The sequence below is a fragment of the Tropicibacter sp. Alg240-R139 genome (assembly GCF_900537075.1).
Classification (GTDB): domain Bacteria; phylum Pseudomonadota; class Alphaproteobacteria; order Rhodobacterales; family Rhodobacteraceae; genus Falsiruegeria.
Map to the genome: position 1 here is coordinate 1 of NZ_UNRA01000005.1, position 115,343 is coordinate 115,343.

106 protein-coding genes, 1 tRNA gene and 8 pseudogenes (1 of these 115 running past the window's edge) are annotated in these 115,343 nt (G+C 56.7%); 44 read left to right on the top strand and 71 right to left on the bottom strand.

The window, feature by feature from the left end; all coding sequences use genetic code 11:
• A pseudogene (locus G6R15_RS17615) lies at positions 1-493 on the bottom strand (transposase); the annotation flags it as partial.
• Between the two features lie 309 nt (positions 494-802).
• Positions 803-2,353 (bottom strand): hypothetical protein, encoded by a 1,551-nt coding sequence (locus G6R15_RS17620; RefSeq protein ID WP_164661301.1) that lies wholly within the window; start codon positions 2,351-2,353, stop codon positions 803-805.
• A gap of 459 nt (positions 2,354-2,812) precedes the next feature.
• Here G6R15_RS17620 and G6R15_RS17625 point away from each other — a divergent pair, with 459 nt between their 5' ends.
• The gene (locus tag G6R15_RS17625) at positions 2,813-4,867 is read left to right on the top strand and encodes an alkyl/aryl-sulfatase (RefSeq protein WP_240336801.1); all 2,055 of its coding nucleotides are present in this window, start codon (positions 2,813-2,815) and stop codon (positions 4,865-4,867) included.
• 322 nt (positions 4,868-5,189) lie between these two features.
• On the opposite strand, the gene dmdD is transcribed toward G6R15_RS17625, so the two are convergent.
• Positions 5,190-5,999 carry a methylthioacryloyl-CoA hydratase gene (dmdD, locus tag G6R15_RS17630; RefSeq protein WP_164661302.1) on the bottom strand — a complete coding sequence of 270 codons (810 nt, stop codon included), beginning with the start codon at positions 5,997-5,999 and terminating at the stop codon, positions 5,190-5,192.
• A gap of 23 nt (positions 6,000-6,022) precedes the next feature.
• Positions 6,023-7,786, bottom strand: a complete 1,764-nt coding sequence (locus G6R15_RS17635) for an acyl-CoA dehydrogenase (protein WP_164661303.1) — start codon at positions 7,784-7,786, stop codon at positions 6,023-6,025.
• Between G6R15_RS17635 and G6R15_RS17640 the strand changes: the two genes are divergently transcribed.
• A complete protein-coding gene (locus tag G6R15_RS17640; RefSeq protein WP_240336802.1) occupies positions 7,746-8,912 on the top strand; it encodes an AraC family transcriptional regulator in 1,167 nt (388 codons plus the stop codon). The genes G6R15_RS17635 and G6R15_RS17640 overlap by 41 nt on opposite strands.
• A 54-nt stretch (positions 8,913-8,966) precedes the next feature.
• Here G6R15_RS17640 and ubiB read toward each other — a convergent pair whose 3' ends face one another.
• On the bottom strand, positions 8,967-10,496 hold the full coding sequence (gene ubiB, locus G6R15_RS17645; RefSeq protein WP_164661304.1) for a 2-polyprenylphenol 6-hydroxylase: 1,530 nt from the start codon (positions 10,494-10,496) through the stop codon (positions 8,967-8,969).
• Positions 10,497-10,499: 3 nt separating this feature from the next.
• Complete coding sequence (gene ubiE / locus G6R15_RS17650; protein ID WP_164661305.1) at positions 10,500-11,252, bottom strand: bifunctional demethylmenaquinone methyltransferase/2-methoxy-6-polyprenyl-1,4-benzoquinol methylase UbiE; 753 nt, start codon at positions 11,250-11,252, stop codon at positions 10,500-10,502.
• An 86-nt stretch (positions 11,253-11,338) separates the two neighbouring features.
• Between ubiE and mutM the strand changes: the two genes are divergently transcribed.
• From mutM to G6R15_RS17695, 9 genes are all read left to right on the top strand, one after another.
• Positions 11,339-12,190 (top strand): bifunctional DNA-formamidopyrimidine glycosylase/DNA-(apurinic or apyrimidinic site) lyase, encoded by an 852-nt coding sequence (gene mutM / locus G6R15_RS17655; protein WP_164661306.1) that lies wholly within the window; start codon positions 11,339-11,341, stop codon positions 12,188-12,190.
• A gap of 64 nt (positions 12,191-12,254) precedes the next feature.
• Positions 12,255-13,031, top strand: coding sequence for an enoyl-CoA hydratase (locus tag G6R15_RS17660; protein ID WP_164661307.1), 777 nt, complete (start codon positions 12,255-12,257; stop codon positions 13,029-13,031).
• A gap of 234 nt (positions 13,032-13,265) precedes the next feature.
• Positions 13,266-13,529, top strand: a complete 264-nt coding sequence (rpsT, locus tag G6R15_RS17665) for a 30S ribosomal protein S20 (protein ID WP_164661308.1) — start codon at positions 13,266-13,268, stop codon at positions 13,527-13,529.
• 540 nt (positions 13,530-14,069) lie between these two features.
• Positions 14,070-15,494: a chromosomal replication initiator protein DnaA gene (dnaA, locus tag G6R15_RS17670; RefSeq protein WP_164661309.1), complete on the top strand. Its 1,425-nt coding sequence runs from the start codon at positions 14,070-14,072 to the stop codon at positions 15,492-15,494.
• Positions 15,495-15,729: 235 nt separating this feature from the next.
• Positions 15,730-16,848 (top strand): DNA polymerase III subunit beta, encoded by a 1,119-nt coding sequence (dnaN, locus tag G6R15_RS17675; RefSeq protein ID WP_164661310.1) that lies wholly within the window; start codon positions 15,730-15,732, stop codon positions 16,846-16,848.
• Positions 16,849-16,912: 64 nt separating this feature from the next.
• Positions 16,913-18,010, top strand: coding sequence for a DNA replication/repair protein RecF (gene recF / locus G6R15_RS17680; RefSeq protein ID WP_164661311.1), 1,098 nt, complete (start codon positions 16,913-16,915; stop codon positions 18,008-18,010).
• On the top strand, positions 18,007-18,627 hold the full coding sequence (locus tag G6R15_RS17685) for a LysE family translocator (protein WP_164661312.1): 621 nt from the start codon (positions 18,007-18,009) through the stop codon (positions 18,625-18,627). Before recF ends, G6R15_RS17685 begins: the two co-directional genes overlap by 4 nt.
• A 78-nt stretch (positions 18,628-18,705) precedes the next feature.
• Positions 18,706-21,123, top strand: a complete 2,418-nt coding sequence (gene gyrB, locus G6R15_RS17690) for a DNA topoisomerase (ATP-hydrolyzing) subunit B (protein WP_164661313.1) — start codon at positions 18,706-18,708, stop codon at positions 21,121-21,123.
• A gap of 714 nt (positions 21,124-21,837) precedes the next feature.
• Positions 21,838-22,296: a MaoC/PaaZ C-terminal domain-containing protein gene (locus G6R15_RS17695; RefSeq protein ID WP_164661314.1), complete on the top strand. Its 459-nt coding sequence runs from the start codon at positions 21,838-21,840 to the stop codon at positions 22,294-22,296.
• 312 nt (positions 22,297-22,608) lie between these two features.
• On the opposite strand, the gene G6R15_RS17700 is transcribed toward G6R15_RS17695, so the two are convergent.
• The 12 genes from G6R15_RS17700 to G6R15_RS17755 all read right to left on the bottom strand — a co-directional run bounded on the left by G6R15_RS17700 (position 22,609) and on the right by G6R15_RS17755 (position 33,989).
• Complete coding sequence (locus G6R15_RS17700; RefSeq protein ID WP_164661315.1) at positions 22,609-24,138, bottom strand: AMP-binding protein; 1,530 nt, start codon at positions 24,136-24,138, stop codon at positions 22,609-22,611.
• Positions 24,135-25,730, bottom strand: a complete 1,596-nt coding sequence (locus tag G6R15_RS17705; RefSeq protein WP_164661316.1) for a class I adenylate-forming enzyme family protein — start codon at positions 25,728-25,730, stop codon at positions 24,135-24,137. Before G6R15_RS17705 ends, G6R15_RS17700 begins: the two co-directional genes overlap by 4 nt.
• 35 nt (positions 25,731-25,765) lie before the next feature.
• Positions 25,766-26,011, bottom strand: a complete 246-nt coding sequence (locus tag G6R15_RS17710) for a hypothetical protein (RefSeq protein ID WP_164661317.1) — start codon at positions 26,009-26,011, stop codon at positions 25,766-25,768.
• A gap of 26 nt (positions 26,012-26,037) precedes the next feature.
• Complete coding sequence (locus G6R15_RS17715) at positions 26,038-26,217, bottom strand: CoA transferase (protein WP_306432356.1); 180 nt, start codon at positions 26,215-26,217, stop codon at positions 26,038-26,040.
• A gap of 15 nt (positions 26,218-26,232) precedes the next feature.
• On the bottom strand, positions 26,233-26,628 hold the full coding sequence (locus G6R15_RS17720; protein WP_164661319.1) for a Zn-ribbon domain-containing OB-fold protein: 396 nt from the start codon (positions 26,626-26,628) through the stop codon (positions 26,233-26,235).
• Positions 26,625-27,797: a thiolase domain-containing protein gene (locus G6R15_RS17725; protein ID WP_164661320.1), complete on the bottom strand. Its 1,173-nt coding sequence runs from the start codon at positions 27,795-27,797 to the stop codon at positions 26,625-26,627. The genes G6R15_RS17720 and G6R15_RS17725 overlap by 4 nt, the downstream gene beginning before the upstream one ends.
• 9 nt (positions 27,798-27,806) lie before the next feature.
• Complete coding sequence (locus tag G6R15_RS17730; protein WP_164661321.1) at positions 27,807-27,944, bottom strand: hypothetical protein; 138 nt, start codon at positions 27,942-27,944, stop codon at positions 27,807-27,809.
• Positions 27,945-28,123: 179 nt separating this feature from the next.
• A complete protein-coding gene (locus G6R15_RS17735; protein WP_164661322.1) occupies positions 28,124-29,269 on the bottom strand; it encodes a Gfo/Idh/MocA family protein in 1,146 nt (381 codons plus the stop codon).
• The gene (locus G6R15_RS17740; RefSeq protein WP_164661323.1) at positions 29,269-30,324 is read right to left on the bottom strand and encodes a sugar phosphate isomerase/epimerase; all 1,056 of its coding nucleotides are present in this window, start codon (positions 30,322-30,324) and stop codon (positions 29,269-29,271) included. Before G6R15_RS17740 ends, G6R15_RS17735 begins: the two co-directional genes overlap by 1 nt.
• A gap of 70 nt (positions 30,325-30,394) precedes the next feature.
• The gene (locus tag G6R15_RS17745) at positions 30,395-31,348 is read right to left on the bottom strand and encodes a substrate-binding domain-containing protein (RefSeq protein ID WP_164661324.1); all 954 of its coding nucleotides are present in this window, start codon (positions 31,346-31,348) and stop codon (positions 30,395-30,397) included.
• Positions 31,349-31,470: 122 nt separating this feature from the next.
• On the bottom strand, positions 31,471-32,487 hold the full coding sequence (locus G6R15_RS17750; RefSeq protein ID WP_164661325.1) for an ABC transporter permease: 1,017 nt from the start codon (positions 32,485-32,487) through the stop codon (positions 31,471-31,473).
• Positions 32,484-33,989: a sugar ABC transporter ATP-binding protein gene (locus tag G6R15_RS17755; protein ID WP_205520572.1), complete on the bottom strand. Its 1,506-nt coding sequence runs from the start codon at positions 33,987-33,989 to the stop codon at positions 32,484-32,486. Before G6R15_RS17755 ends, G6R15_RS17750 begins: the two co-directional genes overlap by 4 nt.
• A gap of 207 nt (positions 33,990-34,196) precedes the next feature.
• Here G6R15_RS17755 and G6R15_RS17760 point away from each other — a divergent pair, with 207 nt between their 5' ends.
• The 5 genes from G6R15_RS17760 (at position 34,197) to G6R15_RS22945 (ending at position 36,532) form a co-directional block, all read left to right on the top strand.
• Positions 34,197-35,225, top strand: coding sequence for a LacI family DNA-binding transcriptional regulator (locus tag G6R15_RS17760; RefSeq protein WP_164661327.1), 1,029 nt, complete (start codon positions 34,197-34,199; stop codon positions 35,223-35,225).
• Positions 35,226-35,403: 178 nt separating this feature from the next.
• Entirely contained in the window at positions 35,404-35,820 is a 417-nt protein-coding gene (locus G6R15_RS17765) for a DUF3168 domain-containing protein (RefSeq protein ID WP_164661328.1), read from the top strand.
• Positions 35,817-36,143 carry a phage head closure protein gene (locus tag G6R15_RS17770; protein ID WP_164661329.1) on the top strand — a complete coding sequence of 109 codons (327 nt, stop codon included), beginning with the start codon at positions 35,817-35,819 and terminating at the stop codon, positions 36,141-36,143. The genes G6R15_RS17765 and G6R15_RS17770 overlap by 4 nt, the downstream gene beginning before the upstream one ends.
• Positions 36,143-36,295: a hypothetical protein gene (locus tag G6R15_RS22940; protein ID WP_240336803.1), complete on the top strand. Its 153-nt coding sequence runs from the start codon at positions 36,143-36,145 to the stop codon at positions 36,293-36,295. Before G6R15_RS17770 ends, G6R15_RS22940 begins: the two co-directional genes overlap by 1 nt.
• A 33-nt stretch (positions 36,296-36,328) precedes the next feature.
• Entirely contained in the window at positions 36,329-36,532 is a 204-nt protein-coding gene (locus G6R15_RS22945) for a P27 family phage terminase small subunit (protein ID WP_240336804.1), read from the top strand.
• Between the two features lie 47 nt (positions 36,533-36,579).
• Here G6R15_RS22945 and G6R15_RS17780 read toward each other — a convergent pair whose 3' ends face one another.
• The 7 genes from G6R15_RS17780 to G6R15_RS17810 form a co-directional block, all read right to left on the bottom strand.
• A complete protein-coding gene (locus G6R15_RS17780; protein WP_164661330.1) occupies positions 36,580-36,879 on the bottom strand; it encodes a hypothetical protein in 300 nt (99 codons plus the stop codon).
• A complete protein-coding gene (locus G6R15_RS17785; RefSeq protein ID WP_164661331.1) occupies positions 36,876-37,730 on the bottom strand; it encodes a hypothetical protein in 855 nt (284 codons plus the stop codon). The genes G6R15_RS17780 and G6R15_RS17785 overlap by 4 nt, the downstream gene beginning before the upstream one ends.
• A gap of 256 nt (positions 37,731-37,986) precedes the next feature.
• Positions 37,987-38,718 (bottom strand): M48 family metallopeptidase, encoded by a 732-nt coding sequence (locus tag G6R15_RS17790; RefSeq protein WP_164661332.1) that lies wholly within the window; start codon positions 38,716-38,718, stop codon positions 37,987-37,989.
• The gene (locus tag G6R15_RS17795) at positions 38,715-41,981 is read right to left on the bottom strand and encodes a type I restriction endonuclease subunit R (protein WP_164661333.1); all 3,267 of its coding nucleotides are present in this window, start codon (positions 41,979-41,981) and stop codon (positions 38,715-38,717) included. The genes G6R15_RS17790 and G6R15_RS17795 overlap by 4 nt, the downstream gene beginning before the upstream one ends.
• Before the next feature lie 128 nt (positions 41,982-42,109).
• Positions 42,110-43,327: a restriction endonuclease subunit S gene (locus G6R15_RS17800; protein ID WP_164661334.1), complete on the bottom strand. Its 1,218-nt coding sequence runs from the start codon at positions 43,325-43,327 to the stop codon at positions 42,110-42,112.
• Positions 43,317-44,825 carry a type I restriction-modification system subunit M gene (locus tag G6R15_RS17805; protein ID WP_164661335.1) on the bottom strand — a complete coding sequence of 503 codons (1,509 nt, stop codon included), beginning with the start codon at positions 44,823-44,825 and terminating at the stop codon, positions 43,317-43,319. The genes G6R15_RS17800 and G6R15_RS17805 overlap by 11 nt, the downstream gene beginning before the upstream one ends.
• A gap of 3 nt (positions 44,826-44,828) precedes the next feature.
• Positions 44,829-45,248 (bottom strand): helix-turn-helix domain-containing protein, encoded by a 420-nt coding sequence (locus tag G6R15_RS17810; protein WP_164661336.1) that lies wholly within the window; start codon positions 45,246-45,248, stop codon positions 44,829-44,831.
• Positions 45,249-45,654: 406 nt separating this feature from the next.
• On the opposite strand from G6R15_RS17810, the gene G6R15_RS17815 reads away from it, so the two are divergent.
• A complete protein-coding gene (locus G6R15_RS17815; protein WP_164661337.1) occupies positions 45,655-45,960 on the top strand; it encodes a hypothetical protein in 306 nt (101 codons plus the stop codon).
• A gap of 51 nt (positions 45,961-46,011) precedes the next feature.
• On the opposite strand, the gene G6R15_RS17820 is transcribed toward G6R15_RS17815, so the two are convergent.
• Positions 46,012-46,191, bottom strand: a complete 180-nt coding sequence (locus G6R15_RS17820) for a hypothetical protein (RefSeq protein WP_164661338.1) — start codon at positions 46,189-46,191, stop codon at positions 46,012-46,014.
• 365 nt (positions 46,192-46,556) lie between these two features.
• Between G6R15_RS17820 and G6R15_RS17825 the strand changes: the two genes are divergently transcribed.
• The 3 genes from G6R15_RS17825 to G6R15_RS17835 all read left to right on the top strand — a co-directional run bounded on the left by G6R15_RS17825 (position 46,557) and on the right by G6R15_RS17835 (position 49,617).
• Complete coding sequence (locus tag G6R15_RS17825) at positions 46,557-47,615, top strand: hypothetical protein (protein WP_164661339.1); 1,059 nt, start codon at positions 46,557-46,559, stop codon at positions 47,613-47,615.
• Between the two features lie 212 nt (positions 47,616-47,827).
• Complete coding sequence (locus G6R15_RS17830; protein WP_164661340.1) at positions 47,828-48,556, top strand: recombinase family protein; 729 nt, start codon at positions 47,828-47,830, stop codon at positions 48,554-48,556.
• A 41-nt stretch (positions 48,557-48,597) separates the two neighbouring features.
• On the top strand, positions 48,598-49,617 hold the full coding sequence (locus tag G6R15_RS17835; protein ID WP_164661341.1) for a HEPN domain-containing protein: 1,020 nt from the start codon (positions 48,598-48,600) through the stop codon (positions 49,615-49,617).
• Positions 49,618-49,640: 23 nt separating this feature from the next.
• Here G6R15_RS17835 and G6R15_RS17840 read toward each other — a convergent pair whose 3' ends face one another.
• Positions 49,641-51,920: a DUF262 domain-containing protein gene (locus G6R15_RS17840; RefSeq protein WP_164661342.1), complete on the bottom strand. Its 2,280-nt coding sequence runs from the start codon at positions 51,918-51,920 to the stop codon at positions 49,641-49,643.
• Positions 51,921-52,242: 322 nt separating this feature from the next.
• Between G6R15_RS17840 and G6R15_RS17845 the strand changes: the two genes are divergently transcribed.
• Both G6R15_RS17845 and G6R15_RS17850 read left to right on the top strand, forming a co-directional pair.
• Complete coding sequence (locus tag G6R15_RS17845) at positions 52,243-52,572, top strand: AlpA family transcriptional regulator (protein WP_164661343.1); 330 nt, start codon at positions 52,243-52,245, stop codon at positions 52,570-52,572.
• A gap of 1 nt (position 52,573) precedes the next feature.
• Complete coding sequence (locus tag G6R15_RS17850; protein WP_164661344.1) at positions 52,574-53,689, top strand: site-specific integrase; 1,116 nt, start codon at positions 52,574-52,576, stop codon at positions 53,687-53,689.
• Between the two features lie 57 nt (positions 53,690-53,746).
• Here the strand turns inward: G6R15_RS17850 and G6R15_RS17855 are convergent.
• Positions 53,747-53,823: transfer RNA gene (locus G6R15_RS17855), tRNA-Arg, on the bottom strand.
• Between the two features lie 217 nt (positions 53,824-54,040).
• On the opposite strand from G6R15_RS17855, the gene G6R15_RS17860 reads away from it, so the two are divergent.
• Together G6R15_RS17860 and G6R15_RS17865 are read left to right on the top strand one after the other, a co-directional pair.
• Positions 54,041-55,066, top strand: coding sequence for a LacI family DNA-binding transcriptional regulator (locus G6R15_RS17860; RefSeq protein ID WP_164661345.1), 1,026 nt, complete (start codon positions 54,041-54,043; stop codon positions 55,064-55,066).
• Positions 55,067-55,070: 4 nt separating this feature from the next.
• A complete protein-coding gene (locus G6R15_RS17865; protein WP_164661346.1) occupies positions 55,071-56,285 on the top strand; it encodes a winged helix-turn-helix domain-containing protein in 1,215 nt (404 codons plus the stop codon).
• A 97-nt stretch (positions 56,286-56,382) separates the two neighbouring features.
• On the opposite strand, the gene G6R15_RS17870 is transcribed toward G6R15_RS17865, so the two are convergent.
• The 13 genes from G6R15_RS17870 to urtA form a co-directional block, all read right to left on the bottom strand.
• Positions 56,383-57,294 (bottom strand): helix-turn-helix transcriptional regulator, encoded by a 912-nt coding sequence (locus tag G6R15_RS17870; RefSeq protein ID WP_164661347.1) that lies wholly within the window; start codon positions 57,292-57,294, stop codon positions 56,383-56,385.
• Between the two features lie 100 nt (positions 57,295-57,394).
• Positions 57,395-58,579, bottom strand: a complete 1,185-nt coding sequence (boxA, locus tag G6R15_RS17875) for a benzoyl-CoA 2,3-epoxidase subunit BoxA (protein WP_164661348.1) — start codon at positions 58,577-58,579, stop codon at positions 57,395-57,397.
• Positions 58,576-58,779, bottom strand: a complete 204-nt coding sequence (locus tag G6R15_RS17880) for a hypothetical protein (RefSeq protein WP_164661300.1) — start codon at positions 58,777-58,779, stop codon at positions 58,576-58,578. Before G6R15_RS17880 ends, boxA begins: the two co-directional genes overlap by 4 nt.
• A gap of 17 nt (positions 58,780-58,796) precedes the next feature.
• Positions 58,797-60,248: a benzoyl-CoA 2,3-epoxidase subunit BoxB gene (boxB, locus tag G6R15_RS17885; protein WP_164661349.1), complete on the bottom strand. Its 1,452-nt coding sequence runs from the start codon at positions 60,246-60,248 to the stop codon at positions 58,797-58,799.
• Between the two features lie 36 nt (positions 60,249-60,284).
• Entirely contained in the window at positions 60,285-61,946 is a 1,662-nt protein-coding gene (boxC, locus tag G6R15_RS17890) for a 2,3-epoxybenzoyl-CoA dihydrolase (protein WP_164661350.1), read from the bottom strand.
• Positions 61,947-62,112: 166 nt separating this feature from the next.
• The gene (locus G6R15_RS17895; protein WP_164661351.1) at positions 62,113-62,442 is read right to left on the bottom strand and encodes a DUF309 domain-containing protein; all 330 of its coding nucleotides are present in this window, start codon (positions 62,440-62,442) and stop codon (positions 62,113-62,115) included.
• 96 nt (positions 62,443-62,538) lie between these two features.
• The gene (locus G6R15_RS17900; RefSeq protein ID WP_164661547.1) at positions 62,539-63,357 is read right to left on the bottom strand and encodes an alpha/beta fold hydrolase; all 819 of its coding nucleotides are present in this window, start codon (positions 63,355-63,357) and stop codon (positions 62,539-62,541) included.
• A 3-nt stretch (positions 63,358-63,360) separates the two neighbouring features.
• A complete protein-coding gene (locus G6R15_RS17905) occupies positions 63,361-64,887 on the bottom strand; it encodes a benzoate-CoA ligase family protein (protein WP_164661352.1) in 1,527 nt (508 codons plus the stop codon).
• Positions 64,888-65,191: 304 nt separating this feature from the next.
• Positions 65,192-65,887 (bottom strand): urea ABC transporter ATP-binding subunit UrtE, encoded by a 696-nt coding sequence (urtE, locus tag G6R15_RS17910; RefSeq protein ID WP_164661353.1) that lies wholly within the window; start codon positions 65,885-65,887, stop codon positions 65,192-65,194.
• A gap of 3 nt (positions 65,888-65,890) precedes the next feature.
• Complete coding sequence (gene urtD / locus G6R15_RS17915) at positions 65,891-66,631, bottom strand: urea ABC transporter ATP-binding protein UrtD (protein ID WP_164661354.1); 741 nt, start codon at positions 66,629-66,631, stop codon at positions 65,891-65,893.
• Positions 66,628-67,857, bottom strand: a complete 1,230-nt coding sequence (gene urtC / locus G6R15_RS17920; RefSeq protein ID WP_164661355.1) for an urea ABC transporter permease subunit UrtC — start codon at positions 67,855-67,857, stop codon at positions 66,628-66,630. Before urtC ends, urtD begins: the two co-directional genes overlap by 4 nt.
• A gap of 3 nt (positions 67,858-67,860) precedes the next feature.
• Positions 67,861-69,825: an urea ABC transporter permease subunit UrtB gene (gene urtB / locus G6R15_RS17925; protein WP_164661356.1), complete on the bottom strand. Its 1,965-nt coding sequence runs from the start codon at positions 69,823-69,825 to the stop codon at positions 67,861-67,863.
• A gap of 66 nt (positions 69,826-69,891) precedes the next feature.
• A complete protein-coding gene (gene urtA, locus G6R15_RS17930; RefSeq protein ID WP_164661357.1) occupies positions 69,892-71,172 on the bottom strand; it encodes an urea ABC transporter substrate-binding protein in 1,281 nt (426 codons plus the stop codon).
• Between the two features lie 394 nt (positions 71,173-71,566).
• Here urtA and G6R15_RS17935 point away from each other — a divergent pair, with 394 nt between their 5' ends.
• The 5 genes from G6R15_RS17935 to ureC are packed head-to-tail and all read left to right on the top strand — an operon-like array spanning position 71,567 to position 74,889.
• Positions 71,567-72,397, top strand: coding sequence for an urease accessory protein UreD (locus G6R15_RS17935; protein ID WP_306432354.1), 831 nt, complete (start codon positions 71,567-71,569; stop codon positions 72,395-72,397).
• Between the two features lies 1 nt (position 72,398).
• Positions 72,399-72,701: an urease subunit gamma gene (locus tag G6R15_RS17940; RefSeq protein ID WP_164661358.1), complete on the top strand. Its 303-nt coding sequence runs from the start codon at positions 72,399-72,401 to the stop codon at positions 72,699-72,701.
• Between the two features lie 12 nt (positions 72,702-72,713).
• Positions 72,714-72,875, top strand: coding sequence for a peptidase M23 (locus tag G6R15_RS17945; protein ID WP_164661359.1), 162 nt, complete (start codon positions 72,714-72,716; stop codon positions 72,873-72,875).
• On the top strand, positions 72,872-73,177 hold the full coding sequence (locus G6R15_RS17950; RefSeq protein ID WP_164661360.1) for an urease subunit beta: 306 nt from the start codon (positions 72,872-72,874) through the stop codon (positions 73,175-73,177). The genes G6R15_RS17945 and G6R15_RS17950 overlap by 4 nt, the downstream gene beginning before the upstream one ends.
• Entirely contained in the window at positions 73,177-74,889 is a 1,713-nt protein-coding gene (ureC, locus tag G6R15_RS17955; RefSeq protein WP_164661361.1) for an urease subunit alpha, read from the top strand. Before G6R15_RS17950 ends, ureC begins: the two co-directional genes overlap by 1 nt.
• 20 nt (positions 74,890-74,909) lie before the next feature.
• On the opposite strand, the gene G6R15_RS17960 is transcribed toward ureC, so the two are convergent.
• Positions 74,910-75,239, bottom strand: a complete 330-nt coding sequence (locus G6R15_RS17960; protein ID WP_164661362.1) for a hypothetical protein — start codon at positions 75,237-75,239, stop codon at positions 74,910-74,912.
• Between the two features lie 30 nt (positions 75,240-75,269).
• Here G6R15_RS17960 and ureE point away from each other — a divergent pair, with 30 nt between their 5' ends.
• Genes ureE through ureG form a run of 3 tightly spaced genes read left to right on the top strand, consistent with a single transcriptional unit; the run spans position 75,270 to position 76,958 of the window.
• Complete coding sequence (gene ureE, locus G6R15_RS17965; RefSeq protein WP_164661363.1) at positions 75,270-75,719, top strand: urease accessory protein UreE; 450 nt, start codon at positions 75,270-75,272, stop codon at positions 75,717-75,719.
• Positions 75,703-76,350, top strand: coding sequence for an urease accessory protein UreF (locus G6R15_RS17970; RefSeq protein ID WP_164661364.1), 648 nt, complete (start codon positions 75,703-75,705; stop codon positions 76,348-76,350). The genes ureE and G6R15_RS17970 overlap by 17 nt, the downstream gene beginning before the upstream one ends.
• Positions 76,347-76,958 (top strand): urease accessory protein UreG, encoded by a 612-nt coding sequence (ureG, locus tag G6R15_RS17975; protein WP_164661365.1) that lies wholly within the window; start codon positions 76,347-76,349, stop codon positions 76,956-76,958. Before G6R15_RS17970 ends, ureG begins: the two co-directional genes overlap by 4 nt.
• Here the strand turns inward: ureG and G6R15_RS17980 are convergent.
• The 7 genes from G6R15_RS17980 to G6R15_RS18010 form a co-directional block, all read right to left on the bottom strand.
• Positions 76,955-78,454: a TRAP transporter large permease gene (locus G6R15_RS17980; protein WP_164661366.1), complete on the bottom strand. Its 1,500-nt coding sequence runs from the start codon at positions 78,452-78,454 to the stop codon at positions 76,955-76,957. The two genes, ureG and G6R15_RS17980, sit on opposite strands and share 4 nt — an antisense overlap.
• Complete coding sequence (locus tag G6R15_RS17985; protein ID WP_164661367.1) at positions 78,451-79,035, bottom strand: TRAP transporter small permease; 585 nt, start codon at positions 79,033-79,035, stop codon at positions 78,451-78,453. Before G6R15_RS17985 ends, G6R15_RS17980 begins: the two co-directional genes overlap by 4 nt.
• 61 nt (positions 79,036-79,096) lie before the next feature.
• Positions 79,097-80,143 carry a TRAP transporter substrate-binding protein gene (locus G6R15_RS17990; protein WP_164661368.1) on the bottom strand — a complete coding sequence of 349 codons (1,047 nt, stop codon included), beginning with the start codon at positions 80,141-80,143 and terminating at the stop codon, positions 79,097-79,099.
• 81 nt (positions 80,144-80,224) lie between these two features.
• A complete protein-coding gene (locus G6R15_RS17995) occupies positions 80,225-81,415 on the bottom strand; it encodes a 3-hydroxybenzoate 6-monooxygenase (protein ID WP_164661369.1) in 1,191 nt (396 codons plus the stop codon).
• 3 nt (positions 81,416-81,418) lie between these two features.
• Positions 81,419-82,117, bottom strand: a complete 699-nt coding sequence (locus G6R15_RS18000) for a fumarylacetoacetate hydrolase family protein (protein WP_164661370.1) — start codon at positions 82,115-82,117, stop codon at positions 81,419-81,421.
• A complete protein-coding gene (locus tag G6R15_RS18005) occupies positions 82,114-83,151 on the bottom strand; it encodes a cupin domain-containing protein (protein ID WP_164661371.1) in 1,038 nt (345 codons plus the stop codon). The genes G6R15_RS18000 and G6R15_RS18005 overlap by 4 nt, the downstream gene beginning before the upstream one ends.
• Positions 83,152-83,726: 575 nt before the next feature.
• Positions 83,727-84,293 carry a helix-turn-helix domain-containing protein gene (locus G6R15_RS18010; RefSeq protein ID WP_164661372.1) on the bottom strand — a complete coding sequence of 189 codons (567 nt, stop codon included), beginning with the start codon at positions 84,291-84,293 and terminating at the stop codon, positions 83,727-83,729.
• Positions 84,294-84,381: 88 nt separating this feature from the next.
• On the opposite strand from G6R15_RS18010, the gene G6R15_RS18015 reads away from it, so the two are divergent.
• The gene (locus G6R15_RS18015; protein WP_255456187.1) at positions 84,382-84,678 is read left to right on the top strand and encodes a DUF6525 family protein; all 297 of its coding nucleotides are present in this window, start codon (positions 84,382-84,384) and stop codon (positions 84,676-84,678) included.
• 135 nt (positions 84,679-84,813) lie between these two features.
• Positions 84,814-85,989 (top strand): acetyl-CoA C-acyltransferase family protein, encoded by a 1,176-nt coding sequence (locus G6R15_RS18020; RefSeq protein WP_164661374.1) that lies wholly within the window; start codon positions 84,814-84,816, stop codon positions 85,987-85,989.
• A gap of 30 nt (positions 85,990-86,019) precedes the next feature.
• Here G6R15_RS18020 and G6R15_RS18025 read toward each other — a convergent pair whose 3' ends face one another.
• Entirely contained in the window at positions 86,020-86,664 is a 645-nt protein-coding gene (locus G6R15_RS18025) for a 4Fe-4S dicluster domain-containing protein (RefSeq protein ID WP_240336805.1), read from the bottom strand.
• Between the two features lie 678 nt (positions 86,665-87,342).
• On the opposite strand from G6R15_RS18025, the gene G6R15_RS18030 reads away from it, so the two are divergent.
• Both G6R15_RS18030 and G6R15_RS18035 read left to right on the top strand, forming a co-directional pair.
• A complete protein-coding gene (locus G6R15_RS18030) occupies positions 87,343-88,005 on the top strand; it encodes a GntR family transcriptional regulator (RefSeq protein ID WP_164661376.1) in 663 nt (220 codons plus the stop codon).
• A gap of 25 nt (positions 88,006-88,030) precedes the next feature.
• Complete coding sequence (locus tag G6R15_RS18035) at positions 88,031-88,786, top strand: aspartate/glutamate racemase family protein (RefSeq protein ID WP_164661377.1); 756 nt, start codon at positions 88,031-88,033, stop codon at positions 88,784-88,786.
• A 132-nt stretch (positions 88,787-88,918) separates the two neighbouring features.
• Here the strand turns inward: G6R15_RS18035 and G6R15_RS18040 are convergent, their stop codons facing one another.
• The 5 genes from G6R15_RS18040 to G6R15_RS18060 all read right to left on the bottom strand — a co-directional run bounded on the left by G6R15_RS18040 (position 88,919) and on the right by G6R15_RS18060 (position 94,943).
• The gene (locus G6R15_RS18040) at positions 88,919-90,652 is read right to left on the bottom strand and encodes a thiamine pyrophosphate-binding protein (protein WP_164661378.1); all 1,734 of its coding nucleotides are present in this window, start codon (positions 90,650-90,652) and stop codon (positions 88,919-88,921) included.
• A gap of 205 nt (positions 90,653-90,857) precedes the next feature.
• Positions 90,858-91,940: a lyase family protein gene (locus G6R15_RS18045; protein WP_164661379.1), complete on the bottom strand. Its 1,083-nt coding sequence runs from the start codon at positions 91,938-91,940 to the stop codon at positions 90,858-90,860.
• Positions 91,933-93,447: a tripartite tricarboxylate transporter permease gene (locus tag G6R15_RS18050; protein WP_164661380.1), complete on the bottom strand. Its 1,515-nt coding sequence runs from the start codon at positions 93,445-93,447 to the stop codon at positions 91,933-91,935. Before G6R15_RS18050 ends, G6R15_RS18045 begins: the two co-directional genes overlap by 8 nt.
• Before the next feature lie 6 nt (positions 93,448-93,453).
• Positions 93,454-93,918 (bottom strand): tripartite tricarboxylate transporter TctB family protein, encoded by a 465-nt coding sequence (locus tag G6R15_RS18055; protein WP_164661381.1) that lies wholly within the window; start codon positions 93,916-93,918, stop codon positions 93,454-93,456.
• A 65-nt stretch (positions 93,919-93,983) separates the two neighbouring features.
• Positions 93,984-94,943, bottom strand: coding sequence for a tripartite tricarboxylate transporter substrate binding protein (locus tag G6R15_RS18060; protein WP_164661382.1), 960 nt, complete (start codon positions 94,941-94,943; stop codon positions 93,984-93,986).
• A 101-nt stretch (positions 94,944-95,044) separates the two neighbouring features.
• Between G6R15_RS18060 and G6R15_RS18065 the strand changes: the two genes are divergently transcribed.
• From G6R15_RS18065 to G6R15_RS18075, 3 genes are all read left to right on the top strand, one after another.
• The gene (locus tag G6R15_RS18065) at positions 95,045-95,959 is read left to right on the top strand and encodes a LysR family transcriptional regulator (RefSeq protein WP_164661383.1); all 915 of its coding nucleotides are present in this window, start codon (positions 95,045-95,047) and stop codon (positions 95,957-95,959) included.
• Between the two features lie 19 nt (positions 95,960-95,978).
• Positions 95,979-96,464, top strand: coding sequence for a flavodoxin family protein (locus G6R15_RS18070; RefSeq protein ID WP_164661384.1), 486 nt, complete (start codon positions 95,979-95,981; stop codon positions 96,462-96,464).
• A 271-nt stretch (positions 96,465-96,735) separates the two neighbouring features.
• Positions 96,736-97,392: a TRAP transporter large permease subunit gene (locus G6R15_RS18075; RefSeq protein WP_164661385.1), complete on the top strand. Its 657-nt coding sequence runs from the start codon at positions 96,736-96,738 to the stop codon at positions 97,390-97,392.
• 93 nt (positions 97,393-97,485) lie between these two features.
• Here the strand turns inward: G6R15_RS18075 and G6R15_RS23135 are convergent.
• The 4 genes and pseudogenes from G6R15_RS23135 to G6R15_RS18095 all read right to left on the bottom strand — a co-directional run.
• Positions 97,486-97,593, bottom strand: a pseudogene (locus G6R15_RS23135) (carboxymuconolactone decarboxylase family protein); the annotation flags it as partial.
• Positions 97,594-97,699: 106 nt separating this feature from the next.
• Positions 97,700-98,731 (bottom strand): fumarylacetoacetate hydrolase family protein, encoded by a 1,032-nt coding sequence (locus G6R15_RS18085; protein ID WP_205520555.1) that lies wholly within the window; start codon positions 98,729-98,731, stop codon positions 97,700-97,702.
• Positions 98,732-98,758: 27 nt separating this feature from the next.
• Positions 98,759-99,739 carry an MBL fold metallo-hydrolase gene (locus tag G6R15_RS18090; RefSeq protein WP_164661387.1) on the bottom strand — a complete coding sequence of 327 codons (981 nt, stop codon included), beginning with the start codon at positions 99,737-99,739 and terminating at the stop codon, positions 98,759-98,761.
• A 16-nt stretch (positions 99,740-99,755) separates the two neighbouring features.
• Positions 99,756-100,064: a hypothetical protein gene (locus tag G6R15_RS18095; protein ID WP_164661388.1), complete on the bottom strand. Its 309-nt coding sequence runs from the start codon at positions 100,062-100,064 to the stop codon at positions 99,756-99,758.
• A 104-nt stretch (positions 100,065-100,168) separates the two neighbouring features.
• Here G6R15_RS18095 and G6R15_RS18100 point away from each other — a divergent pair, with 104 nt between their 5' ends.
• Positions 100,169-101,161: a helix-turn-helix domain-containing protein gene (locus G6R15_RS18100; RefSeq protein WP_164661389.1), complete on the top strand. Its 993-nt coding sequence runs from the start codon at positions 100,169-100,171 to the stop codon at positions 101,159-101,161.
• Between the two features lie 25 nt (positions 101,162-101,186).
• Here the strand turns inward: G6R15_RS18100 and G6R15_RS18105 are convergent.
• The 6 genes and pseudogenes from G6R15_RS18105 to G6R15_RS18130 form a co-directional block, all read right to left on the bottom strand.
• Positions 101,187-101,336: pseudogene (locus G6R15_RS18105) on the bottom strand (IS5/IS1182 family transposase); the annotation flags it as partial.
• Positions 101,335-101,619: pseudogene (locus tag G6R15_RS18110) on the bottom strand (integrase); the annotation flags it as partial. The pseudogenes G6R15_RS18110 and G6R15_RS18105, both read right to left, overlap by 2 nt.
• A gap of 8 nt (positions 101,620-101,627) precedes the next feature.
• Positions 101,628-102,041, bottom strand: a complete 414-nt coding sequence (locus G6R15_RS18115) for a hypothetical protein (protein WP_164661390.1) — start codon at positions 102,039-102,041, stop codon at positions 101,628-101,630.
• A gap of 57 nt (positions 102,042-102,098) precedes the next feature.
• A pseudogene (locus G6R15_RS18120) lies at positions 102,099-104,317 on the bottom strand (DUF1989 domain-containing protein).
• Positions 104,314-104,685 (bottom strand): cupin domain-containing protein, encoded by a 372-nt coding sequence (locus G6R15_RS18125; protein ID WP_164661391.1) that lies wholly within the window; start codon positions 104,683-104,685, stop codon positions 104,314-104,316. Before G6R15_RS18125 ends, G6R15_RS18120 begins: the two are co-directional and overlap by 4 nt.
• A 2-nt stretch (positions 104,686-104,687) precedes the next feature.
• Positions 104,688-106,180, bottom strand: a pseudogene (locus G6R15_RS18130) (ABC transporter permease subunit); the annotation flags it as partial.
• 53 nt (positions 106,181-106,233) lie between these two features.
• Here G6R15_RS18130 and G6R15_RS18135 point away from each other — a divergent pair.
• Positions 106,234-106,868: pseudogene (locus tag G6R15_RS18135) on the top strand (DUF3445 domain-containing protein).
• 73 nt (positions 106,869-106,941) lie between these two features.
• On the opposite strand, the gene G6R15_RS18140 reads toward G6R15_RS18135, so the two are convergent.
• The gene (locus G6R15_RS18140) at positions 106,942-107,571 is read right to left on the bottom strand and encodes a helix-turn-helix domain-containing protein (RefSeq protein ID WP_240336806.1); all 630 of its coding nucleotides are present in this window, start codon (positions 107,569-107,571) and stop codon (positions 106,942-106,944) included.
• 321 nt (positions 107,572-107,892) lie between these two features.
• Here G6R15_RS18140 and G6R15_RS23140 point away from each other — a divergent pair.
• Positions 107,893-108,092: pseudogene (locus G6R15_RS23140) on the top strand (ABC transporter permease); the annotation flags it as partial.
• A gap of 523 nt (positions 108,093-108,615) precedes the next feature.
• Complete coding sequence (locus G6R15_RS18150) at positions 108,616-108,936, top strand: ATP-binding cassette domain-containing protein (RefSeq protein WP_164661393.1); 321 nt, start codon at positions 108,616-108,618, stop codon at positions 108,934-108,936.
• 344 nt (positions 108,937-109,280) lie between these two features.
• Here G6R15_RS18150 and G6R15_RS18155 read toward each other — a convergent pair whose 3' ends face one another.
• From G6R15_RS18155 to G6R15_RS18175, 5 genes are read right to left on the bottom strand one after another with little or no spacing between them, the layout of a single operon-like run.
• Entirely contained in the window at positions 109,281-110,312 is a 1,032-nt protein-coding gene (locus tag G6R15_RS18155; protein ID WP_164661394.1) for a sterol desaturase family protein, read from the bottom strand.
• 27 nt (positions 110,313-110,339) lie between these two features.
• Positions 110,340-111,656, bottom strand: coding sequence for a Xaa-Pro peptidase family protein (locus G6R15_RS18160; protein ID WP_164661395.1), 1,317 nt, complete (start codon positions 111,654-111,656; stop codon positions 110,340-110,342).
• Positions 111,635-112,474, bottom strand: coding sequence for a 3-methyl-2-oxobutanoate hydroxymethyltransferase (locus G6R15_RS18165; RefSeq protein ID WP_164661396.1), 840 nt, complete (start codon positions 112,472-112,474; stop codon positions 111,635-111,637). The genes G6R15_RS18160 and G6R15_RS18165 overlap by 22 nt, the downstream gene beginning before the upstream one ends.
• Positions 112,471-113,589: an aromatic ring-hydroxylating dioxygenase subunit alpha gene (locus tag G6R15_RS18170; RefSeq protein ID WP_164661397.1), complete on the bottom strand. Its 1,119-nt coding sequence runs from the start codon at positions 113,587-113,589 to the stop codon at positions 112,471-112,473. Before G6R15_RS18170 ends, G6R15_RS18165 begins: the two co-directional genes overlap by 4 nt.
• Positions 113,590-113,623: 34 nt before the next feature.
• Complete coding sequence (locus G6R15_RS18175; protein ID WP_164661398.1) at positions 113,624-114,379, bottom strand: class II aldolase and adducin N-terminal domain-containing protein; 756 nt, start codon at positions 114,377-114,379, stop codon at positions 113,624-113,626.
• A gap of 126 nt (positions 114,380-114,505) precedes the next feature.
• On the opposite strand from G6R15_RS18175, the gene G6R15_RS18180 reads away from it, so the two are divergent.
• A protein-coding gene (locus G6R15_RS18180) for a LysR family transcriptional regulator (protein ID WP_164661399.1) crosses the window boundary here: on the top strand, positions 114,506-115,343 show its 5' portion. 38 nt of this gene lie beyond the right edge of the window; only the first 838 of its 876 coding nucleotides appear in the window; its start codon is at positions 114,506-114,508; its stop codon lies off the right edge, out of view.

A 115,343-nucleotide genomic window follows, 5' to 3' on the forward strand; every position in this document is an offset into this window, starting at 1 on the left:
TCTCTCAGCAGTGCAGCGATCCTGCGATAGCCATATCGGCCGTATTGACGGGTCAGCTCGATCATGTCGGCGACCAGTCGGTCTTCGTCTGCGCGACCCTGTGGGACGCGCCGTTGCGTGGACCGGTGTTGTCCAAGCACGCGGCAGGCGCGTCGCTCAGATACTTTGAGCTGGCTGCGGACATGATCGATGCAGGCACGACGACGAGCGGGGCTCAGTAGTTTCCCTTTGTGGCTTCCGTCAGGATCAGTTTGTCCAGCGTCAGATCTGAAACTGCGCGTCTCAGCCGCTCGTTCTCTTTCTGAAGCCGTTTCAGTTCTTTCAATTGATCAACACCCATTCCACCATACTTCTTCCGCCAGCGGTAATAGGTTTGCTCAACAACTCCGATCTGTCTGATCGCATCAAGACGGGACATCCCTTGCCCCATCAGAACTTCAACCTGCCGTAACTTCGAGACAATCTCTTCAGGCTTCGGTCGCTTGTTTGCCATTCGTGGTCCTCCATTTCCTAAACATAACGGGGGACCAGTTCAGTTGGGGAGGCTCATCATGACTTCATCTCCTCAAGGAGAGTGTTCGGTATTCTAACCACATCTTTACGCTTCGTGGTTTCGGCCTCTGCCTTCCCGAAAAATGAAACACGCCGCTTTCCAGATCAGCCCAACCGCTATCGAGTGACGGCATCCACGCCATCAACAAAGCCCGTCACAATAGTGGATGAACTCTACAAATCTCGCCGGAAATAGTTCATTCGACCTTCCAGAGAAATCTAGTCGCAAAAACTGCAGGCATTCGCTCGACTATTTGTCGACCTCAAGACCGGCCTTGCGAAGGCTATCTAGCAGCTTCTGTTCGAAAAGATCGCCCAATTGCCAAATTGACAGAATGCTGTTTGCCTCGGCTTCAAAATCCGGTTGTAGCAACAACAACGCTTTCAACGATGACTGGGCAACCTTTCTCTGCCCCAAATTCGCATTCAAAGCTACGCTCCAGAGATGCGTCCAAAAGAAGTTCGGCATGTCGATTTGGTTCAAAACCGTTAATGCCTGCTGGTAATCTCCTTGGTCGAACTCATAAAAGACGCGTGGAAAATGATACCAATGTGGATGCACGGGATTTAGAGCAATGGCGCGGTCCACTATGGCCAGCCCTTCATCCCATTCCCCACTGAAAGCCAATCTCATACCGTAATGCGCCAGAACGGCATTGTCATTTGGGCTCAGACCAACTGCGATCTGACCCGACTTGCGAAAACCCTCAATGTCTCCGCGAACAAAGCGTATGTTGGCCTGCATCAAATACCCTGCTGCCAAGCTTGGATCAATTTCCACAGCCCGGCGCGCAGCGGTATCTGCAGCGGCAATCACCTGTTGGCGGTCTCCGCCGAGCCCAAAGCGGATTTGCTGAAGATAGAGGTTCGACAACACCGCCCAAGCTTCAGCATAATCCGGGCTTTGTACCAAAGCTCGTTGAATGCAGTCCATGATTGCCGGATGCCGACCAAGGTCGATTGTGATCTGGTAGCTATAGTAGCTCAGCACACAGTCATATGCGTCGCGGTTGCTCGGCGGCGTCCTGGTGGCGGCTTTCATCGCGTCCTGAGTTAGAACGCCATATTTTCCAGCGAGTTTTCCGATCACGTCCCGGATGATCTTATCCTGTGCGACGTAGATTTCGCTGGGCGATCTGCCGATAGAGTAGTCATTAACCCAGACGTATCGCTGGCTTTTTAAGTCGATGAGGCGGGCTGACAACAATATGGTATCGCCCTTGTCCAGGACACTTCCTTCCAGTGCGAATTCCGCATTGAACTCTACCCTCAGATCTTGCAGATCAATGCCCCCATGGGACGGTCTCTGACCGCTTCCCAAAGGCAGCACCCAAATGTCACGAAATCGCACTATCTCGCTGGTTAGTTGCTGTGTCAGGCCGTCGGCAAAATAGCTAGGTCCCTGACCCAATGTGTCAAACGGTAGTACGGCCACAACCGGGCCCTTTGGTAGTGTGTCCTCAGAGGTTGAAGGTTTACCTGCCAACAGGCCACCAGAAACAAACCAAATAACGGCGCACAGCGCCGATATCCCGGCCATACCAAGACCGATAAAGGAAAAACGCTGCAAGTTGCGGGTATTCGGATGCGAATCTTCGGGTGACGACGGCGTTTGTTCAAGCCGTGCAATACGCTCAAACCTCGGGGCGTAACCGCCCTTGGGAATGGTCAGACGAAGCGGATCTTCCCTGCCTGGCCCGGCATAATAGCCGTCGATATCTTGACGCAGGCGCCGGGCCTCTAGTCGGACGATTGGGTCAACTTGTTGATCAAAGGTTTCATCCCGGCCAAAAACCGACATGGCGATGGAAACACCTTTGATCTGATCTGCGCGACCATCCAGATGTTCTTCGACGATGTAGGACAGAAAGGCACGACGCTGGGGGGTGGCTGCAAAATCGGGATGAGTCAAAAGGCGTTGCAATTGCGCCCGAATATCAGTTTCCAACAAGTCCACCCGAACAACCTCAATCCCGTAAAAGTCTAGGAAAAACAAACACCCAACACACTTCGCCGTTTGTCATACATGGGATCAAGAGCAAGTGGCAACATGTTCGCACTTCCCAGGTTTTTTTATGGGGCTAACACGGGCAGGCAGATTGCCATGCAGGCATGTGCCGAAGCGCCAAGAGACCAGCTTATGTGTTCAGATTGATCCCGTTCCACGCGAGTAATCGGATCATTTATCGTGAAGCACCAGCACGCCCGTATCTTTGCCGCTTTCGTCTATTGAATTCATTTCGCCAGGAGCTGTCTGACCATGGCACGCCGACAAAAACTACTTCTCACCACCGCACTGTTGATGCTGACCTGCGGTGCAGGGGCCGCACAGGAACACTTTGACCCAAAAGGCAAGATGCCATCGGAATTCACTGTCGAGTTTCAGGAGCAGATGCGTGACTCTTTGCCGTTCGAAGATCAGCGCGATTTTGAAGAAAGCCGCAAGGGGTTGATTGCAGTTCCCGACTATCGCCAGATCAAGACCGAAGACGGAACGGTTGCATGGGACATCGGAAGCTATGATTTCCTATTGGAAGGGGATCAGGATTTTGACTCGATCCATCCTTCGCTTCAGCGTCAGGCTATCCTGAACATGAACTACGGCCTGTACGAGATTCTGGAAGGTAAAATCTATCAGGTGCGTGGCTTTGATCTGTCGAATATCTCGTTCATCCGGGGCGAGACCGGCTGGATCATCTTCGATCCTCTCGCCTCGAAGGAAACTGCAGCAGCAGCATTGAAATTGCTGAGCGACACGGTAGGAGAGCTGCCGATCAAGGCTGTCGTTTATTCCCACTCTCATGCCGATCACTATGGCGGCGTCCGTGGTGTCATTAGCGATGAAGACGTGGCCAATGGTGTCGAAGTCATCGCACCCGAAGGCTTTATGGAACATGCCGTTTCAGAAAACGTCTATGCCGGCAACGTTATGAACCGACGCCTGTTCTTTCAATACGGCGTTCTGCTGCCACGCGACCCGCACGGTCACGTAGATCAGTCAATAGGCAAAAACATATCGGCCGGCACCACCGGCCTGATCGAGCCAACCCGATATGTCTCGGACGACTACGAAGAGATTACGATCGACGGTGTGCGCATGGTCTTCCAGAACACACCGGGCACCGAAGCTCCGGCCGAAATGAACACCTATTTCCCCGACCTCAAAGCGTTCTGGGCCGCGGAAAACATCACGGGCACGATCCACAACATCTATACCCTGCGTGGCGCGCTGGTGCGCGATGCACTGAGCTGGTCAAAACACATCAACGACGCGCTCTACGAGTTCGGGCAAGATGCTGATTTGATGTTCGCCTCTCACTCGTGGCCCCGGTTCGGCAATGACCGAATTCAAGAGGTCATGCGTGCACAGCGCGACACCTATGCCAACCTCAACAATGGTGTGTTGAATCTGGCCAACAAAGGCGTGACCATCAACGAGGTCCACAATGTCTATGAGGTGCCCGAAAGCCTGCAGCAGCAATGGGCGGCGCGCAGCTATCATGGCTCGGTCGAGCACAACAGCCGTGCGGTGATCAACCGGTACCTTGGGTATTGGGATGCCAACCCGACGACACTGACGCCCCTGTCGCCAAAGGACAGCGCCCCCTTGTTTGTCGAGATGATGGGTGGCGCCGGGCCGATCCTGACCAAAGGGCAGGCATTGTATGATGAGGGCCAATACCTCCATGCGACCGAGATTTTGAATAAACTGGTCTATGCTGAACCCGACAACCAGAGTGCCAAGGATCTGCTGGCCGATGCGTTCGAACAGATCGGGTATCAAAAAGAAAGCCCATCTGTCCGCAACTCGTTCCTTGGTGCCGCCTATGAGCTGCGCAATGGCATCCCGCAAGGTGCCACCATCGAAACCACTGGTCCCGACACCATCCGTGCTATGGAAACGTCGATGTGGCTAGATTTCATCGCCATTCGCGTCAATAGCGCAAAAGCGGCGGATATGAATTTCGTCATCAACCTGATCATTCCAGACCGGGACGAGAACATTGTGGTTGAGATGAGCAATGCCACATTGACCCACATTGTCGACCAAACGGCCCTGAACGCTGATCTGTCGATCAGTCTGAACCGTGCCGATCTGGAGAAAGTCATGACAGGCGAACGCAAGTTGACCGACATGCTGGCTGACGGCACCGCTAATTCCGAAGGCAACGCGGATGTTGTGGCCGAGTTGGCGTCCACGTTGGACCAATTCGACATTGGGTTTGAGTTAATGCCTGGAACAGGCGCCAAGGACCTTACGCCTCAGGCCAATGATTTCGCCCAGCCGCCCCTGGCGAATTCGAACGGAGGCTAGTCTTCACAACTATCCAAGCGGACTATCCCAGATCGACCCTCGTTTGTGACAACATGTAAAGTTTGACACGAATTCGAAGTTGGTCTGGGATGCCAGTCCCTTGAAACGGTCGCATTGACCTAGAAATGCGACCGTTTGCCGTCGGTGTAGCAACGGTAAAATCGGCTGAGGCGTGACATCCGCGCGTCGTTCACCCAGCAGGGATCAGTCGTGTCACTGATTATCTTTGCGTGGCAAAACATGACGATCAGCCAAAGCTAATGGGCCTGCTCCTAAGGCCCACCAACGTGTGCTTGCGTAACGTATCGCGGGTCCAAACGTTTCAGCTGTTGGGCCGGACGCGAGCGGCCGTCTTGTTCGCAAAAGCCTCCAAGCGCTCGCGGGCCGCGGGTTGCGTGTTAACGACACCTGCCACTACGGCTTCGGCATAGGCGGCGTCCATACCAGACATGTTGTTCATGTGGCTCACGGCCGAGCAGATGGCGAAATTCGTCAAAGGCAGATTTTGCGCAACTTTAGTCGCCAGCTCCATAGCTTTGTCAAAGCTTGAACCGCCCTCGACGATGTACTGCGCCAACCCCAGATCCACGGCCTCTTGCCCCTGATACACACGGCCAGTCAGGATCATGTCGATCATCCTGTACTTGCCGATCATATCCGACACGCGGATCGTTGCGCCGCCGCCCGTAAAGATACCACGCTGCCCCTCGGGCAATGCAAAGTATGTGCCCGAATCGATTACCCGTACGTGGGCCGCGCTCGCCAGCTCCAGACCACCGCCAACGACAGCCCCCTTCAACGCAGCGATGATCGGCACACCGCCATATTCCATCTTGTTGAACGCCTCGTGCCAGCGCAGGCAGACATGCATGAAGTCATCCGGGCTGCGGTCGGCCTTCCAATGTTCGACAAGATCCAGCCCGGCGCAAAAGTGATCGCCTGAACCGGCCAACACCACGGCTTTGACACCCGCCGTGCGCGCGCCGCTGAAAAAGCGGATCAGCTCTTCGATCGTGGCCACATCCAACGCATTACGCTTGGACGGACGATTGAGCGTAACCACATAGAGACCGTGCTCGTGCGCGGAAATGGCAAGATTTTCGTAAGTTTCGGGATTCACGACGTCGTTCATCTATCAGGTCCTTTCGCGGATCATCATTCGGGGAAAGCTGCGTCCAGCAGGCTGCCCGCACCATGTAGGATACGGGTCTTTTCTGCCTGGCAGTCTGGCAGAATATGCTGAGCAAAGAAAAGCGCGGTGGCTATTTTCTGGGTCATGAACTCTGGGTCTTGCCCAGCCTCAAGGCTGGATTGTGCAACCAGTGCGCCCTTGGCCAGCTTCCACCCAGCCGCCAGCGTTCCGGTCAGCATTAGGAACGGTACAGACCCCGCAAAGGCCGCGTCGATGTCGTTGCGGCTCTTGTCCAGCAGCCAATCCAGTGCGACGTCAAATGCGCCACGCGCCTCGGCCAGTGCTGCGGCGATCGTTTGGGCTGTGTCATTGCCTGCGGCCAACGCCTTTTCGGTTGCCGTTATCCGTGCAGCGAACCGGCGGGCGGTCTCACCCCTATCGCGCATCACCTTGCGTCCCAGCAGGTCATTGGCCTGGATGGCGGTCGTACCTTCGTAGATCGGCAGAATGCGGGCGTCACGGTAATGCTGCGCAGCGCCGGTTTCTTCGATAAAGCCCATGCCGCCGTGAATCTGCACCCCAAGCGAAGCGACCTCAACCGCGCGCTCGGAGCAGAAGCCCTTGACCAGAGGCACCATGAATTCAGCCAAAGCGGCAATCTCTGCATCGTCTTGGTGATGCGCAATGTCCAGCAACCCCGCCGTTGCAGCCGCCATGGCCCGCCCGCCCTCGGTCAGGCTGCGCATCCGCAAAAGCATACGGCGCACGTCCGGGTGTTCGATGATCGCTACGGCACCCTTGGACGATCCGTCGACCGGACGGCTTTGCACTCGGTCCCGCGCATAAGCCAGCGCCCGCTGATATGCCCTATCAGAGGTAGCAATTCCCTGAACACCCACCGAGAACCTCGCCGCGTTCATCATAATGAACATGTACTCGAGCCCACGATTTTCCTCGCCGATCAGGAACCCGGTGGCATCCTTGTATTGCAGCATTGCTGTTGGACTCGCGCGCACACCAAGTTTGTGTTCGATGCTGACACAGTCCACTGCGTTTTCGGTTCCGGGCGTGCCGTCCGCAGCGACCAATTTTTGTGGCACGATAAAGAGACTCAACCCTTTCGGCCCCTGTGGTGCATCCGGCGTCCGGGCCAGCACCAAGTGAATTATATTCTCAGTCAGATCATGGGCGCCGTAAGTGATGAAAATCTTGGTTCCAGAGACTCCATAAGTGCCGTCGGCACGCGGTGAAGCTTTTGTTGTCACCCGCCCCAGATCGCTGCCGGCCTGAGGCTCGGTCAAGTTCATTGTCCCTGACCAACGCCCGGCAATCAGCGGCTCGAGGTAAGTGGCCTTCTGCTCGTCAGACCCCGTCAACAAAAGTGCCTCGATCGCTCCGTCTGTCAGCAACGGGCACAACCCAAAACTCATGTCGGCAGCATTCAACATCTCGACCCCAGCGGCGCCGACGACACGAGGTAACCCCATACCCCCGTGTTCAACTGGATGAGTAAGAGCCTGCCACCCCATCTCGACAAATTGTGCATACGCCCTCGCGTCCCCCTCGGGCATTGTCACGCGACCCTTGTCAAACTGCGCGCCTAGCTCGTCTCCAATATGAGATAAGGGTGCGATTTGCTGATTGCAAAATCGAGCATACCCTTCCAGTACGGCACTGATTTCGGACAATCCGAAGTCTGAATAGGTCGCCAAGCCCGACACCTTTTCCCAGTGAGACAGGTGTTCGATGCAAAACATCAAGTCCCGTACGGGTGGATGGTATGGCATTGGCGACTCCTTGATGTGTCCTATTGCTTCACGTCATCTAGAGCCGCCGTTACTTGAATATAAGCTCATCTCTTGCCAAAACAGTATCGAATTACGCCAACCGAGATCGCACGTGACCAGCAATGACCCAATATCTCTGACAACGGTATCTGCAGCATTTGTTCAGGATTGGCTGGACGCGCTCAGATCCCGGTGCTCACCCGAAATCATGGCGTCGTTGATGACGCGATCCGGTATGCAAGTCAGTCCGATGAATCCAGCTCAACGGGTTACGCTCAATGAGATCGCTCGCCTGTACCAATTAGCGGCGCCAGAAACTGGCGATGAAATGATGGGCCTCTGGAGCCGACCAATTCGCCCACGCGCGTTGCAACATCTGGTTACCGTTCAGCGCGAGGCACACAGCCTGACCTCAGCCCTTTATCGCTTTTCGACCTTTTGGAACTTACTATTGGATGATTTTCGCCTGGACTTGCGCAGCGACCCCGACGAGGTGGCGTTGATGTTAACCCCATATGCACCAGAAGCGAGACCACAACGCTTTGGCCATATGTTGTTGCTCAAGCTGGCCCATGGGCTGCTGTCCTGGCTGAGTGCGTTTGAAACGCCAGTGAAGGAAGTACACTTTGCTTTTGCACGCCCGGATTTTGCCGCTGACTATGCTGTGGTTTTCCCCTGCCCAGTGCAGTTCTCAGCGCCGCAGACCAGCATCCTCTTCGATCCGCGCCAGTTCAACCGCCCGACTGTTCGCACCCCGGCTGAGGCATCGATATTCCTCGAACGCGCGCCGCTTGATTGGATATTTACGGGATCACGCGCGCATACTTGCAGCCTGCGCGTCCGCGCGTTTCTTTATGGCGCAAGTTGGCAGGATTGTCAGCTTCCGGATGCGGCAACCGCGTTGCTAATGACCCCTAGGACGCTGAACCGAAGGCTAAAAGAGGAAGGGGCTTCGTTCCAGAGCATCAAAGACGCTCTGCGCCGAGATATGGCCATACGGGCCCTTCAGGAAGGGACCGACAGCATTGAACAGGTCGCCTTTGATACCGGTTTCTCAGCTCCAGCGAACTTTCACAGGGCTTTTCGCAAATGGACAAGCCGGACGCCGGGTTCATATCGAACCTGAGCCGGAGCTACTCAATTTGTGAGCATTCGCGTAGACAGCCAGTCAGGCCCGAACCTAGAACAGGACATCGGCGACGCTCACCAGCAGACCGCCGACCAAAACCCCACCCAAAACCAGCCACAAACGGCCTTGGAAGACCGACGACTTTGGTTGATCCTCGACCGACTGGGCAATTAGGACCTTTTCTACCAAAGCAGGCAATCGCGGACCAAATCGAGCCATGATCATGGCCGTCTTGGACAGGTCGGACACCAGTGCGCGTGGGCCAATGGATTTCTTGATATAATCCTCGACCACAGGGTGAGCGACGTCCCAGATGTTGATATGTGGGCTAAGCGAACGCGCTACGCCTTCCACGACCACCATGGTGCGCTGAAGCAAGATCAACTCGGTTCGGGTTTCCATGCCAAAGCGTTCAGTCACTTCGAACAGATAGTTCAACAGACGCCCCATCGAGATTTGCGTAGCGTCCATGCCAAAAATCGGTTCGCCGACGGCCCGCAAGGCACGGGCGAATTCATCAACGTCTTGATTGGCGGGAACATAACCGGCCTCAAAATGCACCTCGGCCACACGTTTGTAGTCGCGGCGAATGAAGCCAAAAAGGATCTCGGCATAGACCCGACGGGTGTATTCGTCGATGTGACCCATGATGCCAAAGTCATAGGCGATCAAGTCCCCGTTTGGCGCAACTTTCAGGTTCCCTTGGTGCATGTCAGCGTGGAAATAGCCGTCGCGCAGCGCGTGCATGAGAAACAGGCGCAACACCCGCTCGCCCAGATCGACACGATCATGACCAGCTACATCTATGGCGTCATTGTCACCAAGCGAAACCCCATCAGCCCATCCAAGGGTCATCACCCGGCGCGATGACAGGGACCAGCGCACAGGCGGCAATTGGAACCCGGCATCGTCCTTGGTATTGTCAGTGAATTCTGAAGCGGCAGAACTTTCCAGCCGTAGATCCAACTCTCCCCGCACCACACCGTCAAAGTGTTCAATTACATCCATCGGGCGTAAACGACGTGCACCGGGGGCAAACAGGTCGACAATCCGAGCGGCCAGATAAAAGGCATCGACATCCTTGCGAAATGCCTTTTCGATCCCCGGCCGCAGAACCTTGACCGCAACTTCGTCCCCCGAAGATGCAAGCGTCGCCTTATGCACCTGCGCGATCGAGGCAGCGGCGATCGGCTCACTGAATTCGCTGAACATCTCGGGGATACGCTGCCCCAGCTCACGCTCGACCTCGGCCATCGCCTCGGCCCTTGGAAAGGGCGGCAGTTTGTCTTGCAGAACGCGCAGCTGCTCGGCCAACTCTTCACCCACCACGTCAGGGCGGGTCGACAGAACCTGACCAAATTTGATGTAGGCCGGGCCGAGCGCCGTTAGCGCACGGGTCGCCGGGGGCATGTCAGGGTCACCCTTGTACCCCAGCCATTGAAACGGCTTGCCAAGCGCATGCGCCACAAAACGAAGTAACGGCGGGGCCTCGAACGCGTCGAGCACCACGTTCATGGCACCTGTCCGTTCAAGTGTCGCGCCTGTCCGGATCAGGCGAATGATATTGTGAGGTCCGCGCATCTGTCAGAGCTTCCAGCCTGAATGCAGCGCAGCAATGCCCATCGACAGATTGCGGTACTTGGCATTGCCGAACCCCGCTTTGCGCACCATGCCCAAGAATGTTTCCTGATCCGGAAAATTGCGGATCGATTCCACCAGATACTGATAACTGTCGTAGTCCCCGGCAATCGCCTTGCCCATCCGCGGGATGACGTTAAAGCTGTAGAGGTCATAGAGCTTTTGCAGCCCGTCGTTAGGCAGTTGGCTGAACTCCAGAACCATCAGCCGACCACCTGGACGCAACACGCGATACGCTTCGTTTAGTGCCTCCTGGGGTCGGGTCACATTCCGAATACCGAACGAAATCGTATAGACGTCAAAGGTGTTGTCATCGAACGGCAGGGACATCGCGTCGCCTACGACCCAATTCAAACTGTCGGCCAGATGTGATGCCTCGGCCCGCTTGCGGCCTTCGACCAACATCGGTTCGGTCAGGTCCAGAACGGTGGCGTGACCATGGCCCGCACGACCCAGAAACCGGAACGAGATGTCACCAGTGCCGCCCGCCACATCCAGCAATTTTTGCCCCGGACGCGGCGCCAGCCAATCCATCATAGCGTCTTTCCACACCCGGTGGATGCCCATGCTCATGACATCGTTCATGATGTCATACTTGCTGGCCACCGAATTGAACACGCCCTGGACGCGCCCGGCCTTTTCACCTTCGGGAACTTCGGAGAAGCCGAAGTGAGTGGTCTTTTCGCTATTCTCGGACATGGGCCTTGCCGTTTTCTGAATTCGCCCCTGTTATAGGGCGTTGGAACACGGGCACAATGCGGCCCTTTGGAATAAGGAGTCCCTTAATGCCTGAACTCCCCGAGGTCGAGACCGTCCGACGTGGACTGGCCCCCGCGATGGAAGGCGAAGTGATCGAACGCGCCGACGTCAACCGCCCGGATCTGCGGTGGCCCTTCCCCGAGCGTATGGCCGAGCGGTTAACCGGGGCACGGGTGCAGCGATTGGGGCGGCGGTCAAAGTACATTCTTGCTGATCTGGACACGGGCGAAACACTGTTGATCCATCTGGGGATGTCGGGGCGCATGACAGTTTCGGGCGATCCGCTGGGACGGTTTGTCCATGACCATCCAGCGCCAGAGAAACACGACCACGTTGTCTTTCACATGACCAATGGCGCCCGCATCACCTTTAACGACCCGCGTCGGTTCGGGGCGATGGACCTGCTGCCGACAGTGACCGCGACAGAGCACAAGCTGCTGTCGGTGCTGGGGCCTGAGCCTTTGGGCAACGATTTCCATGAACAGCACCTAGTTGAATCATTTCACGGCAAGAACACACCAATAAAATCCGCGCTTCTGGATCAGGGAATCGTCGCCGGTTTAGGCAATATTTACGTTTGCGAAGCATTGTTTCGCGCCGGAATTTCGCCACGTCGCAAGGCCGGCAAAATTTCTGCAAGCCGCGTAGCGTCCTTGGTTCCGGTCATCCGACAGGTGCTGTCGGACGCCATTGAAGCCGGTGGCTCATCGCTCAAGGATTTCCGCCAAGCCGATGGAGAACTTGGATATTTCCAGCACAGCTTTGACGTCTATGGCCGCGAGGATGAACCCTGTCGCACCCCTGACTGCAACGGGACGGTGGCCAGAATCACCCAATCGGGACGCTCATCTTTCTACTGTCCGCAATGCCAAAGATAACTTGAACGATCTTCCCCTCGTGGTAAGGAATCGATCCAGAACGGAACAACGAAAGCACATCTCCATGGCCTTTGAGACGATCATCGTCGACGTTGAAGACCACGTAGCCCTTATCAAGCTGAACCGCCCGGACGCATTGAACGCGCTCAACACCCAATTGCTGGACGAGCTTTGCACTGCGCTGGCCGACGCCGACAACAACGACAAGGTGCGCTGCATCGTCATCACAGGTTCGGAAAAAGCCTTTGCTGCAGGCGCAGACATCAAAGAGATGTCGGGAAAATCCTATGTCGAAGTGTTCACCGAAAATCTGTTTGGCGACATCGGCGACCGAGTGGCCGCTGTCCGCAAACCCATCATCGCTGCTGTCAGTGGATATGCTCTGGGTGGCGGGTGCGAACTGGCGATGATGTGCGATTTCATCATCGCATCGGACACCGCGAAATTCGGTCAACCCGAGATCAATCTGGGCGTCATTGCTGGTATCGGCGGTACACAGCGACTGACCCGATTTGTCGGCAAGTCCAAATCAATGGACATGAACCTGACCGGTCGCTTCATGAACGCCGAAGAGGCAGAGCGCGCAGGTCTTGTCAGTCGCGTCGTTCCTGCCAAGAAGCTGATCGAAGAGGCGACAAGTGCGGCCCAAAAAATTGCCGAAAAATCCCAACTGACCGCCATGGCCGCCAAAGAGGTTGTGAACCGCAGCTATGAACTTACGCTGAACGAAGGTCTGCTTTTTGAACGTCGCGTGTTCCATTCGATGTTTGCGACCGAAGATCAGAAAGAGGGCATGGCTGCTTTCCTGGAAAAACGCGAGGCCCAATTCCGCGACAAATGACGTGGCGTAAGGGAATCACTTTGTGGAACGGGCGGGTCATCGACCTGCCCGTTTCGTTTCAAGGACCCGGCACAGAAACGGCTTGGCATTCCCAGAAAACTTGGCTAGATAGCGCCGCAATACATGCGCGTGCGGCCCGCTCTGGCTAGAATCACACCGGTGACCTGATACCCGGATTGGACTTGGCAATGCGCAAACTTGAACAAACCGAACCGAGATAAAGGTCAGATAACCATGGCAAATTCGCCCCAGGCAAAAAAGCGCGCCCGTCAGAACGAGTCCCGCTTTGCCGTCAACAAAGCCCGTCGTTCGCGCATCCGTACCTTCCTGCGTAAAGTCGAAGAAGCAATTGAATCCGGCGACAAAGAAGCCGCAACTGTTGCTCTGCGCGCCGCTCAGCCCGAGCTGATGCGTGGTGTGACCAAAGGCGTATTTCACAAAAACACCGCATCGCGGAAAGTATCGCGCCTGGCAGCCCGCGTTAAAGCTCTGGGTTAATTCGCGACTCGCACAAAAGCGTTTTGTGAAAAGGCGTTGCCGTCGGCAGCGCCTTTTTTTGTGCCTGTTGCACTGATGCCCCGTTGCTGCGAGCGCGAGAGATTCTTTGTCCCCAAAGGCAGAGTCAACATCAGAGTTTCGTTGCCGCTCCGCACCCGGACTTGCTACCACTGTTCCAGCGATTCACTCGCTTGGGGGGACAGGCTGCAAGGTACCCGACCTGACAGGCATCAGGGAAGGTGCATGCGATTGCCGAAGGCCGGGGTAACTCGGCGTGGTCGGTCTGCTATGGGTATATCAAGCACCCTAGCCCTGTCGAAAATGAGTGTGACGAGTAACGAGGATGCACAATCCGTCGGTATAAGACGGGTGTTTGTCTTTGTTGTTTGTTCTCGTGCGGACCTATGTCTGTACGACGCCGATGCTCACACATCGGTGCACGGTATCCCTGTGCGTGATTGCCACCGGGACTGGTCCGGTGAATTGGATGGGTAATAACAGGCTGAATAGCCGATGATGATGGGACGCGTGAGGCGCTGGATGACACAAGAAAAATGGGGACAACTCCGTCAGAAACTGCTCAAGACGGTTGGACAAAACAACTACTCAACCTGGATCGAACCGCTCGAGTTCCAGGAGCTGCATGACGGGGTTGCAGTCTTTACGGTTCCGACAAATTTCATGGGAAATTACGTCAGCCAGAACTTTGCTGATCTGATCCTGTACGAATTGAACAACTCGGGTGAATCCGTGCAGCGCATTGCGTTTCGCGTCGCGGCCAACTCTCCTGTGCGGCCTGTGGTTCCGACGACTGCTGCAACCGCAGACAAGCGTCCGACCGAGCGCAAACAAGCGACTCAGCAGACCGGTACACGCTCAACAGACACACGTACATCGAGCAGCGCGTTCGAACCGATGGATTCGCTGCAAGCTGCACCGCTGGACGCGCGCTTTACCTTTGACAGCTTTGTTGTTGGCAAACCCAACGAACTGGCACACGCTGCCGCGCGGCGCGTGTCCGAGGGTGGCCCGGTTACGTTCAATCCGCTGGTCCTCTATGGCGGTGTTGGCCTGGGCAAAACGCACCTTATGCACGCCATCGCATGGGAGCTAAAGTCAAAGCGTCCCGATTTGAACGTGCTGTATCTGTCGGCTGAACAGTTCATGTATCGCTTTGTGCAGGCTCTCCGAGAACGCCGCATGATGGACTTTAAACACCTGTTCCGCTCGGTCGACGTGCTGATGGTTGACGACGTGCAGTTCATCGCGGGCAAGGATTCCACGCAGGAAGAGTTCTTTCACACCTTCAACGCGCTGGTGGACCAGAACAAACAGATCATCATTTCGGCGGACCGCGCTCCAGGTGAAATCAAGGATCTAGAGGATCGCGTGAAATCGCGCCTGCAATGTGGTCTTGTCGTCGATCTGCACCCGACTGATTACGAATTGCGCTTGGGCATCCTGCAAAACAAGGTTCAGCAGCACCAAGCCACCTATCCTGATCTCAAGATTACCGATGGCGTGCTGGAATTTCTGGCACATCGGATTTCGACCAATGTGCGTGTGCTTGAGGGTGCCCTGACCCGCCTGTTCGCATTCGCTTCGCTGGTGGGGCGTGAGATCGACATGGACCTGACACAGGATTGTTTGGCTGACGTGCTGCGCGCATCCGAGCGCAAGATCACGGTCGAGGAAATCCAGCGCAAGGTGTCCGACTACTACAACATCCGCCTCAGCGACATCATCGGCCCCAAGCGTTTGCGCTCTTATGCGCGGCCGCGTCAGGTTGCGATGTATTTGTGCAAACAGCTCACCAGTCGGTCGCTGCCCGAGATTGGCCGCCGCTTTGGCGGGCGCGACCACACGACTGTCATGCACGGTGTCAAGCGTATCGAAGAACTAAAGCTTACCGACGGTCAAATCGCCGAAGACGTCGAGATGCTACGCCGCGCGCTCGAAGCCTAAGTTTTACGGCCACCGCTCACGAAGGGCCCCGGATATGCTTCGGGGCTTTTTTTATTCCCTTGTTGTGTGCTGGGGTCAACGTTTTGGCCTGATCTGTGTCCCAAGGGCCACGCGGGCCTTGACGCCCCCCGCTTTCCAGCGGACAAATCCATGAAAAAACTTGTACCGCAGGCCTGACCCGCTAGGGTGCCTGTCCCGGCCACCGCATTGGCCCAAGACAAAGGATGTAAGGGATATGAAGATCAGCATCGAACGCGGCACGCTGCTCAAAGCCGTGTCTCAGGCCCAATCCGTTGTGGAACGCCGCAACACCATCCCCATCCTGGCAAATGTTCTGATCGAAGCCGAAGGCGACAGCGTGCAGTTCCGCGCCACCGACCTGGACATCGAAGTTGTGGACAAGGCCCCGGCTCAGGTCGAGCGCGCGGGTGCTACCACCGTTGCAGCGACAACCCTGCACGAGATCGTGCGTAAACTGCCCGACGGGGCGCTGGTCACGCTCACTGCCGACGGTGCGACGGGTCGCCTGACTGTCGAAGCTGGACGGTCGAACTTCTCTCTGGCAACTCTCCCGCGCGAAGATTTCCCGGTCATGGCCTCGTCCGAGTATCAGTCGAACTTTACCGCGCCCGCGGGGATGCTGCGCCGCCTGTTCGACAAATCGAAATTTGCGATCTCGACCGAAGAGACCCGCTATTACCTGAATGGTGTGTACCTGCATGTCACCGACGCCGATGGCGGCAAGGTGCTGCGCGCTGTGGCCACCGACGGCCACCGCCTGGCGCGCATCGACGCTGAATTGCCCGCAGGATCGGCCGAGATGCCGGGCGTGATTGTCCCGCGCAAGACCGTGGGCGAGCTGCGCAAGCTGCTGGACGACGACGAGATGGACATTGCGGTGTCGGTCAGCGAGACCAAAGTGCGCTTTGCCACGCCAGACATCACCCTGACGTCCAAGGTGATCGACGGCACGTTCCCCGACTACACACGCGTGATCCCGCAAGGCAACACCCGCCGTCTGGAGGTGGATGCGTCTGAGTTTGCCCAGGCCGTGGACCGGGTCGCGACAGTTTCGTCGGAACGCTCACGCGCAGTGAAACTGCAGCTGGAAGAAGATCGCCTGATCCTGTCCGTCAACGCGCCCGACAGTGGTGCTGCGGAAGAAGAGCTGGCCGTGGCCTATGGCGACGAGCGGCTCGAGATCGGGTTCAATGCAAAATACCTGCTGGAAATTGCGTCCCAAGTGGACCGCGAGAACGCGGTGTTCATGTTCAACTCGGCCGGCGACCCGACCCTGATGCGTGAGGGCAATGACCAAAGCGCGGTCTATGTCGTCATGCCGATGCGTGTTTGACCGCGCATTCTGCGCGATGCCTCCGGCGGCCATATTTTTCAACAAAAAGAAGGGGTAGGGTCTCGTGCTGGCTCTGACCTCGTTGACCGTATCCCACTTTCGCTCGCACAAGGTGGCGCGGTTGTCGTTGGATGGCCGCCCTGTTGCTATTCATGGCGCAAACGGCGTCGGCAAGACCAACATCCTAGAAGCAGTTTCGTTGTTTTCCCCCGGACGGGGCATGCGACGTGCCAGTGCAGCCGAGATGACCCGGCGCCCCGAGACTTTGGGCTGGAAGCTGCAAGGTGTACTGGACGTGCACGGCCAACCCCATGAGATCGAGACATGGTCTGACGGAGGTGCGGCGCGGCAAGTGCGGATCAACGGAAAGGCGGCCAATCAGGTGGCGTTGGGGCAGCTGTCGCGGGTTGTCTGGCTAGTGCCCTCGATGGACCGGCTTTGGATCGAAGGTGCAGACGGGCGGCGGCGGTTCCTGGACCGCATGGCGTTGAGTTTTGATCCAGGCCATGCCGAGGCTTCGCTACTTTATGAAAAGGCCATGCGCGAACGTAACAAGCTGCTCAAAGAGCAAATCCGCGACGATCATTGGTATGTGGCGCTGGAACGGCAAATGGCCGAAGCAGGCACCCGCATCCATCAGGGGCGGCTGTCAGCGCTGGAACTGGTCCGGCAAGCTCAAGAGCAGGCGCAGACGGCCTTCCCCTCGGCCGACCTGGAATTGGTGCAAACCGAAGGCGCCATGCCCGAAACCGAAGCCGACTTGAGAGAGGCGTTTATCGAAAGCCGGTTCCGCGATCTTGCCGCAGGCCGAACCCTGGTTGGGCCGCATCGCAGTGATCTTTACGGTGTGTTTGCGGCTAAGGGTGTTCCCGCCAAGGATTGCTCGACCGGGGAACAAAAGGCCCTGTTGGTGTCGCTGATCCTGTCCAACGCGCGCGCATTGGCAGCCCAAACCGGCGCACCACCCATCGTGCTGCTGGACGAGGTTGCCGCCCATCTGGACGCAAACCGCCGCGAAGCGCTGTATGACGAGATCTGCGCCTTGGGCACCCAAGCCTGGATGACCGGCACCGAGCCCGAGTTGTTCGCCGGACTGGAGGGCCGCGCGCAATTCCTGGATGTCACCGAACAAGGTGGCTTATCCGAGGTTCACGCCCTATGACCGTTACCCCTTGGGAGTTGACCCTATACGCTGGCGCCTTGCTGGTGCTGTTCCTGACCCCCGGCCCGGTTTGGCTTGCAATAATCGCTCGTTCGCTCAGTGGCGGGTTTCAGGCGGCCTGGCCACTGGCGCTTGGCGTAGCCATCGGCGATATCATCTGGCCCTTGCTGGCGATCATCGGAGTCTCGTGGTTGGTTAACGAGGTCGAGGGGTTCATGACTGTTCTGCGCTATGTGGCCAGCGGCGTGTTCTTGTTGATGGGGGTCAGCGTGCTGCGCCAAGCAGGTAACACGATCCGTGAAAACAGGGCACTTACCAAGCCGGGAAAACGGGCGGGGTTCATGGCTGGACTTATTGTCATCCTAGCCAACCCCAAGGCGATCTTGTTCTACATGGGCATGTTGCCAGGTTTTTTTGACCTGAGCCAAATCACCCCCGCCGACATCGCTCCGATCATTGCGCTGTCGTTCACTGTGCCCCTTCTGGGCAACCTTGCGTTTGCCCTGTTCATCGATCGTGTGCGCGGTGTATTGACTTCGCCGCTGGCGATACGCAGGACCAATATCGTGGCCGGTTGCCTGCTGATCTGCGTCGGCCTGATCATTCCCTTTACATGACACAAAATCTGGTAGGATGGCGTGACAATCCCCCCCAGAAAACGTATAAGGTGACAAAATAATGAAGGTACTCACCGCATGTCCGAAGACAATCAGGCACTCGAAGAATACGGCGCTGATTCCATCAAAGTTCTCAAGGGCTTGGAAGCCGTTCGGAAACGCCCCGGCATGTACATCGGCGACACTGACGATGGCTCGGGTCTGCACCACATGGTGTACGAAGTCGTGGACAACGGCATTGACGAGGCATTGGCCGGTCACGCTGACCATGTGACCGTGAAAATCCACGCCGACAACAGCGTTTCCGTCAGCGACAACGGGCGCGGAATTCCGGTTGGTATCCACGAAGAAGAAGGCGTTTCCGCAGCTGAGGTCATCATGACCCAACTGCACGCGGGTGGTAAATTCGACAGCAACTCGTACAAGGTGTCGGGCGGTCTGCACGGTGTAGGTGTTTCCGTCGTGAACGCTCTGTCAGATTGGCTGGAACTGCGCGTCTGGCGTGACGGCAAAGAACACATTGCGCGCTTTGAACGCGGCGATACGGTCAAGCATCTAGAGGTCGTCGGCGATTGCGGCGACCGAACCGGAACCGAGGTGCGGTTTCTGGGATCGACCGACACGTTTTCAAACCTAGAGTACTCATTCGAGACGCTGGAAAAACGCCTGCGCGAGCTGGCCTTCCTGAACTCGGGCGTGCGGATCATTTTGGTCGATGAACGCCCGGCAGAGCGGCTGGAATCTGAATTGATATACGAGGGCGGCGTCAACGAGTTCGTCAAATACCTCGACCGCTCCAAGACTCCCGTCATGGACACCCCGATCTATATCAAGGGCGAGCGGGACGACATCGGCGTCGAAATCGCCATGTGGTGGAATGACAGCTACCACGAGACGGTACTGCCTTTTACCAACAATATTCCCCAGCGGGATGGTGGCACCCACATGGCGGGCTTCCGGGGCGCGCTAACGCGGACGATCAACAACTACGCGCAATCCTCTGGCATCGCCAAAAAGGAAAAGGTGAACTTTACCGGCGACGATGCGCGCGAAGGTTTGACCTGTGTGTTGTCGGTCAAAGTACCCGATCCCAAGTTCAGCTCGCAAACCAAAGACAAATTGGTCAGCTCCGAAGTGCGACCGGCGGTCGAAGGCCTGATGAATGAAAGGCTGGCGGAATGGTTCGAAGAAAACCCCAATATCGCCAAGCAGGTCGTCGGAAAGATTGTCGAGGCCGCGCTGGCGCGCGAGGCTGCGCGCAAGGCCCGCGAACTGACCCGTCGCAAGACGGCAATGGATGTGAATTACCTGGCGGGTAAGCTCAAGGATTGTTCGGAGAAAGACCCCTCCAAAACCGAAGTCTTCTTGGTCGAGGGCGACTCGGCCGGTGGCTCGGCCCAGACCGGACGCGATCGCCGGACCCAAGCTGTTCTGCCCCTGCGTGGTAAGATCCTGAACGTGGAACGCGCCCGCTTTGATCGGATGCTATCCAGTCAGGAAATTGGCAACCTGGTGATGGCGCTTGGCACCGGCATTGGCCGGGACGAGTTCAACATCGAAAAGCTGCGCTACCACAAGATCGTGATCATGACAGATGCGGACGTCGACGGCGCCCACATCCGGACACTGCTGTTGACCTTCTTCTATCGGCAAATGCCCGAATTGATCGAAGGTGGCTACCTCTACATTGCGCAGCCGCCGCTGTACAAAGTGGCGCGCGGCAAATCCGAGGTGTACCTGAAAGATCAGGCAGCCTTGGACGATTACCTGATCAATCAAGGTGTTGAGGGTGCTGTGCTGAAACTGGGCAGTGGCGAAGAAATCGTCGGCCAGGATCTGACACGCGTGGTGGACGAAGCCCGCCAACTCAAGCGCGTGCTCGACGCCTTCCCGACACATTATCCCCGTCACATCCTGGAACAGGCCGCTGTAGCCGGGGCCTTTGTGCCTGGTGCCGTGGACGCTGACCTGCAGGGCGTCGCGGACATGGTCGCCGCTCGCCTGGACCAGATTGCGCTTGAATATGAACAAGGGTGGCAAGGCCGGATTACACAGGATCATGGCATCCGCTTGGCGCGCATCCTGCGCGGCGTCGAAGAAGTTCGCACGCTGGACGGCCCCATGCTGCGCTCCGGAGAGGCCCGCAAGACCGGCAGCTTTACCAAAAGCCTACAAGAGATTTACTCGACCTCAGGACAGCTGATCCGCCGTGATCGTGCACAGGCCATCCATGGCCCGCTGGATCTGCTGCGTGCAATCCTGGAAGAGGGCGAAAAAGGACTCTCGTTGCAACGCTACAAGGGTCTGGGCGAGATGAACCCCGATCAGCTATGGGAAACCACCCTCGATCCGGATGCTAGAACACTACTCCAAGTGCGCGTAGACGATATGGTCGAAGCAGACGACTTGTTCACCAAACTCATGGGCGACGTCGTGGAACCACGACGCGAGTTCATTCAACAAAATGCACTGAGTGTCGAAAATCTGGATTTCTAAACTTGTGAAGGTGAGACGTACAAACCGCGGCCCAAACTCAACTAAATCTTGCACTTTGCGACATCAAATGCACTTAATGCTAGAGAGCCATAACCTCAAAGTTGATCCCGCTGATGTCGTTCGCCCGCGGAGGTAGAGACTTAAGAAAAAAGTGCAATCTTATGGGCAAATCGTGCAATCTTATGCGCAAACGCTGTGAAGTATTATGGGCGAAACTCCGCGAATTTCTTTAATGAATTCAATGAAGGTGATGCAGAGTTATGCGCACACCTCATAATCTTGCTCAGTTCGCCCGTCGTTTTGCGTGATCGGAGTTTGCGACGTTGCGAAGTGGTGCTGAACGCTGCATTAGAAATGCAACTTAGTCGCTCTCAACGCAGTTTGTTGATCGGCTACAAAGAACAGTTCACCTGATATTATGAATGAAACTTAACGCGTGGATGTGAGATTTGGTTCTCTATCCACTCTCAACCTCTCGTTAGAAGTCCAAAACGGCAACTTTGGGCGTATTCCGGGCCATGGCATCCTTCTACTTTCTCGTGATCCACGCGCGGACCGTTGGCGCACGACACAGATATTCCTGTTGACCGCCGGCAACGTCTGGATGGGCCAGCACTGCCTGGAAGAGTTGTCACAGGATACCATTTGGCGCCATATTCCGGCAGGTCAGATCACTATCACGGCGCAGTCGCCGAAACGGATAAGGAGTAGGCAATGAAACTGATAGGTACTGGATTTCATTGGGATGAGTTAAACGCAGGTGATCAATTCAAAACCTATGGCCGCACGATCACAGAGACCGATGTAGTGAACTTTGTGTCCTGCGTGGGGATGCTGGAATCGCTCTTTGTGGACGCTGAGTATCGCAAAGCGCATTCGGCCATGACAGGCCATGCGGCGCCGGCCTTGCTGACTCTATCGCTGGCCGAAGGGTTAGTGCTGAACGCCACCGGACAAGGTACGGGGCTTGCGTTCCTCAACATGGAAATGAGCGTCAAGAAGCCAGTGTTTGTCGGTGACACGATCCATGTCGAGATCTTTGTGGAAGAGGCGCGCAAAACATCAAAGTCCGAACGCGGGTTGGTGCGCACACGCAACCACATCATCAACCAAGACGGCGAAACCGTTATCGAATACGTCCCCCAACGCCTGATGGCGGCGAGTGGCAATTAGGTTTCGCGGGTCAACCTGCCCCAGTCGAATTCCAGCGGTTGCTTGTCCAAATTCCGCTTGATCGCATCGCGGTGATAGGGCGGCTCCATGCACATGGCTTGAGTCCAGGACTCCGTTTCAGTCGGTGTTCTCTGGTCCGGGTGCAATGTCTGGTTTAGCACCACCTTGGCCTGTCGTATTACCCGACGTGACACCTTGCGAAAACGGCCGACGCGGTTAGCGACAGGGCGTCACGAGTTTCCGACTGCGAACAGGTCATGACGCCGGCCTAATCGATACCCTCCCAGGTCAGAGTGGCAAATCCCTGCCTCATCACAAATCCATTTCCGCCACCTGTTCGCGCAGCTCTGTCTTGACCACCTTGCCATAGTTGTTCTTGGGCAGAATTGGCAGGTCAACGTAGTGTTTCGGGCGTTTAAAACGGGCGATGTTTTCGATGCACAACCCATCCAGTGCGGCCCTATCCAGCACCCTGCCAGGCTCGCAAACGACGCAGGCAACAACCACCTCGCCCCACTCATCATGCGGTCGCCCCACGACCGAGGCTTCGGCCACGTCTGGGTGCGTCAGCAACACTTCCTCGACCTCGCGAGGATAGATGTTCGATCCGCCCGAAATGATCATGTCCTTGGATCGATCATGCATTGTCAGAAACCCGTCGCCATCAAGCGACCCCATATCTCCGGTCCAGAGCCAACCGTCGCGGATCGCCTTGGCTGTGGCCTCTGGGTTGTTCCAGTAACCTTTCATCACGGCCGTGCCAGAAACGACAATTTCACCAATCTCTCCTGTCGCAACATCCGTGCCATCCGCATCGACCACGCGCACACGGCTGACTGCTTGCTGATGGCCCACGCCGGTCAACCGCTCCCGCCAACGCGGGTGCATGCGATCCAAAACATATGACTTTGGCAGCGTCGTGATCGCCATGGGACATTCACCTTGCCCATAAATCTGAGCAAAGCGCGGACCCAGCACATCCACCGCCTCAACAATGTCCGCAAAATACATCGGCCCCCCAGCGTAAATGATGGTGTCGATGCCTTCGCCCGTCGCGCCCGACAGTTTGGCATGATCAATCATCCTGCGCACCATTGTTGGCGCTGCGAACATGCTGACGTGCCCTACCCGTGGTGCCATGTCCAATATTTCGGCCCCGTCAAAACCACCGGATTTTGGGCAGATGTGGCGTGCACCGGCCATGACGAACATGAAGTTGTAGATACCAGCCCCATGACTCATTGGGGCCGCGTAAAGCGTGGCATCCCGCTCGCTATGAGTTCCCACGCCATCATGATAGCCCATAACCATGGCCATCATGTTTTGCGCAGAGATCATCACACCCTTTGGCCGTCCGGTGGTGCCCGAGGTGTAGAACAACCAGATCATGTCATCGCGATTTATGGCAGCAGGCCTAGGTCGAGGGTCAGCCGAGCGCATTGCCTCGAACTCATCAGTTCCAGCCACCACCACGCGTTCAACACACTGTGGTAAGATTGGCGTTAAACCGTTGGCATTGGTATCAGAGGCAAAGATCAGCCGAGCGCCTGCATTCTCGATGATCCAAGACGCTTCCTTTTCGTGAAGCTTTGCATTGATCGGGACTGCCGCTGCGCCTGCCCACCAAATGCCGTACATGGCTTCCAGGTACTCGGTCCGGTTCTTCATCACAATAGCCACGCGGTCGCCCTGACCGATACCCGCGGCGTTCAGTGCACCTGCAATGGCACTGGCGCGGGCTGCAAAGCCTGCATAGTCACATACAAGATCTTCACCATGATACAGTGCCGGATTATTCGGCTTCAACGCAGCCGTACGGTATAGCCATTCAGCCGGGTTCATCTTTGATGGTCTCCATCTGTTCCGTCCGGGGGCATGACCGCCTCATTGACCTCCTCCCAAAAGGGTTTTCTCAACTCGGTTTTCAGAACTTTGTTTGCAGCAGTAAGCGGCATAGGTTCTGTTCGCCAACTGATGCTTTGGGGGCACTTGTAGCCCGCAATCTTTTCCCGACAGAAAGCGATCAATCCCTCAACCGATGGGTTCGCCCCTTCGGCCCGGATCACAATAGCATGAACCGCCTCGCCCCACTTGTCATGAGGTATACCAATCACTGCAACGTCTGCCACGCCCGGATGGCGGGACAATAGGTTTTCAACCTCTGCTGGATAGACGTTCTCGCCACCCGAAATGATCATGTCTTTCACCCGCCCCGAAATCCACAAACAACCGTCTTCATCTTGATAACCCGCATCCCCGGAATGCAGCCAGCCACCGCGCAGAGTTTCAGCCGTTAACTCTGGCTGACCGACATAGCCCTTCATCACGTTGGGTCCGCGCAATACGATCTCGCCCACGGTACCGCGCGGCACTTCGTTGCCCTCTTCGTCAACTACGCGAATTTCGACATGCGGCACGGGCCAGCCAACGGCGCCCAGCTTGCCGTACTTTGCAAAATCCTTTCGGTGATACTCAGGCCCAAGCGTGCTGATCAGCGGCGCGGCTTCAGTCATGCCGTACCCGTTGGACAGATCGACATGTGGGAACGCCTCGATAATGCGGTGCAGTAGCTCGTCCAGAGTAGCCGAAGCTCCATAGCTCATCTGTCGCAGACTGGAGAGGTCGAAGTCGTCGAAATCCGGTTCATCCAGGACCATCTGCAACATCGCTGGCACAAAAGAAGTCGCATTGATCCGGTGCTTTTCGACACCTTCCAGAAATCCGCGCGGTGTGAACTTTGGGTGGATGACCAGCGTGTAGCCCACCAGCACAGCGCAAAAGATCCGTGCCCCGGCCGCCAAATGAAACATCGGCCCGATAAGCAGATGCATTTCCTCTGCCCGCACGTCATAGGCCTGCGTGTGACCCGTGGAATTGGCAAACATGTTCCAATGGCTGAGCATGATGCCCTTTGGTCGCCCGGTTGTGCCCCCGGAATAAAAGATGATCAGCGTGTCATCCCCTTGCCCCGGCGGGTGACACAGCGGTTGGGGATCGGCTAACAGACTATCAAATGTCCTTTCGCCGCCTTTAACCTTTGCTCCGATCAGAACCAGATCGAAATCCGTCGCAGCCAAGGCGCGGGCCTGCCGCGCGGCTTCGGCGTTTTCGGAATCCGCGATCAGCAGACTTGCCCCACTGTCATCCATGCAATCCGCCAACTCTGACGGGCTGAGGCGCCAGTTCAACGCGACGGTTTCAGCGCCGATAAAGGACGGCGCAAAGTAACTCATGTAAAACCAGTCAGAGTTCAGACCAACAAAAGCCACCCGGTCACTCGGCTTAATTCCCAGCCGCTGCAAGCCTGACGCCAGTGCACAACACCCCTGACAAAGCCCCTGCCAGCTGGTTTCCCGCCCTTCACAGATGATGGCCGTTTTGTCGCGCAACATCCGCGCGTTACGCTCGATCATGTGGGGAAAGGAAACATTCATACCCTGGGTCCTTCGCCAACGCTGTGTGCTGTTTGTCAATCGGAACGTGACACGTCTTGCGCCAGCAGCAAACCCATAGAAATCACGATAAGGATCGCGATCTTTCGCAAAGTGATTTCCTCTCCCGAAAAGGGCAGTGTCAGCAGCATGATCCCGACAGGATCAAGGAACATGCCCATGATCAGATACAGCACCACGATCACCAACGGAACCGACCAGTCACTCGTCTGGTAGAACTCGGTCAGCGCAATCACCTCGGGCGTCAGATCGGTCCGGGACACACACATATAGGATGACCTCGGATTCTTTAGACTATGACCTGCGGACGGCGGTTGTAGATCAACACATCCGCTTGCCGGATCAGCTTCGTGACGGCTGCGCGCCCATCCTCGGGCTTGATCACATCGGCACCCATATCCCCAACGATCTGCGTCGTAGAGCGGGCCATGAGAAAATTGGTCAGATCGACCACCGTGATACCGTCCAGCGGGCGCTCTACTGCTCAAATCCCTCGCGCCGGGCGGAACAGAGGCAACGCCTGCCCACCCTCTGTCTGACCAAACATGACCTCTACCGCCATATCAACGGACAAGTTGTCAAAGTCAGCTTCGACGATATTGGACATCATCGTCACACCTTCATCCAAAGTGACATAAGCAATCGCATAGGGCGGATCGGCGCGACGCATCACCGAATAGGTATAGATCCGCCCCCGTCCTGTCGCCTCGGTCCACGTTGTGTCAGGTGACCCGCATTCGGGGCAGATCGCGCGCGGATAGAAATGCGCTTTGCCGCATGCATTGCAGCTTTTGACCAACAGCTTGCCGTCATTGGCAGCCTGCCAGTAGCATTCAGTTTCCAGGTTGATGGTGGGATCGGGATAGATGCGGTCGCTCATGCGTCGTTGCTCCCCAAGATGACAGTTCCGGCTCCGGTACGTTGCGAGATCTGCCCGCCCGTTCCGTGGGCAAGGGCAAGGCGGCAATCGGGCACTTGCACGGCGGGGTGCGCCTCGCCGCGCAACTGGCGAACCGCCTCGATCACCTTGGTCATGCCGCCACGGTTGGCCGGGTGGTTGTTGCACAAACCGCCGCCATCGGTGTTGAACGGCAACTTTCCGACGCCCGAAATCAGATTGCCGTCAGACACAAGGGCCCCGCCTTTACCCTTTTCGCAGAACCCCAGATCCTCAAGCGTTTCCAGCACCGTGATGGTAAAGCTGTCATAGATAGAGGCATAATCAATGTCCGCCGGGGTGACCCCCGCCTCGGCAAAGGCGATGGGGCCGGATTTGGCGGCCCCAGTATAGGTCAGATCAAAACGCCCACCGTTCAGGTGCTTGATCCCGGCCCCCTGCCCCAAAACCTTGATACAGCGATCTCCCAGCGACTTGGCGATCTCGGGGCTGACAACCACAAGCGCCCCGCCCCCGTCCGAGATTACACAGCAATCCAGACGGTGCAGCGGGTCGGCGATCATCGGTGAATTTATCACATCCTCAACCGTCACTACATCGCGCAAAACCGCATGTTCATTGTGTTGCGCATGGTGACTCGCCGCCACCTTGATCCAGGCAAGCTGTTCTGAGGTCGTGCCATATTCATACATATGACGCATCGTCGACATGGCGTATAAATTCGTCACCATCGGCCCATAAGGCAGCTCAAACCCGCGCTCTGGCGAGTCCTCGCCCCGTGCCCGCGCGCCCAGTTTTTGCAGACCCTCCGCTCGGGGGCGTCCGGCAAGGGTGATCAGGGCAACCTTGCATTTTCCGGCGGCGATCGCTTCCATCGCGTGGCCCACATGGATCACATAAGACGACCCGCCTGTTTCCGTGGTATCGGTATAGGTCAGGTCCAGCCCCATGTATTCCGCAAGTGCCATGCCACCCAATCCCGGCAAGGACCCGTCGCAGAAATAGCCGTCTACATCGTGCTTGCTCAGCCCCGCATCCGCCAGCGCGCCCAAAGCAACCTCGGCGTGCAGCATAGGCACGGTCTTGTCCACAGCCTTGCGCGTGGGATGTTCAAAAATGCCTGCAATATAGGCTTTGGCCAATCGCGCCATGATGTCCCCTTAGTATGATTTCGGAAGGCAAAGCGCTGTCTCGGCCAGATAACACAGGATGAGTTGCGGGCCAACCGGCGCGATCTGATAGAACGGGCCGCCGCCTGTTCGGTACAGGCCAGCCTGGCCTTGGGTGGGAATTCTCATCCGCTTTTGGGCAATTTTGAACAGGCTATCGTGCACTTTCACACCCTGTTGGAACGGAATATTTCCAAACTGAACACCTAATTTATGTAAGAAACCGCTGTCACCCCTGTGTATGGCGCACCCGTTCCGTTATCGTTTTTTGGCCCTGTCGGCCCAGTGGTTTTGCTGAAAAGACAGCGCTATGTTAGCGAAATCCAAGCCGCGTCCCGCGCGGAACTGCGCACACAGGCATCAATGAACCTCATGCCCATTAGGCCCTCTTTCAGGCCTGGCAGCACGGAATCATCTTCTGTGTAACGCCCTGCCTGCTTGTCGCGGATGCATGTTGCTGCTTCCAGATAGATATTGGCAAATCCTTCGAGATACCCTTCTGGGTGGCCTCCTGGCGTTCGCACAAGGTGTTCTAGTTGCCCTACGCCACCCGCACCGGCACGGGTGAGCAGACGCGTGGGCTCTCCGAATTCCGTGTGACGCATCACATTGGGATTCTCCTGCTCCCATTCAATCCCACCTTTGGTGCCGTACACCCGCAGCTTGAGCCCGTTTTCATTGCCCGGTGCGACCTGCGAGCACCACAGCATGCCTCGTGCGCCTTCTTGAAAGCGCAACATGACATGAGCGTTGTCATCGACCTGTCGCCCCTCCACAAAGCTCTGGATGTCTGCACACAGGCTCTCTGGCGTCAAACCGGTAACAAAGCACGCCAAGTTAAAGGCGTGTGTGCCAATATCCCCAGTGGACCCGCCAGCGCCCGAACGAGCGGGATCAGTGCGCCAATCAGCCTGTTTGTTGTCCTCTGGTTCTGTCAACCAATCCTGTGGGTATTCAACTTGGACGACGCGGATATTGCCCAAATCGCCCGCCGCCACCATCTCACGCGCCTGCCGGATCAGTGGATAGCCCGTATAGTTGTGGGTCAGAACAAACAGAGCGTCGGATTTTTCCACCGCTTGCGCCATCTTGCGCGCGTCCGTCATCGTTGACGTCAGTGGCTTGTCGCAGATCACGTGAATGCCGCGTTTCAGGAATTCGCGCGCAGCTGCCATATGCACATAGTTCGGCGTGACGATCGCCACTGCTTCGATGCCATCTTTCAGGCGCGCCTCGCGGATCGCCATGGATTTGAAGTCATCATAGGTTCGATCCGGCGCCAGACCAAGAGCGTCGCCCGACGCCTGAGCTTTCGTTGGGGTCGAGGACAAAGCGCCCGCGACAAGGTCGAATTGTCCGTCGATCCGTGCTGCGATGCGGTGTACTGCACCGATAAAGGCATCATTGCCGCCGCCCACCATGCCAAGGCGAATAGGTCGTTGAAATTCACTCATCACGAAATCCCCAGCATACGTTTGTTGGCGTCCTCATCGGTGCCGCCATCTGCGAAATCATCAAAGGCGGTTTCGGTCACGCGAATGATGTGGTCACGCACAAAGGCTGCACCTTCGCGGGCGCCGTCCTCTGGGTGTTTCAGGCAACATTCCCACTCCACCACAGCCCAACCGTCAAAGCCATTGGCCGCCATTTTGCTAAAGATCTGACCAAAATCGACCTGACCGTCCCCCAGACTGCGAAAGCGGCCGGCGCGATCCACCCAACTTTGATAGCCACCATAAACACCCTGCTTGGATGTCGGGTTGAACTCTGCATCCTTGACGTGGAACATCTTGATCCGGTCTGCGTAGTCATCGATGTGAGCGACGTAATCCAGACACTGCAACACAAAATGACTGGGGTCATACAACATGTTGCAGCGCGCATGATTATCGACCCGCTCAAGGAACATCTCAAACGTCACCCCATCGTGCAGATCTTCGCCTGGATGGATCTCATAACAAATGTCCACACCCATCTGATCCGCATGGTCCAGAATGGGCCGCCAGCGTTTCGCCAATTCGTCAAATGCCGTTTCAACCAAACCGGGCGGCCGCTGGGGCCATGGATAGATGTAGGGCCAAGCCAAGGCGCCGGAAAATGTCGCGTGTGACGAGATTCCCAGGTTGTAGCTTGCCGTTATAGCCAGCTTCACCTGTTCGACGGCCCAGGCTTGTCGTGCCTTTGGATTGCCGCGCACCTCTGGTGCGGCAAAGCCATCAAAAGACTCGTCATAGGCAGGATGCACTGCCACCAACTGGCCCTGCAAATGTGTAGATAGTTCGGTGATTTCAACACCATTCTCGCGCGCGACGCCCACCAATTCTTCGCAATAGGACTGCGAACTGGCGGCTCGGGCGAGGTCAAATAGGCGTCCGTCCCAGCTGGGGATTTGCACACCCTTATAGCCACAATCGGCGGCCCATTTGGTGATGCTGTCCCAGGAATTGAAAGGGGCGTCGTCACCGGCAAACTGGGCCAGGAACAGCGCGGGACCTTTGATTGTCTGCATGTTTTCTCTCCTGTCTGAAGAAGAGGCCCCTTGGGAGAAAGGGCCTCTTCCCGGGTACCCGAATGGCGCTTTAGAACGGCGAATCGGGGAAGTAGAAGCTTGCAGCGTTCTCTGGCGTGATCAGTGTCGCGCCCAGAATGTAACGCCCAGCAACCGGGCCGTTGGATTTGAACGCGGCCACGGTCACATCCATCGCGGTTGCGATCATCGCAGGCGGGTAAAGCACATCCACCGGCACCAGCTCGTTGCCGTCCATGATGCCTTTGATCGTCTCTTTCATGCCCGCACCGCCAACGACGAACATGCCGTTGCCGTCGCGACCCGCCTGTTTCAGCGCGGCCACGACGCCAATAGCGATGTCGTCATCCTGCGCCCACACCGCATCAATGTCCGGGAAGCGGGACAAGAAATCCTGCATCACTTCAAAGCCGTCATCGCGGTTCCAGTTTGCGTGTTTATGATCAAGAACGTTGATCCCTGACCCTTCGATTTCGGCCATAAAGGCGTCAAAGCGCTCGTTGTCGATCAGCGTCGGGATACCGCGCAAAATCACAATGTTGTCGCCGTCTTTCAGACGCCCCTTCATGTATTGCGCGGACACACGCCCCAACTCGGGATTATTGCCCGCAACATAGATATCCTCGATACCCGGCTGGCTCAAACCCCGGTCGACAACTGTGATCAGCGCCCCGGACTTTTTGACGTTCAGCACCGGATCGGTGAGCGGCTCGGATTCAAACGGCAGCACCACCAAAGCGTCAATCTGGTGAACTGAAACAAGGTCCTCTAGCGCGCTGGCCTGAGCACTTGGGTCCGGCGAGTTTACCAGGATCAGATCCACATCCGGGTAAAGCGCCTCCAGGCGTTCTTCGGCTTTTTCGGCGTGCCAATTCATACCAGCTGCCCATGCGTGGGTTGGGGTTGGATAGCTCACGCCGATCTTGATGCTTTCTGCGCTTGCCCAGCTGGTAAGGGCGATGGTGGCCACAGTGGCCAGAGCCCCGATTTTGGTAAGTGTATTCATGTTTTCCTCCCTACAAGTCCTATGATTTCCCTATGATTTGGACGCACCTCTCCTCTCCGGTGACGCTCGGTTCTTTCGCGCGATTCATTGCGAAAAATTCTTCGTGTGTTGTGCGGCGGCCTTTAATCCGCCGACTTGTTGCGGCCCCAGTCCCCGCGTTGCAGCCAGACTGCAATGATGATGATGAGGCCCTGCATAGTCCCGTTCAGATAGTTCGAGATCATGTCAGTGAAGTTCAAAATGTTACCGATGGTGGTCAGGATAAGCGCGCCAAGGATGGTGCCCCCGATCCGACCGTACCCGCCTTTCAAGACGGTGCCGCCGATGATCACGGCTGCAATCGCCTCCAGTTCCCAGAGCACGCCGGTCGACGAAGACGCCGACCCAAGTCGCGGCACATAGATGATTGTTGCCAACGAAACGCAAAGCCCCTGGATCACATACGTCAGCGCCTTTACACGATCGACCTTGATTGCAGAGTATTTGGCGACACTTTCATTGGACCCGATGGCTGTGCAATAGCGACCAAAAGCCGTGCGGTTCATCAAGAACCAGCCTGCTATGGCTACGACAATGAACACCCACACAGGGATCGGCAGCCCAAAGAAGCTGTCGTAATACACCGGACGGTACACGCCGCGAATGTCATAGTTCAGCGACAGCGTCCCCCCATCCGCAAAATAGGTCACCAGCGAGCGGTATATGCCCATGGTACCGAGGGTCACGATGAAAGCTTCGATCTTGCCTTTGGTTGTCAAAAGCCCGTTCACCAAACCGGCCCCCAAACCCAGAATGATTGAGCATCCGCACCCTATGAGCACCGTGGTCACACCTGTGCCAAACGTGCCCACGGCACTGTTCATGACGATAATCATGACGCCAGCGATGACAGCAGCCATAGAGCCGACGGACAAATCGATACCGCCCGCGGTGATCACAAAAGTCGCGCCAACCGCGATAATGCCGATAAAGGCCGAGCGGGTCAGCAGATTGGTGATGTTGCCTTCGCTGAGGAACGCCGGATTGAGTAAGAATCCGATCACACACAGGATAAGAAGCGCAATGGCTGGACCCGCCGTTTTCAGGTCGAAACCGATCAGTTTTCTGGTTTTAGCTGTGCTCATTGTGATCTCGGTCATTGTTGACGCTCCCGCTTAAGTCCTGCGGCATAGCGCACGATTTCGGATTCATTGATGTCCTCACCGGTCAGAATGCCCGTGATTTCACCTTCCCGCATCACCACGACGCGATGACAAAGCCCAATGATTTCAGGCATTTCCGAAGAAATAACCACCACCGAGACTCCTTCCGCGGCAATTGCTGCGATGAAATGATAGATTTGCTGCTTGGTCCCCACGTCGATCCCGCGTGTCGGTTCGTCGATGATCAGAATGCGTGGATCGCACTCCATCACCTTGGCCAACAACAGCTTTTGCTGATTGCCACCGGACAGGTCACCGACGTTTACATTTGGATCCCTGGCGCGGATGTCAAAGCGCCGTATGGCGCGTTCAAGCGCGGCCTCCTCGGCCTTGCGATCCAGGCTCAGACCTTTGACAAATTTGGGCAAGGCAAAGAGCGAAAGGTTCGGCCGCATCTTTTGCCCCAACAACAGCCCTTTCTCTTTGCGGTCTTTGGTCAGGTAAACAAGGCCCGCATCCCGCGCCGCCGCGACCGAGTGAAAATTGGCAGGTGCCCCGTCAAACAAGATGGACCCGTTGGTTCTTGCCGAAAGCCCACAAACGGCCTCAAAAACAGCGGTCCGCCCGGCGCCGATCAGCCCAGAGAACCCGAGGATTTCCCCTTTTCTAAGATCAAAGCTGACATTGTGCACACCTGGCGCCATTAAATCCGTCACGTTCAGCGCCTTGTCTGCGTCTACGTCAACTTCGTTTGTTGGCGGATAAAGGTCGCTCAATTCTCGTCCAACCATCATCTGCGCCATACTATCCGGCGTCAGGTCTTTGGCTGCATGTGTGCCGATCCATTGTCCGTCACGCAAAACCGTCACTTGATCCGAGATTGCGCTGACTTCGGCCAACTTGTGCGAGACAAAGACGATTGCGGTCCCGCGCGCCTTAAGGCGGCGCACTTGAGCAAAAAACAACTCCGTCTCTGCCTCGGTCAAGACGGCCGTTGGCTCGTCCATGATCAGAACTCGCGCGTCGCGGCTCATGGCCTTGACGATTTCCACCATCTGTTTTTGCGCAATCGAAAGATCCGAAATCCGGTCTTCAGGAGAGATGTCCAAGCCTATGTCATCAAGAAAACCGCGCACCGCCGTCCGCATCGCAGCGCGATCAAGCACGCCTCGCTTCCGAAGCTCTCGCCCGAGGAAGACGTTTTCTTCCACCGTCATCTGCTCGGCCAGATTGAGCTCTTGGTGAATAAGGACAATGCCAACGGCCTCTGACAGCCCATTGCCGGGCAATTCAGTGTCCACACCATCAACGCGGATATGACCGGACGTCGGTTGCAGAAAGCCCGACAAGATCTTCATCAGAGTCGACTTGCCCGCGCCATTCTCACCGATCAGCGCGTGTACCTCGCCGGGGCGAATGTCCATGCTGACGCTGAACAAAACCGGAACTGTGCCAAAGGATTTGCTAATCCCGTCTGCCGACAAAATCGGTGCACTTATGAACTGGCCATCCGGCACGTCGTTCTCCTCCCTGATGTTTCGCCCCATTATGAGGTCGTTGGTTGATCTATGTAAACCTTTTCATAGTTTATGTAAACCTTTACATAATGAGCTGTAAACCTTTTCATATCGCCGCAATGCAGCTATAACCGCCCTAAGCGCCTTTAGCGCAAAAACAAAATTCAACGACGACAGGCGCGCCAGAACGTGACGCTAGCACCCAAGAAATCCGCAACAATCGAAGACGTTGCAAAGCTTGCAGGCGTCTCAATCGCCACGGTAAGTCGGGCGATTCGAAACCCCGAGAAGGTCGCTGAAAGCACGCGCAAGAAAGTAACCAATGCGATTGCGCGCACAGGGTACACCGCCAACGTTATGGCGCAGAACTTGCGTATGCAGCGGTCCAAGATGGTCATGGTGCTGACGCCGTCCATCGCCGATCCGAACTTCCCCGGCATCCTGATTGGCCTGGAGAAGGAAGCCCATGCGCGGGGCTATGGCGTCCTAATCGGCAACACCGAGGGCGCGATCTCGCTTGAGGAAAACCACATGCGCTTTCTGGCGACGGGTGTGGCGGACGGACTTGTTTTGCTGACCGGTCACGAGCCTGTAGCGGGCACGCCAAAAAACCCAAGCATCAAACTGCCGCCTTCTGTTGCAGTTGGGCGCCCCCTAGAAACTACAGAAAGCAGCTTCGTCGGCGTGAACGATATCGCTGCCTCAAAAATGGCAACCGAATATCTGGTCTCACTGGGGCACCGTCGGATCGTATTTGTCAGCGGCGGTATTGGGGATGTCTTGTCCGAACGCCGCCACCAGGGCTATCGCCTGGGCCTTGCTGAATGCGCCGAAGAATTGGCAGATTGGCGCATGGAGGGGGATGGCACCAGCGAAGGCGGGCGCGCAGCCGTAGAACGGCTGTTCATCAAGGACACTCTGCCAACCGCATTCTTCTGTTTCAACGACAACACCGCAATCGGCGTGATCGCTGCGCTGCGACTGCGCGGTTTTGACGTCCCGCGCGACTTTTCCGTTATCGGGTTTGATGACATACCGTTCGCCAGCAACATCACTCCGGCGCTGACAACCATTCGGCAACCCCGCACTATGATCGGCGCACAAGCGATGTCACTCCTGCTGGATAAGCTTGAGGGCAAGAACCTGGAGAACCAGGAAAAAATGGTGCACGGTGATCTTGTCGTCCGCGAAAGTTGCGGACCAGTCGGCCGCAGCTAAGCACAGGGTCAGTTGCATTTCTCACACTGCAGCCCGCACTATAGACCATTAGCAATGCCTAATGTTCACTATTTCTGTGTCTCTGGCGCTTTCAGAAGTCCTGCTCTTCAGGCAAGGCGATCCGACGCAAGTGGTCTGATGTTGACAACAAACTTGCCCATATACGGGAGGCAGGAAGGTGAGCGTTGAACTGGTCACACAAAAGGCCATCCGTGCGCGTCTAGTGGCAACCCAAGCCGTTACAGATTTGGTTCCAGCGCTAAGCATCCTGGACCACAATCAGCGCCCCGCACCGAACCCCAGCATTATCATCGGAGAGACACAGCTTGTGGACGAAGGATCGTCTATGAAGCGCGCGCATTCGCGGGTCTATCACACGTTGCACATCTGGATGCGCGAACCCTCCCTCGAGGGCGTCAAGCGGATCGGTGGCGCGATCCGCGGGGCCATCCAATGGAGTCGGATTAACCTGGACGCCAGATATCATGCGGCAGACATCAAGGTCAGCAGCATACGCGCTGTGCGTGATCGGGACGGCGAAACATCCCATGGCATCGTGACTATCGAGGTTCTGGTTTCGGAGGATGTGGCATGAACTCTGGCAAGCTGCGGCGCGTGATCCGGGTTCAACGTTCCACCACAGGCGCCAATGAGTTTGGCACCCCAACTGAGGTTTGGGAAGATCACAAACGCCTACGGGCCGAGGTTGTCGAGCGGGACGCCAGCGAATTCATCAATGCGCAGGGTGCGGTTGACGTGGAACGGATCGTTTTCCGAACCCGCTTTGTCGAGGACGTGACAGCCAAGGATTCAATCCTGTTTGGTAGTGACCGCTCCAACATCCGCGAAATCAGCGAGACCGGACGGCGCACAGGGCTAGAACTGCGATGCGCGAAGATTGGGGAGGATGACGCCTGATGCGTGGCACCAAACCCCACATGGTAGAAGACCCCGAGGCGATCACGGACCAGACGGCGCCGGACTGGCTGTCGGACGATGCGCGCGACGAATGGGACCGGGTTATGCCGATCCTGGCAGAGCGCCAAATTCTGACAATTGCCGACCTGTGAAGCCTTGAAAGCTACTGCATCGCCATCGGCACGGTGCGCGAAACAGAGCGCCACATTCAGAAGCACAACTATGTCATCGAGGCAGACGGCGCATTCAAGCGCAACCCGTCCGTGGGCATTCAGCAAGCCGCAATTCAGCAAGCGCGCCTACTGGCTGCAGAGCTTGGCATGACTCCTGTTCCGCAGTCCCGCCCTACGATCAGGGAGGATGGCGATGCTGATTCCCTCGTGGATTGAGAACGACGAAGAAATCCCCGATCCGCTGGGCCATGGTGAACGGGCAGTCAATTGGCTGCGCCGCTTGAAGCACCCCAAGAACCCCAACCTACGCGCACGGGGTGAACTCCACGGCGTCGATTACGTAGGCCAGCAGCCTCGGCCTTGGCGCGCAGCTCGGCCTTCTCTGCCGCCGTGCAACGGAAGACAAAGGTCTCCGTCAGCGGCTCTTTTGCGCGGGTCTTGCCCGCGCCGGTGGGGTTCGAAGGGGAGGCTTGCCGCCCCTCGCAAGGTCCCGTGTCATCCGCGCCAGCGTATGACATGGGTCGCCTTGCTGTTTGCGCTTCGGTCGGATCGGTGGCGCTCATGATCTGAGGTCCGCCGCCTGGATTTGCGCCTGTGTCACCAGCTTTGCGGCCAGCAATGCGTCGACTTGGCCCGGTGTGATGTGACGGCAAAGCGGATGGCGGTCTGTAATCCAGCCCGCCAAGCCCACCAACATCTCGGCCTGTTTCACCTTCGTCTCTTCACGACGCCTGGCGATCTCCTCGACATAGGCCCGCCACCGCCCGGACTTGAACCAGTTGTCGGAGAAACAGACTTTCGACCGGGTAAAGCCTGCGCTCTCGGTCGCATACGCCTTCACGGCCTGCAATAGGTCCTCGACCTCGATACCGGTATCCAAGGCCTCCCTGATCTGCCTGAGGCTCTCCACCTTCCCTCGCACTCGGTCGGGCGGATAGGCCGCCAACACCTTCTCAGCCGCTTCATCCTCCGTCGCCACGCGCTCGCGCGTAGAAGGTTTCTGGATGGTTTTAGGATGGTTTGGGGGCCGCTGTGGCCCCGGTACCCAGGTCACTGTGGCCCCGGTACCGGGTCCAGTCTGGACGGGGTTCACTGTGGCCCCCGTCTCGATATCGGGCTCGGCAGTCAATTCCAGCACCTCGACCTTCGCCAGGTCGATCCGGTAAACGACGGTGAACCCATTCTTGCACCCGCGCGCGCCGGTCTCAATCAGGATTCCTTCCTTCAGGAATTCCCGGATCGTCCGCTTAACTGTGCTCTCCCCTAACTCGGTGTGTCGCTGGATCGTCCCCTTCGAGCACCAAATGCCAGAGCCGTCGTCACTCGCCTTGTCAGCTAGGAACATGATGATCTGTTTGCGCGCGGCGCTCCCAAACTTCCGGTCGGCACGCGCATTCGCTACCCGCCAGCTCATTTGACCGCACCAAAAGGCGCACGGACGTGCGAATTTTGTACAGGTTTTGTACGAGGTTTCGCCCTTTTCAGGCGAGTTCGGCGCTAAAACTCGCGGGCCTTTCTGCACGCCTCTGCACAATGCTCTGTAAATAGGCCGTATTTTTCAGGTGGTTTTGGCGACCCCGGCAGGGTTGCCATTGAATCAAGTATAGTTGGCCATTTTGGCAAGGTGATCAACTAAGCGACGCACCGGAATGCAACGAGGCGCATCAACTTCACTGCGCGACCAGGTGCTCCACCATGTTGTCGAGTAGGCTTTTGTGGCTTCTCCAACCGGGTAGGTTACGGTCGATTAGGCGGAAGAACTCCGGGCTGTGATCGTGGTGTTTCAGGTGGGCCAGTTCGTGCAGCACAACGTATTCGATGCACGGCCTCGGCGCTTTGATCAGATGCGGGTTCAACAAGATCGAGCCCCCGGGTGAGCAACTGCCCCACTGGCGTGTCATATCCTGCAATCGAAACGGCGGCGGTGTCGTGATCCAGGGTAGTTCCTGGGATTTCTCATCTATCAATCGTGCATAATAGTCCCGAGCCTTTGAGCGATACCATGCACGAACGATGGGCTGAACTGCCTCAGAATCACTCTGGCGTGGTGTAACGATCAGCTTGTTACCCCTGAGTTTGGCCTTTGGCTTTGCATCAGCATCCGGTTCTACCCGCAGCATGTAGCGGCGACCCAGGTACAGCACCTCTTCACCAGAGACATATCGCTTGGGTCGCAGGTGGCGAAATCGGTTGTTGGCATCCTCGACGTTGCTGACAACCCACCGAGCCCGCCTCAGAACAGCCTTAGAGACTTGACTGGCATCATACTCCGGTGGTGCATCCACAGTCACCGATCCGTCTGGATCGACATGGATAGCAATCTTTGAAGACTTCCGGGGGTCAGCGTTGACCCGATATGGGATGCGATAGTCGCCATATGTCAATGTCGCTTGGTAGCTCATTGCTTGGACTTCACCTTCCCTGCACGGACGATCTCAATGATCTGCTCAATAAGTTCGTTCGCTGCATCGATACCACCCAGCACCTGAAAATAGCGTTTCAAGAGCGCCTTCCTGATCTCGGCCTCGATGTTGGCCGGACTGATCGAATGGGTCTGTATAGCGTCCAAGACAACGCTGTCGATAAACTGCGCTTCCTCGATCATCTGCGGCTCTGTGAGGTCGCTGTTAGTCTCAAGCAGGACCCCAAAATATGCAGCCGCATGGCGGTTCTCACGTAGGCTCTCCGGAACGTCGGGAACCGCCATCTGTGCGACTTGCTCTTCAAGGTCTTTGAACAGCACGTATTGTTTGTTCGGGTGATCGAACAGGGCCTCTGCTTCTTCAATCGCACGACGCAACATCTCGGAAAACACGCGCTGTGCATGAGGGTCGTCGATCAGTTCGCTTTCAATTGTTTTGCGGATACGGGTTTTAATCGTGTCGGCCTCATTGCGAGATTTTTCATCTGACCAGGATTCGGGATCGTCAGCAGTCCCCAACACACCCACATCGATGAAGCCATCTGGTTCATCGATGGACTGCCCAATCACCTGCTTATCCACCAGCGATCTGATCTGTTCTTCATAAACGGAAAAGTCCACGGTCTCCTGTGCGTCCCGCTTCGCCTGGATGCGAAGCTCGGTGAAGAACTTTAGATCGGCCTTGTACCGTCGAACTGTTGCCTCAGAAAACGAGCCATCCTCGAAGAATGATCGCGACGACAATGCCAGCTTGAGACACATCCCGAATGCGGTCAAAGCTTCGTAGAAGTCTTCTCGTAGTTTTTGACGTGTATCTATGGCAACGCCTAGCTCATCATCAATGTAGGATGGCACCAGAATCCGGCGAAACTGTTCCCGGTCTTCCTTGTTGTCCACATCCACGAACAGGGCCCAGAGTTCATCGTGCAGCCCAGGAAGCCGCTTATACTCGGTTGAAACATTGGCCACGGTCCCAACGAGATCATCAATCTCGTAGCCTGCCTGGGTCTCATCGGCCAAATCTTGATAGTCGCGAATTGACGTATCGAGTTCCGCAAGGATGCCCCGGTAGTCGATCAGGAAACCGAATTGCTTGGCGTCATGCAGGCGGTTCACCCGGGCAATCGCCTGCAACAGGTTATGACCCTTCAACTGCTTGTCGATATAGAGAACTGCGTTCTTCGGCTCATCAAAGCCAGTGAGCAGTTTATCCACGACAATCAGAATGTCTGGGGCTCCATCAGTTGCGAAATCGGCGATTACCTTCTTCTCATAGTCCTCAGTGTCATTGCCAACATTTGCCTTCCACCAAGCCAGAACCTCCGGGTCTTTGGTCTCATCGATATCATCATGCCCCTCCCGACTATCAGGTGGTGAAATTACGATCGCGCTGGTGACGAACCCCGTGGCGTCCAGAGCCTCTTTGTACCTTATCGCACTCGTCTTGCTGTCCGTCGCCAGTTGACCCTTGAGACCCAGGTCGAGCTTGGCGAAGTTCTCGTGAAAATGCTGTGCGATATCCCATGCAATCAGATCAATGCGGTTCGCAGCCTTGTAGACCTGCCCCCTGGTCGAGAACTTCTCTTTCAGGTCACGCCTCTGACTGTCGGACAGCCCGCCGGTGATCTTTTCGAACCAGGCGTCAATCGCGGCCTCGTTGATGTCCACCACAGGCTTTCGTTCTTCATAAACCAACGGGGTGACAGCGCCATCCTTCACGGCACGCTCCATGGTATAGTCATGGATGATTGGCCCAAACTTGTTGCGGGTCTTGTCGTTCTTCAACAGTGGCGTTCCAGTGAAAGCGATATAGGCGGCGTTGGGCAACGCTTGCCGCATCCGCTCATGGTTCTCGCCGCTCTGGCTACGGTGACCTTCGTCGATCAGAACGATCAGCTTGTCGGAGGTGTTCTTGCAAACATCCTGCTTCGTCGCCGATCCGAACCGCTGCAACGTGGTGAAGATGATCCGCTCTGTCCCCTGGCTGATCCGCTTTGCCAGATCACGCCCCGATTGGGTCTTGGCCTTCTCACCATCCTTCTTCGTTGCGATGCTGGACCCGAACGCACCACCACTAACGAAGGTTGCGGAAAGCTGGTTCTCCAGATCGATCCTGTCGGTTACCACGATGACACGGCACTCGGTCAGTTCCGGCTCCAGAAGCAACGCCTTTGTCAGGAATACCATCAAATTCGATTTTCCAGACCCCGTGGTATGCCAGATCACACCGCCCTGACGCCCCCCATCAGGACGCCGCTCTCCGATCCGCGCAATCAGGTTCTTCGTGGCAAACGCTTGCTGGTATCGTGCCGCCATCTTGCCTTTCTTCGCATCGAAGAAAATGAAGTAGCGGATGAATTCCAACAGCCGGTCCTGCCGCAGCAGCGAGACAAGCAGCCAATCCTGCTCTGTCGCCATCAGAGAGCCGCTGTGAAGCCGCTCGAAGTCTTTCCTTGCCCACTGTGGCCGATCCGCGAACAGGGCGTCTGTCTGTTCGTCTGAGAGCTTGGCGTTCTTGATTCCGTCCACCGTGGCCCGATCAATCTGCTCCTCACGCCAGAGCGACCAGAATTTGGAGGCGGTACCCGTGGTGCCATACCGGGCCTCTACGCCAGAGATCGACATCAGCAGTTGCGAATAGGCATAGAGGTCCTGAATGCCATCGCCCTTCTGGTTGCGATTGTGCTGGCTGATCCCCTCTTCCACCATGGCCTTGTCTTTGGTGGTGGACACAGGGCGCTTTGCCTCGATCACGACCACAGGAATGCCATTCACGTAACACACCACATCCGGGCGATAGGTGCCGAGGCCCGAGGGGCGATCAACGCTCACTTCTTCGGTCACCTGATATCGGTTGTTCGCAGGATCAGCCCAATCGATCAGCGGCACAGTGACAGAGGTCTTCTGACCATCGACAAACTCGGTGACGGTGATACCAAGCGTCAGATGCTGATATACCGCCTTGTTGGCGTCCATCAGCCCTGCGGCTAGATTGGGGGTCGAGAGCGTACGCAGCACCTGCGTGATGCCGTTGTCAGAGAGCGGATTTTGCTGGCCCCGAAAGGTGAACCGATACTGCCGCAGCCGTTCTGTCAGCACATCGGTTAGCAGAACGTTGTTGGTGGACCCACGAAACGCCAAACAATCAGCAGGGGACAAGTATTCCCATCCCATGACCATCAGCACATGCAAGGCTGGCAACTTGGCCGCAGCTTCTTCTCTGGTGTCGGGGGTGGAGTGCATGGGTTAAGTCCTGAAATCGTTACGTTGAAATTAACTTGTCTGGGAGTTGTGCCACTGGGTTGGATTGAACCCGGTCAGAGCTTGGGACATGACAAAACGCCACCACCCGAATGATTTGTGAAGGATGATCACACCGTCACCCGCCGTTTGCCGGTGAGCAGTTGCTGCATCAGAGCTTTTTTCTCGGTGCGGAGGCTGTCGATCTTTTTGGCTAGTTTCTCGATCTCAGACTGAGCATCGGCGATCACTTTCGCAATCCTAACCTGTTCACGGATTTCAGGAACCCAAACCAGAACGTTTAGAAGATCGCTTCCCTTTAAATGTATGATCGTCACACCTTGTGCAAAGCGTGCCATTTCATAGCGTCGGATGTTGCTCAGATAATGCGCAAGAAATCGACCGTCGATCTTGTTGGTATTTCTTCTAAAGATATTGATGTCCCCACCTAATCTGACGCCTTTGTTGATAACGCATGACGCTATGGCTAGGTCGATACCCGATGTCGTTGTTGACGCTGGTATCAGAACGTCATGTGCGACACTCGTGACACCGTCATCAATGTCGGTGTGGCTGACGGTCGTCTCGATTATTTCTCCATAGGTCGTGTAAAGCTGACCGTACAGTACACAAGGGTACTGACCCGTGTCCTTAGCTTCCGATTTGGGAATCCCCTTACCTTTTTTGAAAGCTCCCATATCCCCCAACCGCACCTCTTTCCACGGCTGGCCTTCGAATTCGGGGAAGCGTTTGGTGCCGGTGAGGAGTTGTTGCATGAGGGCGCGTTTTTGGGTGCGGGCGGTCTCTAGCTGCTGCTCGGCCACCTCAATGGCCCGGTCCCATGTCCCCAATATCTCGGCGATCTTCCGTTGTTCGCGGAGTGGTGGGAGCGGGAGCAAGAGTTCTTTGTATGCACCAACGTTGAAGTGCTGTTGTGCCAGCCCACCTTGGCCATCAAGGATTTGGCGTTTGCCATGCTCCGAGTTTGTAAACGCACACAGGTATTCCGGCAGAACTTTTGATTGGTCCGGCCTCGCAAAGATTATGTCGATGCAGTTTGAACCGGCGTATTCAGGTGGGACCACACACGCTGTTCCGGGGTAACCAGTCCGAACGATAAGGATGTCGCCCGTCGCCAGAACTGACTTCTTGTTCTTCCGATTGCCTCCGTCAGAAATGTAGACCCAATTGCTGTCTTCGACGTAACCTTCGCGGACATTGGCCGAACGAAAGGCACGTGTTCCTTGCCCTTCCGGCACATAGTAGTCCTTTGGTTTGACCACGATGCCAACGCTGATGCGCTCACATAGCTCTTCCGCCCTTGGGAGGTCCCACCCATCAGGAACCATATCCAAGCTCCCGCAAGTATCCGGCCATCTGGGCCTCTAGCCCGTCCATCTCTTCTTTCAGCTTCAACCGTTCGGCCCGCACGGCCATCAAGTCGATCTCTTCCTCTTCCTCAAACGTGTCCACATAGCGGGGGATGTTGAGGTTAAAGTCATTCTCTTCGATCTCGGCTCGGGTGGCGGTATAGGCGTATTTGTCCACCGTTTCGCGGGCGTCATATGTCCCCACGATCTTGTCTAGATGACCCGTTGTCAGTTGGTTCTGGTTGGTGCCCGGGTCGAACTCTCGGCTGGCATCGATGAACAGCACGGTGTCGTCGGGTTTGTGTTTGCGGAACACCATGATGGCGGCAGGGATGCCGGTGCCGAAGAATAATTTCTCTGGCAGGCCGATAACCGCATCGAGTAGGTTTTCGTCGATCAGTTGTTTGCGGATTTTGCCCTCTGCCGCCCCACGGAACAGAACCCCATGGGGTACGACCACGGCCATACGCCCGGTGCGGGGTTTCAGGGTTTCGATCATATGCAGTATGAAGGCATAGTCGCCTTTGGTCTTGGGCGGGATACCCCGGCGGAAGCGGTTGAAACGGTCGGCCTCTGCCGTGGCGACGCCCCACTTGTCGAGACTGAACGGCGGGTTGGCCACAACGATATCGAAGTGCCGCAGCATGTCGTCCGATGTGGTCAGCTTGGGGTTGCGGATCGTGTCGCCCCATTCCACCTGATGGTTCTCCTCGCCATGCAGAAACAGGTTCATCTTGGCGAGTGCCCAGGTGGAGCCAATCGCTTCTTGCCCATAAAGCGCGTATCGCTTTGCTCCGGTCTTTTCCCGGATCAGGCGTCCGCATTTCATCAGGAGCGATGCAGAGCCACAGGTGGGATCGCAAATCTCATCATTCTCCTGAGGGTCCACCAACCGGGCCATGAGTTGGGAGACTTCGGCAGGGGTATAGAACTCCCCTGCCTTCTTGCCTGCCGATGCCGCGAACCGGCTGATCAGATATTCATAGGCCCCGCCGATAATGTCCAACTGCCCGACACGAGACGGACGCAGGTCCATCGCAGGTTTGGCAAAGTCTTCGAGCAGGTGCCGCAGCAGATCGTTTTTCTGTTCTTCATCGCCCAGCTTGTTGGCGTTGAAACTGATATCGCGGAAGACGTTCTCCAGCTTGGCCAGATTGGCCTGTTCGATGGCCTGTAGGGCTTCATCGATGCGTTGGCCGTTCCCCGCCTTGTGCCGCTGGTCATAGAGGTCTTGAAAGCTGTGGCCCTTGGGCAGTTTAAACGCCTCCGCCGCCATGAGCGCATCGACCAGTTCTGGGCTGTCGGGGTTCTCCGCCTCGTGGGTGGTACGATGATCCTGCCACACGTCGCTGAGATATTTCAGGAAGAGCATCGTCAGGACGTAGTCCTTGTACTCGGATGCATCGATGAGACCCCGGAAGGTGTCACAGGCGGACCAGGCAGCTTTGTTGATCTCGGCTTGGGTGATGGGGGTCATTCGTTACTCGCTAAACATGATTTCGATGAATTTCGTGTGCCGGGTGAGATCGAACTCGGCGTCAGGATGATCCACCAGTCGGTTGATCTCCATCTCATAGACCTGGGCCACGGCTTTACCCAGCTTGGACGGTGATGGGGACACACCCAGTCGTCTGACGGTTTCAGCAACGGCTTCAACGACGCTCTCCATCTTGCTGAGGTCAATCGACGTGGGCCTCATGACGATCTCACCTGCCAACAAGGATGCTGCTGATACCCCGTAGAACGCAGCGAACTGTCCCATGCGTTGGATGCTGATCTTGCTGACGCCGGTCTCGATGCGGGACAGGCTCGCAATGGAAATGCCAAGACGCTTCGCCGCGTCTTCCAGCGTGTATCCAGAATTTTCTCTGGCTTCTCTGAGTTTGGCGTGGATCGACACGTCTGTGGCCCTCGATGGTTCGAGAGTGACTTTACATTATTCGTAAAGAACAGAAACCCCTGTTGCATTTTCATTCATGACCCCTATAACTCCAGTAGTTTGCATATTGCGTAAATTGGGAATCAATGAAGCTCAACGACTTTCTGAATCAGAATGGTGTCACGAAAAGCGCCTTCGCCCACAGAATCGGCACTACCGTCGCGACCGTCAGCAGGATCGGGGATGGGCACGTGGTCCCTCGTAGGCCGCTACTAGAACGTATTCACGCCGAAACAGGGGGGACAGTCACCCCCAATGATCTGACCGATCTCTATTGCAATGGCGGATGCCCATTTACGGGATCAAAGCAATGCAACGACTGAACATATGTGGATACCCATGAGCACCAACACCGAAGGGAGATAAAATGAAGAAACTGCTAGGAGCAATCATTCTGATCATGCCCGTCGCAACATGGGCTGACAGTGCCAGCATGTACGGCACCGAGGAAGAGTTCGTCGCCGACCTGGAGCGGTTCGCTGTTCGGTGCACCGCGATGGAAGATGGTGATGTGGTTGACGAGATATTCGGCATCCAGTTTGTCCGAGACGGAGATCGCTGCGTCCTGGGGCCAGGAGAGATTGACCCAATGGCCATCGCCTACTTCGCCAAGAATGAAATCGACTGGGCGGGCCTCGACGGGCTGTCAGCCATTTGGGTGAAGCCTCGGTAACACCCGATACGCAAATCCTGGGCTAATAGCTTTGCGGTGTTGCTCTGGGGGTCAGGCAGCTTCGTCCCAACTCTCGGACTCGACATCCTCAGACGAGAACACTTCGTTCCAATAGGCATGAATGCAGTCTTCCAGGATAGCGCCCAATTCTCTGCGTTCCTCTGATTTGAGGTCCGTCAGCATTTCGATGGCAGATTGATCCAAGTTCCGTACAGAATAACGTTTCAGCATTAGCTTTCCTCCTATGTGTATTTATCAATTAAGCGACAGGGCATGACCTATGTTCGCCGACAGTCAGACAATCGCAATAAACACCGGTGTGACTTCGGTCTGACTAAATACTCTGGCTACAAGAAGAATGGATGTCTGGATTACCAGTTCACCGTGTGGGGTGTGTTTCTACCCTACCCGCACCTACCTTTTCTGAGTGGCAGCATTTGAACATGTAGAGGAGTAAACAAATGCCACGACTTACAATGCGCAGATTGCACGACAATCAAAGTGCACGACAGATAGCTCACACGGGTTTACCTAATGCACAACGATGCAAGAGGGATATCTTGCTCCGGGAGTTTCAAGCTACTGGGAATCCTGCCTTGGCGAAAGTATTGACCACCCAGGCTTCTCCGACATCAGCGCTATCAACAGCGAACCTCAATACCAAACCAATCGCACCCAGGAAGCGGAAGACTTCCAAGAGCCGCCGTAAAGACTTCCAGACGCCGGAAGGGTTTAATCAATTCGGCGCAGTCCGAGGGCGTTCCTATTCCAGTCGCAGGGCGGAGTGTATGGAAGCCAAGCAAGCAGGGTTCCCAGATGCGATGCGGCATCCAACAACGATAGACCTGTGCGCAGTGCCACTTGATGGAGATTTGGTCGAAGCCTCAAACAACGGGCGACGGTTGCTTCGAGAAGCGTTTTCTCAACTAACTCCGGGGCACCAAACCTCTGGGCAATTTTCAATTGTCATTAAGTCCGCCAAAGAGATTGCAGAGGTACTTCCAGTAAGTGAACTGCCAGCGTGTCTGGCCTCAGAACATCGCCCCGACGAATTGTGCGCTATGTTTCATTGGCATGGTATCATAGCCGATCCTGGTCTTTCTAAACAGCAGGTGCGCAGGTTGATCTGGGATGCATTTCCTGGGTGCCGACGAGTGTGTGTCAGGAAGGTGCAACCGGAACGTATTGACGAGAAGGGTTTCGTTACCCACGGGGCTCAGGGCTACTTCGAATATGCATGTCTGGACAAAACAGAGATCAACTTCACGGACCTCCAGCAGGTCAAGGACGCAGTCGTTGGCTACGCGTTACTGGGTGCAACCTGGACCAAACGTAACCGCAATTTCTCCATGGGTGCGCCTTTGCATGTTTCCAGAGTGACGATTGATCCAGATCGTGTTGCCGAACTTGAACTGATGGAACGGTTGGATGCGATCAAATCGAAATGGAATGATCTTTGTTATGCCGAGCAGTTCATCCATTCGTGGATGTCCGGTGGGGTAAGTGTAATCAGAAAACCGAAAACCTGGTTGAAATGGCGAGATAGTGCCAAGGAACGTTTCAGCGAGTTCTTCAACTCCGTAAAGAACTGGTCCACCGACCCTGAGGCGGAAGGTACTTGTTTCATTGGGTTTATTTCTGCCAGCTTGGAATAATTGACCATTTAGGGACGCTCCATCGCCGAACTGGCAGAATGGGCGCTTGAATCGGTAGTGTGGCTCGATTTCGTGAGCGAATGGCTCCCTGACATGCATGAATCTCCGACTGAGAACGTCGTTCAACGCTTCGCAAATCGAAGTGATCGGAGAACCTGTGCGCAGAACCAATCAGACAGCGTCATTGTTCGTAAGAGTATACCCTTGCAGACATGCCACATCCTGTTCCCAGCGCGTCCGCATGGGTCGATTTTCATCAACGAACCCGATATTATACGGACACCACCCATAAGGACAGGAGAAACACTATAGCCACCATATTGTACTGCCGCACATCCACCATTGAACAGACGCTTGATCACCAAGTAACCCAGGCCCAGCAAGCTGGCATCGAAATTGATGAAGTAATTGCTGACCCCGGTTCATCCGGCGTGTCCACGAGATTGATCGACAGACCCCAAGGCAAGCGACTATTCGATATCCTCAGATCAGGAGACGTGCTCGTGGTTAGGTGGGTGGATAGGTTGGGTCGCAACTATGAAGATGTTACCAGTGTCATCCGGGAATTTATGACAACTGGCGTGACCATCCGCACCGTGATCAACGACATGACATTCGATGGTGGCACTAGCGATCCGATACAAAAGGCTGTCCGGGACGCGATTATAGCATTTATGGCGGCATCAGCCCAGTCACAGGCTGAGGTGGCAAAGGACGCTCAAACAGCCGGTATTCAGGCCGCCAGATCAAATCCAAAGAAATACCTGGGTAGAAAACCAAGTTACGACAGGGTGACATTTGAAACAATCCTGTCACTGTTGAACAATGAAATCGGTGACAGCGAGATTTCTCGTCAAACAGGCGTTTCTCGTCAAACGGTGATAAGGGTAAAGAATGATAGAGCGGGAAGCGATGCACTACTCCGGCGATGGGGTATGTAATTTGACGGATCAGGCGGACTGCAAATCAATAGGTAGGCTGTATGGCGAGTAAACCGAAACCAATTTCTTCGCTGCTCAGAACCGATGGTGACGCTGTGGCGATTATACCTTTCGAGTTCTTTGCAACCACCTCCGCGATATCTGAGAAAGCGAAACTGTTTGCAGACATCGGGAACTCTAGAATCATGCCGCCAACTGGTTTTCAGACTTTCATAAGTGGAAAGCACCAAAATGATATTGTCAGATCAATGGGAACACTGGAGGCGGATTTTCTTAATTCCTGCCACATAGCGATGGTTCCACTGGCCGACGTTCCGTTGGAAGTTGGGCCAGCAATGGAACTACTGAATGAGACAAACGCGCTATTCAAGAACTTCTGTGCGAACCTTTGGCTGATACGCGACAACTGCGTAAACACCGATGCCGGTTACCTTATGGCCATGACACCCAGCGGGCTCGTCATTCACAAAAACGATATGCAGCTTCACTTCCACGACGCCCACGGCAAGACTGGAATCAAAGCAACGTTTTCGTACAAAGAGATTAAACAAGCCGCATCGTGGGCGTTCGAATCTTTTACACATCATGTGGACGCGGCGAAGGCGGCACATGAAGAGCCAACATCACGCGTTAAAGGTACCACAAGAACGGATCGGTGTTGGGCATGGGTGATTGAAGCTAGGCATCAATCTGACGTGCTCATAAAGGTCGCCATGTACATCACAGGATTGGAGGCACTGCTATCCACTTCGAACTCAGAACTATCCCACCAATTAAGCGAAAGAGTCGCGCTGCTTCATGGGAAGTCAACCGAGAATAAAGCTATTGAAAAATACCGACAAATGAAAAAAGCCTATAGCTTTCGCTCCAAGGCCCTGCACGGTGACGCAATCCTCGCCAAAGATCAAGAAGCGCTGTTGTCAACCAGTGTCTTCCTAGATGATCTATGCCGAAGTATCATGCTCATGGTCCAAGGCGATGAAACCTTTCGCGAAATCTTCAAGACGAATGAGTCAATCGAAAAATTTTTCATAGATCGACTGTTTGCGACTCCTGCCTAGGCGTCGCTCCAAGTGAGGAGCAACTAAGCCTTCGTACCTATGTAACTTACCATCTCGGACCCGCTTAGGACGCGAGTGGTGTTGCCAACACGAACATAGAAAATCTCCTTGCCCTTGATCGTGTCAGCATAGACCGGAGGCCCAGCCTTCGTCACATCCACCAAGCACACCACGTTGTCGCCGACGGTTTCGAAACGGATATGAACATGTTTGGCGACGTTCGCTTCTCCCATCGAGTTGATGAACAGTGTCGATAGCCAGTTCTGGTATCCATCCAAGTCTTGCTTCTTGAAGTCCAAATCAGACTGGATGCCGAGGATGTCGCCATCATCTGATATCCCGATGCCGAGTGTACCTCCCTGGGTATTCATGAATGCTGCAACCGATTTGATGACCCCTTCGTTGATGACCTTCTCTGGCACATCGGATGTTAACGGGACACGGGCTGTGGACTTAAACTCGATGCGTAAGGTTTCCATATCGGCCAGCAATTCTGCGACAGACGGTTGTGAACGGTCAGACACATAAGGCTGAATATCACCGGTCATGACTTTGAACCCATCTCGGATCACACCTGCGATCAGCCTTCTACGAGCCGTAACGAAGTCCCAGTACTCCATGTCAGTCCAACCGTCTGGCAGGCCGTGCCATCGCGATGCATTGGAACGTTCTTGATCCGTCATTTCAGCAAACATCGCGGGGAAATACTCAGATGGTGCGTCGTCCGAAATGGCGATGTTGTCGGCCCATTCCACAAACGCATAGTTCGCGATCTGATTCAGGCGATAAGTTCCGTGGTAGTTCAGCTTCCGCAGGTATGCCTTGGGGAACAGGTGATGGCGTTCGATGGGAGATTTGGTTCCGGAGACTGCCGGGTCCAGTAGATCGCTGATCCTTACCTTGGAGAATAACGCTGTGGCCCCCAGGAGGTTCAGAGCAGCATGGTAGCCGAATAGATACGGGCTGTAGGCACTGGAACTATCCAACTGTTCCGGTAGTGATACTGACCAGTAGTCGTCTGTCAGTTGGTTGCCGATCAACGTATCGAGCAAACCAACGAAGCCCTCTGCGGTCTTCTCAGTCTGCTCCAATCGACGCAGGTCGGCTTCGAGCACTGTCTCTGGGCTGCCTGTGTATCGCCCGGTTAACGCGCTCATGAAGAACCATCGACTCATCACTCCGCGTAAAGAGCGTCGATCCACACCGAATTCATGCTTCCCTATGAGGTAGGTCAAGTAGCCGTACAGGAAGTTGTTGGCGGAGGTGAGCATAGACCCGGACCGGAAACCAGCAGCTTTGATGCACGTGATGTACTCATGCCAATCCGTTAGGTTCAGAACCTTCGATTGGGCTTCTTTGAGATCATCAAATCGGGCAACCCGAAGCTCATCTTTCACGACCCTTTCTTTGGGATCACGGCCACGCAGGTCCTGGTAGGCGTTCTGTAACACACCACGTTTTAGCCCAAGCCCCACGGCCACCCTGAGCAACTGGTCGGGTGATGGCGCATGGAACGCATTGTACGGAGACGCGTCCTGTTTGATGGATGGGACCTTGGCCTTGCGGGCGAAATCTTCAAGCTGATGTCGCCCTTCGACCCAGTAGACCGACATCAGTGTCAGGATGAAATCGGCAGAATTCAAAGCGATGCCACCTGCGTTAATCCGTTGGAATATCTCCGCAACGGTATCGACATCGAGATCGGCTGAAAGAACCAACACAGAGAACTGATAGTTTTTCACGTTCTCAAGCTGCTGGATATTTGATGCAATCCGCGACTTCTGATCAGGTTCGAGTTCTTGGTGCTTTGCCAACTCCTGCATGAATTCGTTGATGAAGTCGAAGCTACCTTTGCCCGAGGCCCAGATGTCGGAGATATTTGAGATGAAGGCCGGGTTCTGTTCAGAAGATGCGTTGGCTACGGTGAACTCTTCGGTCAATGGATTGAACGCGATCCTGATTAGTTGTTCTTCGTTCGCTTCATTTATGATCGGTTTGCCCTTCATGACCGCATAGAGGCTCGTGAGCCGTTGTTGGCCATCAACGATCATCTTCTGGTTTTCACGTTCCGCAGTCGTGGCACCGATGGAATGGCTGTCTATCTTCTTGGGTGTATTCCAAAACAGGAAGTACCCGGCTGGAAAGCCCTTATACAGGGAGTCAAAAAGGTCCCTGATCCGCGACCGTTTCCAGACGAATGGACGTTGTAGATCGGGCAACCCTAAGGTCCCCTGATCTATCTCGTAGATCAGATTATGGATTGGTGGTGTTTCACTGGAAAATCTCTGTGTGGTCTGGGACAAAATAGTAACCTCAATACGACTAATACCTGACAGTACCGCAACCTGGGCGTGTTAGAAATCAAAATGGGCATAGACTTATGCGTTTCTCGTTAGGATGTCTTTCATCAATCAGGATGAATACAAACATCTTGGAAAAATCATATCTAACAATGTCTTATTCAAATTTCCATAGAGGATTTTATTTCAGCCCCAAGCAGAAAGAAAATGCCGTTGACAAATTCAATTGGGATTCACATTAATACGCCAGCAGCTTCGACTGCTGATTCGAAACTCTCTCGAAAACGGGTGTAACCACGGTTGGGACCTCAAATGGGGTTAGACCATGAATACACACGACCACCTGTCATACAATGATCGGTTGCCTTCGCATCAACCAACCCAGTTGCCGAACAATATTGACCCGGACGCTCCCTGGCCAGGTTTCATGCGCTTAAAAACGCTGGCAGAATATCTGGACATGTCGCCGAACACACTTATCGGCCTAGTGGAGCAGGGGCTGCTGCCTCGGCCAGTGTTCTGTCCGCGATCTCGCGTTAAGCGCTGGTCAAAAACTGAAATCGATAGTGCCATGTTCGGTCAGGAAACCCAGCGGACTGTTGGCCGGTCGATGGCCGATGTTATGGCAGAAATAGCTACGAAGCGGGTAAATTGACATGCCCCGTATTCGCGACTGCTTGATCGAAAGCAAAAATCAGCACGGTAACACTCGATACCAATTCCAGCGTGGTTCACGAGGCCCCAAGTTCACCATTCATGGGTTGCCTGGTGAACCCCGTTTTGAAAGCCGCTACTCTGATCTACTTGCTGGTGCAGATGAGATCGAAGCGCGGAAACGCTCTCGCAGTGGTCGCATATTGAAGAATGGCGTTCCGGAAACTGTCGGCGAATTAATCGAGCACCATGATCAGCAACTGGCCAAAAGGGTTTCTCAAGACGAACTGTCAGAGGCGACCCGAGAGCACTACAGTCGTCTGTTACGGAAAGCCGGTGGCCTGCTTGGAGATGCCACTATCGGCACCATTGAGACCCATCAACTACGGGCCTTCATTGACCAGCAGTCTACATCTAAGCACTCTTTCAACAACATGCTCCGGGCAATTAAGAGCCTTTTCAAGTATGGAAACGAGTATCATGGATTGATCGATCCTGCTGCTGCATTAAAGAAAAAGAAGGTTACTACAGATGGCTTTCCGCCGTGGTACGACGATGACATCAAGCGTTTCTTTTCTACACACAAACGTGGCACCAAAGCACATCTCGCCTTGATGCTATTAATTCACGTGTCGCCTCGTCGAAAAGACCTTGTCCGGCTGGGTCCGAACAATCTTGTAAGGCGAGGTGAGGACTGGGTTATCCGTTTCACCCCAGATAAATCTAAAAGAGCAACGGGTGTCGTGGTAGAAGTTCCAGCCCATCCTGACCTGCTGAGTGCCATCAGTGCGATGAAATCCAATACAGAGACTTTCTTGGCACGTGACGATGGGCATCCCTACGTTCCTGGGACCATCGGCAACTATATACAAAGATGGCGTGAACAGGCCGGAATTCAAACAGGGGTATCCGCACATGGGACACGTCACACACGTGGGATCGATCTGGCAGAAAACGAAGCGACGGAATACGAGATCATGGCCTGTCTCGGTCACACTAGCCCTAGAGCCACTATTCGTTACACCAAAGAAGCAAAACGTCGGAAACAAGCAATGAACGGCACCAAGAAGTCTACTCTATTTGACCGAGTTTCCGATTGGACGAATGAGGAGGATTGATCACCCTTGTGATCACCCATCGTGAACGCACATATTATTCAACAATATCAAAGGCGCTGGCGACCCCGGCAGGATTCGAACCTGCAACCTGCCCCTTAGGAGGGGGCTGCTCTATCCAGTTGAGCCACGGGGCCAATCCCTGAGGATGCTCTGCCCCCCGCGCCATGCGCAAAGTGCCACCCCCGGTCTTTGTGCTATTCCTTAGTTCAATCAGATAGACGTTGCAAATCAGCAGTTGAGCAGCAGTACCGTTTGCAATTGAACCTTTGTGATTGCGCCTCGGGCGCTTGTGTCTGTGTGAATGTTCACGTTAACATCGCAGTCAATTGGAATGCTCAAAAAGGGTCCATCTTGACATCAGACACAAAACGCCCGCTCACCCTTCGCGATGTCTCCGAAGCGTCAGGAGTGTCCGAAATGACGGTCAGCCGGGTGTTGCGCAACCGCGGTGATGTGTCCGATGCGACCCGCGCTCGCGTGCTCGCCGCCGCAAAAGAGCTGGGATACGTTCCAAACAAGATCGCCGGAGCCCTTGCCTCGAATCGGGTCAATCTGGTGGCCGTGATCATCCCATCCCTATCCAACATGGTATTCCCCGAGGTTCTGACCGGCATCAACCAGGTTCTGGAAGATACCGAACTGCAGCCCGTTGTTGGTGTAACCGACTATCTTCCCGAGAAAGAGGAAAAGGTCCTGTACGAGATGCTGTCATGGCGGCCCTCGGGTGTTATAATCGCGGGACTAGAACACTCGGAAGCGGCCCGCACGATGCTGGACGCCGCCGGTATTCCCGTGGTCGAAATCATGGACACTGATGGCAAACCGGTGGATGCGATGGTGGGCATTTCGCACCGACGCGCAGGCCGAGAAATGGCCCAGGCGATCCTGAAGGCCGGCTATCGCCATATCGGGTTCATGGGGACCAAGATGCCGCTGGACCACCGCGCCCGCAAACGCTTTGAAGGCTTCACCGAGGTCTTGGGCAAAAACGGGGTCGAGATCGAGGAGCGCGAATTCTATTCCGGCGGCTCCGCTCTGGCCAAGGGACGCGAAATGACCAAGGCAATGCTGGACCGCTCGCCAGACCTGGATTTCCTGTATTATTCCAATGACATGATCGGGGCTGGTGGCCTGCTCTATCTGATCGATCAAGGCATCGATGTTCCGGGCAAGATCGGTCTTGCGGGCTTTAACGGCGTCGAACTGCTGCAAGGCTTGCCGCGACAGCTGGCGACAATGGATGCCTGCCGACTGGAAGTTGGGCGCAAGGCGGCCGGGATTATCGCCGCGCGTCTGGATGATCCAGAGCAAGAGATCGAAAGCCGCGTGACGCTGACCCCCAAAATCAGCTATGGTGACACGCTGAAACGGCGCTGATCCCGTGACTGTCGAGGTATTGGGCAACACATCCGCCCGAGCGATGTTTCTGGACCGCCATGCTCTGGCTGAACAGCCTACAGGCCCAGCCAAGGGCCAACACTTGCTCGATCTGATCGAACGTCTGGGCTTTGTTCAACTCGACAGTATCAATACGGTTGCGCGGGCCCATGATATGATCCTATTTTCCCGCCGACCAACCTATCGGCCCAAACACCTCAAACGCCTTTACGAAACCGACCGAGCATTGTTCGAACATTGGACCCACGACGCGGCGGTCGTACCAATGGCGTTTTACCCGCATTGGCATCTCCGATTTCAACGCGACGCTGACCTCCTAAGATCAAGGTACAAGAACTGGCGGCGCGACGGATTCGAGCAGCGGTTCGAAACAGTGCTTCAACACATCCGCGATCACGGTCCCGTTTGTTCCTCGGACGTTGGCAAGGACGAAAAAAAGGGCTCTGGTGGGTGGTGGGACTGGCACCCGTCCAAAACCGCGCTCGAATATCTATGGCGCAGCGGCGCGCTGTCGGTGATCGGGCGGGACGGGTTCCAGAAACGATATGATCTGACCGAACGTGTAATCGAAGAACACCTGCGCCCCGGCACAATCCAATGTGACGCTGAACACACCGTAGATTGGCTGTGCAACGCTGCGCTGGACCGGTTGGGGTTTGCCACCTCAGGTGAGATTTCGGCCTTTTGGGACACCGTTTCGTCGGCCGAAGCCAAAGCCTGGTGCACCACAGCGGAACAACGCGGCGAGATCGAGATGATTGAGGTCGAAGGCGCTGATGGCGCACGCCGCAAACATTTTTCCCGGCCGGGAACGGCCCAAGCCGCGTCCAGCATTCCAGCTCCAACCGGACGCCTTCGCGTCCTGTCCCCGTTTGATCCGGCTTTGCGCGACCGGAAACGGACTGAAAGACTGTTCGGCTTCCACTACCGGATCGAGGTCTTTGTTCCCGCCGCCAAACGCACCTATGGCTATTACGTCTTCCCCCTGCTCGAAGGGGATAAATTGGTCGGTCGCATAGACATGAAAGCACATCGCGATTGCAGAGAGTTGCGGGTCCGAGCACTCTGGCCGGAGCGCGGACTGCGCTGGTCAAAGGCCAGAACGCAAAGGCTCGAAGCCGAATTGGAGCGTGTCCGCCGTTTCACTGAAATGGACAGCGTGATTTTCGCCCCCAATTGGCTGCGCGATCCAATCTGACCTCATCTCGTTGCCTCAAATTTCCCGGAGCGCGAGGCAGGGCCTCGCATACCGCGCCGAAGGCGCTCATCGAGCGTGCCGCAGGCACACCTTTGGATCACGCAGACAAAAAGCCCCGGTCCTCAACCAAGTCCTGCAACCGGGCAAAGGCCTCACCTTCGGACAACCCCGATGTGTCGAACTGGGCGACGGCCTTTCCGTACAATGCCTCACGGCTGGTCAGGATGGATTTCAGTTGTTCCATCGCCTCGGGATTTCCTGCCATTGGGCGCTCGTCCCCTTGCGTTCGAACCCGCTCCATATGTTCGGTCGGCGAGGCGCGCAGCCAGATGGTGTGGAAATGGCTGAGAAGGGTGTTGTAGGTCTCGGGCTCGGCCACGATACCGCCCGCCACAGCCAAGATCATGGTCTCATGCGTGGCAATCACGCGGTTGACGGCCTGCGCCTCCAATTTGCGATAACCCTCTTGCCCGTACAGCGCCATCACTTCGCTCACCGGCATTCCGCTTTGCTCTTCGATCTCGGCGTTCAGCTCGACAAATGGGACGTCCATTTCAGCTCCCAAACGGGCCCCCAAAGTCGACTTTCCCGCGCCGCGAAGGCCCACCAGACAGACACGCTTGGCCCGCAATGCCTCAACAGGTTCGGGATTCAAGATGCGCAGAGCAGCCTGCCGCACATCTGCATTCGCTGCACGAAACAGGTCAGCCACGCGTACCGCATCTGACGTCCAGGGATCGTCTTCGCCCACCAACCATTCGATCCGGTGATCCAACGCCGCGGCGACCCGCTGCAACAACCCGATCGAGATGTTGCCCTCACCTGCTTCGAGCTGCGCCAGATAACGCGGCGACACACCTGACATCTCGGACAGAACCCGCCGTGGAATACCGCGCCGCTGCCGCGCTTCGCGAACGCGCTCACCGACACGCGAGATCAGTTTTTGCACCAATGCATCGGCGTGATCCTGCGGGCTACTTTCGCCGCGAAAATTGGTGATTTCGGTCATTTTGTTCGATCTTTATGCAAAATAGTGCGCAATTGTACGACAGCACTGCCAAATTAGCAATGCGATACAGCATTATCTTGCATCCAACGGGTTCGAGCAGTCAGTAGGTTTCCACGTGATACCGACCGTCTTCGCGCATTTTATCGCGAACCTCGACCCAGTTCAAACTGATACTGCGCGCTATGTCCTTAAGCGCTTCTTCCACGCCTTGTTCCATGGCTTTTAGACCGCAGATATAGATGTGCCCTTTGGGATCTTGCAGCAACTTACCCACTTTTTTGGCCTCTTGGCGCAACTCATCCTGCACATAGTGCTTGGTTTCACCGTGCACCCGGGAAAAGGCGAAATGTTTGGCCATGAAGTCATCGGGAACTTTGCCCAAGGGGCCAAAATACGGCAGTTCTTCAGGGCGACGCGCACCAAAGACAAGGGTAAGGGTATCCTTGAGCCTTGGGTTTTCCCTTTGCCTCCGCATCGTGAAGGCGCGGAATGGGGCAGAACCTGTCCCCGTGCAAATCATCAACAGATGGGTATCGTGGTCCGCAGGCAGCAAGAAGGTCGCGCCAAATGGTCCGGTCAATTGAACGGTATCACCCGCCTTCAGATCACAAGCATAGTTCGAGCAGACACCGAGTTCTTCGCGCTTCACCGTCAGCGACAGATTGTTAAAGTTCGGACGCTCGCCGTCACGCGGGCTGGACACGGAATAGAGCCTTGGAAGGTGCGGATTGCCATCGGCATCAGTGCCCGGTGGAATGATACCTACGCTTTGCCCTTCGAGCACGGGGAACGGCAAGGAACCCAGATCCAAAATGATGTGGCGCACATCGCTGTCGCTCCCTTCATCGGTCAGGCGATAATTGCCCTGAACCCTGGCCTTTGCCGGCTTGCCGATGGTGAAAAGGTTGATCGTAGGCTTGGAGGCCGACGCAGGCGCCTTGACCTTTCCCCCCGCCCCCTTGTGAGCTTCGGCCAGCAGCGCCGCCATCGCGTCGTCCAGCGCCTCAAGCCCCGTGTCGTCCTCGGGCAGATCTTCTTGCGCCGGTAGTTCCATCCATTCGAACTGTTCTTCGACCGAATAAGGCTCGGCCACAACACGCCACTCGTCGATCGACCCCGTTGGGCAAACGGGGATGCAGTCCATGCAAAAATTGCATTTCGAGGCATCGACAACGACGTTCATGTCGTCATGTTCGATTGCTTCTTCTGGACACGTCATCTCGCAGGTGTAGCAGCGGATACAGATTTCCGGGTCGATGAGATGCTGTTTAAGCGGCTGGTTCATCGGCTCTCGGTCCGGCGCAACAGGATTTCGGGCAGGGTGACCGCGTCAATCAGGGCCAGGCAGATGCCCCGGCATTCGCTGCATCCAACGCAGGGGCCATTCAGCTCGGTCACGATCTGACCAATCTGCGTGGTGCGGCGGGTGTCAGTGGGGCTGCGGGTGATGTCCATCTCATGTTCTCCGGCAAGGGAGCGGGCCATTTGGCCCGCCCATCCGTTCAGGCCATGTGCAGTTGCACGTATTCAAAGTCGCCCGGTTTATTGTTGATGCCTACTTTGGGCGGTGCAATCCAGCTGGCGAATTTGCCAGGTTCAAAGCAGGGTTTCATCAACGACTGGATAAAGTCCCCATCTGCCTTGGTCGGCAGCCAATCCTTGACCTTGGCGATCCAGTCTTCTTTGGGGATTATGTTACCATCGGTGTCGACATTGACGCTGGCAAAAACGCCGATTTTGCGGTGGAACCCTTCGTGGGGCAGCTTCATCGCAAACTCGACGCCGTGCTTTTCGATGATCTTGTTCCAGCGGCCTACACCCCCGGCGGCGTCTTTCACATAGTCATCGCGCAGGCGCATGTTGATCGCGGTCAGGGCGGGAACCTCTTCGGCGACGATCCCGCCATCCTTTACGGTCCGAACCATATAGCTGTCGTCGCTCAGCTTGTGATCATCCTTGATCCGCATCTCCATAAAGCGGCCCTTGATACCCGCGTTATATGCGTTGGCGGCGTTGGTCGACACTTCGTTCCCAAACAGGTCCAGCGACAACGTGTAGTGCAGGTTCAACTTTTTCTGGATCGTTGGCAGATCGATCACACCCAGGTCCCGGATTTTATTGATGTCATAAGGATCGGTTATGCCGGCCTTGTTCATCGCCTCACACGTCGCTAGAATCGTGCGACCGACACCGGTTTCACCGACAAACATATGGTGCGCCTCTTCGGTCAGCATGAACCGGCAGGTGCGCGACAGCGGATCGAACCCGGATTGTGCCAGGCTTTCCAACTGCATTTTGCCATCGCGGTCCGTGAAATAGGTGAACATGAAGAACGACAGCCAATCCGGAGTCTCTTCATTGAACGCGCCCAGCATCCGTGGCGCTTCTTCAGACCCGGACGAGCGGACCAGCATGTCGTTGGCCTCTTCCCGGCCATCGCGACCGAAGTATTTTTGCAGCAGATAGACCATCGCCCACAGGTGCCGTCCCTCTTCGACGTTCACCTGAAAGAGGTTGCGCATGTCATAAAGCGACGGCGCCGTCAGACCCAGGAACCGCTGCTGCTCGACTGAGCCCGGTTCGGTGTCGCCCTGAATCACAATCAAACGCTTGAGCATGTTGCGGTATTCGCCCGGCACCTCTTGCCAAGCAGGTTCGCCATAATGTTCGCCACAGGGAATGCGACGGTCTTCGACCTGCGGTGCCAGCAGAACGCCCCAGCGGTATTCGGGCATCTTCACATAATCGAACTTGGCCCACCCCTTGGGATCCACGGACACGGCGGTGCGCAGATAAACCATGCTTTCCTGAAAATTCTGCGGGATCAAATCGTTCCACCAGCTGATGTACCCGGGATGCCATTTTTCCAGCGCTTTCAGGACTTTCTTGTCCTGGCTCAGTCCCACATTGTTCGGGATCTGCGTATCGTAGCTCACGTTGATCAGATCGAGCATTTCATTCCTCCCCTGCCGATAGCCTTGCCATCGCCATCAAACACGTTCCATGTTGTAGTTGCCGCGCACGCCTGTGCCATAGCGTTGCAATGCACCGTCCTCGCCCACGGCATTGGGGCGTTGGAAAATCCAGTTCTGCCAGGCAGTCAGCCGTCCAAAAATACGGGTTTCCATTGTCTCGGGACCAGCGAAACGAAGGTTCGCCTCCATTCCTGTCATCGCATCGGGCGAGAAGCTGGCGCGTTCCTCCATGAAGATGCGCACCTCATCCTCCCAATCAATGTCGTCAAAAGCATAAGTCACCAAGCCCAGTTTTTCGACATCATCCGCCTCGATCGCCTCGCCAATCTGTTCACGGGCGGCATTCACCGCCTCGGGTGATCCAAGGAACCGGGTTTCCAGCCGGGTCAGGTCGTTCGACATCGGATAGGTGCCAAAGTTGCTGTCGGTCATCGTGATTGCCGCCAGGGGGCGGTTGTCGCCTTCGAACTCCTCCAGCATCATGTAGGACCGATCGACGGACCACAGCAGTTCCGCCAGAACCCCAGCGAAACATGACCCATGTTCAACCAATGCCACCAACGAACGCGACGTCATGTCGACCCGCTTCAACACGCGCTTCCAATACGTCAGGATCTCATTGGCCAGCCAGTGATCGACATTATCCAACAGCAGCTTTTCATGCGCGACCAACTTGCCTGCGTCACCTTGGGTGGTAAAGGCCACCAAGCCCAGCTCGCGCTCATTCAGGCGAAGATGCAATATCGCATCGTCCAATTCGCGCGCCAGGCGCAGCATGTAAGTCTCGGCACCTTGATCCACCAGCGCGTCAATGGATGCTAGTGCATCCTCTTCTGGACCTTTGATCAGAATGGTTGCCCGCCCCGCGTCCCGATCCATCGCGACTTCGACCGTGGAATACGTCACTGATCCGTCCTCGGCAAAACTGCGCGTCAAAGGCGTCAGAATGATGCCTTGAGCGATATCCTCCTTGTCCGAAGCACCTGCAAACTCGCGTGCGCGCTCTTGCACCGTGTCATCAAATTTCGAATTTGCGATGACCTCATCCACCAGATTCCAATCGACCGCGCGTTGACCTTTGACGCCTTCCTCGACCGAGCAGAACACATCGGCCAAATCGCGGCGTACCTTGCGCTTGTCGGTCACGCGGGTCAGCCCGCCGGTGCCTGGTAGCACCGCCAACAGGGGCACTTCGGGCAAAGCGACAGATGACGACGAGTCATTTGTCAGCATGATGTGATTGCAGGCCAGTGCCAGCTCATAGCCGCCGCCCGCACAGGCGCCCTTGACGGCGGCCACGTATTTCTGACCTGAATCCGCCTCGGCGGCTTCAAAGGTATTGCGCGTTTCGTTGGTGAATTTGCAGAAGTTTACCTTGTGGGCATGGCTAGCACCGCCCAGCATCCGAATGTTGGCCCCAGCGCAGAACACCTTGTCTTTGGCCGACTGCATCACAACCACTTTGACCTCAGGGTGTTCAAACCGCATCCGCTGCACCACGTCGGCCAATTCAATATCAACGCCCAGGTCGTAAGAGTTGAGTTTCAGTTCATAGCCGGGAAACAGTCCCGCCGTCTCGTCCACATCCATGAACAGGTTGGCGACAGGCCCATCATATTCGACGCGCCAATGATGATATTTCGAAGGATCGGTCTGAAAGTCGATACGTTCGGCCATGCCGGTCTCCGCCTTTGTTGGGTGATTTGCAACATAGTACGCCAAATGATGTGCGGCAAGCTCATATTGGCATCATAATGCATAATACGGCACCTCAACACATAAATCTGCGGGCAAATCTCCGGAATCCCACTCATCTCGCAGCGCAATTTACGCAATATATTGCCTATTTCGTCGAAATTCTACTCTCCACGTCGCTCAATCGGTTCTGAACCGACTCGACCCGGATTCCCATCACGACATTGGGCACCCCGCTCAGCCCCACTCGGCAGGCATCACACAGACGACGCACAGCTTGCGGACGGTTCATCTTTTCTTTCAGCAGGGCGTTGGCCAATTGGATGACTGCCTGCACAAATCGCCGCTCTGCCGAGTTTGGCGGCAACACCTGCCAAACCGCCTCCCAAACCTCGTGCGCTTCCCAAAAAAACCCTGTTTCGAAAAAACTCCACCCAGCGTCCCATGCCTCGCAGGCTGCAAGGTCAGATACAGACATTCCAGCCCGAGCGGTTTGGCAAAGCGCATCATAAGTCCCCTCGTCAGGTCGCTGGGTTTGGCCGGGAATGTATGGAACAGCGGACGACGTCACGGCTCAGGCCATTTTGACCTGCGCCGCTTCGATCCGCTCCAACCGGGCGCAGAACTCTGCGACGGCCTTCAAGGTCTCTTCGGGCGCTTCAAGGTGCGGTGAGTGTTTGCAATTCAACTTGACCCGATCGACGGGGCAATAGGCACGCGAGGTGATTTCATCCAAATGCGCCATGGTGCCATATTGGTCATCATGCCCCTGGATCGCCAGGATCGGCACCCGAATGTAATCGATTACCTCGGCCACGTTCCAATCGGCGAACTCCGGATCAAGCCAAACGTTGGCCCAACCGCGAAAAACGCCTTCTGGGTCGCGGTGGTAGATCCCCATGCGTTGAGCCAGATCGGTGGTATCAAACTGATCGCGGGTCCGTTCGATTTCGGTCAGCCCCTTTGGTTCAGCAAAAAAGTGCGGCGCGGCTACGATCAACCCGCGCACGCGGTGATCTTCGACACTGCCCGCATAAACCGCAGCCATCGTGGCGCCGTCGGAATGACCGAACAGGATGCACCGCTGAATGCCCGCTTGCTCCAGAATAGGTGGCAGCACCTCCAAAGGCTCTTGGGATTGATAATCCAGCCCACGCGGCAGCTGGATCGGGTCTGAATTGCCATAACCCTGCCGCGAAAAAACAAGAACGCCGAACCCGGTCTGCGCCGACAGCTTTTTAGGGAAATCACGCCACAATGCGACACAGCCCAGCCCCTCGTGCAACATCACGATTGTCGGGGCCTGATCCGGGGCGGGGCCGTGGCAAGCGTATTCCAACGCCACGCCGTTCACCTTCATCGGAAAGCTCGGGGTCGGGCTCCAGTCGAACATCATTCACCCTTCACGCAGTTTGAAACGTTGGATCTTCCCTGTCGCGGTCTTGGGCAGGTCATCCACAAAGTCTATCCAGCGAGGGTATTTCCATTTGCCCACCTTGTCTTTGACAAATGCCTGCAACTCTTCGGTCAGATCATCATCTGTGCCCTGCTTCAGAACGATAAAGGCCTTGGGTTTTTCCAAATCCTGTTCGTCTCGCTTGGGCACGACAGCGGCCTCCAATACAGCGGGATGCGCGCTCAGCGCCTGCTCGACCTCGAATGGGGACACCCAGATGCCGGACACTTTGAACATGTCGTCGGTCCGCCCGCAGTACACATATCGCCCACTTTCGGTCAGCTCGTACTTGTCGCCGGTCCGGGTCCACTCCCCTTCAAACGTTGCCCGGCTTTTGTCGCGCTTGTTCCAATAGCCATCGGCGGCCGACGCGCCGCGCACCAACAACTCGCCCAATCCACCGACCGGGACGTCATTGCCATCCCCATCCACCAGGCGAACCTCATACCCCGGCACCGGGCGCCCGGACGTGCCATAAGCCACGTCATCCGGCACGTTCGATAGAAAGATGTGCAGCATCTCGGTCGATCCAACGCCGTCCAGGATGTCTGTCCCCCACAATCGACGCCAGGCGGTGCCGATATCTTCGGGCAGCGCTTCACCGGCCGAGATACAGCGGCGCAACATGGTGTCGGGAACATCGCTTTGCTCTAACAAGGCAACCGTGGCGGCATAAAGCGTGGGTACCCCGCAGAACACGGTGGGTTTTTCATCGCGCAGAATCTGCACAGTCATCTCTGGCGTGGGACGCCCGTTGAACAGAATGGTTTCGGCGCCCACGGACATCGGAAACGTCATGGCATTGCCCAGGCCATAGGCAAAGAACAGCTTTGCCGCGGAATAGACCACATCGTCGGGTTCGATCTGCAACACCTGCGCGCCATAGGTGTCGGCGGTGGCCTTGAGGCTGCTATGCACATGACGCACGCCCTTAGGCTGTCCGGTCGAGCCCGAAGAATAGAGCCAGAACGCAACATCATCCCCTGATGCCTCGACAGTGCTGGATGGGGCACAGTCGCCCACAAAATCCGCATAGCTGCTGGTGCCATCCGGCGCGTCACCGATGACCACGACGCAGTTCAGGTGGTCCGACGCCCTGGCAACGGGTTCCACCACCGCCCACAGCTCTTGACTGACAAACAAAACGGTCGCGCGGCTGTCGTTCAGGATCGCCTCGTAAACGGGTGCGGCCAACAATGTGTTAAGCGGCACCGGAACGACGCCGGCCTTCATGCAACCCCAAAAAATCTGAGGAAACTCGATCTGATCCAGCACCAGCATGACCGCCCGCGCCTCGCGCGCAATGCCGGCGCGGGTCAACGCGGTCGCCACAACACCGACGCCTTCGGCCAAGGCACCATAGGTCAGGGACCGTTTTTCCCCGGTCACCTCGCGAAAGGCCGGCCTGTCACCGCGCCCTTCATTGACATGACGATCCACAAAATACTGTGCTGCGTTTCCGCTCATCCACCCCTCCCCGACGTGATTGGCAGGCGCAACGCGCGAGCGGCTCCTCCGATCCAACTTGCGCGTCTCTCCCCTGCTGCGTCATAATGCACTTGGGAACAGTATATGCAAGATAATGCTCATCACGAAAGTGAGAATTTGCACTTTATCGCATAATTTGCTGCGGCAGGTTCAGATTGGGCAGCTCTGGGTCAAGGGAGAATCGCCAAAATCTAGACATGTGCGCGGTCTGTGACCACGCGCAGTTCAGGGCAGCCCCCTGTCGACAAAAGCCAATTGAACGGTTGCGGAGACGGGTGTCGACTCAGACCGACACCAGCCCTAACAGATCATCACGCGGGAATTCGTCCTTTGCCCCTTGGCGCACCACCTCGCCCCGGCGCAGCGCCACGAACCGATCCCCCAGCCCGTAGGCAAAGTCGAAATATTGCTCGACCAACACGATAGCCATTTGACCCTGTTCGCGCAGATGGCGGATGACCTCTCCGATCTGGGCGATGATGTTGGGCTGAATGCCTTCGGTTGGTTCATCCAACAGCAACAACTTAGGTTGGGTGATCAAAGCACGCGCAATCGCCAATTGCTGCTGTTGCCCGCCCGACAGGTCCCCTCCACGCCGATGCACCATTTTCTTGAGCACCGGGAACAGATCATAAATCTCATCCGGCACCACATGCGCTTCGGCGGGCAGGCAAGCAAATCCCGTTTCCAGGTTCTCGCGCACCGTCAGCAGCGGAAAAATCTCACGCCCCTGCGGGACATAGGCGACGCCTTTTCTGGCCAGCAGATGCGCAGGCATTCCCCCGATCTGATCCCCATCCAGAGCGACCGTGCCGCCCGACCGGGGATGCGTACCCGAGATCGCCTTGAGCAGGCTGGTCTTGCCTACGCCGTTCGTGCCCATCACGCAGGTGACCTCTCCGACAGCGGCCTGCATAGAGATCCCGTTCAGGATTTGTGAATGCCCATAGTGAAGCGTCAGGTTGTCCAGTTTCAGCATATTCTATCGCCCCAGATACACGTCGATGACGTCTTGGTTTGCGGTCACGTGGTCCAGGCTGCCCTCGGCCAGAACCGCCCCCTCGTGCAGCACGGTAACCTTGCAGTTCAGGCGGCGCACAAATTCCATGTCGTGTTCGACCACCACAACCGCCCGTGTTTGGGCCGCACGGACCAGGATGTCGGTGGTGTGCTCGCGTTCTGTCGGCGTCATGCCAGCCGCCGGTTCATCCACCAACAGCAGGCGAGGCTCCTGCGCCAGCAGCATCCCGATCTCCAGCCACTGCTTTTGCCCATGGCTCAGTTCACCGGACTTGCGCGACAGCGCCTCAACCAAGCCAATCTCAGCCGCCAACTCCTCAACCCGAGCCAGATCCGAAGCGACAGGCCGATACCCAAGAACAGACAGCCAGCTGCGCGGTTTCTTCAGCGCCATCAGCAGGTTTTCCTGCACTGTCTGATCTTCGAACACGGTGGGTTTCTGGAACTTGCGCCCGATGCCAGCCTGCGCAATGCGTGCCTCGCTCATCTTGAGCAGGGATTGCGATTTGTCGCCCCACAGAACACGGCCTTCATCTGGTCGGGTCTTGCCGGTCACAATATCCATGAACGTTGTCTTGCCTGCCCCGTTGGGTCCGATCACAGCGCGCAGCTCAGCCTCGCCAATGCGAAATGACAGGTTGTTGATCGCCCGGAACCCGTCAAACGTGACTGAGACACCAGAAACTTCAAGTAGTGTGCTCATCGGCCCGCCTCCTGTTCGCGCAAGGCGCCGTCATCGGGCCCCAGATCCGCACCGTGGCGATCCGGGCTGCGTCGCGCGGTGATCAGATCAAACAGCCCGCCGATGCCCTTAGGCGCAAAGAGCGTGACAAGAACAAAGGACACTCCCAGCAGCACCAACCACCAATCAACCCATTTGATCGTATAGAATCCCAACGGGATATCAGGCGCCTGCCCGCCGGTGAACCAAGTCGACAACAACGACACAAACGCCGCGCCAATCACCGCGCCATACAAACGCCCCCGTCCCCCAATCGCGACCCAGACCGCCAGATAGATCGAGGCGATCGGCGCGACCTCGGCCGGATTGATAATCCCCGCCTGTGGGTAATAAAGCGCCCCTGCGATGGCCGCGATACAGGCGGTCAGGGTAAAGACCGCCAGTTTGTATGATTCGACCGAATAGCCCAGGAACCGCACACGCGCCTCGTTGTCACGAATGCCCCGAATGACCGAGCCGAACTTGCCCCACACCAGCCACGCCGCCAGCACATAGCCCGCGCCAAGTGCCGCAGCGGATGCCCAAAGGAACCACAGAGACACCTGATCCTGCGAGGCAGTTACGCCGGGCAGGTTCTGCAGCCCCGACAAGCCGTTGTTGCCGCGCAAGCCGCTGTCGTTCTGAAACAGATAGAGCGCCAGCGCCAATGTCATCGCCTGCGTCAGGATCGACAGATAAACGCCCGTCACGCGCGAGCGAAACGCCAACCAGCCAAAGACCAACGCCAGCAGTCCCGGCACCAACACCACCAACGCCAGTTGCAACACCAGACTATCGGCAAAGACCCAGATCAGCGGGAATTCGGACGCGCCAACAACCCCGAAAATCTGGTTGCCGATGGCATCCGTCACCTCGGCGGCCGTGGGTGGAATATCGGATTGCGACAACGACTCGACCACAATCAACCGCGTCCGCTCGTACATCAGCCACATGCCGATCATGTAGCCGCCCAAGCCAAAGAACGCGAAATGACCGAGTGACAGAATGCCCACAAACCCCCAGATCAGATCCATCGCCACCGCAATCAGGCACAGACACAGGGTCTTGCCCAAGGTCTTGACGAAACTCGTGGAAACAACCCCGATACCGAACCCTTCGGACAGGATGGTCACGACCAGAGTGAACACGGCCAAGCAGGCCAGAAAGATCAAAACAGACGGGTTTTTGGCAACAAAAGAACGGTTCACGGCTCAATCCCCCGCGGCCCGACCTTTGAGGGCGATGATCCCCCGCGGTCGGAATTGAATAAAGATGATGATGAAGACGATCATATAGGTCTGCGCCGCCAGCGTGTTCGACGGGTTCATCCACTCGATCCCCTTTTGCAGGAAGCCGATCATCGCAGCCCCCGCCAGCGTGCCCCAGATGTTGCCGACGCCGCCCACAACCACTGTCATAAAGCTTTGGACGATGTAATCGCTGCCCAGTTCGGACGTGACCTTGGCAAACAGACCAATCGCCACCCCCGCAATCCCGGCAATGCCCGAACCCAGGCCGAACGTCAGCATGTTCACCTTGTCCGGGTTGATCCCCATCGACGCCGCCATCTTTGGGTTCTGCGTCACCGCGCGGGTTTCCAACCCCAACCGCGTGCGTTTCATGATGTACAGAAACAGCGTCAGAAAGATCAGCGCCAGCACAAAGATCGCAATGCGGATATAGCTGATCGACACAACGTCGTTTAGAACCCAAGCACCATCCAACCACCCCGGCGCCGTCAGCGGACGCGCCTGCGTGCCAAAGATGTTCTTGGCCAATTGCTGCAACGCAATCGAAATGCCAAAGGTCGCCAGCAACGTCTCTAGCGGACGCGCATATAGCCAGCGGATCACCAGCCGCTCCATCGCGACACCAGCGGCGAAGGTCACGGCGAAAGCCAGAGGGATCGCCACGATGATCGACACGGTGTGATCGGGAATGACCTGTTGCACGACGTAACCTGTGTAGGCGCCCATCATGATGAATTCGCCATGGGCCATGTTGATGACCCCCATCACCCCAAACGTGATCGCCAACCCAATGGCAGCCAGAAAATAGATCGACGCCAGCGACAGTGCATCCAGCGTCAGGTCAAGCGTTTGGTTCAGCCCGACCTTGAGCGAAATCTCGTCCAGCGCCTGTGACGCCGCTTTTGTCACGGTCGGCGAAGGATCAGCGTAGAGGTCAAAGAATACATGAGCCGCAAGGATATCGTCGATCTGCTGATCTCTGATCCGCGCAAGCACAAGACCCGAGGCCGCCAGAGCGTCATAAGCCACCAGCCGCGCGTCCGGGTCGCTCAGTTGAGCCACAGGAACGCCACCAACGCGACCGCCGCTGATGTTATCGTTCAGAGCGTTCCGTATTTCGCCCGCTGTCGGTGGCGCCAAGGCCAGCCCCACGGCAACCAGCAGAGCATAGGAGTCTTGCCGCGAAAACCCATCCTGTCCCGGACTCAGTTGGGCTGCGATGTTCGCCCCCTCGGGCAATTCCTTGGCCGCGTTGCGCGTGGTCACGACCAGCGGATTAAGCGCAGCTCGCACATCCACGCCCAGATCGCCAGACATAGCGCCAATCGCTGCCAACCGCGCCGCCTCATCAGCGTCAAACCGGATGGTCAACAAGCGTTCCAAGCGCTCTTTCGTTGCTTTCAGTTCAGCATCAGGCTCCCCCGCAATCGACGCGCGCAGCGGTTCCAGATGCGCCGCATCCGGGTCGCGCGCGATCGAGGTCAGCGCATCGTGCCGCTTGCCAGCGTCCGCGGCATTCAACTGAAACCGCACCAAGGCCGTCGCAATCAACGCCCGCACGCCACTGTTGGGCTTCAACTGCTTCAACTCGGATTTCGGAAACACCCCAACGGCCCCACCGCTGTCAAAGTCAAACAGACGATAGGTCTTGCCTTCGACCTTTTCCCCCCGAAAAAACAGCCCATCTGATTTGCGCAGCCACATGTCCTTGGCCACCCAGGCCTCCAGCACGTCCTTCGCCTGCACCACACCACTGGCCGCAATGGCATCAATCGCAGGGCCGATGGTCTTGCGCGAGCTTTTGGTGATTGTGTCCTTGTGCGCCTGCAACACAGGCTGAATGCCGTCAGCTTGTGCAGCGGCCATGCCTGCCGCCAGCACCTGCGCCAACAGTAAGCCAATCGCTAATGCGAATAGTCGTTTCATCAAAATCTTCCGGGGTTTGAGGGTGAAGAGAGGCGGAGGAGTAGCCTCTCTTCACTTGTTCAGAGCTTAGTAATTGGACAGCGTCTGAACACAGCTGCTGGTCTCGGTGTTGTACATACCGCATCCCAGTTCTTTCCAGTCAGACACCAGCACAGCCGATTCCGGCAGATAGTCGGTCCAGGCATCGCCTGGCACCTCTGCGGTCTGGCTGATGATGTCGAACTGGCCGTCATCCTGAATTTCGCCGATCAGAACCGGCTTGGCCAGGTGGTGATTGGGCAGCATCACAGCAGTACCACCGGTCAAGTTCGGGAACTCTTGCCCGTACATCGCAGACCGCACTGAATCGACTTCGGTCGAACCGGCTTCGGTCGCCGCGTTCACCCACATGTTGAAACCGATGAAATGCGCCTCCATCGGATCGTTGGTCACACGCTCTTCGCCCATGGTCGCTTTCCAGGTTTCAACAAACTCGGCGTTGACCTCGGAATCGGCTGACTGAAAATAATTCCACGCTGCCAAATGACCGACCAGATTGGCGGTATCCAGACCCGACAGTTCCTCTTCGCCAACCGAGAAAGCAACAACCGGAATGTCATCCGCTGAAATGCCAGCCGCCGCCAGTTCCTTGTAGAAACCGATGTTGGCGTCGCCGTTGATGGTCGAGATCACGCCAACCTTTTTGCCATCCGCGCCCAAAGCGACGACGTCAGCCACGATCTTGGACCAATCAGAATGACCAAAGGGCGTGTAGTTCACAAAGATGTCCGAGTCCGCGATATCTTTTTGCTTTAGATAGCTTTCGAGGATGTTGTTGGTCGTGCGCGGATAGACATAGTCCGTGCCGAGCAAGGCGAATTTCTCAACCCCCAGTTCCTCCAGAAAATAGTCGGTGGCCGGAATGGCCTGTTGGTTGGGCGCGGCACCGGTGTAGAACACGTTTTTCGAGCTTTCTTCGCCCTCATACTGCACCGGATAGAACAGCAACCCGTTCAGTTCTTCGATCACCGGCAGAACCGACTTGCGGCTGACGGATGTCCAGTTGCCAAAGATCACGTCGACCTCATGCACGCTCAGCAATTCACGCGCTTTTTCTGCGAACAGGGGCCAGTCTGATGCAGGATCAACCACAACCGCTTCAAGCTGTTTGCCTAGCAGACCGCCCTTTTCGTTCTGCTGGTCGATCAGCATCAACATGGTGTCTTTCAACGTGGTTTCCGAAATCGCCATGGTGCCCGACAGCGAATGCAGGACACCCACCTTGATGGTGTCCTCGGCAGCAAAGGCGGCGCTGGCCAGGGCGGCAAAAACGGCAGAACCGGCGAGTGTGTTCTTGAGAATGTTCATAAGTCCCTCCTGCGGGACATCCGGCCACGGGCTTGCGCAAGGGCGCCAGTTTCCGTTACCTGATCCCGCAACTACGTGTTGCAATCCGTGTGGCGGCCGGTCGAGGTCCAATTCGTATGGTCGCCACACACCTGCGATGTTTCAGACATCTCGTCCCCAGCAGGTGCCTTAGTGGTTCTGCATCGCAGCAAGAATGGCAAACCCGCTGTCCAATCTCGGGCGCAACCTCTGCCATCTGCCCAGAAATTGGGCGATCATTTCCGCACTTGCCTAGAAATTGATCGCAAGCGCCGGTAATTCCCGCCAGACCTGCAAAATAAAATGGCCATCAGACAGATTCGAGGGCGATGTCTGGGCAACCACTTTGCATTGCACAGGCCACGCCATCTCTCGCTTGGACGACATAACACCTCAATCCGCCACTGCGGTTCAGCCCCGTGCCAAGGGACGTGTGCACCTAAGCGTCAAGCCGCGCGGGCCACGGACCGTGCTGGACCGATTCCGTCAGTCGGGGTCGTTGAAATGTCTTTACCCGCGCGGACATAGTACCGAGTTGCAGGCAGTTCTGGTCAATACGGCCGGCGGCGTGACCGGTGGCGACCGGTTTGAGACCAACGCTCACGCAGCCTCCGGCACACATCTGACCTTGACCACGCAGGCTTGCGAACGTGCTTATCGCGCGCAGCCTGATCAGAGCGGCCAGATCCGAACCCGGCTGAGCGTCAGCGACGGCGCACGCCTGAACTGGCTGCCGCAAGAGACGATCCTTTTCAATGGCTGTGCCCTGGACCGCCGACTGTCCGTGGACCTGACGCATGGCGCTGAACTGCTGCTGGTTGAACCCCTGATCTTTGGTCGCGAGGCGATGGGAGAGGTGTTGCTTACCGCTCAATTGAATGACCGCATCGACATCCGCCGCGCAGGCCTGCCGCTCTATTTAGACGCGCTGCATTTGGACGGCGACGTACAGGCGCTGATGCAACGGCGCTTTGTCGGAGGCGACGCCCGCGCCGTGGCCAACGTGGTGTTTGTGTCGCACCGTGCCGAAGCCCAACTAGATCCTGTACGTGAGATGCTGCCCGACACCGCAGGTGCCAGCCTGCTGCGCCCCGACGTGCTGGTCCTGCGCTTGTTGGCCCCAGATGGCTTTGACCTGCGCCGTACCCTGATCCCGATCCTGACCCGCTTGAACGGGCACCCTTTGCCAAGATGCTGGACGATATGACATGAACCTGACCCCCCGAGAAAAAGACAAGTTGCTGGTCGCCATGGCCGCCGAGGTTGCCCGCAAGCGCCTGGCGCGCGGCGTGTTGCTCAACCACCCCGAAGCCATCGCGCTGATCACCGATTCTGTCGTCGAAGGCGCCCGTGACGGACGCTCGGTCGCCGACATGATGGAGGCGGGCGCGCAGGTCATCACCGTCGAACAGTGTATGCCCGGCGTGCCTGACATGATCCACGAGGTGCAGGTCGAAGCCACCTTTCCCGACGGCACCAAACTGGTGACCGTCCACAACCCCATTCGCTGAAGGAGACCGCAGATGAAAACCCTGTTCACCGCCCTGACCACCCTGACCGCAGCCCCCGCCCTGGCCCACGGCAGCGCGCATGTTCACCCCCACGGATCCGAAGCCTGGCTGGCCCTGGCCCTGATCTCGGTTATGGGAACTCTGGCTTACCTGCTCCACCGGTCGCGCAAATGATCCCCGGCGAGCTGCTGCCAGCCGAGGGCGAGCTGACGTTGAACGCCAACCAGCCCGTCACCATCCTGATGGTCGCCAACACCGGCGACCGGCCCGTTCAAGTGGGCAGCCACTACCACTTTGCCGAAGCCAACCCGGCGCTTGAGTTTCACCGCGACGCCGCTCGCGGCAAACGCCTGGACATCGCCGCAGGCACCGCCGTGCGGTTCGAACCGGGCCAACGGCGCGAGGTCCAGTTGATCCCCATCGGAGGGGCTCGGCGCGTATTCGGTTTCAACCAACAGGTTATGGGAGATCTCTGATGCCCGCCACCATCACCCGATCCGATTTTGCCGCCATGTTTGGCCCCACCACTGGTGACCGGCTGCGGCTGGCGGACACCGATCTGATCATCGAGGTAGAATGCGACCTGACCGGGCCGTATGGCGAAGAGGTCAAGTTCGGTGGCGGCAAGGTGATCCGCGATGGCATGGGACAGGCCCAGACCACGCGGGCCGAAGGCGCTGTTGACACGGTGATCACCAACGCGCTGATCGTGGATCACACCGGCATCTTCAAGGCCGACGTGGGCCTGAAGGACGGGCGCATCGCCAAGATCGGCAAGGCGGGCAACCCTGACACCCAACCCGGTGTCGATATAATCGTCGGTCCGGGGACCGAGGCCATCGCAGGCGAGGGGCGTATCCTGACCGCAGGCGGATTCGACAGCCATATCCATTTCATCTGTCCACAACAGATCGAGGAGGCGCTCCATTCCGGCCTCACCACCATGCTGGGCGGTGGCACCGGGCCAGCCCATGGGACACTGGCCACCACTTGCACCCCCGGTGCCTGGCATCTGTCCCGCATGTTGCAGGCCGCCGACGCGTTCCCCATGAACCTCGCGTTTGCGGGCAAGGGCAACGCATCCCTCCCCGCCGCGCTGGAAGAGCAAGTCCTCGCCGGGGCCTGCGCCCTGAAGCTGCACGAGGATTGGGGCACCACCCCTGCCGCTATCGACTGCTGCCTGTCGGTGGCCGACGCCATGGACGTGCAGGTGATGATCCACACCGATACGCTCAACGAGAGCGGCTTTGTCGAAAACACCGTCGCCGCCATCAAGGGCCGCACGATCCACGCCTTCCACACCGAAGGCGCAGGCGGTGGCCACGCCCCCGACATCATCAAGATCTGCGGCGACGCCAATGTCCTGCCCTCATCCACCAACCCCACCCGTCCCTTCACCGTCAATACCGTTGACGAGCACCTCGACATGCTGATGGTCTGCCACCACCTGGACAAATCCATCCCCGAGGATGTGGCATTCGCCGAAAGCCGCATTCGGCGCGAAACCATCGCCGCCGAAGACATCCTGCACGACATGGGTGCCTTCAGTATCATCGCTTCTGACAGCCAGGCCATGGGCCGCGTGGGCGAGGTGCTGATCCGCACCTGGCAGACCGCCGACAAGATGAAGAAACAACGCGGGCGCTTGGCCGAAGAGACCGGAGAGAACGACAACTTCCGCGTCCGCCGCTACATCGCAAAGTACACCATCAACCCTGCCGTCGCCCATGGGCTGAGCCACGAGATTGGCTCTATCGAGGAAGGCAAACGCGCCGATCTGGTGCTGTGGAACCCGGCGTTCTTTGGTGTGAAGCCGGAAATGGTCCTGCTGGGTGGAACCATTGCCATGGCACAGATGGGCGATCCCAACGCCTCGATCCCGACGCCGCAGCCGGTTTATTCCCGACCCATGTTCGGGGCCTATGGGCGCTCGGTCGAACACTCGGCTGTGACCTTTGTCAGTGCCGCTGCGCAGGACGCCGGGATCCGCAATCAACTGGGGCTGGCGAAGCAAACGCTCGCGGTCAGCAACACGCGCACCATCGGCAAGACAGACCTGTCTCTGAACAACGCGCTACCCCAAATCGAAGTGAACCCCGAAACGTATGAAGTACGCGCTGACGGCGAGTTGCTGACCTGCGCCCCGGCCGAAGTTCTGCCCATGGCACAACGCTATTTCATGTTCTGATGTCACCCCGGAAACCACAGTCAAAAAGGCTCGAACACATCGAACTCCTCCTGCGCTTCAACCGCTTCGGTCACAACCGTCTCTGTCTGGGTGATCTTCCAGTATTGGGGGTCGTTCAAGACATCCAGCGGCAGCTTGTCGCGCAGCAAGGTTCTGCGGGTCTGGGACTTGACCAAAATCGTGAACTGCTGCCCCGCCACCAACCCATTCGCCCGCGCCGCAAGCGCCTTTGCTCGCAACGCGTCAACCCGCGCCCTGAGCACCTTCATCTCGGCGCGCAGCTGACCCAACTCATCCGCAATGCGGGGAAGATCATTAACCAAAGCTATGCCGCCACGTTGACCGCGCATGGATAACAAACCGTAAAGAGAAGCACACAAATGCAACTCCCTTCCAGCCAGCACACCCGCAAATATGTCTATGGTTCAACACCTTCCGGCACCGTCACGCTCAGCTATGATGACCGTTTTCTGCGCCGCAAGGTGCTGACCACGGACCAAAACGACAGCTTTCTGGTCGACTTAGCGCACACGACATCGCTTGACCACGGCGACGCGTTCGAACTGATCGACGGCCGCTTGATCTGCGTAGTTGCCGCGCCCGAAGACCTGCTGGAAGTGACCGGAGACACTCTGCCGCGCATCGCCTGGCACATCGGCAACCGCCACACCCCATGTCAGGTTGAAGACACCCGTCTGTTGATCCAGCGCGATCATGTGATCCGCGACATGCTGGACAAGATCGGCGCGACAGTGCGCGAGGTGGTGGAACCCTTTACACCCGAAGGCGGGGCATACGGGCACGGACGCACCCATGGCCACGCCCACTGATATCTTGACGCTCGGCCAATGGTTTTCGCCTGCCTTCCCGGTCGGGGCGTTCGCCTATTCCCACGGGCTGGAACGGTCGATTGATCAGGGACAAGTGCGGACGGCGGACGATGTGCAGGATTGGCTGGACACGGTTCTGCACCACGGTTCGGTGTGGAACGATACGGTTCTGCTGGCCTCTGCCTATCGGGCAGAAACCCCGGAAGAGCTGATCATGATTGACGCCACCTGCCGGGCGCTGGCCGCCTCGCGCGAGCGGCTGATGGAAAGCGACCTGCAGGGCAGCGCCTTTTGCGCCGCTGTCAGGGACGTCTGGCCCGTGGACCTCTCTGACCTGACCTATCCCGTGGCTGTTGGACGCGCCGCGCGGCTGATGGATTTGCCGCTGGAACTCACGGCGCAGATGTATGTGCAGGCCTTCGTCAGCAACCTCGCCGCCGCCGCCGTGCGATTGGTGCCGCTGGGTCAAACCGACGGGCAACGCATTGTCAAACACTTGACCCCCGCCTGCCGCGACATCGCCGCCAAGGCGGTACAGGCAGACGCCGACGACCTGCGCGCCTGCAGCTATGTGACCGACATCGCGGCGATGAACCACGAAACGCAATATTCAAGGATCTTCAGAACATGAGCAGAATGAATGGCCCCCTGCGCGTCGGCATCGGCGGACCCGTGGGCGCGGGCAAAACCACCCTGACCGCCCGTCTGGCCGAGGCGCTGCGCGACAAACACTCGATCGGCGTGATCACCAATGACATCTACACGCAAGAGGATGCCGAGGCCCTGATGCGCCTGCAAATCCTGCCGCAAGATCGGATAATCGGCGTCGAAACCGGCGGCTGCCCGCACACTGCCATTCGCGAAGATGCCTCGATCAACTTGGCTGCCGTGGCGCAGATGCAGGACCGGCACCCGGACATCGAGGTCGTGCTGATCGAAAGCGGTGGTGACAACTTATCGGCCACGTTCAGCCCGGAACTGGCGGATGTGACGCTCTACGTCATCGACGTAGCCGCCGGCGAGGAAATCCCTCGCAAAGGCGGCCCGGCGATCACCCGTTCGGACATCCTGATCATCAACAAAACCGACCTGGCCCCGCATGTCGGCGCAAGGCTTGAGGTGATGGACCGCGACGCCACAAAGATGCGCCAAGGGCGGCCATTTGTCTTCTCGGCCCTGCGCCACAAACAGGGCGTGCCCGAGATCGTCGAGCTGCTCAGCCAAGTTGGCGGGCTCTAAAGCGCCAGCAGAAACAGGGTGATGGACGGGAACGCCACCAGAATGACCACCCGGATGATGTCTGATCCAACGAAGAACATCACCGCCTTATAGGTCTCGACCATTGGGGTCTTGCGGTCCATCGCGTTGATGATGAACAGGTTCATCCCCACCGGCGGCGTGATCAGTCCAACCTCGACCACGATCAGCACCAGGATGCCGAACCAGATCGCCACATGCTCGGCCTCCATCCGGTTGGCCATGCCCTTGGTCACCCGAATGCCCAGCTCCTTCATCTCGGCGCGGGTCAGCTCGGTGCCGTTGGCAATCGCGTCTTTGATCGACGCCAGCGTTTCCGCCGCCATCCCCTCAGGCACGCCAAGTGCCAGCACCTCGCGCGCGGCATCGGCTTGCAGGGCGGCCAGATTGACCAGATCGAAATCCATCGCGGAAATCACGGGAAAGAAGATCGGGATCGTCAGCAGGATCATCGACAGGCTGTCCATCAGGCACCCAAAGACCAGGTAGAAGCACAGAATCAGTGCCAGAACCATCCACGGACTCAGGCCTTGGCTGACCACAAAGTTCGACAGCTCTTGCGGCACCTGTGTCAGCGCCAGAAAGCCGTTGTAGAACCCCGCCCCCAGCACGATGAAAAAGATCATTGCGGTAGATCGCGCGGTGACGGTGAAACTTTCGACCAGCGAACCGCGCGTCAGCCCCCCGTTGAAAAACGCGATGACAGCCGTTCCAAAGGCACCAACAGCCGCCCCTTCGGTTGGTGTGAACCACCCCAGATAGATACCACCCACCACCAGACCAAAGACCAGCAACACGGGCCACACCTGAACAAGCGCCGCAAAACGTTCAGAATACGGCACCGCAGGCCGGGTGCCGGCACTTTCAGGGTAAAGCCGCACATAGACCGAGATCGCGATGACATAGCCCAGCGCCGCCATAATGCCGGGGATGAAGGCTGCCAGAAACAGCTTGGCAATGTTCTGCTCGGTCAGGATCGCATAGATCACCAACACCACAGACGGCGGGATCAGGATGCCCAGCGTGCCCCCTGCCGCCAAGGTCGCGGTCGAAAATCCGCCCGCGTACCCGTACTGCTTCAACTCGGGCAAGGCCACACGCCCCATCGTCGCCGCCGTCGCCAACGACGACCCGCAGATTGCGCCAAAGCCAGCACAGGCCCCGATGGAGGCCATCGCCACACCGCCCTTGCGGTGGCCCAGCCAACCCTCAGCCGCCTTGAAAAGTGCATTCGACATACCGCCCAGCGTTGCGAAATGCCCCATCAGCAGGAACATCGGCACGATCGTCAGCGAATAGCTGGAAAAGGTCGTGTAGGTTTCGTTCTTCAGCCGCGCGAACGCCACCTGCGTGCCGTCGGTGACCCAGATCAGGCCCACCAGCCCGACCAGAAACATCGCCAACCCAATCGGCACCCGCAGGAAAATCAGCACCATCAGGGCAGGAAAGGATGCAATCCCAATCTCAAGCGAACTCAATGGCTTGCCTCCATCCCGTCGTGGATCACGATCCGGCCCGTCAGGAACTCAAATATCCGAACACCCGCCATGTAAATCCCCACGACCGCCGCCGCCAAGGACGCCACAAAGCTCAACCCATACGCCCACCAGATCGGGAATTGCAGCAGGAATGTCGTCTCGCCGTATTGCCGCTTGCTCAACATCCCATCGCCCAGCTTCCACGCGATCAGCACCAGCACCCCGGCAAAGGCGATCTCGATCACCATCCGCAGTAACCGGTTCACCGCCTTGGGAAAGTTGTTCGCCAGAATATCGACCGAGGCGTGTCCGGCCGTAATCTGACACAGCGGCATGAAACAGAAGATGGCAAAAGCAACGCCCGCCTCGACCAGCTCGAAATCGCCATTCACCGGGCCAATGCCAATCGCGATCGCCCAATCGGCAAAACCGGGCGCCAGTCCTTGCATGAAATCGCCATGGAAAAAGCCGTTCAGCAAACGGCCCAGGATAGAAGCACAGGTCAACAGGATCAGCGCGCTCAGGACAATCCCGCCGACAATGGCCAGCGTGCGGGCCAATCCCATCATCAGCTTGTGCATCGGTTGTTCGTCTTTCTTGAAATGGCAACCGTGGCGGCAACACCGCCACGGTCAATTGTACTTACTGCGAGTACTTTTCGATCAGCATCTGCGCTTCTTCGATCAGCGCCTTGCCGTCCTTACCCTTGGAATCCATGTCAGCGATCCATTCGTCATAAATCGGCATGGCCAGCGCCTGCCATTCGGCGGTCTGGTCGGCATCCAGCGTGATGATGTTGTTGCCCAGATCCTCGGCAATCACACGCGACGGACCATCGGCATCCGCCATGGTGCCACCGGCAAAGACCGAGAATTCGAGGCCCGAGTTGTCGTCGATCACCTTTTTCAAGTCATCCGGCAGGCTTTCATACTTCTCTTTGTTCATCGCCAGCACAAAGGTCAGCGTATACAGCGCCTTGCCGGTGAACTCGGTGTGATTTTCCACCAGTTCCGGCACTTTCAGGGCCGCAGTCACCTCCCAAGGGATGGTGGTGCCGTCGATCACGCCTTTGCTCAGACCTTCGGGTACCGCAGGCACCGGCATACCAACCGGCGTCGCGCCCAGCTTGGTCAGCAGCGAGTTGACCGAACGCGAACCGCCCCGGATCTTCATACCCTGCAAGTCATCCGGGCTTTCCACCGGATCAGCCGTATGAATCAGGCCGGGACCATGCACCCAGGTGCCCAGAATATGCACATCCTTGAACTCGGTGTCCTTCATGTGCTTTTCGAACATTTCCCAATACGCCCGGCTCATCGCGCGCGCATCGGTCATCATAAACGGCAGCTCGAACACTTCGGTCGATGGGAAACGGCCCGGAGTGTACCCCACAACCGTCCAGATGATGTCGGCCACGCCGTCAATCGCCTGATCCATCAGCTCTGGCGGCTTGCCACCCAGCTGCATTGACGGATAGCGCTCGACCTTGATCCGGCCACCCGAATCCTTTTCGACATTGTCCGCCCAGACATCCAGAACCAGCTTTGGCACGTTGGCCTGTGCTGGCAGAAACTGGTGCAGTTTCAGCGTAACCTCTTGCGCCAACGCCGAAGTTGCGCCGAATCCGGTGGCCATGGCCGCCACTGCCGCGCCGCCGATCAACCCCATTAGGGTTCTGCGATAAGTCATGATTTCCTCCCTTTGATCCCTCTTTGAGGCAATATAATGCAAATCTGAACCGTCAATGCAATATATTGCTACAGTCTTTGGTCACGACGCCGCGCTCTCCAACCCGGTGCCGCCGTAAAGCCATTCGATCTCCGCGAACCAATCCTGCGGTGTCTTTGCCCGCATGATGGCGTTTCTCAATTCCGCATGGGCCCCCGCGGGGTGATAAATGTGCTCTCCGATCTCCCGAGACTGCAACTGAACGCGCGCTGTACGCAAGCGCCGTTTCTGCTGATAGGCGCACAAGGCCTGTTCCAGATCATCATGGGTGGCCACCATGTCCGACAGGCAAACCGCGTCTTCCATCGCCATACAGGCGCCTTGGGCAAAATATTGCAGCATCGGATGGGCCGCATCCCCCAGCAAGGCCACACGCCCCTCGACCCAGTCCATCACCGGGTCCCGATCACACAGCACCCACAGTTTCCAATCCTGCCCTTGTTCGATCACCTGCTGCGCCAAGGGGTGCACATGCTCAAACCCGCGCCGCACCTCTTCGACCGGAACGGGCTTGCCCGCCACCGGCTCGGGCGCGTGGTTGTGATAGGTCACGACCAGATTGAAATTCTGCCCGCCCGACAGCGGATAATGCACCACATGGCACTTGGGTCCCGCCCACAGCGTCGCCGCATTCCATCGCAGCGCCTCGGGCATCTGATCCACCGGAATGACCGAGCGATAGGTCGTGTGCCCCGACACCCGAGGTGGGCCATCGTCCAGCATCTGCTTGCGCACCTTCGACCACAGCCCATCCGCACCAATAAGCGCCGCGCCCTCAACGCGCGCGCCATCGCTGAGCACCGCATAAACACTGTCGCCGTCCTGCGCATACCCCTGAACCGCCGCTTCGGTCCTAAGCTCAATCAGCGGGTTCGCCTCACACGCGCCTAAAAACACCCCATGCATCTCACCCCGATGCACCACGGCATAAGGGTTTCCCATATGCACGCGAAACGCGTCGCCCAACGGAATACGCGTGATCTCCTCACCGCTCAGCGCATCCATCAAACGCAGGTTGTCGATGTACACGGCCATCGACCGCGCCGCATCACCGACACCCAGATAGTCAAAAGCATGAAACGCATTAGGGCCCAGTTGAATTCCGGCCCCGATCTCACCAAACTGGGCGGCCTTCTCCAGAACCAACACCCTCCGCCCGCGCTGGGCCAGGCCCAGCGCTGCAGCAAGACCGCCAATCCCGCCACCAGCGATCAGGATGCGGTCTTGGCTCATGGCTTACTCCGCCTCACTCAGCGTCAGGGCAATCGGGTCCAGCCCGTCGATGCCACCTTCGATCACATCTCCCGCCACGACCGGACCAACCCCGGCAGGCGTTCCGGTCATGATCAGATCGCCGGGCCGCAGGTGATAGAACCCCGACAGATGACAGATGATCTCATCAATCTTCCAGATCAGCTCAGCCAGAGTCGCATCCTGCTTGAACTCGCCATTCACCGACAGATGAATGCGCTTGCCTTCATCCGCAGCCCAATCCGCAAACTTCGTCAGCGGCGCAAAAACGGCCGCCTGCTCAACATCCTTGCCCAGATCCCAAGGCCGCTGCTTGTTCCGCTCGCGGATCTGCAAATCCCGCCGCGTCATGTCCAACGCACAGCCATAGGCATAAACCGCATCCCACGCCTGACCCGCATCCGCCCGAAACACCGGCTTGCCAATCGCCAAAGCCAATTCCATCTCATAATGGAAATTCTCGGTGCCCGGAGGGTAGGGCACCGTCGCCCCCGTCAACACCGCATTCGCGGCGGACTTGGTGAAATAAAACGGTGCCTCGCGATCCACCTCATGCCCCATCTCGGCGGCATGCGCGGCATAATTCCGGCCGACGCAGAAAATCCGCCCGATCGGATAAGTGGCACTCTCTCCATTCACCGGAATGCCGGGGGTCTGGGGCAGGGAAAACAGGCTGTCGCTCATCGCGCGCGCTCCTCATAATAGCCAAGCTTGTCCTGTAGCGGACGGTCATGAATGCGGATCACAAAGGCCTCGCTCTCCGCCTGATGAGAGATAGCGGCAAAGACCGGCGCCGTGAACGTATCCTTTGGCCCCCATTCGATCACTTGCCCGTCAACCTCTGTCCACCCGCGCCCCTTGATCACATGAAACGCACAAGAGGACGACCGCAGCGGAGGCCTCTGAGACTGCCCCGCACCAAACATCATCGCCGTGAACCCAAGGGTCGGCAGAATATCCTCTCCCGTCTCGGGGTTGATGTAATCCAGCTCGGCGATCTCATCCCCACCGTATGCTGCCATCTGACGCAACGCCGCCTCGGTCCCGGTCCAGGGGTAACGCAACATCGGAAAGCGGCGGGCGCGGTGACCTGGCCTCCGGGTAGGAGCGAGACCCGCCGCCTTGTACTCAACCTCGCTGGCATCGGGCCGGTTGCGTTGGGGCTGCAACTCACCCTCAACCGCATAAGACCCTTCAAGCTGGACGAACACCGGCAGGTCCAAGGCATCCAGCCAGACCACCGGCCCCTCACCGTCGTGCCCATGATCATGCCACTCGCCGGATGGCGTCAGAACCAGATCGCCCTCCTCCATCGGCAGGCGCTCGCTGTCGACCACCGAATACCCGCCCGACCCCTCGACAATGATCCGCACCGCCGACGGCGTATGCCGGTGTGCAGGCGCGCTTTCACCCGGCAACAGCAGCTGCATCCCCAAATAGATCGAGGCCGTCGCCTGCATCGCCCCGGTCCCACGCCCTGGATCAGACATCACCAGCACCCGGCGCTCGGCCTTTTCCACCGGCGTCAACTCCCCCGCCTTTAGCAACAGAGGCCGCAAAGCAGCATAGCTCCAATACCCCGCCCGCGTCACCGGCTGTGGCGCGCCGTGCGGCAGCACATTGCGCATCATCGGCCACAAAGGGGCCACCCCCGCCTGCGCCAACTCATCGCGATATGCCTGTGGTAAATCCTCCAACTCGGCCAACGGTTCGGACATGTCGTTCTCCTCTCACGCGCACCATGATGCACACTTATCACAAGAAAACGCGTCAAAAATGACCCGGATCAGCGAAAATTCTCCATCCGGCAGAGCCCGCAGCCAAGCTTCCACTGGCCGGTTCTTGCCAACAACTCCAGATTGCATAGGCATGAACTCGCTCACTTTCATAATCCGGACCCAGAGAGCTCTTTTCGGTATTGCGCTGACCCCAACTCAAAGTCCAACTGCTCAAGGAAACATGATAGAGTTGGAAAACCTGAACACACGCGGATCAGAATTCACCAATAGACTTTTCGACCCTTGGGTGATCCGCGCTACGTTATGAGTAACTAGTCTACACAGAATTCCGTCGGCGCAGTGACTTCTTCGACCACCCCCCCAGTTTGTAGGTCGAGGAAGTTGAATACGTATCTCTGCTCACGCAATTGCGTCGACGGACTGGTCAGGAAACCCATTTTTAGGGCGACTGATCAATGACCAGGCTTTGCCGCTACACCCAGCCTGGTCTCCCCCGTCAAAGAGAACCCCCTCCTCTTTGACGGGGATCACCTTAGCGGCTTCGGTCGAACATATTACGCGTTTTTGACGATCAGAAAGACGCGTGCAGGCTGATCTTCGGCTTCAATGGCATGCGCAATGTCCGCTGCATATCGGGCGGTATCCCCGACGTTCAACGTATTGGTTGCGCTACCCGAAGTAACCCGAACCGACCCGTCCAGCACAGTCAGCTGTTCGTTGGCCCCACGCGTGTGCGGCTGACTGTTCAGCGTCCCACCCGCTTCAAACCGAATGTCGTAAACTTCATGCCCGCCGGCCTCTTCGGGGGGCGACAGGATCTGAATGCGACAACCCTGCCCCATGTTGTCTATGCTGGGCACGTCCGACGCGCGCAGAACTTCGATCTTGTCCGCGGCCTCACCGTCCTCCAGCAGACCGGCAAAATCCACCTGCAGCGCCCGCGTCAGGTTCCACAAGGTCGCGATCGTCGGGCTGCTTTCCCCGCGCTCAATCTGGCTCACCATCGAACGGGACACGCCCGACAGATTCGCCACCGCTTCCAGCGACAGTCCGTGCGCCCTCCGTGCCTCTTTCAGGCGCGCGGGCAGGCGTGTCAGGATATCGTCTGCATTCTCCGTCATAACGGAGTCTCTGCCTGTCTTTCCCTGCCCTTGTCAACTCTAGCCAGCCCAGGTAAAGAAATGTTACGTAATAACATTACAAATTATCATGCACAGAAACATCGCCTCTTCCCTCCGGCGCCGCAAGGCCGCCCCAATGACCCGCTTTGATCGGCTGCATCCCGAACTTCGCGGCTGGCTCCAGCACGCCATGCTCAGTTGGTCGGTCAAGTCGGTCGAACGGATCTGGGCCAAAGCCATGCGGCAACACAGGGGCAACGTTCAAGCCGTTTTGACCGAGTTGGACCGCATTGAGCGCGCCCACATGATCCGCGATATCGAGCGCATCTGGGGCCCCGATCACCCCAGCCTGCCTGGCAGCAATTCAGTACGGGCCGCCGCATAAAGCCAGTGCACGGGGTGTGCACGCTTAGTGCACGCATAGTGCATATGGGATTTGACCAGTTTTGTTGACGGCACGTTCCCGCAGACAGGGTCGTGCTGCACATGCATACTGCCGCCAAATCGAGAGGAGACTTCTATGACCGACATCGTGATATTGGACGGTGCCCGCACCGCCATCGGCACCTTCGGCGGGGCGCTGGCCTCGACCGCGCCCATTGACCTGGCCACCGTCGCAACCGAGGCCGCGCTGGAACGTTCCGGGGTTGAGGGTGCGCAGATCGGGCACGTGGTTTTTGGCCATGTGATCAACACTGAACCCCGCGACATGTACCTCAGCCGCGTGGCGGCGATGCAAGCGGGCATCCCCAGTGGCACACCCGCGATGAACGTCAACCGCCTTTGCGGATCGGGTGCGCAAGCCATTGTTTCCGCCGTTCAATCTCTGATGTTGGGCGACGCCGAATTTGCTCTGGCCGGTGGTGCGGAAAGCATGTCGCGCAGCCCCTTCATCATGCAACAGACCCGCTGGGGTGCCAAGATGGGCGACGTCAAATCGCTCGACATGATGCTGGGCGCATTGAACTGTCCGTTCGGCACCGGCCACATGGGCGTCACGGCGGAAAACGTCGCAGACGAACACCAGATCACCCGCGAACAGATGGACGGCTTTGCAATGGCCAGTCAAACCCGCGCCGCAGCAGCCATCGAAGCAGGCCACTTCAACAGCCAGATCACGCCGGTCCAGGTCAAGGTCAAGCGCGACATGGTGGACTTCGTGGTCGACGAACACCCCAAGGCCACCACCGCCGAGGCCCTCGCCGGACTGCGCCCCGTCTTCAAGAAGGACGGTCGCGTAACTGCCGGAAATGCAAGCGGAATTAATGACGGTGCGGCGGCGATGGTCTTTGCTACGGCCGACGCCGCAGAGAAGGCTGGGCTGAAACCCAAGGCTCGTGTACTGGGCTATGCCCACGCCGGTGTCCGCCCCGAAGTCATGGGCATCGGCCCGGTTCCGGCGGTGCAAAACCTGATGGCCAAGACCGGCCTTACAGCAGATGATTTCGACGTGATCGAAAGCAACGAAGCCTTCGCTTCGCAAGCGCTCGCGGTCAACAAGGAACTGGGTCTGGACGCCGCCAAGGTGAACCCAAACGGTGGCGCGATTGCCCTGGGTCACCCAGTGGGTGCAACCGGCGCAATCATCACACTCAAAGCGCTTTATGAACTGGAGCGGATCGGCGGCTCCAAGGCGCTGGTCACTATGTGCATCGGCGGCGGTCAGGGCATCGCACTGGCGCTGGAACGCGTTTGATTTACTGAAGAAAGTCGAAAGGGGTCGCCGTCATTCGGCTGCGGCCCTTTCTTTTCTTCGGGCCAGTTTGGCCGCCAAGCTTATTCCTACACCGGGACGCGACCAAGGGCATTGCGCGATGCAGATCGCACAGCCGTGGGTTTGGTTGAAGAATGGCAAACACTTGTCGAAATCGACGTACCATTTGCGCGCGCCCCGTACCATTTGCTTGTCCGCCGACAAGGCTTCGGGCGGACAGGCATCTTCGCAAATCCGGCAGTTCTGACAAAAAGCGTCGATCCCGTGTTCCCGCGCGGGGGTCGGCTCAAACGGGGCATCGGTCAGTACCGCGGACAGCCGAAATGAGGCGCCCAGTTCCGGGTTGATGATCGAACCGTGCTTGCCCAACTCTCCAAACCCGCAGGCCAACGCAGGCGGAATCAACGCAAGCGCCCCGGTCATCGGTCCGGTGACGGCCTCGGCCTCCCATCCTTGTTCCCGAATCCACCCGGCAACCGATTTAGCAGCCAAAGCAGCACGGGCATATTGGGCCATCACTTCCAGCCCTGCACGGGTTTCCGGCGCGGTGGAAATCTCGACATAATCGTGTTGCACGCCCAAGACGATGACCCGCGACTGCGGGATGCCATGGCCTTCGAACACCCACTCGGGCCGCATTTCGGCAACCCCGGTCATTTCACAAATGGAACTTTGCACAAAATGATCCAAGCCGCGCGTCCATTCCTTCGAAGACCGAGAGATAGCCTCAACAGCAACATCGGGTAGGGGAGCGTCCAGAATCTGCTGTCGCTCGGCTCGTCGACTGCCGAACGCCGGTTCGTTAGCTGATCGCCGGTAGAAATAGAGCTGTAGGGTCCCATGTGGAATGTCCCCTGGCTCGGGCGCCCAATAGACCATCGAAGGGTTACGCGGCTCTGGCTCGCCCAGTCCGTTTATCTGATTGCCGCTAATCGCAGGCTGACATGAAACCTGATCGGAATCCGGGCGAAACGGGCGATATGGGTTCGGCTTTGGCATCATCAGACACTAACACAGTTTATGTCTATGGTTGGACTCATCAAACTTGGGTTTGCTGCTTACTTCGGATCTCGAAGAGCAACGTGTTCTCATGCAGCATAGGAACCTGTCTTGGAAGAACCTAAAACCCACTATCCCCAAAATTTCTTCGCAAGCCTAAAGTCGACGATCGGCGCGAAGTATCCCAGAGCACATCGCATAACGTCGTTGCCAAGCAAAGTCGTCTGCCACCCCATATTCTGTATACAATTCCGCATCCAATATTGTGGACAAACTCATTGACATTTGGCCCGGCTATGGCAAGAACGGATCAGTCAATCAAAAAGGCAACCGGACATGAGCACGAGCGTTGATTTGGTGTACGAACAGGTCCGCCAGATGGCTGCCAATTTCGAGTTCAAGCCAGCGGAACGGATCAATGAAAGCGAGCTGTCCAAACAGTTGGGCGCCAGCCGAACTCCCCTACGCGAGGCGATGAATCGGCTGACCGCGGAAGGTCTGTTAATGTTTGAACCCGGTCGCGGATTCTTTTGTCAGCCACTGACCCCGGAACTGGTTGTACATTTGTACGAAATACGCGAGGCGCTAGAAACCGCAGCCATTCGCGCCGCCGTCGAGCGTGCAAGCGACGATGACATCGCAATTCTCCGGCAGTTCCTGACCGATACCGCAGACCGCTATGCAGATGGCACTCCAACCAAGGAAATCGTGCGCCTTGATGAGGAATTTCACCTCATGATCGCGGGGCTGTCAGGCAACCCCGAGTTGGTGAATATGATCAAGCTAACTTACGAACGCATCCGCTATGTACGTTGGATTGCAATGCGAGAACGGATCGACATCACCCACGCAGCGCATTTGCACATCTTCGAAGCGCTGGAAAATCGTGACAGCCAAGCCGCCGAAGAGCGCATGCGCACTCATATCAAGACGCACAATGCTGAGGCGACTGAAATCGTGGGCAAGGCGTATAGCAACCTTTACGTCCCTCAACACTAAGGTTTTTCAGGAAAGGGCCAGAGCAATGGCAACCGAATTTGGTGGAAAATCCGTCTATGGCGCTGTGCTAGGTATCCTGATGCTCGAAGCGCGTTTTCCGCGCATCTACGGCGATATCGGCAACGCCACCACATGGCCATTTCCTGTACAGTACCGCGTGGTTAAGGGAGCCAGCCCCGACAAAGTTGTGCGCCAGGATCCCATGCTGCTTGTCGATGACTTCATTGCTGCAGCCAATGAACTGGTAGAAAGCGGGTGTGACGGGATTACCACCAACTGCGGGTTCTTGGCACTGACGCAGGAGCGGATCTCCAGGGCGGTTCCGGTGCCAGTGGCGACCTCCTCCCTGATGCAGATCCCCATAGTGCAGGCGCTGATGGGACCGGGCAAGAAAGTGGCGGTTCTGACGATATCAAAGAACACGCTGACACCAGCTCACATGAAGGCGGCAGGCGTTTCGAACCTTGATGAAGTTCCGATCTTTGGCACCGATGGCGGCCGCGCCTTTACCCGCTGCATCCTGGATGATCACGCCGAGATTGACTTTGAGGCCTGTCGTCAGGACATGATCGATGCCGCGCGCCAGATCGTGGAAACAGACCGGGACATCGGCGCAATCGTTCTGGAATGCACCAACATGGTGCCCTACGCCCGCGACGTGCGAAAAGTCACAGGCCTGCCAGTCTATTCAATCTACTCTTTCGTGAACTGGTTCCATCAGGGGCTAATGCCACAGCGGTTTCCGCTTGAGCTCGACGATCCCCGGGCAGGCTTGTACTAAGTTCGGTTTCTCTGCCTGACGGCTCGAAAGGAAAAGGAAGCAGCGGGCGCAGCGGGAGAGTAAGAATTACTCTCCCGCTGCGCCCGCTGCCTTGCGTTCCGCTATTTAGGGCTGAACCGTCTAGCCCTAATGTTACTCAAAGTATGGCAGGTTTTTTGCCTTCGCAGCTCGAACCCAATTTGGGACAAACGGCACGATCTTATCCTGCGTCGGTACCATCATCTCGATAAAGCTGGCGCCCTCATGTTCGATCGCCTCTTGCAAGATCGTCTCAATCTCATCCTCAGACGTGATCCGCACCGTTTTGAACCCAAAGGCCTCGGCTAGTTTGACATAATCCACTGCACCAAAGTCCGTCGACCAGGGCTCGTCCACATCATCCAACAAGATCGCCTCTCCTCGGATCCAACCAAAGGTATCGTTTCGATTGAGAATAACGGTGACGTTCTTTCCTGACCGACGAATGGTTTCCATGTCGCCCATCACAAACCCAAACGACCCGTCACCAGTGAACGAAATGATGGGCCCGTCAGAGGCATAAGACGCGCCCAATCCCGCCGGCACCGAATAGCCCAACGCCCCCATCGAGTAGTTGGTGATATAGCGCCGCCCCGGTTCCTTGATCGTCAGCAACGCCGACGGGTAGATGGCACTCACGCCCGGCTCGGACGTGATGATTGCGTTGGCAGGTAGGATCTTGTCCAAGGCTTGGCTGAGTTTTACTGGTGAAACCGTACCTTCGGGCATCGGGATGTTCGAATTGAACACTTTGTCCAGCGCGGTCTTCTTGATCGGGTTCAGGTCAATCTCATCACGGCGCAGATCGGGGTGTTCTGATTTTAGAATCTGGACCATGTAATCCAGCGTCGCGCGCGCGTCCCCGACCATGCCAACCTTGACCGGGAACATGTTGCCCACATGCGCCTCGGCGATGTCCAGATGCAGGAACGTCTTGGTCTTGGGATCGCCGTACAGCTTCCAATGATCCGTGGCCGCGCTGTCGGTGTTGCTGCCAACAAAGAAAATCGTATCCGCCTCGCGCACGTAGGAATTGGAATACTCCATCCCACCACGGCCACCGATTACCCGCAAGGCCAGTGGATGGTTTTCCGGGATCGTGCCCTTACCCGGCGTCGTGGTCGCAACCGGGATCTGCAACAGTTCCGCAAGTTCCAGAACCGCCTGCGTGGCGCGCGAGATCAACGCCCCCTGCCCGCACACGATCGCTGGTTTCTTGGCCGCCAGCAGCACGTCGATAGCCTCGCGGATCTTGCCGTGATCGGCGACCGGGCGATGCGCGGGATAGCTGCCGTATTCGGGCGACGCATATAGGTCATCCACTTCGGCCTCTTCGTGAAACACGTTGATCGGCACACGGATATGCACAGGCGCAGGACGACCCGAAGTCGCAACACGGAACGCGCGGCGCAGCATGAACGGGATCTCAAAGGCGTTGGTCAGGGTAAAGCTTTCTTTGCAGATGCTGTCATAAAGCGCCGTTTGGTCGACCCCGGTCAGCCCGTGCTTCTTGTCCTGATTAATCGGGATGTCCGAGCTGAAATAGATAATCGGGACCGAGCTTAGATAGGCCTCGGTGATGCCGGGGGTGCAGTGGGTGACACCGGGGCTCGGCGCCTCTAGCACACAAGGTTTGCCGGTGATCTTGGCATAGGCTTCGGCCGCATAGGCCGCTGTGCGCTCATCCCGAGTCAGCACGTATTCGATGTTCGAGTTTTCGCGCCACTCTTTATACCAGCCGATCGTGGTTTCCCCGGGCAGGCCGAACACATGTTCAACCCCGTGGAGTTCCAGCATTTTTAGGATGATCTGAGCGCCATTCAGAGTGGCCGGTGAGGTGTTGGTCATCGCAGAGGGGTCCAATCGGATCAGGAAGTCGCAAAATTGTATACAGCTTGTAATACCATTTTCCACACAGATCAACATTCAGCTTCGGTCGTCGGAAAATTCATCACATCAACAAACGAAAAGAGCCGCCGATCCGAAGCGGGATCGACGACTCACGGGAAGAGACCCGGTCCATTTTGTCTCCGGACCAGGCGAGGGAGTTCGGTTAAGCTGCGCCAGGCAGCTTGTCTTGCATCGCGTCGCTGTTGACGGTCAGCGTGTTGAACATGGTCTCGGTCCAAGACACCGCACCTGACGTCAGCAGAAAGACTTCCGGAACGACAACCCATTCAGCGATCCAGACGCCGCCTGAGCGTTCGTGCTCGTGCTGGGTCAACTCGCCAATCTGCTCGGCGCGTTGACGCCCCAGACGGGCCACCGCTTCGCCGAATTCGGACGCGCGTTGGTTGCGTTTGTGCGCCATGGATGATGATGCGCCCTTGCGTTGTTCGTGCACCTCGTGCACCTCTCCGATGTCCGACGAAGACAACAGGTTCACGTTGTGCGCAATCTTGCAGAGCGTCGCGCATAACAATCCAAGGGCAGACACCACATCACCCACGCCATCCCGGGCGTTCTGCCAATGTGGCTCGGCTGTAAAGAGACCCAAAGCGCCGGCAACACCCTGTTTGACCTGCAATCCGACGCCGTCTTTATACTCTCGCAGATCACCTACCGGGCCACCCACTTGGGCATTTAGACCACGGCGCGCGGCCTCGGTTAGGGCATCGGAACGGCGGTGCATCTCGGCCTGCCAGAGCGTCAGCTTGGTCGCCAGCCGGATCGGAACGGCGTACTGACCGTTGGTGCGACCCATCATCCAAATATCGGGATGCGCCTCGATCAGGCGCGCCAGTGCAATATCAATTCGCCCCAACGTATCCTGAATGTGCTCCAGCCCCAGCTTCATCTGCAACGCCACAGCGGTGTCCATGATGTCTTGCGTGGTCGAGCAATAGTGAACATGCTCACCATGACCACCAGCCCTGGCACGCAACTGCTTGACCAGGCCAACAATTGGGCGCCCCACCAGCATCATCTCGTGCTGAAGCTCCCCCTGATCCAGGTCACAGACCGAAACCGCATTGATGGCCTCGGCCGCCTCGGCCGGGATCAGACCCAGCTTGGCCTGTTGCCCGGCCAACACCTGCTCGACAGTCAGCCAAGCAGACATCGTGGCATGTTCAGACCAGATCGACCGCATATCGGCGCTGGAGAAACAGTCGCGATAGAGGCCAAAATCAAGCATCACCCAGACCTCCCTGCGCCAGCTTGCGCTCTTTCATCATGCCGCGCACCCGAAAAGCGATCGCAACAACGCCAAGCAACAGGAAGCCAAGAGCAACCGGACGCTCGACAAAGATCAGCGCACCACCATCCGACATCAGCAGGGATTGGCGGAAGGTCTCTTCTGCGCCCTTGGCCAGCACAAACGAGATGACAAAGGCGGCAATGTTGAAGTCATACTTGCGCATCAGCCAGCCACCAAATCCCGCCACGGTCATCACGGTCACGTCGAACATTGATCCGCGGGCCGAGTATGAGGCGACAAATGCCGTCAAGAAGATCAGCGGATAAAGCACATTTGTCGGGATCTTGAGGATCAATTTGGCGACCTGAGTTGCACCAAAGTAGCCGATGAATCCATAGGCCACGATGCCCAGCATCCCACAGGCGAACAGTTTGTACACCAGCTCCTTGTCCGTTAGGAATAGGGTCGGACCCACCTGGATACCGTGGATCAGGAACACGCCCAGCAGGATCGCGCCGATGGTCGAACCGGGAATACCCAGCGTCAGCAGCGGTGCCATAGACGGGCCGGATACGGCGTTGTTGGCCGATTCCGGGGCCGCGACCCCTTCAAGCGCACCCTTTCCCCATTTCTCGGGATTGGTGGCGCGGCGCTTGCCCTCGCCATACGAAATGAATGCAGCGATAGCCGAGCCCAGACCGGGCAGAACACCGATGCCTGCGCCGATAAAACCACCGCGCAAGGCGTGCGGCAGACAGGGTTTGTATTCTTCCCAAGTCAGCGCGTTTCCGTCGCCTTCGCTTTCGTTCTCTTCGACGTCACCGGTCGCTTTGCGACGCGATTCCATCTGGGCGAACACCTCACCCAGAACAAAGACACCGATCATCAGCGGCACCAGACCGATGCCATTCGACAGGTCAAACGACCCGAAGGTGTAACGCTCTTCGCTGGAAATCGGATCCAGGCCGATCATCGCGATCAGGATACCCATAATGGCCGAAGCAAGCCCTTTGGTGATCGAATTGCCAATGACCGAACCGATGACGACGAAGGCGGCAAAGTAGATCGCAAAGGTTTCTGGCGGACCCAGTTTTAGGGCAATTGCAGCGATAAATCCGACACCCACGACCAGCAGGATATCTCCCATCAGGTCCCCGATGACCGATGAAATGGTGGCCACCTTCATCGCCTTCCCGGCCTTACCCGCGCGGGCCAAAGGATACCCATCGATTTGAGTGGCGGCAGAAGCTGCGGTGCCGGGCGTATTGAACAGGATCGCAGCAATCGACCCGCCGTAGCGGCCCGATTTTCCGATCACGTAGAGGAACGCCAAGGCAAAGAGCGGCGGCATGTAGAATGTGATCGGCAATAGCATTGCTATCGCAGCCGAAGCGGTCAGGCCCGGCGTGGCACCAACGATCATGCCCACAGCAGCGGCCAGAACGATGGCAAAAAGAAGGGTCGGATCGGTGATGACCGAAAGCATTGCGGGAAAGATTTCCATGGCCCGTTACCCCTTGATCCAGTCGAGCAGGTCAAAGACCTCGCCAAAGGGTGGGAACACCCCCAGCAGCTCAAAGAAAATGACGTGAAACACCAGCGGACAGATCACCACCGACAGCGCCAGACCGATCCAGCTGCGCACGCCGAACATGTAAAGGACGATCGGCGCAACGATAGCCGTTGGCAGCAGATAGCCGAACCAGCGGAACGACTGCTGATAGATCAGGGCGATCAGGAACAGGCCAATGAATTCGAATGTAGCGGCGTGGTCGGTCTTGTCTTCGCCCGTGGCGGTCTGTTGCGACGCACCCAGGATCATCACACCCGACAGCAGCAGCAGGGCAAGGCTTGCGGAAAAGGGCACAATCCCGGCCCAGGTGTCACCGGGTGTGGCGCCGGGAACTTGCCAAGCGCCCCATAGGGCCACCAGCGAAATCACGATTAGAACCAACCCTTCGGCATATGCACGCATGGTATCCTCCGTCAGTCAGTTTAGGAACGACCGGACCATTGTGGCGGCCCGGTCGTGAGTGGAGTTTACTTGCTCAGGCCTTCGACCAGCGGGGCGGCGTCCGATTTCATGGCGGTCAGCCCTGCCTTGGCGTCTGCGCCGTTCTGATAGACCGGGCCGGTCCCGCGCGAGGCCAACAGTTCCGCGAACTCGGGCTTGGCAGCGATTTCGGCCAAAGCGGCCTCCATCGCGGCGACAACTTCGACAGGTGTGTCTTTCGGAGCAAAAACAATCACCGGCGAGGATACGGCGGCAAAGGGAATTCCCAGCTCACCAAAGGCGGGCACGTCCTTCATGATGGTGTCCCGGTCTCGGCTGTTGACGGCCAAAGCGCGCAGCTGCTCTTCGAAACCGGCTAACTGCTGAACACCCAGGAAACCAAAGTCAGCCTGCGACCCGATCAGGGCGGCACGGGTGGGTCCGCCCCCTTTGAACGGAACGTCCTGTGCTTCGATGTCGTTGTTTGCCAGGAAGCCCAGACCGCCGACGTGATGGAACCCACCGCGACCCGAATGTGCCCAACGCAAGCTACCGGGGTTGGCTTTGGCCGCGTCGATCACGTCCTGCACCGTCTGGTACGGGCTGTCCTTTGGCACCATAAGCGAAGTGCGAAGTTGACCAACCTGTGCGACGAACTGAAAGCTGTCCAAAGCGTCAATTTTGGTATCGCGGGTCATGGTCGACAGCAGGAACGAACCGCCCGAAGTCATCATCATGGTATAGCCATCGGGGCGTGCGCCCACGACCGAGTTTGCGCCGTTCAGACCACCCGAACCGGGCTTATTCACGACCACAACCGGCACGTCCAGCACACCTTCCGCTGCGGCCGAGATGGCTCGGGCATAAGCGTCAGCGCCACCGCCCGCCTTATAGGGCACAACCAGGTTGATAGGGCGCTTGGGCCAATCAGCGGCCAGGCTGGCCGTTGCGGAAACCGTGAGTGCGATGGTGGCGGCAACAGCGCCAATCAGAGTTCTGCGTTTCATGAGGGTCCTCCCAAATTGATCACACCCAAGGTACCGGAAAGCTTCAATTGCAAAAAATGCAAAGATGTTTGATACTCTTGCAAAATACGAAAGCTTTGCACATGAACATCAAGGCTCTTCGCGCCTTTCGTACCACCCTGTCCGAGGGGTCTCTGACCGCCGCGTCCGAGATCATGCACCTGAGCCAACCGGCGATCAGTCGTCTGATTTCGGGGCTCGAGGCGGAACTCAAGCTGACCTTGTTTGATCGCAGCGGGCGCGCCCTGACACCGACGCCCGAAGGATTGTCGTTCTATCGCGAGGCCGGGCGGATTTTAGACAATCTGGACGAGGTGCCCCGAATTGCGGCTGAAATCCGCGCCGGTCGATCGGAAAGCCTGCGGATCGTGACGATGCCACGGATCGCGCAGGCCGTGACCATTCCGGCGATTGCCCAGTTTATGAAGGAACACCCGAACGTCAACGTCAGCCTTGACGTGCGCAGCCGCCGGGATGCGGGCAAATGGCTGGCCGGGCGCGCCTATGACATCGGGGTCGGCGCCCTGCCTGTCCAACATCCCGGCATCCGCACTGAGGCCCTGATCCGAGTTCGGGGGCAAGCGGTTTTGCCTTTGGGGCATGACCTGTGCAATCGCCCCGAAGTCACAGCCGAAGATCTGGTGGACGAACCCGTCATCCGCCTGATGCACGGGTTGCTGCTGCGCGAACAGCTTGATGACATCTTCAGCTCGGCCGGTGTGTCCCCGCGGCAATCGGTCGAGGTTGCTTCGTCGCAAACCGCCTGCGGTTTGGTGGCTGCTGGGGCCGGTGTCACCATTGCGGACGAGCTGAGCGCGGCAGAGGTCCGGCCCGGTTTGGTTGATCTAGTGCCGCTCAGCCCAGCACGTTGGATGACATTTGGTATCCTCTATCCGGTGGCACAGAAATCGTTCAAGGCGCTCGAAGATTTCAAGGCGATCCTATCGGAACACACCGCTACACTCGCCGGAAACAGCCCGACCCTGGCGGCCGACTGAGCACTGGAGCGCAAGACCCATGTCATCCCTGTTGATCGTCTATCACTCGCGCACCGGCGGCAGTCGGCAGATGGCCGAAGCCGCCTATGACGCGGCCAAAGGTGAAACACAGGCCGTTCTGAAAGAGGCAAGCCAGGCAAGGCCAGAGGATGTTCTGGCAGCGTCCGGTTACATCTTTTGTGCGCCCGAAAACCTGGCAACCATGTCTGGGATTATGAAGGATTTTTTTGACCGCTGTTATTATCCGGTATTGGGTCAGATCGAAGGGCGCGCTTATGCGCAAATGATTTGTGCCGGATCCGACGGTCAAGGCGCCGTGCGCCAGATTGCCCGCATCGCCCAAGGGTGGCGTCTGAAAGAGGCCCAGCCCGCGATCATCCTGTGCACTTACGCCCAAACCCCCGAGACCATTTTGGCCCCGAAGGTTCTCAGCGACGATCAGTTGACCCCGTGCCGTGATTTGGGTCAGGCGTTTGGCGCGGGCTTGAACATGGGTGTGTTCTGATTTCTCACTTGGCGGCCGCGTCGGGTTTTGCCCATCGCCCCACTCTGTGCGGGACACGAAGCTCTTATTGCATCACGACCGACTGACAGCAGAGATGTTCAACCTTTCCGTCTGAGCCAAAGAATTTATTAGGTTGCAATAATTAAGTGATTAATTAAAATTCCATCCGACAGGCTAAAGTGCTCAAAGGCGTGACATCCGTGCCACCGCCGAATTTGCGTGATCAAGCTGCGGCCATTGCCGCAGAGGCAAATCCTGGGAGGAAACACCCATGCACAAACTTAAGAATGCTGCACTTGGCGCCATTACAGGTGTTATATTTGCAGCCACATCCGTGTCTGCAGAAATCGTCTTAAATCACTCTGACAGCAATCCGGGACAAGGAGCCCTTGGCCACGTTGTCAAATGGTATGCCGCCGAACTGGAAAAGCGTTCAAACGGCGAATTGAAGATGAACATTAACTGGGCATCGTCGCTGTTGTCCGCGAAGGATACGCTGGGTGGCGTTCAGGATGGTGTTGCGGGTACAGCAACATTGATCCCGCATTACATTCCCAATGACACGCGCCCGATTTTGTTCGCCGACCTGCCAATCGTTAAGCCCGATGCTTGGGTTGCGCCGGCATTTGTTGACCTTGTTCGTCCGGACGAGCTTGAAACTTGGCAGTTTCTGGCCGGGGTCGTCGAGGCCATGGATCTGAATCTGATTTGGTTCGGTGTTGTTGTCGTGAAGCTTCTCGAGATCGGACTGGTTACGCCACCTTTGGGATTGAATGTGTTCGTGATCGCGAATGTTGTCGGCAAGCGGGCTTCGGTTGAAGAGGCATTTTCCGGGATCGCCCGTTTCCTGGTGATGGACGTCGCCGTGATCATTCTGCTTGTCGCGTTCCCCGTACTTTCGTTGTTACTGCCTTCGGCAGTGAATTAGCGGGTTATCCAAAAAGAACGACCGTTTTATATGGATCATAACTGAAGCAATTTCCGCCTCCACTGTCTGGCAGTGGTGGCGGAAATGGCTGACCTACTCCTCAGCGAAAACGGATGCCGCTGCCTTGGAGGCCTGAAGAGCGGCGGGAAACCCGGCATAAACGGCCATTTGCAAAATTTTCTCAGCTATGTCGTCCCGAGTGCATCCACTGCGGCACTAGCTTGCGAGCCAAACAGTTCAGCCATTTTTTCAGCCCCCCGCTCATGTCGGGAAATGTCGGTTTTCATAGCGGCACCTTTGGTTTGAGTTAGACCAAGTATCTTTCAAGCGAAGCCCGGACTGGCCATCGGCCGGGAGCAAGGCCAGATTGCGGTTCGGCAAACGAGCAACGCAACGTCCCCAAGCGCGAGAAGTTGATTTCAACTTGATCACCAGGGTTCAGAAAGTCGTCGAAATCCAAGCCTGTACATCCCGGGATCGTCCCAAAACCGAACACCGTACCTGGTTCGATCTGACAAATTTCCTGCATCCAGGCGAATACGGCCTCGGGCCGGTGGCTGATTTCGGATGTACTTCCAGAGAACCGGGGTTCACCATTTACGACGACCCAAACGTCTTGATCATAGGCGTCGCCGACTTCGTCTGTTGTAACCAAATAGGGACCAAGTTGATTGCCGCAGGCCATATCTTTCGTCAGGCAGAGGCCTCCGGTAAACTCAGGGGCCTGAACATCTCGAGCGGAAATGTCGTTGAATATACAATACCCTGCCACAGGTTGCCGGGAATTGCCGTAGATCACAGCGAGCTCCGGTTCGATATCCAATCTGGATGTATAAAGAGGCCATGGAATGACCTGCTGATCTCCGGTGATCGAATTCATATTACACTTGTAGTAGGGAAGCGGCTCTGGCTTTTGGGTCGAGACATCGCTCGTGCCAGAAATCAGACTTTTGCCTATGGCGTGTAAAATTGGCTCGGTCGTCGGGTTCCCCTTTTCGTATTTTAGCAATGTCTCAAGAGAGTTTCGAAGGTGATTTGGCGTCAATCCGAAATCAAAAAGGGCCGCGACGTCCACCGGTGCAAGAAATCTTATGGCCCCCTGTTCGAACAAGACATCACTTGCGAATTCCTGAAGATTCTGTTGCCCCCAATCCAGCAAAGTTCGGGCCGCTTGCTCACTCTCGGGCAGATTTTCGAGATAGGTTTGACTGTCCACCAGGAAGTCGAAGTGCATGCCGGATTTTTCCTGAAGCACCGAAAATGCGACAACTGAGGTGCCGATCAATCCTCCAAATTCAGGTTCCACAGATCCAGGTGAGACAAAACGGACTAGTTTCATAATGAATCCCTCCGGTTCGGGCAAAGTTCAAAACGTTGGCGACAAACTTCTTGATTTGGCCACCGAGAATATTTCGTCAAAGGTTTCAGCCTGATCCCAAGGCTGATCGTGTGGTTCTGCTCGAAATTCTCGAAATGCGCGCTCTACGTTCATGTAAACGCGTTCCGGGCAGAGCCAATCTGTATAGGGACCAAGATCGATCCGGCGGGCCGCATCGCCCGCAGCCAGTCCACGGTCATAAAACACACGGGACTCTGCTTCCACGTATCGCAGATACGCTTTCATTTCCGTGACCCCTTCCACGCCACAGACTGGGCCGTGCCCGGGCACGATGGTTTCGGGTTTCAACTCGTCGATAATCATATCGAGCGCGCGGTACCATTTGTCGAAAGTTCCGACCCACCCCATCGGTGTGCACAGCCGAAAGAGGACGTCACCGGCAAATAAAACGCGTTCCTTTGGCAGCCAAACTATGGCGTCACCAACTTGGTGACAGGGGCCTACGTGAATGATGTGAACCTCGACGTCATCAAGGATGACCTCTAGCCGATCATCAAAAAGTGTTGTGGGTGGAACGAGATTTACACCGGAGAAATCGTAATCCTCAGCGATCTGCCTTGCCGCGGTAAACACGCCAGGATGCACCGCCTGCATCTGGGGGCCTGTGACGGCATCTTCCGCCATATGCATCATGTGAAGGAACTCTTCGGGATTGGCGACCTGCTTCATTCTCTCGGGCAAACTGCGATGGCCAATAATTTCTGAACCCTGAAACAACTGATTGCCGAAGACATGATCGGAATCTTCGTGAGTGTTGACAACTTTCTTGGGCATCCCGGTCCAGACCTTGCCGAACATGTCGATCATTTGACGCGCGTGGGACAGATCCGACTGGGTATCGATCACAAGGCCGCCGCCGATATTGATGAGCCCTGAGTTTGCATCGCACACCCTGTTCTTTTCGTTGAGCACCGCATAGCAGCTGTTGCTGACCTGTTCCATTTTCATGAGACGTCTCCTTGCTTTAAGTGTGCGTAACAATTTGTATTAAATAGATTTTTGTCGCCCTCGAATCCATAAAGTGAGGGCCAATGATCAGGCGCATCTCCAAAATGCCGTTTCCCCGCCGTGATGGTTCTGTACCCGCTGTGTTCCAGAATGGATGCAAGCTCATCAAAGTAATTGGGCGCAATTGTGCTTGCTGAATTTGGACGGTGCCAACCGGCAGAAACGCCAGTACAAATGAGAGAGACACGGTCTTGGCGAAAAAGCGGTGTTCGAAAGCCACCCGTTTCAGAAATCCTTGTGTCAGCACGCCAATCACCTCGCTCATTCCGAAACAACGGTTCCGGGCTCTGGCTTGTCGGTTGATTTACGAGACGATACTGTCGCCAGACAGTCTATCGGATTCCTGCAGTTGATATGATCTGAGAAACCATGATCAAGCGAAACAGGCCTGAGACGTCCAGCGAGTGTTTCCAGATTTGGGAACTCACGGACCCGACCAACGTTCAAAATTCAATTGAAGTCCTTGATCAGGACATAATCGCCCTGGGCAGAAAGCCATTTTCGGCCAAACGAACCCTGGTCACGCTCGAACGCATACAGTTGGTGACTCACAAGTCCAGCCACCGGGTCCGGACCCGAACGAAAGTAGATCCGGAATATGTTGCGTTTTTGGCCATAGGCCCCACTGCTAAAGGGATGATCGACGGTATCAGATTGAACGCCGATATCATGGTGGTGGCCGCACCCGGAACCGAGGCGGATTTGGTCTTAGAGCCCGGGTACGAAAGCGTGACCGTAATGATGTCTCCTGATGACCTGAAACGATTGCTTCTGGATCATGGCGAGGTAGAGGTAAATCCGTTTGCGCAAAGGTTCGAGTTTAGAACCTGCGATGGGCCACAGGTTCAGGAGTTCTGGTCGCTCTGTCAGAAGGTCGCCAATACCGCCGAGCGAAGACTCAAGTTCTTTGGTCTGAGCGAAATCGCAAGAGCCTCGGCCCAGACTGAGATTCAGGAAGCCCTGGTGTCGGTATTGAGTGCCGAGGACTCTGCTGATCGAAAACTCGAAAATGATGTTCTTCAACGCTACTCTAAGATCATCAAAGATGTCGAAGCTTTCTCAATGCGGCATTTGGACGGGCCCGTTTTAGTCCGGGATCTGTGCCGCCATGCGAACGTAAGTGAACGAACATTGCACTTTGCTTTCCGCGAAATACTAAACATGCCTCCTGCTGCGTATCTACGGCGCTTAAGGTTGCACAGGGCCCGCAGTGATTTGCAGCTCGGCTCGAAATCATCAACTACGGTTTCCGCAGTTGCCCTTGATTGGGGGTTTTGGCATTTCGGCGAGTTTTCTCGAGCTTACAAAGCGCTTTTTGGGGAAATGCCTTCGGCGACCCTAAAGAGAAAGAGCCCTGCGTAAGTGGAGTTTTTAAAATTGAACTAGGTCATGTTGACAGATGGCGGAGCCAGCGGCGGATGGGTATGATGTCGATGAACCCCGGAAAACTGTCTGCGGTTTTGTCGTAGCGGATTGCGACGCAGCAGGTACTTTTCGGTTTGTTGAAGCACCGTTCTACCATGTTGGTCAACTGATAACCCACGCAGACGAAAGGGCAGAATGGCCAATACCGCGAGAATATATTCGGGCAGGATCGCTTCTTTCTGGACCGACGGCCGTGCATGCTTGCGCTTGATCCCAGCCAGCACAGTGGCGATGTGCCTGTCTTTACGGTCGAGGGTGAAGCCATACTGCGTGTAGTTCCAGGCAAGCCCGGACAGGCGACGTTCAATTATCGATACAGACAACGCAGGGGATCTGTTTGTCGGTGCGGCCAGTTCCGTCAGAAAGAGTGCGATCATTTCCGGCGACGGGGGCAGCCTTGAACTCATGATCCTGATTGCCCGAAACTCAGGAAGATCAACGTGCGTTTTTCTAGGCCCTTGTCCTTTTTCGAAACGCGATAGGTTCCATTCTCGGTCACCAGTTTGCGCTGGTGATAGCTATCGGGATGGTTCACGTTCTTTTGCTCCCAAAAGAGTTCACCTTGTCGACAGTTTGTCACTTGGGCCCAGATTCGCTCAAAGAATTGATCGGCATCTGTGCTTCTGAACGGGTGCACCCAAAAGCAGGAAACCCCAACATAGCTTTGAAGACTCGCGTACCTTCTGCACAGTGATCCCTTCGGGGCAACATCCAAGGTGACATAGTTTTCGATCTCTTCAACTTGGTGGCAGTCTTCTGCAAACCCTTCTTGGCAATAGGTAACAAGACTGCTCGAAAGCAAAACATATGGCAGCATTCTCTGCCGTCTCTCTAACATTGTTGTTTTGCCTCGGTTGGTGCCGGACCACGGCAGCTATTCTGCTGCGTCTGGAACAGTCGCCTCTGTATACGTTCCCTTGACGCGCTCTTTCGTGGGATCAAAGTGAGGGAAGGCCACGAGCTTGGCTTTCAGACGCTTTTGCTGACCATCCAACTGCCCAATCTCAATGTCCGTACCAAGAGCGGCATGGGTGGTTGCGACACGACCTAAGGCAATGACTTTGCCCAAAATGGGCGACTTCATCGCGCTTGTGATTTCACCCACCTGTGCTTTGCCAATGCGAACGCAATCTCCGGCAGACGGGATGGTGCCGCCTTCGATTTCGAACCCTACGAGTTTGCGGTGCGGGTGGGCTTTGCGTTCTTCGATCGCCGTTCGGCCAATGAAGTCGTCTGTTTTTGACTTCAACAGAACCGTAAAGCCGATTCCGGCCTCGAAGGGGTCGGTCTGGTCGTCAAATTCGGACCCGGCAAAGATCAATCCGCTTTCGATCCGCAGCATGTCCAGTGCCGCCAGGCCAAGCGGTGTGATGCCATAGTCTTGGCCGATCTCCCAAACGCGGTCGAATATCTCTACGGCGTCCTTTGGATGGCAGAATATTTCATATCCCAGCTCGCCTGAATATCCGGTGCGTGAAATGACGACTGACGTTCCGGCCACATCGCCGACATGGGCTACGGTCAACCGGAACCAGGGCAACTCGTCAATTGTCGGTTGCTGCGGGGGCGTCCAGAAGATTTTGGACAGGATTTCGCGGCTGAACCGACCCTGAACAGCGATATTGTGCAGCTGATCGGTCGAATTGCGCACCCAAGCATTGAGGTTACGCTTGAGCGCCTGTTCCTGCAGCCACAGACCGCTGGTGTCATTGCCGCCAATCCAGCGGAAGTTCGTTTCGCCCAACCGATAAACGGTGCCGTCGCCGACCATGCCACCGTGCTCGTAACACAAGGCGGTGTATACGACCTGACCAACGCTCAGCTTTTTCATGTTACGAGTCACGCAGAGCTGCATCAGCTCTTCGGCGTCCGGACCAACAACCTCGTACTTGCGCAACGGGCTCAAGTCCATCACGGCAACCTTGTCCCGGCAGGCCCAGTATTCGGCTATCGCGCCGTGATTGGTCATCGTATTGGGCAGCCAATAGCCGTTGTATTCGATGAAATCACGAGGGTGCCGTGCAAAGCAGTCGTGAAATGCTGTTTTCTTGGTTTCTTCCACATCCGCCTCCGCAGATTTTCTATAGCCGTAAGATCGCTTGAAATCCTCGGTCGCCTTGTAAGTTCGCACCTGAATGTCGGTGGGGTTCCAGCCATTGGCCGGGTCAATGTCGCAGGGGCATCCGGTGCTGACGCAAACCAGATCGGTCAACGCGCGCAACAAGACAAAATCGCCCGGCCGAGACCATGGGTCGTCCATGCCGATGGCGTTGGTGTCATCCAACATCGTATTGAAAAAGAAGTTGATCGCCTGCCAGCCGCCGCGCGGTTTTATGCCGTACTGGTCAAGGTCCTTGTTGATATTGTCGGAACAGTTCACAAGGCCGGGGTATCCGAGATCCTCGTAATACCGCGCGGTGCAGGCCAACCCAAAGGTGTCATGCCGCCCACAGGTGTCCTGAATGATCTCGACCAGCGGTTCTTGATCAACCGACCAGAATTTTGAAAATATCCCGGGTTGTGGATACAGGTTGCCCATCAGGCTGCGCGTTGTGGTCGGATCAATCTCGCGTTCGGTGCCATTGTCCAAGGCTCGACGACTGAAAGCCTGAAAATCCGAACTTTCGCGACCCTTGATATCCACGATCTGAATGAATTCCCCGGCTTTAACCTCGTATGAACGGGCGTTCCCTGGCTGAACATTGACGTCCTTTAACGGATCGGCGAGCGGGTCGGGCGGACCGCGTCGCCTTGACCGATGTCGAAACCGGCAATCTCCAGTGCGCGCAAGACCTTTTTGCCAGACGATGACCCATTCGCCAGTGTGGCGATCAACCCGACGGGCCGCCCGTGTCCCTGCGCGCCCAACATGGCCGCATCGGAACTGCGATCGGGGGCATAGAATACCATTTCCGCCGGTTGCATACCATCGCGATCCAGCAAGGTGATTTTGTCACCTTTGGAAATAGGAACCGCGCGCGAACCCGCTCCGGGCACCGGATGACGCTCTGTCCCATGTGGCAGGATCGGAAGGCCGGGGGCCAGAACGCCGCTGCGCTCAAACGGAACTTCAAAAACCGGTTTCACAGTCATAATGCACCTTCGACGATGGATTTGGTTGCACCGCGATGGGTTACCTCCAAAAGACAGCTCGTTTTGGTATAGGAAAAATGGCTGGATCCGGCAGTCAGGCTGACGAAATCCCCGCTGCGATAGCTGAACCCGTCGTTATCTGTCAGATCCCCTTCCAGGACAAAGAACTCTTCAGCGCCGGTATGGGTATGCGGGTTGGACCGGGTGCCTGGTGCCATCTTCATCAGATAGCTGCCTTGCCCTGTTGCCTCGTCAAAGCTGACGTTTTTCCAACAGACCTGCTCGTCTGGCAGGCCTTCCATCTCCATCCGGGTGAAACCGATGTCCTCAAATCGGACGACAGTGCGAGCGTTTTGTAGCTGTGCCATATCTAATCAAGCCCCAGCCGCTCTTTCCGCTGCTCTGCCCAACTGCTGATCGCCATGTCAAAGGTAAGCGCCATGAGCGAAACGTTGAGACCCAGAACGAAGTTCTTTCCAAGTTCGGTGCCAGCCAACGTGCGCTGCAATTCCTGGCCCAGATCCTGCGTGCCAATGAAGGCCGCAATGATAACCATGAAGAAGGCGAACATGATGGCCTGATTGAACCCGACTGCTATTGTCGGCAGTGCCAGCGGAAACTGCACCGACAACAGCTTTTGTCGACGGGTCGAGCCGGACATGTCGGCGGCTTCGGTCATCTCAGGTGGAACGCTGCTCAGGCCGATGATCGTGTAGCGGATCAATGGTACGGCGGCGAAGATGAGGATCGAAAACACAACTGCTACATCGTTGACTCCAAACAGCATGATCGCGGGGATCAGGTAGATAAAGCTGGGGAAGGTTTGCGCCGTGTCACAGGCGAAAAGGATGTTGTTAGACCAGCGAGACGAGCGGGCGGCGACAACGCCAAGCGGAATGCCGATCAATGTGGCCAGCGTCACAGCGGAAATCACCGTGCAAAGCGTGATCACCGACCGGTCCCACCAGCCAGAAAAGGCAACGATGGTGAAAAAGACCGCCGCATAGATACCGGGTTTGCGACCGTCGACCCAATAGGCAAAAGCAACCACCATCAGGATGAAAGCCGGTGTCGGAATGGCTAACAGAGAGTTTCGGAACGGGATCAGAACTTTGACGTTCAGGAACCAGCGCAGCCATTCGGTTGTGCCTTTGATCATGTCCCATGCCAGGACTGACTTGATCGCAACGTCGATTTCCTTGCCCTGGCTTAGGTGCTGTTTGCGGCCAAGATCGGGAAGATTTGCGAGATAAGGATAAACCCAACAAACAGGGCCAAGGCGACCAATGAAATCTGATGCCGTTTCCACCACGGCGTGCCGCGTTCAAAGTGAACCGGTTGCTTGACGACCCAAGCCTTAGACATTCGATCCAGCGTGACCGCCAGCAAAACGATTGTGACCCCAATTTCGAACGAGCGACCCAATTTGAAGCTGCCCATCATCGCCAATAGCTTGGCACCAAGGCCGGGCATGCCGATAAAGGCGGTCAGAACGACCATGGCCAGGCACAGCATAATCACCTGATTGACCCCGACCAGAATTTCGGTACGCGCGGCTGGCACATAAACATGACGCAGCATCTGCCAACGGGTGCATCCCGACATCTGGCCTGCCTCGATCACTTCGGGGCTGACTTTTTTCAGACCCAATGTAGTCATCAGGATCATGGGCGGGATCGCAAAGGTGATTGTCGCGACGGCCCCGGCTGTGGGTCCGACCTTGAAGAAGGTCACGGCCGGCAGAAGGTAGGTAAAGAAAGGTAGGGTTTGCAGAATGGATAGAATGGGTTTCATTATCCGTTCGAACCCGCGATATTTCCAGGCTGCGATGCCCAGAACCAGACCCAGCAAAAAGGCCAATGGACATCGACCACAGCTTTACCTTTATGGACGAAACTACCCTGCCTTATGGGCCGATGGAATACATAACCCGTCAGGCGCAAGGCGATTTTGTTGTACTGGATCAACGCGACGAAATGCTGTGGATGGATGCAGGCATGGTGACGACCCAAGCCGACTGGAGCTTGGATTTCACATCGGCATGAGCTTTTTCGAATGGCATGCGCCGGTTCCCAAAGCGCATGAAATGGGCATTTTCAAACGCGCGCTAAAGTTCCTGCTGAACATTCAACAGGGCGCGCCGGCGCGGCGTTTGAACTGGACAATGACGGTGAACCCGCTGCTGGATACCAGCTCCGAGAACTATCACCAGTGGGGTGTTCAAAAAAACACGCTGACGCCCGAGAACATCGGTCGCAAGCAGCATCTTAGGGTCGAGCTGCAAACTTTTTTCCGACTGCCAAGTTCAAACGCAATGGTGTTCCCGATCCGCTGCTATCTGTGCAATTTCCAGGACCTGATAACGGTTCCGAAATGGGGGCGCCGTTTGCACCGTGTGGTTCGTGATCTTCCCGTCGAGCTTGCCACATACAAGGGGTTCATCGACAACCGACCGATGATGCTGGACTACCTCGGTCAATTTGACGACGGGCTTCCAACATCACCCGGTGTTTGGCCCGATCTCGAGACGGAACCAACTTTGTCCAAGTAGGGCATCGCGCATCTGATTTAGCGATCAAGGAAGACATTGAAACGGGCACCACGCTTCGGCGTGGTGCCTGCTGTTAATTCGTTTGCGGGTAGCTGATCACAGACAGATACCGGGCCGGCAATGTGACCAGACGCTCTGGTCCATGCGGTGCATCTGCATCAAAGAACAGGGTGTCGCCGGGTTGTAGCGGGTAAATGTTGTCCCCGTGGCGATAATCCACTTCGCCATCCAACATATAGATCGTTTCGATACCGCCATGCTGAAACGTTGGAAACCTATCTGACTCTGCCGTCAGGGTGATCAGATACGGCTCGACGATTACGCCTGATTCATTGGCGCCGATGTGACCTAGCAAATTGTACTGATGGTTCGCGCGTGTTCCCTCGCGTTCCAACTCCACGCCTTCGCCAGCTTTCGTATGCACGGCCTCGCGACGCTCTTCGAATTGTCGAAAAAAGCTTGTCAGAGGCACCGACAAGGCATCAGCCAACAGCTGCAGCGTCGTCAACGAAGGCGATGTATTACCATTTTCGATCTTGGACAGCATGCCGATGCTCAGACCAGTCAGATTGGCCACTTCGGCGACGGTGATATTTTGCTGTTTTCGAAAAGCACGGACCTCGCGACCAATCGCAACTTCAAGCACTTTTTCACGTTCGCCTGTCCGAACGGAGTGTGGATTCTGGGTCAGATTTCCCGCCATTTCTAAGTCGCGGTTTTTCAATTCCATACCTTCAATGTCTTGCTACACTTGTCCAAACCGGTTCTGCAAGCAAGTGCTGCGCGATATGCCTTCGACATGGGCTACCTTAACAATCTGTGAGCGATAGCTAAACTGCGACTTTTGAGCTGTTGTGATATTGGGGCTTCATGCGGCCTGATCCAAGACCTTTGATCCATCAAGCATCAGTGTGACCACAGTTGCAGTATGCTCGAAGCTTCGGAACGGAACCGATCAAAGATTCTTCCCATCGTCTTCGGGGCTATCGCGTCAGCAGTGCTGGGGCCATTGACGCGGGTATTCCTGATTCCAGGCGTGGTGCTGGTGGAAGTTGTATTTGTCTATCCTAGGCTTGGTCAGCTGCTGGTCGATAGCGTGTCCAAGCGTGATATTTCTGTTGTTCAGGCGCCCTGCCTGTCCTTTGCCATGATCAATATCCCCTTAATCTCACAGCCGATGTTCTGTCTATCGCAACGAACCCGTGCCGGATGCGCAGCAGGTAAGGAAACAGATGAGGGATGTTCTTTCAACTGCCCCGCCAACAGCAATTTTCGGAATCATTATTGTAGTCTTCTACGTGATTTGATGGGTTTTTCGCTGCTCATCGCCCCCTATAGCGAAACCGCGATTGTAAGTTCACAATTCGATCCCTGGGGAGAAGCCATATTCTTGGCACTGACAACCTGGGCCGGAACTTCCTGTCGCGCATAGCCTACGCCGCGCGAATTACGGTGGGTCTTGCGCTGCTCACATCTATCTTAACCTTTCTGTTGGACGGTACCGTCGGTTTGATTGCCACGGCAAGGGGCGGTTGGATTGACCAGATTCTGTCGCGGTTAATCGATGTGGTAATGACGATCCCTTCTTTGGTCTTTTCACTACTATTACCGACAATTTCGGGAACCGATGCATTGATGTTGATCCCTGTTCTCCGCGTGCTTGACAGTACACGAGCTTTCCGGCTGACCAGGGCCGTATCCATGAATGTTGTGGTGTCGGGTATCAAAATTACAAAGGGCTGAAACTATGGTGGACGACAATCTACTGACCATCAGAAACCCGCGGATCGAAAGGTATTCCGGCAATGGCTGGAATAAGATCTTCCAGGGCATCAATCTTGGTCTGAACCGAGGTGAAGTTCTGGGCCTTACTGGAGAAAGCGGAGCTGGCAAATCGACCGTCGGCCTTGCGGCGATGGGATACTGCCGCGACGGGTGCCACATTTCAGGCGGCACGATTGACTTTGTCGGCACGGCTATGTCACGTCATCACGACGTACAGATGATGTCGTTTACCGGATCGACCAGCGCAGGCAAGGCCGTGGTTCAGGGCTTCATCCATTTATAAGGCGAGTAGGGAAGGACGCTTAAGCGCTCTGAAACCTCACGGACTGCACGCCCTTGCAGTTTGAGTTTGAGCACAAGGCACGCTCAGTTGCTTGGATAACCATGATCAGCAAGCGAACCACAGCAATCCAATATCGGCGAACAGGCAATCATTTCGCTCTTCGCTTCTTGTGCACAAAGAAGTTGGCCATCGAGGCGATTGGAACAGGCAAAGTGCGACCGAGTTGAACTAACACTCAGAGCACTCCCGCCTGTCGTCACCCTTGCTGCGGAAACGTCCCCTCGCCGTCCGTGGGGCGCAAGGCGAAGTCGACGCGCAGTCTGGAAACGTAGTAGACGAGAAATCTAGCCAAACATCCGCTTCTTGCGCGCACGGGTTTCGGCCGTGGCCTCAGGCGAACCGTCGTGAAAGGTGCCGAACCAGCGGTCCCAAGGCATTTCCTGGTTGCCATAGTTGCACTCGTAATACCGGTGGTGCAGCTGGTGATAGAAGGTGCCCAAAGACAGCTTGCGTTTATCCTTGAGCAGCAAGTCTTCATATCCCGCGTGGCTCATTGCAGCACCCGGGCCCTGAAACACGATGTGGAAGTACAGATGGATCGGGTGCGACGCGATAACCCAATGAATGCACAACGTGGTCAGATAGATAAAATGCTCAATTGGATGCATCGAAAACCCGGACCATGGACCGATATTCACATTGCGGTGGTGCAGGCTGTGAACCCGCTTGTACAGGAACGGCTGATGCAACAGGCGGTGCACCCAGTAGAAGTGAAACGCGGACCACATCGGGACGATGACCAGCCAGGCCAGGAACCACACCGGGTTCTCTCCAAAAGTGATCACGGGCGCATAGCCGTTTGCCATCAACCACATGGTAACCACCTGAAACCCGGTCAGTTGGAACACGCCCGACCCCAGTGACCAGAACATGTTGTCCTTAACCTGATCGCTGAAGTCCCAAAGCTTGTTGTTCTTGCCCTGATCCCGCCGTTCGAATTTAAGCTTTTTGCCCTGTCCCTTGCGAATGTAGAAATACCAATGCAGTCCCCCCGCCACGGCAAAGATCATCACGAAGTTGATCGCATAGATTTGCGCGATCCAACCAACGGAAAAACTCTGCGCTGTCTCCAGCGACGGGTAAAAGAAAAACCACAGCGCTACAGCCAAAATCGCCATTATAACCCGCTCGCTGAGTGTCAGCCAATTGCGTGCCAGCCAGCTCACCAGATAGGCAGGGTTTGGTGGCCATTGGAAAATCGACGGGTCTTTGAGCGGCAGTTCCGGGTGATAGTTCCACTCGCGGCTCATATCCTGTGTCCGATCACCTGACGAAGGCGCAGACATCTGGTCCAAGCTTGGGGTTGTGTCAGTCATTTTGGCAACTCCTCTTTGGCCAAAACATCAAATTTCGCGCGATAAAAGCGCGTCTTCGAACGGGTAGCGCGACAGACAGACCGCGCCGGTTTCAGTGATGAGGTATTGGTCTTCCAGCTTGACGCCTTCGTAGCCGCCAAGCTTGCCAACATAGCTTTCGACGCAGATGACCATGCCGGGCTCCAACTCGCCCTCGTAATGGAACTGCTCGTCCTCGGGGTAGTAGATGACGGGGTATTCATCGGCCATGCCCAGCCCGTGCATCATGCAGGGATAGGTCTGATCGTTGTGCCCTTCGGGTTGGCGATAGCGCTGCTCGATCAGTTCGCTAAACGAGATACCGGGACGCAGCAAAGCGCCATTATGTAAGACCTCGTTGTGGGCATACTGATAAAGGCGGCACTGCTCATCTGTCGGCCGCCCCGGCCCGCAGTGATAGGCCCGGCTAATGTCGGCGCCATAGCTCCACGGGCCAACCATGCCGCAATCGAACACCACCAAATCGCCCGCCCGAATGATGCGGCTGCTGGCCTCTTGCTGCCAGGGATTGGTGCGCTCGCCTGAGGCCAGCAGGCGATAGTCGATCCATTCGCCGCCCCCCGCGATATTAGCGGCCCACATGTGGGACCACAGTTCTTGTTCCGTGATGCCGTTGACCAGATTGTTGCGCATCCGTGTCATGCCATCCTCGGCCACGGCAATAGTCTGGTTCATGCACAAGATTTCTTCGGGGCTTTTGATCTTGCGGGCGTGAGCCAGCGCCTCCCCCGCGTCGACCAGAGTCAGCCCGGACTGTTCCAGCGCCATATGCGGCAAGGGCGCCGTGCGCTCGACACCCACACGGGTTTCGCCCCCGCAATGCTCATCCATCAGCGCCTTCATTTGCTGCGCCCATTTGGTGCACCATTCGGGATGGCGGTAACCTGCGAACATGTAGGACAAGGGCAACAAGTCATCGCGGATTTCGTCGATGGTTTCCAGCTGCGCTCCGGTTTCCCGGCCCGGCTCGCTGTCGAAATAGATCACCGGCCCCTCGGCAGGCAGAAACAGATAACCTGCGTGAATATGCATCTGAAACAGCGTGCAGTTGCGAACGCCCGTCGCATAGCGGATCGACAAAGGATCGGTCAGGATCACCGCCGCCAGCCCGTGCGCCTTCATCTGCTCGCGCAGCCGGTTCTTTCGATAGCGCCGCATCCGGGGCACGTCGATCATGCCCTCGGTATCGGTCAACTGCATGGGCGGTGTTTTCCACGCTGCCTGTTCCAGCGTCAGCGGCTGCGGTTTGGCGGCAAAGGCGCGTGTATAATCCGTGGCATCGTTCATTGGTGCAACGTCGTCCATTTATCCAGCGCTTCGCTGAGCTTGTCCTCTTCACCCGGCAACATGGAGACCGTGTGCTCTGCATCCGGGAAAGTCCCCGCTTGCACATCGGCGCGGAACCCGGTCAGCGCCTTGTCGCGCTCGGCGGCCAACTGCTTGCGGATCGACAGCACATCACCCCAGGCCTTGGCATGGCGTGGCGGGTTTTCCACGTCGCCGCAAATGTCCTCCATGAACGAAAAGATGATATCGCCGCCCGACCCGGCCCCAATCGAATGGGTCAACAGAGAGGTCTTGTGGTTGATCGCCTGCAACGCCTCGACCGCGACGCATTCCACTTCGACCGCTACGGCGCCTGCATCCTCGTACCGGCGCATCCAGTCAAGAAGCTTCATCGCGTCTTCTGCGGTCTTGCCAAAGGTCTTCAAGCCACCAGTTAGGGTCGATTTTCGCGGCACCAGACCCACGTGACCCTGTACGGCCAACCCCTCGTTCGCGATGAGTTCGACAATACCCATCCCACGCGGCGTGAAGATCGCATCCGCTCCCTTTTCCGCTGCCTTCAACGCTGCCGTCAGACACTCCTGCGGTTCGAAATACTGGCACATGGTCTGGCTTGAGGTGATGAAAGTGTACGGCGCCCCGGCGCGGACGGCGTCGTAATCCACATCGGAAACGGTGATCATGTCGATCTCTATCTCTTCGCAGGCGCGTGCCTCATCCTCGTTGATCGCCGAGACCTGGGTCATCTTTTTGCCAGCCACCTTATTGCGGCGCAAACAGTCGACTGTCAGGTTGCGACGCGCAGGTTTGCCGCCGTATGTGTAGATGTTTTTCATACGTCTTCGCCCATGGCCGATAGATAAATGTCGTGAAAATGGCGCATCGCGTGTTCCGAGATGTCGTGCGCATCAGGGTCAGTCACATACCACCCCTGCTTGAACCCGCGCTGATGCATGCCGCGCTGCACGCTTTCGCACAGCTCGCGATCCTCGGCTGACACGATGTTGGTCGACCATTCCACCCGCTCGGCAGATCGCGCTGCCATATCCGGATCGGTGGGTTCAGGCGTCGTCAGCGAAATCGAGCGCCGCTCGGTCAAGTCGGGGGTCACTGGGTCAAACCGCGAGGCATAAAAGCCGCGCGCGCCAGGGAATTGACCAAAGATGGTATTGGGGAACAGGAACCAGAACTGCCCATCCAGCACGTCATGTTCCAGATCCAGCCGAAACGCCTCATTCTGGGCTTTGCGCGCGGTTGGGGCGTGTTGATAGGTATAGTTCTGATACAGCTCAAACCGGTTGTCAGCAATGTTCATCATGTCGTCGAACGAATGGTGCGCCGGTCCGCAGTGATGACATTCAAGGTAGTTGTCGAGCATCACCTTCCAGTTGGACTTGCAGGTGTAGGTGTGGCCGTAGGCACTGTCGCCTTCGATCATTAACGTGGGCAGTTCTGGGATACGCTCCAGCATCTGCGCCTCAAGTCCTGGCGCAATTTCGTCCAGGCTGGGCGCGTCATCATCAAGGTTCACGAACAGGAACCCGGCCAAAGATTCGACCCTAACATGGGACAAACAGACCTCGGATCGTATCGGAGCGTCGGTTTCGCCGCGTTTGGGTATGCCGCGCAGATTTCCATCAAGCCCGAACGTCCAGGCATGATAGGGGCAGGTCAGGACCGCTTTCTTACCGCTCCCCTCGACCAATTGATGGCCGCGGTGCGGGCAGACGTTGTAGAACGCGCGAACCTCACCATCGCGATCCCGAACAAGAAAAATGTTCTGATCGAACAGCGACAGGGTGATGAATTGACCCGGCTCGACCAGCTGCGTTTCATGGCCCGCAAGCTGCCAGCTGCGCAGCATCAACTCGCGTTCAGCATCCAGCGATTGCGCAGACGTATAGTGTCGGGCGGCTAAAGTGCGCGCCCGGGGATTGGCGGTATCCAGCATGGGATGTCCTTTCTGGCTTGGCGACTAGTCCCGCTTAGCTCGCGTAGTCAGACCCTTCTGCGTCCAGGATCGCTTTCATCTCGCGCATGTGCGCCTCGGCCTGGCTTGGGTAGTCCTCAAGCTCTTGCGCGGTCTTCTCAGCAATCTCGTCGCTGAGCACCCGCAGCTTCTGGCCGGTCTGCAACGCACGAATATAGGTCTCGGCTGCGCGCTCAAAATAGTAGAGCCGGTTGAACGCATCCGCCGCGTCACTGCCGATCACCAGCACGCCATGGTTGCCCATGATCATGACCTTTTTCTTGGGGTCACTCAGCATCGAGGCGCAGCGCTCGCCTTCGCTTTCGAACGCCAGTCCACCGAATTCTTCGTCAATCACATAGCGGTTGTAGAAGGTCGCGGTGTTCTGATCGATCGGAAGGATGTTGCTGTCCGCGAGCGCAGCCAGAACGGTCGCGTGAATCGAATGCACATGCATCACGCAGCGTGCGTGCGGGCAATGGCGATGGATCGAGCCATGCAGGCCCCAGGCGGTCGGGTCCGGTGCGCCGGGCATATCCATTGTCCCCGGATCATTGGCGTCCAGAAGCAGCAGGTTTGAAGCTTTGACCCGGCTGAAGTGCATCTGGTTGGGGTTCATCAGGAACTGCGTGCCGTCGTCATTCACGGCAAGGCTGAAGTGGTTGGCCACAGCTTCGTGCATGTCCAACTTGACGGTCCAGCGAAAGGCCGCTGCCATATCCACCCGTTCGGACCAGTGGTCCATGTTGGGTCGCAGATTTGTCACGCTCATCGCCGATTCTCCCTGATGCCGAGGCGGTGTTCCTAGGTGAGCAAGAACCTGCATCCCGGACTTGCATTTGACCAACGAAAAAAACGAAGCTATCCCATTAGCATTACTAATGGCAGAGTTATGCATATGCAGAAACCACTTCCTCCTTTGGGCTGGCTCCGCACGTTTGAGGCCGCAGCACGTCACCTTTCGTTTACCGGTGCCGCGCGTGATCTGAACATGACGCAGAGCGCGGTCAGTCAGCAGATCAAATCTCTTGAGGGACACCTGGGGCGTCCGCTGTTTCATCGCCGTCCCCGAGCGCTAGAGTTGACGGAAACGGGCATCACCTATCTACCGGTCGTGCGCGAGGCATTTCGGACCCTGGTGCGGGGGACCCAAGCGGTGGTCGGGGATCAGGCCAACGCCGTGCAAGTGCAATCAAACATCACATTTGCGGTGAATTGGTTGGCGCCAAAGCTGCCCCGGTTCCGTGAACTGCATCCGGACGTGCAGCTGAACATATTCACCGAACTCTGGGAGCCACGCGAAATGGCCGAAGGTGCGGCGGTTGAAATTCGCTATTCCCTGCGCCCTGCGGACACGGTGCGGACAGAGCTGCTGCGAACGGATCATTACTATCCGGTGTGCGCGCCCGAGTTCTCTGTGACGTTGGACAATGTGCAGGATCAACCACTTTATGACTGCTCAAATCTGCTGTCAAATTGGTCGAACTGGGCAGAAGATCAGGGTCTAACTTGGGGCAATCCACCAATTACCTATGCCACGACCTATATGGTCAGCCTGTCGGTAGCGATGGCCGGGGGTGGGTTGTGTCTGGCCCATGACACGATTGTTCGCGAATTGATTAACAAGGGTCGCCTGATCGCGCCCTTTGCGCACCGCGCAGCCATGCCCGAAGCCTACTACCTGTTGCTTTCACCGCAAGCCGAGGAAAACCCGGGCGCCATCGCATTCACCGATT

What these genes read in the sequence shown, in the direction of transcription:
- G6R15_RS18160 (WP_164661395.1), bottom strand. Translation starts at nt 111,656, where the DNA reads ATGGACGACGTTGCACCAATGAACGATGCCACGGATTATACACGCGCC.
- G6R15_RS17720 (WP_164661319.1), bottom strand. Translation starts at nt 26,628, where the DNA reads ATGAGCGACCGCATCTATCCCGATCCCACCATCAACCTGGAAACTGAA.
- G6R15_RS18005 (WP_164661371.1), bottom strand. Translation starts at nt 83,151, where the DNA reads ATGTCCGAACCGTTGGCCGAGTTGGAGGATTTACCACAGGCATATCGC.
- ubiB (WP_164661304.1), bottom strand. Translation starts at nt 10,496, where the DNA reads ATGCGCGGACCTCACAATATCATTCGCCTGATCCGGACAGGCGCGACA.
- urtA (WP_164661357.1), bottom strand. Translation starts at nt 71,172, where the DNA reads ATGAACATTCTCAAGAACACACTCGCCGGTTCTGCCGTTTTTGCCGCC.
- G6R15_RS17895 (WP_164661351.1), bottom strand. Translation starts at nt 62,442, where the DNA reads ATGTCTGTATCTGACCTTGCAGCCTGCGAGGCATGGGACGCTGGGTGG.
- G6R15_RS18060 (WP_164661382.1), bottom strand. Translation starts at nt 94,943, where the DNA reads ATGAAACGCAGAACTCTGATTGGCGCTGTTGCCGCCACCATCGCACTC.
- G6R15_RS17850 (WP_164661344.1), top strand. Translation starts at nt 52,574, where the DNA reads ATGCCCCGTATTCGCGACTGCTTGATCGAAAGCAAAAATCAGCACGGT.
- G6R15_RS18070 (WP_164661384.1), top strand. Translation starts at nt 95,979, where the DNA reads ATGTCATCCCTGTTGATCGTCTATCACTCGCGCACCGGCGGCAGTCGG.
- G6R15_RS17745 (WP_164661324.1), bottom strand. Translation starts at nt 31,348, where the DNA reads ATGAATACACTTACCAAAATCGGGGCTCTGGCCACTGTGGCCACCATC.
- G6R15_RS18065 (WP_164661383.1), top strand. Translation starts at nt 95,045, where the DNA reads ATGAACATCAAGGCTCTTCGCGCCTTTCGTACCACCCTGTCCGAGGGG.
- G6R15_RS18045 (WP_164661379.1), bottom strand. Translation starts at nt 91,940, where the DNA reads ATGCTTGATTTTGGCCTCTATCGCGACTGTTTCTCCAGCGCCGATATG.
- G6R15_RS17695 (WP_164661314.1), top strand. Translation starts at nt 21,838, where the DNA reads ATGAAACTGATAGGTACTGGATTTCATTGGGATGAGTTAAACGCAGGT.
- G6R15_RS17685 (WP_164661312.1), top strand. Translation starts at nt 18,007, where the DNA reads ATGACCGTTACCCCTTGGGAGTTGACCCTATACGCTGGCGCCTTGCTG.
- boxC (WP_164661350.1), bottom strand. Translation starts at nt 61,946, where the DNA reads ATGGCCGAACGTATCGACTTTCAGACCGATCCTTCGAAATATCATCAT.
- G6R15_RS17735 (WP_164661322.1), bottom strand. Translation starts at nt 29,269, where the DNA reads ATGAGTGAATTTCAACGACCTATTCGCCTTGGCATGGTGGGCGGCGGC.
- G6R15_RS17970 (WP_164661364.1), top strand. Translation starts at nt 75,703, where the DNA reads ATGGCCACGCCCACTGATATCTTGACGCTCGGCCAATGGTTTTCGCCT.
- G6R15_RS18155 (WP_164661394.1), bottom strand. Translation starts at nt 110,312, where the DNA reads ATGACTGACACAACCCCAAGCTTGGACCAGATGTCTGCGCCTTCGTCA.
- G6R15_RS17785 (WP_164661331.1), bottom strand. Translation starts at nt 37,730, where the DNA reads ATGAGCTGGCGGGTAGCGAATGCGCGTGCCGACCGGAAGTTTGGGAGC.
- G6R15_RS17945 (WP_164661359.1), top strand. Translation starts at nt 72,714, where the DNA reads ATGAAAACCCTGTTCACCGCCCTGACCACCCTGACCGCAGCCCCCGCC.
- G6R15_RS18000 (WP_164661370.1), bottom strand. Translation starts at nt 82,117, where the DNA reads ATGAGCGACAGCCTGTTTTCCCTGCCCCAGACCCCCGGCATTCCGGTG.
- G6R15_RS18050 (WP_164661380.1), bottom strand. Translation starts at nt 93,447, where the DNA reads ATGGAAATCTTTCCCGCAATGCTTTCGGTCATCACCGATCCGACCCTT.
- G6R15_RS17805 (WP_164661335.1), bottom strand. Translation starts at nt 44,825, where the DNA reads ATGACCCCCATCACCCAAGCCGAGATCAACAAAGCTGCCTGGTCCGCC.
- G6R15_RS17635 (WP_164661303.1), bottom strand. Translation starts at nt 7,786, where the DNA reads ATGCCATACCATCCACCCGTACGGGACTTGATGTTTTGCATCGAACAC.
- G6R15_RS17700 (WP_164661315.1), bottom strand. Translation starts at nt 24,138, where the DNA reads ATGAACCCGGCTGAATGGCTATACCGTACGGCTGCGTTGAAGCCGAAT.
- gyrB (WP_164661313.1), top strand. Translation starts at nt 18,706, where the DNA reads ATGTCCGAAGACAATCAGGCACTCGAAGAATACGGCGCTGATTCCATC.
- G6R15_RS18170 (WP_164661397.1), bottom strand. Translation starts at nt 113,589, where the DNA reads ATGCTGGATACCGCCAATCCCCGGGCGCGCACTTTAGCCGCCCGACAC.
- G6R15_RS17780 (WP_164661330.1), bottom strand. Translation starts at nt 36,879, where the DNA reads ATGAGCGCCACCGATCCGACCGAAGCGCAAACAGCAAGGCGACCCATG.
- G6R15_RS18125 (WP_164661391.1), bottom strand. Translation starts at nt 104,685, where the DNA reads ATGGCACAGCTACAAAACGCTCGCACTGTCGTCCGATTTGAGGACATC.
- G6R15_RS18100 (WP_164661389.1), top strand. Translation starts at nt 100,169, where the DNA reads ATGATCAAGCGAAACAGGCCTGAGACGTCCAGCGAGTGTTTCCAGATT.
- G6R15_RS18115 (WP_164661390.1), bottom strand. Translation starts at nt 102,041, where the DNA reads ATGCTGCCATATGTTTTGCTTTCGAGCAGTCTTGTTACCTATTGCCAA.
- G6R15_RS17660 (WP_164661307.1), top strand. Translation starts at nt 12,255, where the DNA reads ATGGCCTTTGAGACGATCATCGTCGACGTTGAAGACCACGTAGCCCTT.
- G6R15_RS17990 (WP_164661368.1), bottom strand. Translation starts at nt 80,143, where the DNA reads ATGACTTATCGCAGAACCCTAATGGGGTTGATCGGCGGCGCGGCAGTG.
- dnaN (WP_164661310.1), top strand. Translation starts at nt 15,730, where the DNA reads ATGAAGATCAGCATCGAACGCGGCACGCTGCTCAAAGCCGTGTCTCAG.
- G6R15_RS18090 (WP_164661387.1), bottom strand. Translation starts at nt 99,739, where the DNA reads ATGAAAATGGAACAGGTCAGCAACAGCTGCTATGCGGTGCTCAACGAA.
- G6R15_RS18035 (WP_164661377.1), top strand. Translation starts at nt 88,031, where the DNA reads ATGGCAACCGAATTTGGTGGAAAATCCGTCTATGGCGCTGTGCTAGGT.
- G6R15_RS18085 (WP_205520555.1), bottom strand. Translation starts at nt 98,731, where the DNA reads ATGAAACTAGTCCGTTTTGTCTCACCTGGATCTGTGGAACCTGAATTT.
- G6R15_RS18150 (WP_164661393.1), top strand. Translation starts at nt 108,616, where the DNA reads ATGGTGGACGACAATCTACTGACCATCAGAAACCCGCGGATCGAAAGG.
- G6R15_RS18165 (WP_164661396.1), bottom strand. Translation starts at nt 112,474, where the DNA reads ATGAAAAACATCTACACATACGGCGGCAAACCTGCGCGTCGCAACCTG.
- G6R15_RS17790 (WP_164661332.1), bottom strand. Translation starts at nt 38,718, where the DNA reads ATGAGCTACCAAGCGACATTGACATATGGCGACTATCGCATCCCATAT.
- G6R15_RS17830 (WP_164661340.1), top strand. Translation starts at nt 47,828, where the DNA reads ATGCCACATCCTGTTCCCAGCGCGTCCGCATGGGTCGATTTTCATCAA.
- G6R15_RS18175 (WP_164661398.1), bottom strand. Translation starts at nt 114,379, where the DNA reads ATGAGCGTGACAAATCTGCGACCCAACATGGACCACTGGTCCGAACGG.
- G6R15_RS17640 (WP_240336802.1), top strand. Translation starts at nt 7,746, where the DNA reads ATGCAAAACATCAAGTCCCGTACGGGTGGATGGTATGGCATTGGCGAC.
- ureC (WP_164661361.1), top strand. Translation starts at nt 73,177, where the DNA reads ATGCCCGCCACCATCACCCGATCCGATTTTGCCGCCATGTTTGGCCCC.
- G6R15_RS17905 (WP_164661352.1), bottom strand. Translation starts at nt 64,887, where the DNA reads ATGAGCGGAAACGCAGCACAGTATTTTGTGGATCGTCATGTCAATGAA.
- ureG (WP_164661365.1), top strand. Translation starts at nt 76,347, where the DNA reads ATGAGCAGAATGAATGGCCCCCTGCGCGTCGGCATCGGCGGACCCGTG.
- G6R15_RS18055 (WP_164661381.1), bottom strand. Translation starts at nt 93,918, where the DNA reads ATGCGTGCATATGCCGAAGGGTTGGTTCTAATCGTGATTTCGCTGGTG.
- G6R15_RS17995 (WP_164661369.1), bottom strand. Translation starts at nt 81,415, where the DNA reads ATGAGCCAAGACCGCATCCTGATCGCTGGTGGCGGGATTGGCGGTCTT.
- G6R15_RS17705 (WP_164661316.1), bottom strand. Translation starts at nt 25,730, where the DNA reads ATGAATGTTTCCTTTCCCCACATGATCGAGCGTAACGCGCGGATGTTG.
- G6R15_RS17845 (WP_164661343.1), top strand. Translation starts at nt 52,243, where the DNA reads ATGAATACACACGACCACCTGTCATACAATGATCGGTTGCCTTCGCAT.
- urtD (WP_164661354.1), bottom strand. Translation starts at nt 66,631, where the DNA reads ATGAGCACACTACTTGAAGTTTCTGGTGTCTCAGTCACGTTTGACGGG.
- urtB (WP_164661356.1), bottom strand. Translation starts at nt 69,825, where the DNA reads ATGAAACGACTATTCGCATTAGCGATTGGCTTACTGTTGGCGCAGGTG.
- G6R15_RS17795 (WP_164661333.1), bottom strand. Translation starts at nt 41,981, where the DNA reads ATGCACTCCACCCCCGACACCAGAGAAGAAGCTGCGGCCAAGTTGCCA.
- G6R15_RS17750 (WP_164661325.1), bottom strand. Translation starts at nt 32,487, where the DNA reads ATGACCGAGATCACAATGAGCACAGCTAAAACCAGAAAACTGATCGGT.
- dmdD (WP_164661302.1), bottom strand. Translation starts at nt 5,999, where the DNA reads ATGAACGACGTCGTGAATCCCGAAACTTACGAAAATCTTGCCATTTCC.
- G6R15_RS17940 (WP_164661358.1), top strand. Translation starts at nt 72,399, where the DNA reads ATGAACCTGACCCCCCGAGAAAAAGACAAGTTGCTGGTCGCCATGGCC.
- G6R15_RS18095 (WP_164661388.1), bottom strand. Translation starts at nt 100,064, where the DNA reads ATGAGCGAGGTGATTGGCGTGCTGACACAAGGATTTCTGAAACGGGTG.
- G6R15_RS18010 (WP_164661372.1), bottom strand. Translation starts at nt 84,293, where the DNA reads ATGACGGAGAATGCAGACGATATCCTGACACGCCTGCCCGCGCGCCTG.
- urtE (WP_164661353.1), bottom strand. Translation starts at nt 65,887, where the DNA reads ATGCTGAAACTGGACAACCTGACGCTTCACTATGGGCATTCACAAATC.
- ubiE (WP_164661305.1), bottom strand. Translation starts at nt 11,252, where the DNA reads ATGTCCGAGAATAGCGAAAAGACCACTCACTTCGGCTTCTCCGAAGTT.
- G6R15_RS17820 (WP_164661338.1), bottom strand. Translation starts at nt 46,191, where the DNA reads ATGCTGAAACGTTATTCTGTACGGAACTTGGATCAATCTGCCATCGAA.
- mutM (WP_164661306.1), top strand. Translation starts at nt 11,339, where the DNA reads ATGCCTGAACTCCCCGAGGTCGAGACCGTCCGACGTGGACTGGCCCCC.
- G6R15_RS17880 (WP_164661300.1), bottom strand. Translation starts at nt 58,779, where the DNA reads ATGGCCCGCTCCCTTGCCGGAGAACATGAGATGGACATCACCCGCAGC.
- G6R15_RS17815 (WP_164661337.1), top strand. Translation starts at nt 45,655, where the DNA reads ATGAAGAAACTGCTAGGAGCAATCATTCTGATCATGCCCGTCGCAACA.
- G6R15_RS17950 (WP_164661360.1), top strand. Translation starts at nt 72,872, where the DNA reads ATGATCCCCGGCGAGCTGCTGCCAGCCGAGGGCGAGCTGACGTTGAAC.
- G6R15_RS17900 (WP_164661547.1), bottom strand. Translation starts at nt 63,357, where the DNA reads ATGTTCGACTGGAGCCCGACCCCGAGCTTTCCGATGAAGGTGAACGGC.
- G6R15_RS17740 (WP_164661323.1), bottom strand. Translation starts at nt 30,324, where the DNA reads ATGCAGACAATCAAAGGTCCCGCGCTGTTCCTGGCCCAGTTTGCCGGT.
- boxB (WP_164661349.1), bottom strand. Translation starts at nt 60,248, where the DNA reads ATGCTCGATCTGATCAACGTGAGCTACGATACGCAGATCCCGAACAAT.
- G6R15_RS22940 (WP_240336803.1), top strand. Translation starts at nt 36,143, where the DNA reads ATGCGTGGCACCAAACCCCACATGGTAGAAGACCCCGAGGCGATCACG.
- G6R15_RS18040 (WP_164661378.1), bottom strand. Translation starts at nt 90,652, where the DNA reads ATGACCAACACCTCACCGGCCACTCTGAATGGCGCTCAGATCATCCTA.
- G6R15_RS17800 (WP_164661334.1), bottom strand. Translation starts at nt 43,327, where the DNA reads ATGGTTCCTGATGGGTGGGACCTCCCAAGGGCGGAAGAGCTATGTGAG.
- G6R15_RS17870 (WP_164661347.1), bottom strand. Translation starts at nt 57,294, where the DNA reads ATGACCGAAATCACCAATTTTCGCGGCGAAAGTAGCCCGCAGGATCAC.
- G6R15_RS18030 (WP_164661376.1), top strand. Translation starts at nt 87,343, where the DNA reads ATGAGCACGAGCGTTGATTTGGTGTACGAACAGGTCCGCCAGATGGCT.
- G6R15_RS18025 (WP_240336805.1), bottom strand. Translation starts at nt 86,664, where the DNA reads ATGACCGGGGTTGCCGAAATGCGGCCCGAGTGGGTGTTCGAAGGCCAT.
- ureE (WP_164661363.1), top strand. Translation starts at nt 75,270, where the DNA reads ATGCAACTCCCTTCCAGCCAGCACACCCGCAAATATGTCTATGGTTCA.
- rpsT (WP_164661308.1), top strand. Translation starts at nt 13,266, where the DNA reads ATGGCAAATTCGCCCCAGGCAAAAAAGCGCGCCCGTCAGAACGAGTCC.
- G6R15_RS17625 (WP_240336801.1), top strand. Translation starts at nt 2,813, where the DNA reads ATGGCACGCCGACAAAAACTACTTCTCACCACCGCACTGTTGATGCTG.
- G6R15_RS18020 (WP_164661374.1), top strand. Translation starts at nt 84,814, where the DNA reads ATGACCGACATCGTGATATTGGACGGTGCCCGCACCGCCATCGGCACC.
- boxA (WP_164661348.1), bottom strand. Translation starts at nt 58,579, where the DNA reads ATGAACCAGCCGCTTAAACAGCATCTCATCGACCCGGAAATCTGTATC.
- dnaA (WP_164661309.1), top strand. Translation starts at nt 14,070, where the DNA reads ATGACACAAGAAAAATGGGGACAACTCCGTCAGAAACTGCTCAAGACG.
- G6R15_RS18015 (WP_255456187.1), top strand. Translation starts at nt 84,382, where the DNA reads ATGCACAGAAACATCGCCTCTTCCCTCCGGCGCCGCAAGGCCGCCCCA.
- G6R15_RS18140 (WP_240336806.1), bottom strand. Translation starts at nt 107,571, where the DNA reads ATGGCGGGAAATCTGACCCAGAATCCACACTCCGTTCGGACAGGCGAA.
- G6R15_RS17835 (WP_164661341.1), top strand. Translation starts at nt 48,598, where the DNA reads ATGGCGAGTAAACCGAAACCAATTTCTTCGCTGCTCAGAACCGATGGT.
- G6R15_RS17725 (WP_164661320.1), bottom strand. Translation starts at nt 27,797, where the DNA reads ATGGCGCGATTGGCCAAAGCCTATATTGCAGGCATTTTTGAACATCCC.
- G6R15_RS17730 (WP_164661321.1), bottom strand. Translation starts at nt 27,944, where the DNA reads ATGAGAATTCCCACCCAAGGCCAGGCTGGCCTGTACCGAACAGGCGGC.
- G6R15_RS18075 (WP_164661385.1), top strand. Translation starts at nt 96,736, where the DNA reads ATGCACAAACTTAAGAATGCTGCACTTGGCGCCATTACAGGTGTTATA.
- G6R15_RS17620 (WP_164661301.1), bottom strand. Translation starts at nt 2,353, where the DNA reads ATGTCGGTTTTTGGCCGGGATGAAACCTTTGATCAACAAGTTGACCCA.
- G6R15_RS17960 (WP_164661362.1), bottom strand. Translation starts at nt 75,239, where the DNA reads ATGCGCGGTCAACGTGGCGGCATAGCTTTGGTTAATGATCTTCCCCGC.
- G6R15_RS17770 (WP_164661329.1), top strand. Translation starts at nt 35,817, where the DNA reads ATGAACTCTGGCAAGCTGCGGCGCGTGATCCGGGTTCAACGTTCCACC.
- G6R15_RS17985 (WP_164661367.1), bottom strand. Translation starts at nt 79,035, where the DNA reads ATGCACAAGCTGATGATGGGATTGGCCCGCACGCTGGCCATTGTCGGC.